99 protein-coding genes, 5 pseudogenes and 1 CRISPR repeat array (1 of these 105 only partly in view) are annotated in these 113,208 nt (G+C 72.6%); of the genes and pseudogenes, 63 read left to right on the top strand and 41 right to left on the bottom strand.

From position 1 onward, the window contains the following. The 3 genes in view from ACFYST_RS13310 to ACFYST_RS13300 are tightly spaced (at most 59 nt apart) and all read left to right on the top strand, a layout consistent with a single transcriptional unit that may run on beyond the window. Positions 1-805: the 3' portion of a PP2C family protein-serine/threonine phosphatase gene (locus tag ACFYST_RS13310; RefSeq protein WP_387861795.1), read on the top strand. It extends 344 nt beyond the left edge of the window; only the last 805 of its 1,149 coding nucleotides appear in the window; the start codon falls outside the window, past its left edge; the stop codon is at positions 803-805. A 59-nt stretch (positions 806-864) separates the two neighbouring features. Further along, positions 865-2,664, top strand: a complete 1,800-nt coding sequence (locus tag ACFYST_RS13305; protein WP_387861794.1) for a BTAD domain-containing putative transcriptional regulator — start codon at positions 865-867, stop codon at positions 2,662-2,664. Between the two features lie 17 nt (positions 2,665-2,681). Next, positions 2,682-2,915, top strand: coding sequence for a CopG family transcriptional regulator (locus ACFYST_RS13300; RefSeq protein ID WP_387861792.1), 234 nt, complete (start codon positions 2,682-2,684; stop codon positions 2,913-2,915). A 120-nt stretch (positions 2,916-3,035) separates the two neighbouring features. On the opposite strand, the gene ACFYST_RS13295 is transcribed toward ACFYST_RS13300, so the two are convergent. Beyond that, entirely contained in the window at positions 3,036-3,392 is a 357-nt protein-coding gene (locus tag ACFYST_RS13295) for a hypothetical protein (protein WP_387861791.1), read from the bottom strand. 158 nt (positions 3,393-3,550) lie between these two features. Here ACFYST_RS13295 and ACFYST_RS13290 point away from each other — a divergent pair, with 158 nt between their 5' ends. The 13 genes from ACFYST_RS13290 (at position 3,551) to ACFYST_RS13230 (ending at position 15,877) form a co-directional block, all read left to right on the top strand. Beyond that, positions 3,551-4,579: a hypothetical protein gene (locus tag ACFYST_RS13290; RefSeq protein ID WP_387861790.1), complete on the top strand. Its 1,029-nt coding sequence runs from the start codon at positions 3,551-3,553 to the stop codon at positions 4,577-4,579. Between the two features lie 76 nt (positions 4,580-4,655). Continuing rightward, positions 4,656-5,741 carry a radical SAM/SPASM domain-containing protein gene (locus tag ACFYST_RS13285; protein ID WP_387861789.1) on the top strand — a complete coding sequence of 362 codons (1,086 nt, stop codon included), beginning with the start codon at positions 4,656-4,658 and terminating at the stop codon, positions 5,739-5,741. Further along, the gene (locus ACFYST_RS13280; RefSeq protein WP_387861787.1) at positions 5,738-6,406 is read left to right on the top strand and encodes an iron-containing redox enzyme family protein; all 669 of its coding nucleotides are present in this window, start codon (positions 5,738-5,740) and stop codon (positions 6,404-6,406) included. Before ACFYST_RS13285 ends, ACFYST_RS13280 begins: the two co-directional genes overlap by 4 nt. Further along, positions 6,403-6,606, top strand: coding sequence for an aroma-sacti cluster domain-containing protein (locus ACFYST_RS13275; protein ID WP_387642785.1), 204 nt, complete (start codon positions 6,403-6,405; stop codon positions 6,604-6,606). The genes ACFYST_RS13280 and ACFYST_RS13275 overlap by 4 nt, the downstream gene beginning before the upstream one ends. After that, entirely contained in the window at positions 6,593-9,658 is a 3,066-nt protein-coding gene (locus ACFYST_RS13270; RefSeq protein ID WP_387861785.1) for an adenylate/guanylate cyclase domain-containing protein, read from the top strand. Before ACFYST_RS13275 ends, ACFYST_RS13270 begins: the two co-directional genes overlap by 14 nt. Then, complete coding sequence (locus tag ACFYST_RS13265; protein WP_387642787.1) at positions 9,658-10,512, top strand: S8 family serine peptidase; 855 nt, start codon at positions 9,658-9,660, stop codon at positions 10,510-10,512. The genes ACFYST_RS13270 and ACFYST_RS13265 overlap by 1 nt, the downstream gene beginning before the upstream one ends. A gap of 40 nt (positions 10,513-10,552) precedes the next feature. Beyond that, entirely contained in the window at positions 10,553-11,128 is a 576-nt protein-coding gene (locus ACFYST_RS13260) for a GAF domain-containing protein (protein WP_387642788.1), read from the top strand. 57 nt (positions 11,129-11,185) lie between these two features. Then, positions 11,186-11,371, top strand: coding sequence for a hypothetical protein (locus tag ACFYST_RS13255; RefSeq protein ID WP_387861783.1), 186 nt, complete (start codon positions 11,186-11,188; stop codon positions 11,369-11,371). A 15-nt stretch (positions 11,372-11,386) separates the two neighbouring features. Next, positions 11,387-11,545: a hypothetical protein gene (locus ACFYST_RS13250; protein ID WP_387642790.1), complete on the top strand. Its 159-nt coding sequence runs from the start codon at positions 11,387-11,389 to the stop codon at positions 11,543-11,545. A gap of 5 nt (positions 11,546-11,550) precedes the next feature. After that, entirely contained in the window at positions 11,551-11,706 is a 156-nt protein-coding gene (locus ACFYST_RS13245; RefSeq protein WP_387642791.1) for a hypothetical protein, read from the top strand. Positions 11,707-11,740: 34 nt separating this feature from the next. Beyond that, complete coding sequence (locus ACFYST_RS13240) at positions 11,741-11,896, top strand: hypothetical protein (RefSeq protein ID WP_387861781.1); 156 nt, start codon at positions 11,741-11,743, stop codon at positions 11,894-11,896. Between the two features lie 227 nt (positions 11,897-12,123). Then, positions 12,124-14,694, top strand: a complete 2,571-nt coding sequence (gene lanKC, locus ACFYST_RS13235; protein WP_387861779.1) for a class III lanthionine synthetase LanKC — start codon at positions 12,124-12,126, stop codon at positions 14,692-14,694. Positions 14,695-14,782: 88 nt separating this feature from the next. Further along, positions 14,783-15,877, top strand: coding sequence for a helix-turn-helix transcriptional regulator (locus ACFYST_RS13230; RefSeq protein WP_387861777.1), 1,095 nt, complete (start codon positions 14,783-14,785; stop codon positions 15,875-15,877). A gap of 4 nt (positions 15,878-15,881) precedes the next feature. Here the strand turns inward: ACFYST_RS13230 and ACFYST_RS13225 are convergent, their stop codons facing one another. Continuing rightward, positions 15,882-16,592: a TetR/AcrR family transcriptional regulator gene (locus ACFYST_RS13225; protein ID WP_387861775.1), complete on the bottom strand. Its 711-nt coding sequence runs from the start codon at positions 16,590-16,592 to the stop codon at positions 15,882-15,884. 93 nt (positions 16,593-16,685) lie between these two features. Between ACFYST_RS13225 and ACFYST_RS13220 the strand changes: the two genes are divergently transcribed. Next, positions 16,686-17,681 carry an aldo/keto reductase gene (locus ACFYST_RS13220; RefSeq protein ID WP_387861773.1) on the top strand — a complete coding sequence of 332 codons (996 nt, stop codon included), beginning with the start codon at positions 16,686-16,688 and terminating at the stop codon, positions 17,679-17,681. Between the two features lie 85 nt (positions 17,682-17,766). Beyond that, positions 17,767-18,318 carry a GNAT family N-acetyltransferase gene (locus tag ACFYST_RS13215; RefSeq protein ID WP_387642797.1) on the top strand — a complete coding sequence of 184 codons (552 nt, stop codon included), beginning with the start codon at positions 17,767-17,769 and terminating at the stop codon, positions 18,316-18,318. Between the two features lie 112 nt (positions 18,319-18,430). Here ACFYST_RS13215 and ACFYST_RS13210 read toward each other — a convergent pair whose 3' ends face one another. The 3 genes from ACFYST_RS13210 to ACFYST_RS13200 all read right to left on the bottom strand — a co-directional run bounded on the left by ACFYST_RS13210 (position 18,431) and on the right by ACFYST_RS13200 (position 22,124). Then, entirely contained in the window at positions 18,431-19,249 is an 819-nt protein-coding gene (locus ACFYST_RS13210; protein WP_387861772.1) for a methyltransferase domain-containing protein, read from the bottom strand. 611 nt (positions 19,250-19,860) lie between these two features. Next, on the bottom strand, positions 19,861-20,547 hold the full coding sequence (locus ACFYST_RS13205) for a response regulator (RefSeq protein ID WP_387861771.1): 687 nt from the start codon (positions 20,545-20,547) through the stop codon (positions 19,861-19,863). After that, positions 20,544-22,124: an ATP-binding protein gene (locus tag ACFYST_RS13200; RefSeq protein ID WP_387861769.1), complete on the bottom strand. Its 1,581-nt coding sequence runs from the start codon at positions 22,122-22,124 to the stop codon at positions 20,544-20,546. Before ACFYST_RS13200 ends, ACFYST_RS13205 begins: the two co-directional genes overlap by 4 nt. A gap of 235 nt (positions 22,125-22,359) precedes the next feature. On the opposite strand from ACFYST_RS13200, the gene ACFYST_RS13195 reads away from it, so the two are divergent. Genes ACFYST_RS13195 through ACFYST_RS13185 form a run of 3 tightly spaced genes read left to right on the top strand, consistent with a single transcriptional unit; the run spans position 22,360 to position 25,136 of the window. After that, the gene (locus ACFYST_RS13195) at positions 22,360-23,184 is read left to right on the top strand and encodes an ABC transporter ATP-binding protein (RefSeq protein ID WP_387861768.1); all 825 of its coding nucleotides are present in this window, start codon (positions 22,360-22,362) and stop codon (positions 23,182-23,184) included. Then, the gene (locus ACFYST_RS13190) at positions 23,174-24,034 is read left to right on the top strand and encodes an ABC transporter permease (protein ID WP_387642802.1); all 861 of its coding nucleotides are present in this window, start codon (positions 23,174-23,176) and stop codon (positions 24,032-24,034) included. Before ACFYST_RS13195 ends, ACFYST_RS13190 begins: the two co-directional genes overlap by 11 nt. Positions 24,035-24,080: 46 nt before the next feature. Beyond that, complete coding sequence (locus tag ACFYST_RS13185) at positions 24,081-25,136, top strand: ABC transporter substrate-binding protein (RefSeq protein ID WP_387861766.1); 1,056 nt, start codon at positions 24,081-24,083, stop codon at positions 25,134-25,136. A 196-nt stretch (positions 25,137-25,332) separates the two neighbouring features. Here the strand turns inward: ACFYST_RS13185 and ACFYST_RS13180 are convergent, their stop codons facing one another. Next, complete coding sequence (locus tag ACFYST_RS13180) at positions 25,333-25,713, bottom strand: DUF6531 domain-containing protein (RefSeq protein WP_387861764.1); 381 nt, start codon at positions 25,711-25,713, stop codon at positions 25,333-25,335. 104 nt (positions 25,714-25,817) lie between these two features. Here ACFYST_RS13180 and ACFYST_RS13175 point away from each other — a divergent pair. The 4 genes and pseudogenes from ACFYST_RS13175 to ACFYST_RS13160 all read left to right on the top strand — a co-directional run. Beyond that, positions 25,818-26,331: pseudogene (locus ACFYST_RS13175) on the top strand (transposase); the annotation flags it as partial. 395 nt (positions 26,332-26,726) lie between these two features. Beyond that, entirely contained in the window at positions 26,727-27,992 is a 1,266-nt protein-coding gene (locus ACFYST_RS13170; RefSeq protein WP_387861763.1) for a ThuA domain-containing protein, read from the top strand. A 314-nt stretch (positions 27,993-28,306) separates the two neighbouring features. Next, positions 28,307-29,731, top strand: a complete 1,425-nt coding sequence (locus tag ACFYST_RS13165; RefSeq protein ID WP_387861761.1) for an RICIN domain-containing protein — start codon at positions 28,307-28,309, stop codon at positions 29,729-29,731. Between the two features lie 107 nt (positions 29,732-29,838). Then, positions 29,839-32,034 carry an RICIN domain-containing protein gene (locus tag ACFYST_RS13160; protein ID WP_387861760.1) on the top strand — a complete coding sequence of 732 codons (2,196 nt, stop codon included), beginning with the start codon at positions 29,839-29,841 and terminating at the stop codon, positions 32,032-32,034. Positions 32,035-32,328: 294 nt separating this feature from the next. On the opposite strand, the gene ACFYST_RS13155 is transcribed toward ACFYST_RS13160, so the two are convergent. The 3 genes from ACFYST_RS13155 to ACFYST_RS13145 all read right to left on the bottom strand — a co-directional run bounded on the left by ACFYST_RS13155 (position 32,329) and on the right by ACFYST_RS13145 (position 33,905). Beyond that, positions 32,329-33,060: a hypothetical protein gene (locus ACFYST_RS13155; protein WP_387643049.1), complete on the bottom strand. Its 732-nt coding sequence runs from the start codon at positions 33,058-33,060 to the stop codon at positions 32,329-32,331. A gap of 248 nt (positions 33,061-33,308) precedes the next feature. Beyond that, on the bottom strand, positions 33,309-33,596 hold the full coding sequence (locus tag ACFYST_RS13150) for a hypothetical protein (protein ID WP_387861759.1): 288 nt from the start codon (positions 33,594-33,596) through the stop codon (positions 33,309-33,311). A 141-nt stretch (positions 33,597-33,737) separates the two neighbouring features. Continuing rightward, positions 33,738-33,905, bottom strand: a complete 168-nt coding sequence (locus ACFYST_RS13145) for a hypothetical protein (protein WP_387642808.1) — start codon at positions 33,903-33,905, stop codon at positions 33,738-33,740. 770 nt (positions 33,906-34,675) lie between these two features. On the opposite strand from ACFYST_RS13145, the gene ACFYST_RS13140 reads away from it, so the two are divergent. Both ACFYST_RS13140 and ACFYST_RS13135 read left to right on the top strand, forming a co-directional pair. Then, entirely contained in the window at positions 34,676-35,476 is an 801-nt protein-coding gene (locus tag ACFYST_RS13140; protein ID WP_387861758.1) for a hypothetical protein, read from the top strand. Positions 35,477-36,394: 918 nt separating this feature from the next. After that, positions 36,395-36,847 (top strand): hypothetical protein, encoded by a 453-nt coding sequence (locus ACFYST_RS13135; RefSeq protein WP_387861757.1) that lies wholly within the window; start codon positions 36,395-36,397, stop codon positions 36,845-36,847. A gap of 163 nt (positions 36,848-37,010) precedes the next feature. Here the strand turns inward: ACFYST_RS13135 and ACFYST_RS13130 are convergent, their stop codons facing one another. Beyond that, complete coding sequence (locus ACFYST_RS13130) at positions 37,011-39,578, bottom strand: collagenase (protein ID WP_387861755.1); 2,568 nt, start codon at positions 39,576-39,578, stop codon at positions 37,011-37,013. Positions 39,579-39,939: 361 nt separating this feature from the next. Here ACFYST_RS13130 and ACFYST_RS13125 point away from each other — a divergent pair, with 361 nt between their 5' ends. Further along, on the top strand, positions 39,940-41,340 hold the full coding sequence (locus ACFYST_RS13125; RefSeq protein WP_387861753.1) for a uracil-xanthine permease family protein: 1,401 nt from the start codon (positions 39,940-39,942) through the stop codon (positions 41,338-41,340). A 68-nt stretch (positions 41,341-41,408) separates the two neighbouring features. Here ACFYST_RS13125 and ACFYST_RS13120 read toward each other — a convergent pair whose 3' ends face one another. Next, positions 41,409-42,053, bottom strand: a complete 645-nt coding sequence (locus tag ACFYST_RS13120) for a response regulator (protein WP_387642813.1) — start codon at positions 42,051-42,053, stop codon at positions 41,409-41,411. An 83-nt stretch (positions 42,054-42,136) separates the two neighbouring features. After that, on the bottom strand, positions 42,137-43,276 hold the full coding sequence (locus tag ACFYST_RS13115) for a sensor histidine kinase (RefSeq protein WP_387861752.1): 1,140 nt from the start codon (positions 43,274-43,276) through the stop codon (positions 42,137-42,139). 123 nt (positions 43,277-43,399) lie between these two features. Between ACFYST_RS13115 and ACFYST_RS13110 the strand changes: the two genes are divergently transcribed. Further along, positions 43,400-44,083, top strand: coding sequence for a class I SAM-dependent methyltransferase (locus ACFYST_RS13110; protein WP_387861750.1), 684 nt, complete (start codon positions 43,400-43,402; stop codon positions 44,081-44,083). 127 nt (positions 44,084-44,210) lie between these two features. Next, positions 44,211-44,921: a lytic polysaccharide monooxygenase gene (locus ACFYST_RS13105; RefSeq protein ID WP_387861748.1), complete on the top strand. Its 711-nt coding sequence runs from the start codon at positions 44,211-44,213 to the stop codon at positions 44,919-44,921. Positions 44,922-44,998: 77 nt separating this feature from the next. Here ACFYST_RS13105 and ACFYST_RS13100 read toward each other — a convergent pair whose 3' ends face one another. From ACFYST_RS13100 to ACFYST_RS13070, 7 genes are all read right to left on the bottom strand, one after another. Next, positions 44,999-47,812 carry an ATP-binding protein gene (locus ACFYST_RS13100; protein WP_387861747.1) on the bottom strand — a complete coding sequence of 938 codons (2,814 nt, stop codon included), beginning with the start codon at positions 47,810-47,812 and terminating at the stop codon, positions 44,999-45,001. Positions 47,813-48,018: 206 nt separating this feature from the next. Continuing rightward, complete coding sequence (locus ACFYST_RS13095; protein WP_387642818.1) at positions 48,019-48,897, bottom strand: helix-turn-helix domain-containing protein; 879 nt, start codon at positions 48,895-48,897, stop codon at positions 48,019-48,021. Between the two features lie 551 nt (positions 48,898-49,448). Then, positions 49,449-50,894 carry a cytochrome P450 gene (locus ACFYST_RS13090; protein WP_387861746.1) on the bottom strand — a complete coding sequence of 482 codons (1,446 nt, stop codon included), beginning with the start codon at positions 50,892-50,894 and terminating at the stop codon, positions 49,449-49,451. 145 nt (positions 50,895-51,039) lie between these two features. Next, positions 51,040-51,657, bottom strand: coding sequence for an ATP/GTP-binding protein (locus ACFYST_RS13085; RefSeq protein WP_387642820.1), 618 nt, complete (start codon positions 51,655-51,657; stop codon positions 51,040-51,042). Next, positions 51,638-51,991, bottom strand: a complete 354-nt coding sequence (locus ACFYST_RS13080; RefSeq protein ID WP_387642821.1) for a DUF742 domain-containing protein — start codon at positions 51,989-51,991, stop codon at positions 51,638-51,640. Before ACFYST_RS13080 ends, ACFYST_RS13085 begins: the two co-directional genes overlap by 20 nt. Positions 51,992-52,004: 13 nt before the next feature. Continuing rightward, positions 52,005-52,412 carry a roadblock/LC7 domain-containing protein gene (locus ACFYST_RS13075; RefSeq protein WP_387642822.1) on the bottom strand — a complete coding sequence of 136 codons (408 nt, stop codon included), beginning with the start codon at positions 52,410-52,412 and terminating at the stop codon, positions 52,005-52,007. Next, the gene (locus ACFYST_RS13070; RefSeq protein ID WP_387861744.1) at positions 52,409-54,142 is read right to left on the bottom strand and encodes an ATP-binding protein; all 1,734 of its coding nucleotides are present in this window, start codon (positions 54,140-54,142) and stop codon (positions 52,409-52,411) included. Before ACFYST_RS13070 ends, ACFYST_RS13075 begins: the two co-directional genes overlap by 4 nt. 433 nt (positions 54,143-54,575) lie before the next feature. Here ACFYST_RS13070 and ACFYST_RS13065 point away from each other — a divergent pair, with 433 nt between their 5' ends. The 4 genes and pseudogenes from ACFYST_RS13065 (at position 54,576) to ACFYST_RS13050 (ending at position 57,727) form a co-directional block, all read left to right on the top strand. After that, positions 54,576-56,135: a CehA/McbA family metallohydrolase gene (locus ACFYST_RS13065; RefSeq protein WP_387861742.1), complete on the top strand. Its 1,560-nt coding sequence runs from the start codon at positions 54,576-54,578 to the stop codon at positions 56,133-56,135. Between the two features lie 188 nt (positions 56,136-56,323). Beyond that, a pseudogene (locus ACFYST_RS13060) lies at positions 56,324-56,677 on the top strand (RHS repeat-associated core domain-containing protein); the annotation flags it as partial. A 30-nt stretch (positions 56,678-56,707) separates the two neighbouring features. After that, a complete protein-coding gene (locus ACFYST_RS13055) occupies positions 56,708-57,082 on the top strand; it encodes a DUF6973 domain-containing protein (RefSeq protein ID WP_387861939.1) in 375 nt (124 codons plus the stop codon). Between the two features lie 135 nt (positions 57,083-57,217). Then, positions 57,218-57,727: a hypothetical protein gene (locus ACFYST_RS13050; protein ID WP_387642825.1), complete on the top strand. Its 510-nt coding sequence runs from the start codon at positions 57,218-57,220 to the stop codon at positions 57,725-57,727. A gap of 46 nt (positions 57,728-57,773) precedes the next feature. On the opposite strand, the gene ACFYST_RS13045 is transcribed toward ACFYST_RS13050, so the two are convergent. The 3 genes from ACFYST_RS13045 to ACFYST_RS13035 all read right to left on the bottom strand — a co-directional run bounded on the left by ACFYST_RS13045 (position 57,774) and on the right by ACFYST_RS13035 (position 62,466). Beyond that, positions 57,774-59,963 carry a WD40 repeat domain-containing protein gene (locus ACFYST_RS13045; RefSeq protein ID WP_387861740.1) on the bottom strand — a complete coding sequence of 730 codons (2,190 nt, stop codon included), beginning with the start codon at positions 59,961-59,963 and terminating at the stop codon, positions 57,774-57,776. A 114-nt stretch (positions 59,964-60,077) separates the two neighbouring features. Beyond that, positions 60,078-61,451, bottom strand: coding sequence for a tyrosine--tRNA ligase (gene tyrS, locus ACFYST_RS13040; RefSeq protein ID WP_387861739.1), 1,374 nt, complete (start codon positions 61,449-61,451; stop codon positions 60,078-60,080). 649 nt (positions 61,452-62,100) lie between these two features. Continuing rightward, positions 62,101-62,466 carry a DUF6191 domain-containing protein gene (locus tag ACFYST_RS13035; RefSeq protein ID WP_387861737.1) on the bottom strand — a complete coding sequence of 122 codons (366 nt, stop codon included), beginning with the start codon at positions 62,464-62,466 and terminating at the stop codon, positions 62,101-62,103. Positions 62,467-62,738: 272 nt separating this feature from the next. Here ACFYST_RS13035 and ACFYST_RS13030 point away from each other — a divergent pair, with 272 nt between their 5' ends. After that, positions 62,739-63,413: a DUF5995 family protein gene (locus ACFYST_RS13030; protein ID WP_387861736.1), complete on the top strand. Its 675-nt coding sequence runs from the start codon at positions 62,739-62,741 to the stop codon at positions 63,411-63,413. Between the two features lie 90 nt (positions 63,414-63,503). On the opposite strand, the gene ACFYST_RS13025 is transcribed toward ACFYST_RS13030, so the two are convergent. The 3 genes from ACFYST_RS13025 to ACFYST_RS13015 form a co-directional block, all read right to left on the bottom strand. Beyond that, positions 63,504-64,943: a GuaB1 family IMP dehydrogenase-related protein gene (locus ACFYST_RS13025; RefSeq protein ID WP_387642830.1), complete on the bottom strand. Its 1,440-nt coding sequence runs from the start codon at positions 64,941-64,943 to the stop codon at positions 63,504-63,506. A 190-nt stretch (positions 64,944-65,133) separates the two neighbouring features. After that, on the bottom strand, positions 65,134-65,763 hold the full coding sequence (locus tag ACFYST_RS13020) for a hypothetical protein (RefSeq protein ID WP_387861735.1): 630 nt from the start codon (positions 65,761-65,763) through the stop codon (positions 65,134-65,136). A gap of 346 nt (positions 65,764-66,109) precedes the next feature. Then, on the bottom strand, positions 66,110-68,047 hold the full coding sequence (locus tag ACFYST_RS13015) for a BTAD domain-containing putative transcriptional regulator (RefSeq protein ID WP_387861733.1): 1,938 nt from the start codon (positions 68,045-68,047) through the stop codon (positions 66,110-66,112). Positions 68,048-68,159: 112 nt separating this feature from the next. Between ACFYST_RS13015 and ACFYST_RS13010 the strand changes: the two genes are divergently transcribed. Then, positions 68,160-69,038, top strand: a complete 879-nt coding sequence (locus ACFYST_RS13010; protein ID WP_387861732.1) for an alpha/beta fold hydrolase — start codon at positions 68,160-68,162, stop codon at positions 69,036-69,038. Between the two features lie 156 nt (positions 69,039-69,194). Here the strand turns inward: ACFYST_RS13010 and ACFYST_RS13005 are convergent. The 6 genes and pseudogenes from ACFYST_RS13005 to ACFYST_RS12980 form a co-directional block, all read right to left on the bottom strand. Next, positions 69,195-69,419, bottom strand: a pseudogene (locus ACFYST_RS13005) (Tn3 family transposase); the annotation flags it as partial. Positions 69,420-69,421: 2 nt separating this feature from the next. Beyond that, positions 69,422-69,613: pseudogene (locus ACFYST_RS13000) on the bottom strand (hypothetical protein); the annotation flags it as partial. A 182-nt stretch (positions 69,614-69,795) separates the two neighbouring features. Continuing rightward, entirely contained in the window at positions 69,796-70,440 is a 645-nt protein-coding gene (locus ACFYST_RS12995; RefSeq protein ID WP_387861730.1) for a response regulator, read from the bottom strand. After that, entirely contained in the window at positions 70,431-71,600 is a 1,170-nt protein-coding gene (locus tag ACFYST_RS12990; protein WP_387861729.1) for a sensor histidine kinase, read from the bottom strand. Before ACFYST_RS12990 ends, ACFYST_RS12995 begins: the two co-directional genes overlap by 10 nt. A gap of 158 nt (positions 71,601-71,758) precedes the next feature. Then, on the bottom strand, positions 71,759-72,433 hold the full coding sequence (locus ACFYST_RS12985; RefSeq protein WP_387861727.1) for a DedA family protein: 675 nt from the start codon (positions 72,431-72,433) through the stop codon (positions 71,759-71,761). A gap of 214 nt (positions 72,434-72,647) precedes the next feature. Further along, on the bottom strand, positions 72,648-73,394 hold the full coding sequence (locus ACFYST_RS12980) for a transglycosylase SLT domain-containing protein (protein ID WP_387861725.1): 747 nt from the start codon (positions 73,392-73,394) through the stop codon (positions 72,648-72,650). 753 nt (positions 73,395-74,147) lie between these two features. On the opposite strand from ACFYST_RS12980, the gene ACFYST_RS12975 reads away from it, so the two are divergent. The 6 genes from ACFYST_RS12975 (at position 74,148) to ACFYST_RS12950 (ending at position 80,775) form a co-directional block, all read left to right on the top strand. Beyond that, positions 74,148-75,089: an AEC family transporter gene (locus ACFYST_RS12975; RefSeq protein WP_387861723.1), complete on the top strand. Its 942-nt coding sequence runs from the start codon at positions 74,148-74,150 to the stop codon at positions 75,087-75,089. Positions 75,090-75,201: 112 nt separating this feature from the next. Beyond that, positions 75,202-76,701, top strand: coding sequence for an SDR family NAD(P)-dependent oxidoreductase (locus tag ACFYST_RS12970; protein ID WP_387861722.1), 1,500 nt, complete (start codon positions 75,202-75,204; stop codon positions 76,699-76,701). Next, a complete protein-coding gene (locus ACFYST_RS12965) occupies positions 76,698-77,204 on the top strand; it encodes an NUDIX hydrolase (RefSeq protein ID WP_387861720.1) in 507 nt (168 codons plus the stop codon). The genes ACFYST_RS12970 and ACFYST_RS12965 overlap by 4 nt, the downstream gene beginning before the upstream one ends. 581 nt (positions 77,205-77,785) lie before the next feature. Beyond that, positions 77,786-79,336 (top strand): hypothetical protein, encoded by a 1,551-nt coding sequence (locus tag ACFYST_RS12960; protein WP_387861719.1) that lies wholly within the window; start codon positions 77,786-77,788, stop codon positions 79,334-79,336. A gap of 304 nt (positions 79,337-79,640) precedes the next feature. Next, on the top strand, positions 79,641-80,180 hold the full coding sequence (locus ACFYST_RS12955) for a hypothetical protein (RefSeq protein WP_387642842.1): 540 nt from the start codon (positions 79,641-79,643) through the stop codon (positions 80,178-80,180). A 4-nt stretch (positions 80,181-80,184) separates the two neighbouring features. Beyond that, complete coding sequence (locus ACFYST_RS12950) at positions 80,185-80,775, top strand: O-methyltransferase (RefSeq protein ID WP_387861717.1); 591 nt, start codon at positions 80,185-80,187, stop codon at positions 80,773-80,775. A 61-nt stretch (positions 80,776-80,836) separates the two neighbouring features. Here the strand turns inward: ACFYST_RS12950 and ACFYST_RS12945 are convergent, their stop codons facing one another. Next, on the bottom strand, positions 80,837-81,901 hold the full coding sequence (locus ACFYST_RS12945) for an LUD domain-containing protein (protein WP_387642844.1): 1,065 nt from the start codon (positions 81,899-81,901) through the stop codon (positions 80,837-80,839). A gap of 195 nt (positions 81,902-82,096) precedes the next feature. Here ACFYST_RS12945 and sigJ point away from each other — a divergent pair, with 195 nt between their 5' ends. After that, positions 82,097-82,975, top strand: coding sequence for an RNA polymerase sigma factor SigJ (gene sigJ, locus ACFYST_RS12940; protein ID WP_387643034.1), 879 nt, complete (start codon positions 82,097-82,099; stop codon positions 82,973-82,975). Positions 82,976-83,005: 30 nt separating this feature from the next. Here sigJ and ACFYST_RS12935 read toward each other — a convergent pair whose 3' ends face one another. Then, positions 83,006-83,521, bottom strand: a complete 516-nt coding sequence (locus ACFYST_RS12935) for a DinB family protein (RefSeq protein WP_387861716.1) — start codon at positions 83,519-83,521, stop codon at positions 83,006-83,008. Positions 83,522-83,564: 43 nt separating this feature from the next. Beyond that, positions 83,565-83,978 carry a DUF6223 family protein gene (locus ACFYST_RS12930; RefSeq protein WP_387861714.1) on the bottom strand — a complete coding sequence of 138 codons (414 nt, stop codon included), beginning with the start codon at positions 83,976-83,978 and terminating at the stop codon, positions 83,565-83,567. 192 nt (positions 83,979-84,170) lie between these two features. On the opposite strand from ACFYST_RS12930, the gene ACFYST_RS12925 reads away from it, so the two are divergent. Beyond that, entirely contained in the window at positions 84,171-85,298 is a 1,128-nt protein-coding gene (locus tag ACFYST_RS12925; protein ID WP_387861713.1) for a sensor histidine kinase, read from the top strand. Further along, positions 85,295-85,957 carry a response regulator gene (locus tag ACFYST_RS12920; protein WP_387861711.1) on the top strand — a complete coding sequence of 221 codons (663 nt, stop codon included), beginning with the start codon at positions 85,295-85,297 and terminating at the stop codon, positions 85,955-85,957. The genes ACFYST_RS12925 and ACFYST_RS12920 overlap by 4 nt, the downstream gene beginning before the upstream one ends. 186 nt (positions 85,958-86,143) lie before the next feature. On the opposite strand, the gene trxB is transcribed toward ACFYST_RS12920, so the two are convergent. After that, positions 86,144-87,124, bottom strand: coding sequence for a thioredoxin-disulfide reductase (trxB, locus tag ACFYST_RS12915; protein ID WP_387861710.1), 981 nt, complete (start codon positions 87,122-87,124; stop codon positions 86,144-86,146). A 5-nt stretch (positions 87,125-87,129) separates the two neighbouring features. Further along, positions 87,130-87,561, bottom strand: a complete 432-nt coding sequence (locus ACFYST_RS12910) for an arsenate reductase ArsC (protein WP_387861709.1) — start codon at positions 87,559-87,561, stop codon at positions 87,130-87,132. A 156-nt stretch (positions 87,562-87,717) separates the two neighbouring features. Between ACFYST_RS12910 and ACFYST_RS12905 the strand changes: the two genes are divergently transcribed. The 4 genes from ACFYST_RS12905 to ACFYST_RS12890 all read left to right on the top strand — a co-directional run bounded on the left by ACFYST_RS12905 (position 87,718) and on the right by ACFYST_RS12890 (position 90,540). Then, entirely contained in the window at positions 87,718-88,050 is a 333-nt protein-coding gene (locus ACFYST_RS12905) for an ArsR/SmtB family transcription factor (protein WP_387861708.1), read from the top strand. Beyond that, the gene (gene arsB, locus ACFYST_RS12900; protein WP_387861707.1) at positions 88,047-89,156 is read left to right on the top strand and encodes an ACR3 family arsenite efflux transporter; all 1,110 of its coding nucleotides are present in this window, start codon (positions 88,047-88,049) and stop codon (positions 89,154-89,156) included. Before ACFYST_RS12905 ends, arsB begins: the two co-directional genes overlap by 4 nt. 72 nt (positions 89,157-89,228) lie before the next feature. Then, positions 89,229-90,290: an ArsO family NAD(P)H-dependent flavin-containing monooxygenase gene (locus ACFYST_RS12895; RefSeq protein ID WP_387861706.1), complete on the top strand. Its 1,062-nt coding sequence runs from the start codon at positions 89,229-89,231 to the stop codon at positions 90,288-90,290. Between the two features lie 31 nt (positions 90,291-90,321). Continuing rightward, positions 90,322-90,540, top strand: coding sequence for a hypothetical protein (locus ACFYST_RS12890; protein ID WP_387861705.1), 219 nt, complete (start codon positions 90,322-90,324; stop codon positions 90,538-90,540). An 8-nt stretch (positions 90,541-90,548) separates the two neighbouring features. Here ACFYST_RS12890 and ACFYST_RS12885 read toward each other — a convergent pair whose 3' ends face one another. Then, positions 90,549-90,911 carry an ArsR/SmtB family transcription factor gene (locus ACFYST_RS12885; protein ID WP_387861703.1) on the bottom strand — a complete coding sequence of 121 codons (363 nt, stop codon included), beginning with the start codon at positions 90,909-90,911 and terminating at the stop codon, positions 90,549-90,551. A 105-nt stretch (positions 90,912-91,016) separates the two neighbouring features. Between ACFYST_RS12885 and ACFYST_RS12880 the strand changes: the two genes are divergently transcribed. Both ACFYST_RS12880 and ACFYST_RS12875 read left to right on the top strand, forming a co-directional pair. Further along, positions 91,017-92,552, top strand: coding sequence for an NAD(P)-binding domain-containing protein (locus ACFYST_RS12880; protein ID WP_387861701.1), 1,536 nt, complete (start codon positions 91,017-91,019; stop codon positions 92,550-92,552). Positions 92,553-92,554: 2 nt separating this feature from the next. Further along, positions 92,555-93,757: an MFS transporter gene (locus tag ACFYST_RS12875; RefSeq protein ID WP_387861699.1), complete on the top strand. Its 1,203-nt coding sequence runs from the start codon at positions 92,555-92,557 to the stop codon at positions 93,755-93,757. A gap of 328 nt (positions 93,758-94,085) precedes the next feature. Here ACFYST_RS12875 and ACFYST_RS12870 read toward each other — a convergent pair whose 3' ends face one another. After that, positions 94,086-94,913: an SAM-dependent methyltransferase gene (locus ACFYST_RS12870; RefSeq protein WP_387861698.1), complete on the bottom strand. Its 828-nt coding sequence runs from the start codon at positions 94,911-94,913 to the stop codon at positions 94,086-94,088. Between the two features lie 402 nt (positions 94,914-95,315). Here ACFYST_RS12870 and ACFYST_RS12865 point away from each other — a divergent pair, with 402 nt between their 5' ends. Next, positions 95,316-95,858: an RNA polymerase sigma factor gene (locus tag ACFYST_RS12865; RefSeq protein WP_387642857.1), complete on the top strand. Its 543-nt coding sequence runs from the start codon at positions 95,316-95,318 to the stop codon at positions 95,856-95,858. Next, a complete protein-coding gene (locus tag ACFYST_RS12860) occupies positions 95,855-96,469 on the top strand; it encodes a hypothetical protein (RefSeq protein WP_387642858.1) in 615 nt (204 codons plus the stop codon). The genes ACFYST_RS12865 and ACFYST_RS12860 overlap by 4 nt, the downstream gene beginning before the upstream one ends. An 8-nt stretch (positions 96,470-96,477) precedes the next feature. On the opposite strand, the gene ACFYST_RS12855 is transcribed toward ACFYST_RS12860, so the two are convergent. Further along, positions 96,478-96,987 (bottom strand): SRPBCC family protein, encoded by a 510-nt coding sequence (locus ACFYST_RS12855; protein ID WP_387861696.1) that lies wholly within the window; start codon positions 96,985-96,987, stop codon positions 96,478-96,480. A gap of 294 nt (positions 96,988-97,281) precedes the next feature. Between ACFYST_RS12855 and ACFYST_RS12850 the strand changes: the two genes are divergently transcribed. From ACFYST_RS12850 to ACFYST_RS12840, 3 genes are all read left to right on the top strand, one after another. Beyond that, a complete protein-coding gene (locus ACFYST_RS12850; protein WP_387642860.1) occupies positions 97,282-97,869 on the top strand; it encodes a carbonic anhydrase in 588 nt (195 codons plus the stop codon). A gap of 17 nt (positions 97,870-97,886) precedes the next feature. Continuing rightward, positions 97,887-98,387, top strand: coding sequence for a nucleoside deaminase (locus tag ACFYST_RS12845; protein WP_387861695.1), 501 nt, complete (start codon positions 97,887-97,889; stop codon positions 98,385-98,387). Positions 98,388-98,615: 228 nt separating this feature from the next. Further along, positions 98,616-99,170, top strand: coding sequence for a hypothetical protein (locus ACFYST_RS12840; RefSeq protein WP_387861947.1), 555 nt, complete (start codon positions 98,616-98,618; stop codon positions 99,168-99,170). A gap of 54 nt (positions 99,171-99,224) precedes the next feature. On the opposite strand, the pseudogene ACFYST_RS12835 reads toward ACFYST_RS12840, so the two are convergent. Together ACFYST_RS12835 and ACFYST_RS12830 are read right to left on the bottom strand one after the other, a co-directional pair. Next, positions 99,225-99,452, bottom strand: a pseudogene (locus tag ACFYST_RS12835) (hypothetical protein); the annotation flags it as partial. A gap of 968 nt (positions 99,453-100,420) precedes the next feature. Further along, on the bottom strand, positions 100,421-100,543 hold the full coding sequence (locus tag ACFYST_RS12830; RefSeq protein ID WP_387861694.1) for a hypothetical protein: 123 nt from the start codon (positions 100,541-100,543) through the stop codon (positions 100,421-100,423). Between the two features lie 265 nt (positions 100,544-100,808). Here ACFYST_RS12830 and casA point away from each other — a divergent pair, with 265 nt between their 5' ends. The 7 genes from casA to cas2e all read left to right on the top strand — a co-directional run bounded on the left by casA (position 100,809) and on the right by cas2e (position 110,021). Then, positions 100,809-105,332, top strand: coding sequence for a type I-E CRISPR-associated protein Cse1/CasA (casA, locus tag ACFYST_RS12825; RefSeq protein ID WP_387861692.1), 4,524 nt, complete (start codon positions 100,809-100,811; stop codon positions 105,330-105,332). After that, positions 105,329-106,003 carry a type I-E CRISPR-associated protein Cse2/CasB gene (gene casB / locus ACFYST_RS12820; protein ID WP_387861690.1) on the top strand — a complete coding sequence of 225 codons (675 nt, stop codon included), beginning with the start codon at positions 105,329-105,331 and terminating at the stop codon, positions 106,001-106,003. The genes casA and casB overlap by 4 nt, the downstream gene beginning before the upstream one ends. 54 nt (positions 106,004-106,057) lie before the next feature. Then, positions 106,058-107,242: a type I-E CRISPR-associated protein Cas7/Cse4/CasC gene (cas7e, locus tag ACFYST_RS12815; RefSeq protein ID WP_387861689.1), complete on the top strand. Its 1,185-nt coding sequence runs from the start codon at positions 106,058-106,060 to the stop codon at positions 107,240-107,242. Beyond that, a complete protein-coding gene (gene cas5e / locus ACFYST_RS12810; protein ID WP_387861687.1) occupies positions 107,239-108,030 on the top strand; it encodes a type I-E CRISPR-associated protein Cas5/CasD in 792 nt (263 codons plus the stop codon). Before cas7e ends, cas5e begins: the two co-directional genes overlap by 4 nt. Next, positions 108,027-108,671 carry a type I-E CRISPR-associated protein Cas6/Cse3/CasE gene (gene cas6e, locus ACFYST_RS12805; RefSeq protein ID WP_387861686.1) on the top strand — a complete coding sequence of 215 codons (645 nt, stop codon included), beginning with the start codon at positions 108,027-108,029 and terminating at the stop codon, positions 108,669-108,671. Before cas5e ends, cas6e begins: the two co-directional genes overlap by 4 nt. A gap of 68 nt (positions 108,672-108,739) precedes the next feature. Then, positions 108,740-109,663, top strand: a complete 924-nt coding sequence (gene cas1e / locus ACFYST_RS12800) for a type I-E CRISPR-associated endonuclease Cas1e (protein WP_387861684.1) — start codon at positions 108,740-108,742, stop codon at positions 109,661-109,663. A 37-nt stretch (positions 109,664-109,700) separates the two neighbouring features. After that, entirely contained in the window at positions 109,701-110,021 is a 321-nt protein-coding gene (gene cas2e, locus ACFYST_RS12795) for a type I-E CRISPR-associated endoribonuclease Cas2e (protein WP_387861682.1), read from the top strand. A 21-nt stretch (positions 110,022-110,042) separates the two neighbouring features. Then, a CRISPR array of direct repeats spans positions 110,043-113,181; the repeat unit is 29 nt; unit sequence GTCCTCCCCGCGCGAGCGGGGGTCTGCCG. Positions 113,182-113,208 lie beyond the last annotated feature (27 nt).

Here is a 113,208-nt window from a genome sequence, read left to right as displayed (position 1 = left end):
CGCGCACCTGGTGGAGGTCAGTTCGGTCGCCGAGGCCGCCCAGCGCGCGATCCTGCGGCCGCCGCCGCCCGTCGTCGGACCGTTCCGCACCGCCGCCGCGTACCGGGCCGCCGCACAGTACGCCCGGGTCGGCGGGGACTTGTACGCGGTGGCGGACACCGCGTTCGGCGTCCGCGCCCTGATCGGCGACGTCCGCGGCAAGGGCCTGGACGCCGTCGCCACCGCCGCCGTCATCCTCGGCTCGTTCCACGAGGCCGCCCAGGATCACGCCCGCCTCGACGACCTCGCGGACCGGATGGACACCAGCCTGCGGCGCCACCTGAACGACTCGGAGGCGTTCGGCACCGCCTTCCTGGTCGAGATCGCCGCCGACGGCACCGCCCACGGGCTGTCCTGCGGGCACCCGCCGCCGCTGATCCTGCACGGCACCGGCGTCGCCGAACTCCCGGTCTCCCCGCGCCCGCCGCTCGGCCTGAGCGGCCTGCTCCCCGACCCGGTGGCCGCGGAGCCCGCACCCGCCGTCCCGCTGGGCCCCGGCGACACCCTGCTGCTGTACACCGACGGCCTCACCGAGGCCCGCGCCGCCGACGGCGCCTTCTACCCGCTGCTCCCCCGCCTGACCGCCCACCTGGAGTCGCAGCCCGACGGCCCCGACCCCGTCGCCCTGCTGGACTGGCTGCACCGCGACTCCCGCGCCTTCGCCACCGGCGGCGCCGACGACGACGCCGCGCTGCTCGCGCTGGCCTGGCCGCGGGTCGTGGAACATCCCAGAAACCTGGGATACCCGGAGCGCCCACCCCTCTGACAGGCTGACCTGTCATGGACGCGCGCAGCAACGATGCTCCGTGCGGGTGAGGAGGCTTCGTGATCGCCGGACTGAATCACCGCCCCGCCACCCCGAACCCCGAGCGCCCACCGCTGCGCTTCCGCCTGCTCGGCCAGCTCGCCGCCGAGACCGGCCACGGCCCGCTCGCCCTCGGCTCGCTCAAACAGCGCGCCGTCCTGGCCGCCCTGCTCGGCCACCCCAACACGCTGCTCTCCACCGACCTGCTGACCGAGGCCGTCTGGGAGGACGAACCGCCCCGGTCCGCCCGCAAGAACCTCCAGGTGTACGTCTCCGGCCTGCGCGGGGCACTCGGCGCGGCCCGCCTGGTGCACCGCCCCGGTGGCTACGAACTGCACGTCGCCGACGAGGAGTTGGACACCCTGCGGTTCGCCGCCCTGGTCCGGTCCGGCCGGGAGGCGGCGGCCCGGCAGGACGACGAACAGGCCGGCCGGCTGCTCGGCGAGGCACTGCGGCTGTGGGCCGGCCCGCCACTGCCGGAACTGCGGCACTCCTCCGCGCTGCGGGCCGTCGCCGAACGACTGACCGCCCGCTACCTCGCGGCCGTCGAGGACTGGGCCGAGGTCGAACTGCGGCTCGGCCACGCCGGCCGGGTCGCGGGTGCCCTCACCGACCTGACCGACCGTCACCCCCTGCGCGAACGCCTCCAGGCCGTCCACCTGCTCGCCCTGCACCGCGCCGGGCGGCGCGCCGAAGCACTCGCCGCGTTCGCGCAACTGCGCCAGCAACTCTCCCGCGAACTGGGCCTGTCCCCCGGCCCCGAGCTGGAGGCCTGCCACCGCGAACTGCTCGCCGACCGCCCGACGCCCCCGCCTCCGCGTGCCGCCGCGCGCTCGGGCCGGACCGTGCTGCCGCCGGACACCACCGCGTTCACCGGACGGGAACAGCAGGTCGCGGAACTGGTCCGCGCCGCACGCCGCGCCGAACGCCCGGTGGTGCTGACCGGACCGATCGGCGTCGGCAAGACCGCACTCGCGATCCGCGCCGCCCACGCACTGCGCGACGACTTCCCCGACGGCCGCCTCTTCATCCACCTGCGGGACGCCACCGGCCGCGCCCGCGAACCCCGGGCCGTCGCCGCCGACCTGGCCCGGCTGCTCGCCACCGACACCGCCGACCCCTTGCAGACCTGGCGCGAATGGCTGGCCGAACACCGAGCACTGGTCGTCCTGGACGGCGCCTCCGACGACCACACCACCCACGCCCTGCTCCCACCGCCCGGCCCCGCCGTCGCCCTGGTCACCGGCCGCACCCCCCTCCCCGGCCTCGGCGCCACCCACCGCACCGACCTCGCCCCCTTCACCCTCCCCGAAGCCCTCGCCCTGCTGTCACTCCTCGTCGGCACCCACCGCGTCGACGCCGCCCCCACCGCCGCCGAACGCATCGTCACCGCGTGCGGCCTCCTGCCCGCCGCCGTCCGCCTGGCCGGCTACAAACTCGCCGCCCTCCGCCACCTCCCCCTCGACGAATTCGCCGACCGCCTCGCCGACCCCCACCGCGCCCTCGACGAACTCGCCGTCGGAGAAACCCGCCTCCGCGACCGCCTCGACACCCAATGGCACGCCCTCACCCCCGACCAACGCACCACCCTCACCCACCTGGCCCGCCACCCCTGGACCCCCACCTTCGACCTCACCCACGCCCGCCACGCCCTCGACCTCTCCCCCGCCCCCGCCCTCGCCGCCCTCGAACACCTCATCCTGGCCGGCGTCCTCCTCTGCCCCACCGAAGAAGCCCCCGCCCACACCGCCCACTACTCCCTCCCACTCCTCACCCACCTCCACGCCCACCTCCAACAGCCCGCGTCCGACCGACCGTGAGCACCAGAATGAGGAGCATGAGCGAGCCCACCCAGAAGCACTCGATCACCACGCCTCGCGACATTGCCGAAGCGGCCCGACCCGCAGCGACCCCTCCGGCTGTCCGCCGGCTCGAACGGGACAACCTCGACGAGCTCATCACCCTCGCCGAGGCCGAACACGGCCCGATCACCCCCGAAGAGATCCACGAGCGTCGCGACCTGCTGCGCCGCACGCGCGACGAGCAGCAAGCATCCGACACGAACAACTGAACGTCGCGCCTGGCGAGCCCGGCCTCACCACTTGCACGCCCACCCCGGCCCGCCCGACGGAACGCATAGCGCCGACCACCGTTATGGTGGCCGGCGCTTTGCGGCTGGTGGTCGGGGCCGCTACTGGACGAAGAGGACGCTCTGGCCGAGCGTGAGGTCCTTGGTCTCGCCCGGCAGCATGGCGCCGAGTACGTGGCCGGTGCAGTCGGGTGCGTCGAAGATCAGGGCGACCCCTTCGGTCTGGTTGGTGACGGCGGAGGGGGATGTGTCGGCCTTGACGCAGCTCTTCGCGTCGGCGTCCTCCGTCGGCGTCCCGGCCGGGTCCTGAGCCGGGTCCTGGGCCGAGGTCTGCGTCCCGGCCGCGGCTGGAGCCGGGGCCTGGTCGGGCTGCTGGGGGATGTCCGCCGACGCTGTCGGGCCGGCGGCCAGGACGGTCGCGCCGAGGGTGGTCGCGATGAGCATGCCGATACGACGCATGAAGAACCGCCTTCGAGTACGAGGGAAATGGGTCGAGACCGTTCCCCACCACGAACGGCCCGGTGCGGGATCCGCCCCGGGGTCACCCGCGCGCCGCGCAATCGCCCATCGAACGGATCCCGGGCCGGTGTCGGCGGCGGGCGCTACGGTGCGTCGCCATGAGCACTGATGATCTTGACCAGTACGACGGAGAGTGGGCGGACGTCATCGCGAGCTGGCAGGTCAAGAAGGACACCGCCGCGACCTGGGAGGAACACCGGCCGGAGTTCCACGTGGACACCTCGCACGACGTACGGACGGTCATGGCCGCGATGGCCGCCGAGGTCAAGGACGGCCCGCAGTACGACGCGGTGCCGTGGGACTGGTTCGACGGCGCCGAGATCCCCCACCTGCTGGAGCAGATCCGCCACGGCGACACGGAGAGCGCCGACCGGGCGCTGTCCCGCCTGTGGAACAGCGTCTGCCACCAGGGCACCCCTTCCACAGCCGGCACCCTCGCCGTCCCCTTCCTGATCCGCACCGCCCTCGCTCGTCCCGACCCCGACGTCCTCCTCCTGGTCGGGAGTCTCGCCCGCCGCCCACACTTCGGAAGCGGCACCCGCACCGGACTGCTACGGGCCGGCGAACCTGCCGACCGCGTTGTCTTCGACTGCGGCGGCCACAACGCCAACTGGTCCGTCCAGGCCGCCCAGCAGGCCATCGCCGACGACGCGGACCTGCTCCTCCCCCTGCTCGACCACCCCACCGCAACGCTCCGCGCCGTCACCGCCTACGCCCTCGCGGCCGCCCCCGCCCGCGCCCGCGCCCGGATCACGGCCGCCCTGCACACCCGCTTCGCCACCGAGACCGAGCCGGTGACCCGCGCGAGCCTGGTCCTCGCCATCGCCCAACTGGCCTGGGAGACACGCGATCCCACCACAATCGCCCACACCCACACCTGGTGGCGGGACCCCACCCGACCGACGGAGGTCCGAGTGAGCGCGGCCCTCGCCTGGCTCTGCCTCGTCGACGACCCCATCCCCACCGAACTCGACCCCCTCCTCGACGAAGAGGCCACCGACCACCTCGCCGCCCTACTCGCCCCCGTCCCCTGGCTCCGCGACGCCGCCCCTGACGGCGGGCTGCGCACCGTCCTCGACCAAATGCGCAACCCCGACGACCTTCCCTGGATCGCCCACCTGGGCTGACACCCTTCCCCGGCCACTTGTACCGCCCCTTATGCGGCCCTGTACCGGCCCGCAACCGGCGCCCCCCACAGTCCTGGTGACACTCGCTCGGAGGGGAGGGACGGACGTGGAGCTGTCGGAGGTCCTCGGTCTGCGTCCGGAGCCGGCCGCCGGGTTGTTGGTTGCTCTGACCCGGCGGTGCCCGTTGAGTTGTGCGCACTGTTCGACGGCCTCCTCGATGGACTCGGCCGAGCATCCGGACGGTACACGGCGCGTTCAACTCCTGCGGTTCGTAAGGTCGTTCACGCCGGAGCAGCGCCCGGAGGTGGTGCTGCTGACCGGCGGTGAGCCGCTGCTGCTGCCGGGGCTGGCGTACGAGCTGACGCGTGCGGCGCAGCACACCGGGGCGCGGGTCTCGTTGCTGAGCGGGTTGTTCTTCGCGCGCGACGCCGGTCGGATCCCGGCGCCGATCCTGCGGACGATCACGGCGCTCGACCACTTCTCGGCCAGCCTGGACGCCCCGCACGAGCGCGAGGTTTCGCGTGCGGACGTGTTCCGGGTGCTGGCGCGGGTGCTGGACGCGGGGGTGGCCGTCAGCCTGCACCTGACGGGTAGCGGCCCGGACGACCCGTACCTGGCGGAGGCGACGGCCGCGGTGATCAAGGAGTTCGGCGATCGGGTGCCGATGCTGGTCAACGAGGTGCGCGCGGTCGGCCGCGCCACCAGCGGCCGGACGGTGGCGGGGCCGGGCGGGCCGTGCGCGATGGCGGCGTGGCCGACCGTCGCGCCCGACGGGACGGTGCTCGCCTGCTGCAACCAGCGGACGGTGGACCTGCGGCCCGTCCCGCCGCACCTGCGGCTCGGGCACATCGCGGAGGACGACTGGCCGACCGTCCGCCGCCGCACCCTGGACTCGCCGCGGCTGCGGCTGATCCGCACCCTCGGGCCGGACCAGTTGCGTGCCCGCAGCGGCGCCGACCCCGCCGAGGGCGGCTACTGCGCCGGCTGCCGCGCCCTCCCGGCGGCGCCGGGCCCGGACGACGCCGCCGCGGCCGGCGCGGCCGGCCGGCTGCTGGACCAGCTCTCCGCCGCCCGCCTGCGCGCCCAGGGCCCGGCGGCCCTGCTGCGCCGCTACGGCTGCGCGCCGTACGCGCATCTGGTGCGGCCCGGGAGCCCGGTGTGAGCGTCCCGGCCTCCCGCGCACTGGACGCCCGGCTGGCGCTGGTCGCGCCCGCGCTGCATCGGGCGAGCTCCCGACTGTGGCGACCGGAAGGCGATCTGACGGGCCGCTACATCGACTACCTGTGGGCGATGCACGCGCTGACCGTCGCCTCCGTCCCGCTGCTGGAGCGCGCCGCGGCGGCCTGTGCGCGGCTGGACGAGGAGTGGGCGCCGCGGTTGGCGGCGTACTTCGCGGTCCACGCGGAGGAGGAACGGGGGCACGACGCCTGGCTGTTGGCGGATCTGGTGGCGGCCGGGGAGCAGCAGGAACCGCCGTTGCCGCCGCCGCTGGTGGTGGAGCTGGCGGGCGCGCAGTACTACCGGATCGAGCACCGCCATCCGGCCGCGCTGCTCGGCTATCTCGCGGTGCTGGAGGGCCATGCCCCGTCGCCCGCCCTGGCGGGGGTGCTGGCCACCCGGACGGGGCTGCCGGAAGCCGCATTCCGGACGGTGCGCGAGCACGCGGCGCTCGACGCGGGGCATCTCGCCGAGGTCCGACGTCAGCTCGACCGGCTCGAGTTGACAGCTGCGCAGCAGACCGAGGTCGCCGTCAGCGCCCTGCACACCGCGGGCATCCTCGCCCGGCTCTTCCACCAGCTCGCCGCGGATCCAGGAGGACAGCAATGACTGACCGCACCGACCCGGCCCTGGCGGCCCTGGCTGCCGCCGGTTTCGACCTGAGCGGCCTCACCGAGGAGCAGCACGCGGTGCTGCGTTCGCTCACCGAGCAGGAGCTCGGCCTGCTGACCGATCTGCGGGGCCGGCTGGAGGAGGCCGGGCCGGAGGTCCAGGGGCATGCGGAGGTGGCGGGCGGTGCTCTCTTCTGACGTGTTCGGCCCGGATCCGGCGGGCGGGCGCTGCCCGGGCTGCCACCGTCCGCTGCCGGTGGAGGCCCGGTTCTGCGCGGCGTGCGGGACTCCGCGCGCCGACGCCCGGGGTCCGGAGACGGCCGGCCGCAAGATCGTCACGGTGCTGTTCTGCGACCTGGTCGGTTCGACGGCGCTGTCGGGGACGCTCGATCCGGAGGCGCTGCGCGGGGTGACGCTGCGCTACTTCGACGCGATGCGGGCGGCGATCGAGGAGCACGGCGGCACGGTGGAGAAGTTCATCGGGGATGCCGTGATGGCGGTGTTCGGCGTGCCGTCGGTGCGCGAGGACGACGCCCGGCGGGGGCTGGCCGCGGCGCTCGGGATGCTGGCGGCGCTGCGGGCGCTCAACGAGGAGCTGCACGCCGAGTTGGGTCTACGGCTGACGGTCCGGATCGGCGTCAACACGGGCCGGGTGGTGACGGGTTCGGACGCGTCGGCGCGGCAGGCGCTGGTGTCCGGCGAGGTGGTGAACGTCGCGGCGCGGCTGGAGCAGAACGCCGGGCCGGGCGAGGTGCTGATCGGTCCGGACACCCTGCGGGCCGCGGGCGAGGGGGTGCGGGCGGTCGAGGTCGGGCCGCTGCGGCTCAAGGGCAAGGAGCAGGAGGTGACGGCGCACCGGCTGCTCGGGCTGGAGCTCAGGGCGCCGGAGCGCCTCGACCTGCCGTTCGTCGGCCGCGAAGCCGAACTGGCGCTGCTGGACACGGAGTTCGAACGCACAGCCACCGAGCGAACGGCCCGCCTGCTGGTGCTGGGCGGCGAGCCTGGTCAGGGCAAGACCCGGCTGCTCCGGCACTGGCTCGAACTCTCGAGCAACTCCGGCCGGTTCGGTGCGGGCCGGTGCCGCCCGCCGGGCGAGCAGGCGGGCCTTCAGCCGCTGGCGGACGCCGTCACCGCGCTGCTGGCCAAGGCCCCCGACCACCGGCAGCTGCCCGGCCTGGAGGTGCTGGCGCAGGGCCTGCTCGCGGACGGCACGCCGACGCCGTCGCCGGAGGACACCGGCGCGGCGCTGGTCGAGCTGCTGGGCGCGCTGGCGGGGCGCGCGCCGCTGGTGCTGGTGATCGACGACGCGCACTGGGCGGCCGCGTTGCTGCTCGACCTGCTGGACCGGGTGGTGGCGGCACTCGCGGACGCCCCGGTGCTGGTGGCGGTGCTGGGCCGGCCCGAGCTGCTGGACGCCGGCCCGGCCGGTCCGCACCGGGTGCTGACGCTCGGTGCGCTGTCCGACCGGGAGGCGCGGCAGTTGGCCGGGGCGCTGGGCGGGGCGGCGCCCGCACACCTGCTGGAGCGGGCGGGCGGCAATCCGCTGCATCTGGAACAGCTGCTCGCGGCCCCGGCGAACAGGAGCGGGAGCGGCGACGGGGTTCCGCTGACCCTGCAGACGCTGATCGGAGCCCGGCTGGACGCGTTGGACCCGGCCGAGCGGCGGGCGGTCGATCTGGCGTGCGTGCTGGGCCGCGAGTTCGCCGCCGATGAGTTGGCGGCGCTGGACACCGCCGGTCCCGATCTGTCGGCGGCGCTGCGGCGGCTGGGGCGGCACCGGCTGGTGGTGGCGGACGGCGCGTCGTTCCGGTTCGCCAGCGGTGTGGTGCAGGAGGTCGCGTACGAGTGCCTGTCCAAGCAGGGCCGGGCCGAGCGGCACGAGCGGGCGGCCGCGCTGCGTTCGGTGCGGGCGGGTGGCCCGGCGGTGGTCGGCGGCCATCTGGAGCGCGCGCACCGGTACCGGGCCGAGCTGGGTCTGCACGGCGAGCGCACGGACGCGCTGCGGCGGGGCGCGGCGGCCGCGCTGGCCGAGGCGGGTGCCCGGGCGGCGGCCCGGACCGACCCGGGCTGGGCGGTGGAGCTGCTGACCAGGGCGACCGCGCTGCTGCACCCGGGCGAGGACGGGCGGCTTCCGGCGGCCCGCCGGCTGGGCGAGGCGCTACTCGCGCTGGGCCGGATCGAGCCGGGCCGGGTGCTGCTCGCCGAGGTCGGTGCGAGTGCGGACGATCCGGTGGAGGCGGCGCACGCGCGGCTCAGCCTGGCGGCCGTCGGCCAGCAGCGGGCGCCCGCGCCGGTGGCCCGGGAGACCCTGCCGGTGTTCCAGCGGGCGGGCGACCAGTTGGGTCAGGCGCGGGCCTGTCTGCGACTGGCGCAGCAGGAGCAGATCGACGGGCGGCACGCGGCGGCGACCCGGTTGCTGGCGCGGGCGCTGCGGCATGCCGAGCGTTCGGACGGCGAGCAGGAGCGGGCGTCGGCGCTGGGTGCGATCGGGGTGTCGCTGTGGCGCGGTCCGGTGCCGGCCGCCACCGCGATAAAGCGCTGCCAGGACCTGCTGGCCGCACAGGGCCGGGGGCGGCGGGCGGTGCGGGTGACGCTGAACTGTCCGCTGGCGGTGCTGCTGGCGCTCGGCGACGACCGGGCGGGGGCGGCGGCCTGCCTGGCGGAGGCCTCGCACCACGCCGAGCGGCTGGGGTACGCGGAGGCGGCGGCGTTCCTGCCGCTGTTCGGCGCGACGGTGGCGGCGCTCGGTGGTCGGCCGAGGGAGGCGCTGGAGTTGCTGGCGGCGACGGCCGCGGCCGCCCGGGAGCTGGGCGGGGGCGCGCTGCTGAGCGGTGCGCTGCTCGACATGGCACGCCTGCACCTGGACCTGGACGAGCGCCGGGCCGCCGGGGCCGCGCTGGCCGCGCTGGAGGAGGAGCGGGCCCGCGCCGGCGGCCGGTTGTCGTTCGCGACGCTGGCGGAGCGCGACGGTCTGCGGGCCCGGCTGGCGGCCGCCGGCGGCGACCGGGTGCCCGCGCTGCGGCTGGCCCGCGGCGCGGTCGAGGTGGCCGGCCGGACGGATTCGCCGATCCTGCAGGGCCTGGCCGCCGCCGACCTGGCCCGTACCGCCGCGCTGCTCGGCCTGGACCAGCAGCGTCTGCTGTCCGCCGCCGCGGCCGGCGGCCGATTCGCGGCCAAGGGGCACGGCCCGGGCGTGCGGCTCGCCGAGGCCCTGGCCGGCCACCATCCCCGCAGAGAGGCAGTTTCGTGATGACGACCGTGCCCCACGCCGTGCCCCCGCGCGGCCTGACCTGGCGCCTCGCCGGCCGGACCCCCGAGGACGTCCGGACGGAGGCGGACGCGCTGCCCGAGCGGCCCGCGGCGGGCACGCTGGTCGGGGGTTCCGGGCGGGGCGTGCGGGTCTGCGTGGTCGACTCCGGCGTGGACGGGTCCCATCCGCTGGTCGGCCCGGTGGCGGGCGCGCACGTGGTGCGCAAGGACGAGGCCGGGACGATCCGGGTCGAGGCGCTCGGCGCGGACGACCCGGGCGACGTCTCCGGCCACGGCACGGCCTGCGCGAGCATCGTCCGGCGGGCCGCGCCGGACTGCGAGATCCACAGCGTCCGGGTGCTCGGCGAGCGCTTCACCGGCAGCGGCGACGTGCTGCTGGCGGGGCTGCGGTGGGCGATCCGGCAGGGCTTCGACGTGATCAACCTGAGCCTGTCGACCACCCGCACCCGGTACCTGGAGGACCTGCACGTGCTGGCCGACGAGGCGTACTTCGGGCGCAGCACGATCGTCGCGTCCGCTCACAACGCCCAGGTGGAGAGCTTCCCGTGGCGGTTCTCGTCGGTGATCTCGGTGGGCAGCCACCGGGAGGACGACCCCGATCTGCACCTGTACAACCCCGAGCCGCCGGTGGAGTTCTTCGGCCCCGGCGTCAACGTCGAGGTGGCCTGGCTCGGCGGCGCCACCTTGCGCAGCAGTGGCAACAGCTTCGCGACGCCGTTCGTCGCGGGCCTGTGCGCCCGGATCCTGTCCGAGCGGCCCAGGCTGACGCCGTTCCAGCTGAAGCACGCCCTGTACCTGTCCGCAGCGAACGTCCATGTCGGCGGCACCCGGTGAGCGCCGGGCCGCACGTCGTGAGAAAGGGACCGTGGTCGAGATGACCCAGTCAACCGCCCCCGCCGCGCCGTCGACCGATCCCGTGGTGGCGGAACTCCTGCAGTCGGTGGTCGATGTGGCCCGCGCCATCTTCGGCGCCCAGGCCGGTTCGATCCTGCTGCTCGACCACCAGTCCTTCGAGCTGGTCTTCCAGGCGGTGTCCGGCCAGGGGCAGGAGTTCCTGATCGGCCGCCGCTTCCCCGCCGGCCAGGGCATCGCCGGCTGGGTGGCCGGTTCGGGCGAGCCGATGATCGTCGACGACCTGCGCCGCAGCACGTCCTTCGACCAGGAGGTCGCCGAGTCCACCGGCTACGTCCCCGACGCCCTGATGGCCGCCCCGCTCATTCACGGCGACCGCGTCCTGGGCGTCCTGGAGGTGCTGGACCCGGCCCCCGGCCCCACCCGGGCCTGCCTCCCGGAACTCGACCTGCTCGCCCTGTTCGCCCGCCAGGCCGCGGTGGCCCTGCGGGTCGCCGTCGACGGCCCGGCTCCGGCACTCGCCGCGGGCGACCGCGACCGGGCGGTACGACTGCTCGCCGAGGTGCAGCGGCTGATCGGCGACCGCGCCGACTGGTGATGTACCGGCCCTGAACCGGCCCTGAAGCGGCGCCAACTACCCTTTCCGCCAAGGCAGTTGAGCCATCCGAGTGACGAGGAGACCGCGATGGGCACCGACGACCGCACCCCCGAGGACAGCGCCACCGAGTCCGAGGCCGTCCTCTCCCTCCAGGAGACCGCCACCGCCGACGACATCGAGGCCCACGGCCTGGTCCAGAGCGTGTTCTGCTCCCCCGAGACCATGACCATCACGGTCGCCTAGCCTCCGGAGGCCAATATGAGCACCGACCGCATTCCCGAGGACGCCGCCGCCGAGGCGGAAGCCGTCCGCTCCCTCCAGCAGGCACCCGCCGCCGAGGCCGAGGACGTCGAGGGCCACGTCTTCAGCGTCCTCAGCGTGGCCTGCAACACCATCATCGTGACCGAGACGCTGTAGGGCCCGTGAGCACCGACGACAGCGCCGCCGAGGCCGAGGCCGTCCGCGTCCTCCAGGAAGCGCCCGGCGTCGCGGACGACGACGTCCGGGCCCACGCCGCGTTCAGCGTCCAGACCGGCGACCTCACCAGCTTCACCGCCACCCACCTCCCCCAGGCCTGACCGATCCACCCCCATCCGAACACGGGAGACCGCGATGAGCACCGACCGCACCCCTGACAACGACGCCGCCGAGACCGAGACCGTCCTCTCCCTCCAGGAGACCGCCACCGCCGACACCGGCGACGACGTCGAGGCCCACGACACCGCCTGCCACAACTGCTGGCCGCCGACCACCGAAATGGTGTTCTAGTGCCGCGTCAGGCAACCTTCGCCCCGTCGCGACGCGCCCCCAGCCCTTGGGGGGCTGGGAGGTACCCCCAGGCACGCACTCTCGCCGCACCGGTCGAAAACCCAAGTACATCCAGTACGAGGGCTTCCGTCCGGCACGCCGATAGCACGCACCGGACGCCGCTCCTTGACGGGCAATGGCTGCCTGACGCGGCACTAGCTCCCGCCATCACCCGACAGGAGACGTTCATGGCCGAGGCGCCGGCGGAGTTCACCGTCGCGGACCGGGAGTACTACGCGCCGCTGGACACCGCCGCGCCGAAGGGCGACCCGTTCACGCCGGGCCGGCCCGCCGAGGGCTGGCTGGGGGTGGCGAGCGGGGTGTGGACGATGTGGCACCGGGAGGGGATGCCCGCGCTGCCCGCGGACGGCTGGAAGGTGCACGTCTCCGCGCGCCGGTCACGCGCGGCCGCCGTGCTGGACACCGTCGCGGAGATCTGTTTCGCGCAGGACGTCGCGTTCAAGCATCTCGCCACCGACCACTGGTACTGGTGGATCCACCGCAAGCACGCGTCCCGGCCGCAGAGCGGCAAGTTCATCGCCGCGTACCCGGCGGACACCGCCGCCTCCCGCCGTCTGATGGAGGCGCTGCGGGAGGCGCTGGACGGCGAGCAGGGGCCGCTGATCCTGACGGACCGCCGTTTCCCGGGCAGCGAGACCGTCCAGTACCGGTACGGGGCGTACCGGACGCGCGAGCGGCTGGACGCGGACGGCACCCGCACCCTGCTGACCCGCGGTGCCGGCGGCGAGGAGGTGCCGGACCGGCGCGGTGCCTCGTTCCAGCTGCCGGACGGCATGACCGACCCGTTCGCGGTGCGCCCGGTCCCGGCCCGCCCCGAGGGGCCGGTGGTGCTGCGCGGCTTCTCGGTCGGGGACGCGATCGTCCACTCGAGCGGCGGCGGCGCCTACCAGGGGGTGGAGGTCGCCACCGGCCGGAAGGTGTTCGTCAAGGAGGCCCGCCCGTTCCACGGTCTGGGCGAGGGCGAGGACGACGCGGTCTCCCGGCTGCACCGGGAGTGGCGGACGCTGACCGCCCTGCACGCTCTCGCGCCCGGCCTGGCGCCGGAGCCGATCGCTCAATTCCGGGCGGGTGGGCACGAGTTCATGGTCACCGAGTTCGTCGGGGGCAAGGCGCTGAACCGGATCCCGCCGACCAGCCACCCCGGGCTGAAGACCGGCAGCACCGCCGAGGAGTTCGCTGCCTACTACGCGCGGTGCGAGCGGATCCTCGCCGCGATCGAGGCCGCGATGGAACGCCTGCACGCCCTCGGCTGGACGTTCGTGGACGTCAGCCCGGCCAACGTGCTGGTGACGCCCGACGACGGCATCAGGCTGATCGACTTCGAGACCGCCTGCGGCCCCGGCGACACCCCCGGCCGGATGGGCACGCCCGGGTACGTCGCGCCGCGGCACGTCGTGGAGCGGGACGGCCGCACCGCCCACGACGACTTCGGCGTCAGCGGCCTGGCGATGCTGCTGCTGGGCTGCCTGCCGAACACCCCCGGCCGCACGCCCGACTCGCTCACCCACTTCCACCACGACCTGACCGGGAGCGCCCCGATCAGCGAGGTGCTGTGGAAGCGCGCCACCCGCTACCACCCGCCGAGCGAGAACCCGGCGCTGCCCTCGCCGGAGGAGGTCGCCGCCGACCCGCTGCGCCACCTCGCCGAGCTGCGCGACGCCACCGCTGCCGGGCTGCTCGCCGCCGCCGACCCGGCGCACCCGGCGCGGACCTTCCCGACCGTCCCGCAGGGGTACACCGCCAACACCCTGTGCGTGCTCTACGGTGCGGCCGGCGTGCTGCACGCGCTGCACCGCTGCGGCATCGCCGCCCCCGAGGGCGCGCTGGAGCGGCTGCGCCGCGACGCCCTCGCCGCCGGCCCGGAGCTCGCGCCCGGGCTCTACGTCGGCCTGGCCGGGATCGCCTGGGTGCTGGCCGAGCACGGCCTGCTGGACGAGGCCCGGAGCCTGCTGGACACCGCCGACGCGCACCCGCTGACCGGGCGGAGCGCCACCCTGTCCGGCGGCGCGGCCGGCCTGGCGATGGGCCACCTCGCGCTGTACCGCCGCACCGGCGACGCACACCACGCCGAGCGCGCGCACGCCCTGCTGACCGCCCAGCCGGCCGGGGCGGACCTGTCGCCCCGGCTCGGCCCTGACGACGCCACCGGCCTGCTGCACGGGCGCGCCGGACTGGCCCTGGCCCACCAGCAGTTCGCCCGGGTCACCGGCGACACCTCACTGCTGCCGAGGGGCCTGGCACTGCTGCACGCCGAACTCGACCGGGCCACCGACCCGGACGCGCCGGGCCTGCTGTTCCCGGTCTCCGCCGAGGACCGGCGCGCCATGCCGTACCTGGACTGCGGCTCGGCGGGCCTGGCCCACGTCGCCGCCCGGTACCTGCGCACCGTCGCCGACGAACGGCTGGCCGCCGCCGTGCCGCGCCTGCTCGCCCCGCTGCACGGCACCCACACCGCGCTGCCCGCCCTGTACAACGGTGCCGCCGGGTTCGCGTTCGTCCTCGCCGAGCACGCCCTGCTGACCGGTGACGAGCGCTCCCGCGCCGGGGCCGTCCGGGCCTCCCGCGGGCTGTACAAGCACGCGGTGCCGCACGACGGGACGGTGCGCTTCCTCGGCATGGGCCTGCTGCGGTACAGCACCGAACTGTGGACCGGCTCGGCCGGCGTCCTGCTCGCCCTCGACCAGGTCCTCGCGCCGCGCGCCGACCTGCTGTTCACCCTCGACGCCCCGGCCGGGTGAGCCGGTGGCCCGCACCGCCACCGTCGCACAGTGATCAGCTGCGCACACACCGTCGCCACAGCCCGAACACAGATGCTAGCGTCCGCCCATGGGATTACGCGGACCGCAGCGCGCCGCCGCGCGCGCGGCGATCGAAGGCCTGCGGGAACTCACCGCGCAGCGCCTGACCACCAGTCAGCTGTTCCGCCACGCCGATGAACTCCTGCGCCCCGTACTGGAGTTCGACGCGGTCTGCTGGCACACGACCGACCCGGCCACCGGGCTGGTCAACTCGGTGCAGAGCGACGACCTCAACCTCGGCCAGTTCGAGGACGCGGTGCACCTGGAGGTGTGGGCGGACGACCTCGCCACCTTCCCGAAGATCCGCAGCAGCGGGGTGCAGGCCGAGACGCTCAGCCGGGCCAGCCGCGGCGCGCCGCAGAACAGCATCCGCTTCCGCGAGCAGATCTCCCGGTACGGCTTCGGCGACGAGCTGCGCGCGGTGTTCGACGCGGCGGGCGGCATGTGGGGCTGCGCCGCCTTCATGCGCGCCGCCGACCGCGGCCCGTACCCGGCGCGGCAGCGCGAACTCGCCGACACCGCAGCCCGGTTGCTCGGCCAGGCGCTGCGCACCAGCCACCTCCCGCCGACCGGTCCGGGGCCCGCCGACCCCACCCCCGCCGTGCTGCTGCTCGACCGGCACAACCGGCCGCGCACACTGTCCGGCCCGGCGGAGGAACTGCTCTCCCGGGTCGCCGACCCCTCCCCCACCTCGCTCGACGTGCCGACCGCGATCGCGATGGCCGCCGAGCACGCCCGCCGCGCCGCGCACGGCCTGCCGACGCCGCAGATCCCGGTCCGGATCCGCACCCACGACGGCCACTGGTACCTGCTGCACGCCTCACCGGCCCGCGACGCCCGCGACGGCGGTTCGGCCGCCGACGAGGTCACCGTGGTCGCCACCCCCGCCTCCCCCGCGCACGTCATCCCGCTGCACCTGGCCGCCTACGGCCTCACGGCGCGCGAGCAGGACGTGGCGCTGCTGCTGATCCGCGGCGCCGACACCCGCGAGGTCGCGCAGCGCCTGGCGATGGCCCCGTACACCGTCCAGGACCACCTCAAGTCGGTCTTCACCAAGACCGGGGTGAGCCGCCGCCAGGAGCTGACCGCCCTGATCATGCTGGCCCTCAACCCCGGGCCCTGAACGGTCAGTCGGCCTCGTCCATCAAGCGGTTCAGCCACTCGCGCAGCAGCGCCGTCTCGGCCGCCGTGAACCGGTCCGGCTGCTCGGGCAGGGTCGCGTCCAGGGCGATGGCGAGGGCGGCGGGAGTGAGCTGCTCGGGAGCGGGGGCCGGGGCGCAGGTGATGGCGGCGAGGACGGTCTCACGGGTGCGGACGGACAGCGCGACGTCGCGGGTGGCGGGCGGTTCGGCGATCAGCGTCAGGGTGACGCCGAGGGCGGCGGCGCGGAGCATCTGCGCGGCCATCGGCACGGGCAGGCGCAGCCGGCCGTCGCGGGCGACGCGTTCCAGCATCGCGGTGAGCATCCGGCCGGCCCGTTCGGCGGCCTCGACGGCCTCGCCGGGGCGGGCGGCATTGTACATCAGCGTGTAGAAGGCGGGCTGGGCGAGGCCGAATCCGACATGCAGGTCCCAACCGCGGCGCAGGTCGTCGACCGGGTCGGGGCCGGGCGTGCGGGAGGCCTTCTCGGCGAGGTAGCGGGCGAAGCCGTAGTTCACCACGGCGTCCAGCAGGCCCTGCTTGTCGCCGAACAGCCGGTAGAGGGTCGGCGCCTGCACGCCGGCGGCGGCGCCGACGGCGCGTGTGGACATGGCCTCGCTGCCGCCCTGGGCGAGGAGTTCGGCGGCGGCGGCGAGGATGCGTTCGCGGGGGTCGGTGGGGGTGTCGGCGCTGCTCATGCGGAGCAACGTTACCGGAATCTTGTTAGCGATGGATTATCAGTGCTACGGTCCTCTCGTTAGCATGGATACCGAGCGAACGGGGAACCTCTCATGGACACGCGCACCCTCGGCACCGACGGCCCGGTCGTCTCCGCCCTCGGACTCGGCCTGATGGGCATGTCGGACGCCTACGGCGCCGCCGACGACACCGAATCCGTCGCCACCGTCCACGCCGCGCTCGACGCCGGCATCACGCTGCTGGACACCGGCGACTTCTACGGCATGGGCCACAACGAGATGCTGCTGCGCGACGCCCTGCGCGGGCGCGACCGCGACAGCGCCGTGATCAGCGTCAAGTTCGGCGCCCTGCGCGACGCGTTCGGCGCCCCGCTCGGCGTGGACGCCCGCCCGGCCGCCGTGAAGACCTCGCTGGCCTACTCGCTGCGCCGCCTCGGCACCGACCACATCGACATCTACCGCCCGGCCCGGCTCGACCCGGCCGTCCCGATCGAGGAGACCGTCGGCGCGATCGCCGAGATGGTGCGGGCCGGACTGGTCCGCCACATCGGCCTGTCCGAGGTCGGCGCCGAGACGCTGCGCCGCGCCCACGCCGTGCACCCGATCGCCGACCTGCAGATCGAGTACTCGCTGCTCTCCCGCGGCATCGAGGCCGAGATCCTGCCGACCGCCCGCGAGCTCGGCATCGGCATCACCGCCTACGGTGTGCTCTCCCGCGGCCTGCTCTCCGGCCACTGGAGCCGGCAGCGCGAGCTCGGCGAGCGCGACTTCCGCGGCTTCAGCCCGCGCTTCCAGGGCGAGAACCTCGACCACAACCTGGCCCTGGTCGAGGCCCTGCGCGCCGTCGCCGACACCAAGGGCGCCACCGTCGCCCAGGTCGCCATCGCCTGGGTCGCCGCCCAGGGCAAGGACGTCGTCCCCCTGGTCGGCGCCCGCCGCCGCGACCGCCTCGCCGAGGCCCTGGCCGCCGACACCCTCGACCTGACCGCCGCCGACCTCACCGCCATCGAACGGGCCGTCCCCGCCGACTCCGCCGCCGGCAGCCGCTACGCCGCCCCGTTCATGGCCCAGCTCGACAGCGAACGCTGACCGCCCCCGAGGCCGTCGCATGGCCGCCATAACAGCAGGCGTAAGTCAGTTGATCACCTGCCGCCCGTGCCGATACCAATTGCCCGTGATTCAAGGCGAATTGATCGGGCTGCGCGCCCGACACGACAGCGACATCCCGGTCCTGCACTCCGAGCTGTACGAGGACGTGGCCACCCGGTCACGCGCCGACTCCCGCCCCTGGCAGCCCATCTCCGCCGCGTCGGGCCACTCCCCGTTCGTGGTGCCCGGGCCGTCCGACGAGGCGGCCTGCTTCTCCGTCGTCGAGCTGGAGTCGCAGGAACTGGCCGGCGAGGCCCTGCTCTGGGGCATCGACACCCACAGCCGGACGGCTCATCTCGGCCTCGCCCTGCGCCCCGCGTTCCGCGGCCGCGGCCTGGCCGTCGACATCGTGCACACCCTGTGCGAGTACGGATTCCTCGTCCGCGGCTTCCAGCGCCTCCAACTCGAGACCCTCACCGACAACACCCCGATGCTCGCCGCCGCGGCCCGCGCCGGATTCGTCCTGGAGGGAACCCTGCGGCGCGCCGCCTGGGCGTACGGCGGGTACGCGGACCAGGCCGTCCTCGGCCTCCTCTCGGACGAGTGGAAGCCCCGCGAAATCAAGCCCACCCGATAACGAAACAGCCTCGGAAACAGCCCCGGGCACTCCCCTGCGGAGTGCCCGGGCACGCTCTGCGATCCGGCCGGTCGGGTGATCCCCCGATCAGGTCGCGACCGTGTCCGCGTGCTCAGCCGGGGCGGTGACCCACGGCGGCGAACATCGTCACCGACAGGTGAAAGGCGCCCCGGTCGGCGGCGGCGGTGAGGTCGGCGTACAGCCGGTCGCGCTGTTCCTCGGAGATCAGACCCCGGTCCAGGGCGGCGGTGGCGAGGCCCTGCACGATCGGCAGGCTGACAGTGCGCGGGTCGTGCAGGAGGACGTCGGCGCCGGTGCGGTCGACGGTCAGGCCCGCGTCGGTGAGCCACTGGGTGAGACGGCGTCCGGCGTCGAAGGTGGCGGCGGTGCCCTGGGCGATGGTGGCCAGCGCGGGCAGGACCGCCGGGTCGACGGGGTGGAGCACGAAAGTGGACCAGTCGGTGTCGAGCAGCGCGACCCTGCCGCCCGGGCGCAGAACCCGGGCGATCTCGGTGACGGCCCGCGCCGGTTCGGACAGGTGCTGGAGGACGCGCTCGCACCGGACGGCGTCCAAACCCGCGTCGGGCAGCGACAGGGCGAGCGCGTCACCGTCCACGAAGCGGGCGCGGCTGCCGGCCTCCGCCGCGCGCCGTTCCGCCTCGGCGCGCAGGCCCGGGTGGGGTTCCACGCCGATCGCGGAGCCGTCCGGGCCGACGTCCTCGGCAAGTACCTGGGTCTCCGAGCCGGTGCCGGAGCCGATGTCCACCGCCCGCTCGCCCGGCATTGCGGCGAGGCCCGCGCGGGCCCAGGCACGCAGCCGACGCACGCCCGGGTTGGCGGCCTGGGCGTCCAGCGCGGCGATCAGCCGGTCCGTGACCGCCGGGTCGGTGTTGGCCGTGTGGAACGCCGATGTGGGGCGCCGATCGGTCATGGCTCCACTGTAGGCATGCCCGCACCGGCCGGCCCCGCGCCTCCAGCGCACAGGCGCGGTGACGCGCCTCCTCCGCCTCGTTCAACCGCTGCGCATCCCGTCCCGGCGCGGCCGTGCGCGACCGGGGCACCCGCTCCCGCAACCACATCGAACGCCTGCCGGTGAGCACCTTCGAGCGCTCCCGCTCCCAGGCCCGGTTGCCACTGCGGCGGCTGTGGACCGCAACCCGCCCGCTACGCCGGGTGCGCCGCAGGAGTGCTGACCGGAGCGTGAGTGCGGGAGCCCGAGGCGGAACTGCTGAACCGCGTGCTGCGGGACGCGCTGGCCGCCGTCGAGGAGGGCGTGCTCGTCCGCAGGTGAGCTGCGGGCTCAACCGGTGAGCCGCAGCTCCTCGGCCCGGCAGCTCGGGTGGAGCAGCTGCCCGTGCCGCTTGACCGCGTTCCCGGCGACCAGCACGGTGTTCACGACGGCGCGGTCCATGGCACAGACCACCGTGCCCACCAGGTCGTGCGCCGGCAGTACGCCCGACCGTCCGGGGCGCCGCCGAGATGCAGGGCGGAGCAGCGGGAGACCTGGCGGGCCATCAGTCACGGGACAGCCTTTGGTCGGCCTCAGCGGCCCGCGAGCAGGTATTCGTGCTCGGGGCGGCCGGTGTCCCCGTAGCGGAGGGACAGGCGCAGTCGGCGGTCGCGGGCCAGGTGCTTGAGGTAGCGCTGGGCGGTGGAGCGCGACAGGCCGGTGGCGTCGGCGACCTGCTGGGCGGACAGTGGCTGCCCGGCGTCGCGCAGGGCCCCGAGGACGAGGTCGGTGGTGGGCGCGCTGTGGCCCTTGGGCAGGGCGGTGGCCGGAGAGGCCGCGGTACGCAGGGCGGCGAACATCCGGTCGACCTCGTCCTGGGAGGTCTCCCGGGCGGCGGGTCCGGCCAGGGCGTGGCGCAGGTCGGCGTAGGCGGTGAGTTTGTCGCGCAGGCCGGCGAAGCTGAATGGCTTGACCAGGTACTGCAGGGCGCCGTGTTGCATCGCCTCGTGGACGGTGGAGACGTCGCGGGCGGCGGTGACCATCATGACGTCGCAGCGGATGCCGGCTTCACGCAGGCGTCGGACCAGGGCCAGGCCGCTTTCGTCGGGCAGGTGGTGGTCGAGCAGCACCAGGTCGACGGGGGCGCGTTCGAGGACGGCCAGTGCCTGGCCGGCGCTGTGCGCGGTCCCGGTGACCCGGAACCCCGGGATCTTCGCGACGTACGCGGCGTGCACGTCCGCGACCCGGAAGTCGTCGTCGACCACGAGGACGTCGATCATGCGTTCTCCACGGTGTGCAGGGCCTCGGGCAGTTCGACGGTGAAGCGGGCCCCGCCGAGCGCTCCGGTGCCGACGGCGAGTCGCCCGCCGGAGCGTTCGACCAGGCGGCGTACCAGGGCCAGGCCGAGGCCGCGGGGGCGGTGCGCGGGGGCGCCCTTGCTGGTCCAGCCCTCCTCGAAGATCCGCTCGCGCAGGTGCGCCGGGACGCCGGGGCCGCTGTCGGCGACCTCGGCCAGCACGGTGGGGCCGACGGCGCGCAGCCGCACCTCGACGGCGCCGCCCGGCACCGCGTCCAAGGCGTTGTCGACCAGGTTGCCGACCACGGTGACCAGGGTCCGGGCGTCGACGGCGGCGTCGGGCAGGTGGCTGTCGGAGGTGACGGTCAGCCGGATGCCGCGTTCGGCGGCGACGGCGGCCTTGCCCGCCAGCAGGGCGGCCAGGTGCGGGTCCTGGACCTGTGCGCCGATCCGGGCGGCGAGCGCGGCGTGCGAGCCGGACTGCTCGGAGATGAACGCGGCGGCCTGGTCGTGTCGGCCGAGTTCGAGCAGCCCGAGCAGGGTGTGCATCCGGTTGGCGTGCTCGTGGTCCTGCGCCCGCAGAGCCTCGGTCAGCCCCCGGGTGTGGTCCAACTCCCTCACCAGGTACTCCAGTTCGGTGCGGTCGCGGAGGGTGATAACGGCGCCGCCGTCGGCGGGGGCGGTCCGGTTGACGACCAGCACCCGTTCGTCGCGGACGGCCGGCAGGTCGGCGCCCTCGATCCGCCCGGTCAGCGCGTCCGCGAGCCGGCCCGGCGGCAGGACCTCGTCGACGGTGCGCCCGGCGCAGTCGGCCGGCAGCGCAAGCAGGCGCAGCGCCTCGTCGTTGGCCAGGCGGATCCGGCCGGACGCGTCGAGCGCCAGCATGCCCTCGCGAATGCCGTGCAGCATCGCCTCGCGCTCGATCAGCAGGGCGGCGATGTCGGCGACCGCGATGTTGTGGGTGCGGCGCTTCAAACGCCGGGCGAGCACCAGCGTGGCCGCGAGGCCGACGACCAGGCCCGCGCCCGCGCACAGCAGGATGCCGCCGACCATCGACAGCAGCTGGCCACGGATCGAGTCGTCGCTGAGGCCGACCGACACCTCGCCGACGATCCGGCCGTCGGCCAGCCGCAGCGGCACCTTGCCGCGGGCGGTGCGCCCCAGGGTGCCGTCCTGGATCGCGGTGACGCTCTCGCCGCGCAGCGCGGGTTCGGGGTCGGTGGAGACCCGCAGGCCGATCCGGGTCGGGTCGGTGTGCGAGAGCCGGATGCCCGCGGTGTCGGTGATGACGACGAACTCGGCTCCGGTGGAGCGCCGCACCCGTTCGGCGACGTCCTGGGCGGTGTCCGAGTCGCGGGCGGCCGCGGCTGCGGCGACGTTCGGGTCGGTGGCGGTGACCTGGGCGATGGCCAGCGCCCGCTGCATGGCCGCGCGGTCGAGTTCGCGGCTGACCGGGGCGAGGAACAGCCCGGCGGTCAGGGCGCTGACGCCGACGGTCACGACCGTCTGGGCGAGCAGGAGCTGGGCGAAGACCCGGCGGGGCCAGTGGGGGCGCCTCATCGCGGTCTCCTTCCGGCGCGGCGGGGCGAGGGTGCAGGTCACCTTATGTTTCCGGGGTGTTTCTGTCAGCCCCCGCCCCCGTTGTTGTAGCGGAAGCAAAACGAGCACAACACCCCTCAACGCCGCAAAGCCGCGATACGCCCGCAAGGCTCCCGCGCCGCTCCCGCTGCTCGTAGCGTCCCGGTCCACAGCAGCGGGCCGGCGAGGGAGCCGGCCGAGGAGGTAGGTGGTTCACGTGGACCCGCACAAGGCCGGGGCCGTCCCGGCGATCGAGTTGACCGGGGCGACCAAACGCTTTCGGACGCCGTCCGGCACCCTGCACACCGCCGTCCGGGAGCTCGACCTGACCGTCGCCCCGGGCGAGTTCGTCGCCGTCGTCGGCCCGACCGGCTGTGGCAAGTCCACCACGCTGACCCTGGTCAGCGGCCTGGAGGAACCCACCGAGGGCGAGGTGCGGGTGTACGGCGAGCCGGTGTCCGGCATCAACGGGCACGTCGGCTTCGTCTTCCAGCAGGACGCCGTCTTCCCGTGGCGCACGGTGCTCTCCAACGTCATGGCCGGTCCCCGCTTCCGCGGCGTCCCGGCCGAGCAGGCCCGGGAGAAGGCCCGCGACTGGCTGGCCCGGGTGGGCCTGTCGGCGTTCGAGGACCGCTACCCGCACCAGCTCTCCGGCGGCATGCGCAAGCGCGTCGCGCTGGCCCAGACCTTCGTCAACGACCCGCGGATCCTGCTGATGGACGAGCCGTTCTCCGCACTCGACGTGCAGACCCGGGCGCTGATGTCCGACCAGTTGCTGGAGCTGTGGGCGGGCACCGGCTCCTCGGTGGTCTTCGTCACCCACGACCTGGACGAGGCGATCGCGCTGGCCGACCGGGTGGTCGTGATGACCGCCGGCCCCGCCACCGTCAAGGAGGTCTTCACCGTCGACCTGCCGCGCCCGCGCACCGTCGAGGCCGTCCGCCTGGAGCCGCGCTTCGTCGAGCTGTACCGCGAGATCTGGGCCTCGCTGGGCGAAGAGGTCCGCATCACCCGTGAGAGAGGAGCGGGTCGTGCCGCTTGAGACCGCCCCCGCCCCTGCCGCGCCCGCGGCCACCCGCACCGAGATCCGTGAACGGGCCGCCCGCAACCGCAAATTGGGCGTGTACGGGGCCCGGGCCACCGTGCTGGCCGCCTTCCTCGGCCTGTGGGAGGTCTGCTCCCGCACGGGGGTGATCGACCCGTTCAACTTCTCCCAGCCGTCGAGGATCTGGGACCAGATCTGGCAGTGGATCACCCACGGCACCGCGCAGGGCTCGCTCGGCGAGCAGATCGGCTACACCCTGTACGAGGCGCTGACCGGCTGGGTACTGGGCGTGGCCGGCGGTGTGCTGCTGGGCATCGCGCTGGGCCGCGTCCGCTTCCTGGCCGACGTGTTCGGCCCGTACGTCAAGGTGCTGAACGCGATCCCGCGGATCGTGCTGGCGCCGATCTTCCTGATCTGGTTCGGCCTCGGCCCCGCCTCCAAGGTCGCCTCCGCCGTGGTCCTGGTGTTCTTCCCGGTGTTCTTCAACGCCTTCCAGGGCGCCCGCGAGGTGGACCGCAACCTGGTCGCCAACGCCCGCATCCTGGGCGCCGACAACCGCAAGGTCACCCTGCAGGTGGTCATCCCCGCCGCCACCACCTGGATCTTCACCAGCCTGCACGTCAGCTTCGGCTTCGCCCTGATCGGCGCGATCGTCGGCGAGTACATCGGCGCCACCAAGGGTCTGGGCCTGATGGTCGCCGCCGCCCAGGGCACCTTCAACGCGGCCGGCGTGTACGCCGCGATGACCATCCTGGCCGTGGTCGCGCTGCTGACCGAGGGCCTGCTGACCTTCGCCGAGAAGCGGCTGTTCCGCTGGAAGCCGGCCGACACCGGCGACGGCCGCTGACCCCACCCCACCCGTTCCCCCTTCACCCCGAGAGGCTCCCCCCACCATGCGCAGAACCGCTGCCGCCGCCCTCGCCGCCGTCCTCCTGCTGCCGCTGGCCGCCTGTGCCAACGACGCCGCCACCTCGCACAACGGCGCCGCCCCCGCGGGGAAGAAGGTCGACGGCCCCACCGTCAAGATCATGGTCGGCGGCCTGGACAAGGTCATCTACCTGCCCGCCATGCTGACCCAGCGACTCGGCTACTTCGCCGACGCCGGCGTCAACGTCGAACTGCTCAGCGAGCCGGCCGGCGTGAACGCCACCACCGCGCTGCTGGCCGGCGACGTACAGGGCGCCGTGGGCTTCTACGACCACACCATCGACCTGCAGGCCAAGGGCAAGAGCGTCGAATCGGTCGTCCAGTTCGCCCAGGCCCCCGGCGAGGTCGAGGTGGTCTCCGCCAAGCAGGCCGACGCGATCAAGACCGGCGCGGACTTCAAGGGCCGCAAGCTCGGCGTCACCAGCATCGGCTCCTCCACCGACTTCCTCACCAAGTACCTGGCCGTCAAGAACGGCGTCAGCGCGAACGAGTTCAGCCCGATCGCGGTCGGCGCCGGCCAGACCTTCATCGCCGCGCTCCAGCAGGGCTCGATCGACGCCGGCATGACCACCGACCCGACGGTGGCGAACATCCTGTCCAAGCAACTCGGCACCGTCCTGTACGACATGCGCACCCCCGAAGGCTCCCGGGCCGCGCTCGGCGGCCTCTACCCCTCCTCCTCGCTCTACATGAACACCGCCTGGGTGAACGGCAACAAGGACACCGTCCAGAAGCTCGCCAACGCTTTCGTGAAAACCCTGAAGTGGATGAACACCCACACCCCGGAGGAGATCGCCGCCCAGATGCCCGCCGACTACGCCCAAGGCGGCGCCGCCGAGTACGCGGCCGCGATCAAGGCCACCCTGCCGATGTTCACCACCGACGGCCTGATGCCCCCCGGCGGCCCGGAGACCGTACTCTCCGTGCTGGCCGCCTTCCACCCGGACGTCCAGGGCAAGGAGTCCACCGTCGACCTGTCCAAGACCTACACCACCGAGTTCGCCACCAAGGCCACCGGCTGACCCTCCCGCCACCGGTGACGGTCCCGAGCCCTCCGCACAATGGGCGCGGGACCGCCGGGCGGACAGTGGCGAAATCGGATCAGCCGAACAATCGGCGCACGGCAGGCGGTTGAGCGCCGAACCGCTGGCGATCCTGCGGCGGTCGATGGGCGAGGAGAACGGGTACGGGCCCCGCCGGCATCGCCGAGCGGGCCTGTCAGCCCGGGAGAGGCATGGCCGAAACCGTCGCATAGAGACGTTCGACCGGGAAGAGGCCGGCGGCGGCCGCGGTGCTGGTGAGGACCTGGGCCCCGTCGGTCCCGGCGACGGCTTCGGTGACGAACCGGGCCTCGGCGCCGGTGGCGGCGGTGAGCTTCAGGTGGTCCAGAGCGGGACGCCGTGCTCGTCGCCACCTCTGGCCCATCCAACGGCCCGTCAGCAGACCCGACTCGAAGTTCCGGGTGAACTCCAGCGGCAGCGAGCCCGGCAGCGAGACGTCGACCCGGTCGATGTGCATCCGGCCGGTGGCAATGTCGGCCGGCTCGCCGCCCCCGCACCGGGTGTCCTGCGGGCGGCCCTCGGTCCGGGGGCTCTTCACCTGGTCACGGCCCCGCCCCTTCGGGTGCGAGCCGCCGCCCTTTCCCCGCCCGCCACTGCCCGAACGCGGGTGATGGAGACCGTCGCCACGCTACGCCCTGCTTCGTGACGCGAGCGCAACTGACGGGTGCGGAGTGGGAGTTCATCGAGCCGCACCTGCCGATCGGCGAGTACGGCCCGCACCCGGAACGGCTGCGGGGGCAGTTCGAGGGCGTGATCTGGCGGTTCCGGACGGGCGCGCAGCGGCGGGAGGTGCCGAGCGAGTTCGGCGCCTGGTCGACCGTGCACAACCGCTTCCGGCAGTGGCGGGACGCGGGCGTGTTCGAGGCCCTGCTGGAGGGCGCGATCGCGGAAGCCGCCAAGCGGAGCCCACGTCGCCGGCGAGCGCAAGTGCCCGCCACCGGCGTTCGTTCTGACCGAGGGTCAGGCCGCCGACAGCCCGCAGTTCATCCCCGTGCTGCGGAAGGTTCGGGCCCGCGGGCCGGTCGGCCGACCCCGCACCCGTCCCGACGCGGCCGCCGGGGACAAGTCCTGCGACCGCGGCGTTCATGCTGCCGCACATGGCCCAGCTCTGCGATCACTTCCACGCCGGAGCCGGTTCCGGACCGGCCTCCCCGAGTGAACCGCGCCCACACCTCGGCGTCAAGACTTAACGGCAACGCTGATGAAATGTCAAAGGCCAAGCCCTGAAAGCACATTGAGCATTCAAGAACCGAATCCACAGGGCTTGACGTGACTGGTTCAGACCTTTTAGGTTCACGCCACAGCCAGCCCGAAGGCCACCGCAGAATCCGGGCACCGCACCAGGAACTCCCTCGCGCCGCCGATCCGCCCACTGCACGACCAGGCCCCGCCGATGTACCCGTCCAACCCGCCGACAGGCCCCGGCGGCCCCTCCCGCCCCATGGCTTCGCACGCCCACACGACAGGCGGCCCCACCGCCGGCGCATCCCCCAGGCACCACGCCATGAACGTCCCCTTCCCGCGGCTCACCCCCACCGAAGGAGCGACACCATGCCCCGCCGACCCACCCCCCGGCGGCTCCCCCGAGCCGTCCTCGCCCTGATCGCCCTCCTGCTCGGCGTCCTCTCCCCCGCCGCTCACGCGAGCGCCGCCGCACCGGACTTCAAGGTGATCGCGTTCTACAGCGGCACCTGGGACGCCGCCCACATCGACTTCGACAAGGAAGCCAACGCCTGGTTCCCCCAGGCCGCGGCTGCCCACAACTTCACCTACACGGCGACCACGAACTGGGACCTGCTGGCCAACGGCGGCGTCGACGCCTACGACGTCGTCCTGTTCCTCGACGACGCCCCGCAGAGCGCCGCCCAGCGGGCCGGCTTCGAGCGGTACATGCGCGGCGGTGGCGCCTGGCTCGGCTTCCACGTCTCAGCGTTCACCACCGACGCCTCGAGCTGGGACTGGTATTACAACCAGTTCCTGGGCAGCGGGAACTTCCGCTCCAACACCTGGGGCCCCACCACCGCCGTCCTGCGCACCGAGAACGGCACCCACCCCGCCGCGGCGTCGCTGCCGGCGACCTGGACCTCGGCCGTCAGCGAGTGGTACGCCTGGTCGAACAACCTGCGGGCCAACCCGAACATCAAGGTCCTGGCCTCGGTCGACCCGTCCAGCTTCCCGCTCGGCAGCGACCCCAACCAGGCCTGGTACAGCGGCGACTACCCGATCATCTGGACCAACACGCAGTACCGCATGCTGTACGCCAACTTCGGCCACAACGCCATGAACTACAGCACCAACACCCGCACCTCCTCCACCTTCGCCTCCGCCACCCAGAACCGGATGCTGATCGACTCGCTGAAGTGGCTGGGCAAGGCTCCGGCCACGACCGACCCCTGGTACACCCTCACCTCGCAGGCCAACGGCCTGTGCGTGGACGCCCGCGCCGCCGCCACCGCCAACGGCACCGCGATCCAGCAGTACACCTGCAACGGCACCACCGCCCAGCACTTCCGCACCACCGCCACCGACAGCGGCTACGTCCGCCTCGCGGCCCGCAACAACCCCGACCAGGTCATCGACGTCACCGGCGTCTCCACCGCCGACAACGCGCCCCTGCAGCTGTGGACCTACGGCGGCGGCGCCAACCAGCAGTGGCGGCCCGTCACCGAGGCCAACGGCGCCCAGCACTTCGTCGCCCGCCACAGCGGCAAGTGCCTCACCGCCGCCACCACCGCGGCCACCAACTCCGTCCAACTCGTCCAGCGCACCTGCGACAACTCCGCCGCCCAGAGCTTCCGCCTCACCGCACAGCCCTGACCCGCCGGGCACACCGCCGGGCGGGTCACCGTATGCCCGGCGGCGCTGCCGCACAGCCCGCACCGGCGCGTAGCACGCCACCACGCAGGCCGGATGCGCCTGGTGTTCACCGCCAACACCGGCCGGCCGGCGGGCCAGGTGTCCCAACTCCAGGTCCACGCCTCCTGATCCGTGGCCCTGCGCCCTGTCGCAGGGGCTCCCGGCCGGAAGAGCCCCCTGTCCGGTCCGTGGACGGCACCAGACCTCCTCAGCCCGGACCTCCTCCGCCCAGACCCCGCCCATGTCACAGACCTGCCTCTCTGTAAGGAGTTGCCTTGATCCGCTCCGTTGTCCGCCGCACTCTGGCGGCAGCCGTCGCGCTGCCCGCCACCATCGCGGCCATGCTGGTGGCCGGCGCCGGCCCGGCCTCCGCCGCGGCCAACCCCGGGCCCGGCTTCCCGGCCCACTTCGCCGCCCCGTACCTGGAGACGTGGAATCCGACGTCGGTGCTGACCGACGTCCGCAACGCCGGACTGAAGTACGTCACCCTCGCCTTCGTGATCAGCGACGGCAGCTGCAACGCCACCTTCAACGGCAACGTCTCGATCACGGACGTGTCCTGGACCAACGCGGTCAACGCGCACCGGGCGGCCGGCGGCGACGTGATCGCCTCCTTCGGCGGCGCCGGCGGCACCGAGCTGGGCCAGGCCTGTACCAGCGTCTCCGCGCTGCAGGCGCAGTACAAGCGGGTGGTGGATGCGCTCAACCTGACCCGGATCGACCTGGACATCGAGGGTGCCGCCCTCAACGACACCGCCGCGAACGACCGCCGCAACCAGGCGCTCGCCCAGCTTCAGCAGGCGCAGGCCGCGGCCGGCAAGCGCCTCGACGTCAACTACACCCTCCCGGTCAACCCCACCGGTCTGGAGTCCAACTCCCTCAGCCTGCTCAACAACGCCAAGAGCCGCGGTCTGACGGTCAACGCCGTCAACATCATGACGATGGACTACGGCCCGGCGATGGACATGGGCCAGGCCGCGATCAACGCCGCCAATGCCCTGCACACCCAGCTCGGGCAGATCTGGAACACCAAGACCTCCGCGCAGCTGTGGGCGATGGAGGGCAACACCCCGATGATCGGGGTCAACGACTCCACCGTCGAGGTGTTCTCCACCGCCAACGCGCAGGCCCTGGAGTCCTTCGCCGCAGCCAACGGCATCCAGATGCTGGCGTTCTGGGCCCTGGGCCGCGACAAGGCCTGCGCCAGCAACGGCACCCTGTCCGACAGTTGCAGCGGCACCTCGCAGTACCCCTGGCAGTTCGCCCAGACCTTCAACCAGATCACCGGCGGCACCACCACCCCGCCGCCGAGCGGCCGGACCGGCCAGATCACCGGCTACGGCGGCAAGTGCGTGGACGTCGCGGCCGCCAACTCGGCCAACGGCACCGCGATCCAGCTCTACGACTGCAACGGCACCGCCGCGCAGTCCTGGACGGTCGGCACCGACGGCACGATCCGCGCGCTCGGCAAGTGCCTGGACCTGACCTCGGGCGGCACCGCCAACGGCACCCAGGCCCAGCTGTACGACTGCAACGGCACCGGCGCCCAGCAGTGGCAGGCGCAGTCGAACAAGACCCTGGTGAACCCGGCCTCCGGCCGCTGCCTGGACGCCACCGGCCCGTCCTCCGCGAACGGCACCCGGCTGCAGATCTGGGACTGCTTCGCCGGCGCCAACCAGCAGTGGAACCTGCCCGCCTGACCGCCCGCCGACCGGGCGCCCGGCACGCACCTGCCGGGCGCGCCCCACCCCCTGTTTCGGCACCGCACGTCCTGACGCTCCATCACCCCTGAACAGGAGCACACCACTTGCACCCCACTCCGCTGCGCCGACGGGTTCTTCCCCTGAGTGCGACCGCCGGCCTGCTGGCCTCCACCGCGGTCCTGCTGGCCCCCGCCCCCGCCGCCCTCGCCGCCGTCCCCACCACCGTGAGCACCCTCGTCGCGCAGAACTCCGGCAAGTGCGTCGATGCCGCCAACGCCGCCACCGCCAATGGCACCGCCGTCCAGCAGTACGCCTGCAACGGCACCGGCGCCCAGCAGTGGCTGGCCCAGGACCTCGGCAACGGCTACGTCCGCATCAACGCCTCCGCCAACACCGCCCAGGCCCTCGACGTCACCGACGTCTCCACCGCCGACGGAGCCAGGATCCAGCTCTGGGCCTACGGAGGCGGCCTCAACCAGCAGTGGCAGGCCGTCCCCGAGGCATCCGGTGCCTACCACTTCGTCAACCGCAACAGCGGCAAGTGCCTGGACGTCCCCTCCGCCTCCACCGCCGACGCCGTCCAGCTGCAGCAGTACACCTGCAACGGCACCGCCGCCCAGTCCTTCACCTTCGGCGCCACCTCCACCACCCCCAACCCGCCCGGCACCCCCGACTTCGGCCCCAACGTCGCCGTCTTCGACCCCAGCACCCCCCAGGCCACCATCCAAGCCAAGCTCAACCAGGTCTTCTCCCAGCAGGAGAGCAACCAGTTCGGCACCCAGCGTCAGGCCCTGCTCTTCAAGCCCGGCAGCTACAACGTCAACGCCAACGTCGGCTTCTACACCCAGGTCGCGGGCCTCGGCCTGTCCCCCGACGACGTCACCATCAACGGCGCGGTGCACGCCGAGGCCGACTGGTTCCAGGGCAACGCCACCCAGAACTTCTGGCGCTCCGCCGAGAACCTCTCGGTCAACCCGACCGGCGGCGCCGACCGCTGGGCGGTCTCGCAGGCCGCCCCGTACCGGCGCATGCACGTGCGCGGCAACCTGCAGCTCGACGACGGCGGCTGGTCCTCCGGCGGTTTCATCTCCGACTCGAAGATCGACGGCCAGATCAACTCCGGCTCCCAGCAGCAGTGGCTCTCCCGCAACTCCCAGTGGGGCAGCTGGGCCGGAGCCAACTGGAACATGGTGTTCGTCGGCGACGTCAACGCCCCCGCCAACACCTTCCCCAACCCGCCCTACACCACCGTCGGCCAGACCCCCGTCGTGCGCGAGAAGCCCTTCCTGTATGTCGACGCCGCCGGCGCCTACAAGGTCTTCGTCCCCGCGCTGCGCAACAACACCACCGGCATCACCTGGGCCGGCGCCCAGCAGGGCACGTCCCTGCCGATCGACCAGTTCTACATCGTCAAGCCCGGCGCCGGCGCCGCCGACATGAACACCGCCCTCGCCCAGGGCAAGAACCTGCTGGTCACCCCCGGGGTCTACCACCTCAACCAGGCCCTGAACATCACCCGGCCCGACACCGTCGTCCTCGGCCTGGGCCTGGCCACCCTCATCCCCGACAACGGCATCACCGCCGTCAACGTCGCCGACGTCGACGGCGTCAAGGTCGCGGGCCTGCTCATCGACGCCGGCACCGTCAACTCGCAGACACTCATGCAGATCGGCGCCGGCACCGCGAGCGCCGTCGACCACAGCGCCAACCCCACCTCCCTGCACGACGTGTTCTTCCGCATCGGCGGCGCGGGCGTCGGCAAGGCCACCCAGTCGCTGGTCGTCAACTCCAACAACGTCATCGGCGACCACATGTGGCTGTGGCGCGCCGACCACGGCAGCGGCGTCGGCTGGACCAGCAACACCGCCGCCAACGGGCTGATCGTCAACGGCAACAACGTCACCCTGTACGGCCTGTTCGTCGAGCACTACCAGCAGACCCAGGTGATCTGGAACGGCAACAACGGCCGCACCTACTTCTTCCAGAACGAGCTGCCCTACGACCCGCCGAACCAGGCCGCCTGGATGAACGGCGCCACCCGCGGCTTCCCCGCCTACAAGGTCGCCGACTCCGTGACCAACCATGAAGCCTGGGGCCTGGGCTCCTACGCCTACTTCAACGTCAACCCCGCCGTGGTCGAGGAGCACTCCTTCGAGGTGCCCTACCGCTCCACGGTCCGCTTCCACGACATGGTGACCGTCTCGCTCGGCGGCACCGGCACCATCGCCCACGTCATCAACTCCACCGGCGGCCCCTCCAACTCGGCCACCAACGTGGCCAACCTGGTCGCCTACCCGTAGACCACAGCGCACCGGTCGCCCCCTCCCCTTGCCGGGAGGCCGACCGGTGCACTGCCGCAGACCCGTCGTCGATGCCGACCCCCACTTTTCCAGGGCTTCGCACGGTAGAGCACAGAGACGAGGCAGGACATGAAGGTCGCGTTCGGGTGGAAGCTGCACGGGGACGGCCGCGCCCCGCAGCCCGGGGCGGTGGTGAAGCCGGACGAACGGCTGTCGTGGGGGCGCACGATCGGGCTCGGCGCGCAGCATGTCGTGGCCGGAGGCCTCCTCAGGTCGGCCGGTTGTGCCTGCCGGTCAGGGTGTCGTGCAGAACACCGAGGCCTCCAGGTTGCGGGGCCCCTCCGAGTGGTTCGTGCCCTGGGCGGTCCAGCCCGTCGCGGTCGGGCCCGACCCGTTCAACAGGGCATCGAGACCGATGTCTGCGCCCCCGCCCGTCGGCACCTGCCCGGCGGGGCACTCCGCATGGGCCGTCCCCACGGCTCCGGCCGCCACGCTGACGACGCTCACCCTGAGGGTGGGCTGCGTGTCGGAGCAGACGGCGAACGCCCGGACGTACGACAGCGGGGCGTCCGGGGAGAAGTCCGTGTACTTCGCGCCCGCCGTCCATGACCTGACGGAGGACCAGTCCGACCACATGACGAACGTCTTGGGTCCGGCCTGCACTCCGCCGCCCACCACGAACTGGGTATTGCTGCAGCCCGCCCCGTTGGCCGAGTTGAAGTCCCCGGGGTCGATGGAACTGTCCGGCCCGACACTGAAGTTGATGCTGCTGTCCGTCGTGCAGATCACCCGGGGGTGCACCGTCTGCACCTCGTCGCTGGCGTTGTAGGCGTGCACCACCCACCTGTTCCGCTCCGGGTCGGGAGCCGACTCCTGGAAGTAGACCGGGGCCAGCGGGTCGGACTCGACCGCCGCACCTCCCCCGCTGGGCTTCGTCCCCTGCGGGCAGTACGCCGCCGCCGTCCCTTCCCTGCCGGGATAGAGGATGATCGGATGGCCCGGTTCCTGTCCCACGGAGCGGGTCACCGATGCCCCGCTCCCGTCCGCACGGGCGGACGGGAGCGAGACGGGGAGCAGTGCGGCAAGAAGCACACTGGTCGTCAGTGCGATGTTTCGAAAACGCCGGATTCCGATCATTTGCGACCTCCTCGCGGTCCGGTTGTAGAACAGACGTTCCCCGCCGCCCATCCGCCGAGAGTGGTGACCGCCCGGATGCCTCCCTCATTCACCCGGTCGAACGCGAGTGCCCGAGCGCCGTCAACTCCGCTGCGTGATCACCCAGCAGGCCCTGCTCCCGATTCCACGCACCGAGCGTCCGGGCGCAGGCCGAACGCCCTGGTACACCGTGGGTGGGCGATGGGCCACTGAGTGGCTTCTTCGACGGTGCGCAGGGTACTGGTGGCCTTGTCGAGGTCGGGGTGGCTGGTCCAGCCACAGTCGTAGCCGTCGAAGACCTCAACGAACCGGACGCCGTGTTCGCGGGCGACGGCAGGGGTGCCGGCGTTGTAGGCGACGGCGGTTCGGGCGAGGGTCGCGGCTTCGGCCCACGCGCGGACGGGCATTCGTGCGCCGCCCCGGTGGACGACCCGGTCGAGTGAATGCGCGGCGGCGAGTTGATCAGCGAGTGCCTTGGCGGCCTGAAGTGCGGTGCAGCCGGTCAGGGCGGTGGGGATCTGCTGGCGTGCGGCGGCACGGGCGGCCCGTTAGAACTGGCCGGAGCGGCGGACGGTCTGCTGGGAGTGGCGGAGCATGTCCGTGTAGGTGTCGGTGGTGAGAGCTTGCAGGGCGTGCTGGTGGCTGCTGGTCCAGGTGAAGGCCGTGCCGAGGGTGGCGGCCGCGGTGGCGGCTCCTTGCTCGTAGATGGCGGGCATCGTCTGGTGGGCGAAGTCGGGGGCGGCCGTTTCGACGGCCCATTGGAAGCTTCAGGCGTTCTCCCAGCCCGGCCGCCCGTCCGCCGACCCAGGGGTCGGCCGGTCGGCGTCTCGGGTGGGCGCGAGGAAGCGAGGCGCCCGATTCTACGAGCCGAGCCCCGAGCCCGAGGGGGGTACGGCGCCGCCCGGCCGCCATCCAGCACCTTCAACTCCCATTTCATGGAAGGTCTGGTCGACTGTGCATGGAAGTGGGGTCTCCCGCACAGCTCGTGGGTATCGAATCCAACCGAGCGACAGGAAGCCCCTGGTACCGCCGCCTTCCATGTCCGTCTCCGCGCCGTTGTCGTCCCACTCCGCCGCTGAGACGTACTCGCGGCGATCGTGTTCGTCGCCAGGTCGGGAAGCATCTGGTGCCGGCACCCGCCTCGGGTCGTGGTGGCAGACGGTCTGCCAGTGCTTCGCCCGCTGGAGCCGCGCCCGGGCGACCCCGGGGCGCGCCGACCGGTCCAATCACGGCTGCGGCTCGGCTCCTTGAGGCTGGATCGCCGAATGTCGTCCTTGGTTCGGGCGGGCTCCGCATAGGCCGGCTCGGATGCCGCCGATGCATGACTGCACCGACCCAACTGTTCCCTCCCACGGCCCATTTGAGGCCGGACACTTCTCGCCCCACGGCCTCCTCCCGACGTACCAGCACAGGTTGCGGGCGGCACCGGCCGGGTGTGTTTTGAAGGCACAACCCCCCCTTCCACTCGCCGAAAGGTGATTCGACGATGTTCAGAAGCCGTCCGCACCCCGCCCCGAAGAGACTCCTCGTCGCCCTGACCGCCGTCGCACTCCTGCTGGTCGGGTTCGGGGTGTACGTGATGGACCGGGCACCGTCCGCCTCGGCCAGCCCGAGGTCCGCCATCGTCACCGGCGGGCTGTCGGTCAGCGTCATGCCGAGCAGTGTCACCGTCGGCGTCGGCACCGTGTCCGCCACCATCCTCTACACCTGCACCGACACCGCCGCCCCGGGCGGAAACGCCGCGCTGCGCGTCGAGTTCGACCAGCACGGCAACGACGCGTCCGCGGAGGTCGCCGTCCCGTGCGGCATCGCGAACGTGAACAAGACGCAGACCGTGACCGCCACCCAGGTCGGCATGAGCGGCACCCAGGAAATCACCGTGGTCGCCGGCCTGACCGACGGCCCCGTGACGGCCGTCGACACCGCCGACACCGTCACCGGCGGCATCTACGTGCACCTCGACCCGTCCGCGACCTTCCCGGGCAACGGCACCGTCACGCGCACCGGCTACTACAACTGCGCCACCGGCACACCCACCCCGACCTCAGCGATCATCAACCTCGACCAGGTCCAACCCGGCAACCTCGCCGCCGCCGGAGAAGGCGTGGTCACCGTCCTCACCTGCAACGGCGCCAACCAGACCTTCAACATCAACATCACCAGCTGCACCGGCAACGGCTTCACGGTCGGCACCCCCCTCGCCGGCCAGGCTGTGATTCCCACGATCGGCGGGGGCGGCAGCTTCACCGGCCGCAGCACCATCGACTACTCGCTCCTCATCGGCTGACCGAGGACGTCCGGGCACGCCGACCGGATACCGGCGCGCCGACGCCCGGGCCGCCACACGACCCGCGCCCCGGTGCCGCCCGGTCACGGCTACAGCGGGCGAAGTCGGCGCCGTCCCGCTGATCCGCTTGCGGCGCGGCCCCGGACGCCGCAGGCCCGGCAGGCTGCACGGCGACAAGACGACCACCGGTTCATCCCGCTCCTACCTGCGCCGACGCCGGATCCGGCCCGCGTCACCCGCCAAGGCATCGAATCCGTCCAGCGTCTCGGCCGGCACCGATGGGTGATCGAGCGCCTCGTCAACACCGGGGAACTGCTGTGGTCCGGCAAACCGGCCGTCCCGCTCGACGGCCCGGCCAACGGCTGGTCCCTGACCGGACAGGAGTTGACGGAGTTCCGGGAGCCCGTGACCGCCACAATCAACGCGATATGGGCCAACGGCTCTCTTCCCGAAGCGAATTGGCTGCGGTGGAGGGTCGTGATGCCCGGGCAGGTCGATCGGCTCCTCAAGTGGGCCGAAGACCCCAGCAGCGAGGGCCAGTTCCGCGCGTGGATGGGCTGGCGGTCACTCCAGCTGGGCTGGCGGTCACTCCAGCTGCTGGCCTTCGGAGGCTTCCGCCCGAAGCGGCCCTGTCAGGCTGCGGTCTGGGCCACCCTCACGTTCGTCAGGAGTTCTTCGACGCCGTGGTTCACCCGGCGTTCGACGCGGGTTCGCCCGAGGTGGTGGCCGCATTGGCCCAGCCGGGCGGATTTGCGTCACCCAGGATGCACTTTCGGACGGGCTGGCACTTCGAAGGCAGGAATGGCCCGGAGCCTTGGAATCGCATGGCAGAGTTTGGGTCATGGCACACGTGAAATGTCACATGGCTAACGGTGCCTGTCTCCGAACGGTTTCTCGCATCGTCTGAAGGAGAAGACCATGAACCGCATCACCCGCATCGCGGTGGGCGCCGCCGGTGCCGCCGCCCTGCTCACGGCGCCCGTGCCGGCCTTCGCCGCCGCGAGCGGCGCCGACACCGCCACCGCCACGGTCACGACTTGCAAGTACGCTCTCCAGGCCGGGTTGGCGACGTACGCCTGCGCAGACGTCACCGGCAGCAGCGTCGTGATCTACGGGAAGATCGGCCTTGCCGGCCCGCCCGACGGGCCGGTGTCGTGGCAGACCCTGTACACCAACCTGTCGGCCGAGGTGGTCGGCGGCAACTCGCTCGGCTCCGTGAGCGGGAGCACGCCGTTCCACTCCACCACGGTGCAGGTGAACGGCTTCACCGCCACCGCCCCGTGCGGTTCGACAGTGCGCGCGACCTTCTCGGTGCAGGGAAGCGGCCCATACGGCACTCGGCCGGTGGTGGAAGTTCCGGTGACTTGCTGACGCTTCATCAATGTGCGAGCTGAGCCCGGGAGTTGTCGGCATCCCGGGCTCGGCCGCCGTGGCGGCCCGCATGGACCTCGTCCGCCGCAGAGGCCCACATGGATGCCCCGGCTCACACATCCCCGGGGATGCGTGAGCCAGGGCATCCGGGCTCACGCGCCGGTCAGTACCGGGTGGTGACGGTGACGCCGCTGAATGCGGTCTTGCCGTAGAGGGTGATATAGCGGTAGCCGGCCGCGGTGTTGGTGACGGTCACGGTCTGGGTGGTGCCGCTGTTCGTGGAAGAGACGGCGTAGTCCGTGTTCGAGGCCCAGCGGTCCGGGCTGTAGTAGAGGTAGGCGGTCCCGGTGCCGCCGGTGGTGGAGACGGTCAGCGTGGTGGTGCCGGCCGGCATGTAGATGTACATCAGGTCCGAGCTTCCGGCGTCGGCGGAGCGGCCGCTGCGGAAGCAGTTGTAGTCCATCTTCCGGGCGTCGGGGTCGGTGCAGGCCACCGGTGCGGCCGGCGCGGTGACGGTGACGGTCCGGGTCGTGGTGGCCGTCCTGCCGTTGCTGTCGGTGACGGTGAGGGTGACGGTGTAGGTACCGGCGGCGCGGTAGGACTTCGAGGGGGAGGCCGCGGTACCGGTGGTGCCGTCGCCGAAGTTCCAGGCCCAGCCGGTGATGCTGCCCTTGCCGGCGGTCTCGGTGGAACGGTCGGTCAGCTGGACGTTCAGGTCCCGCACCGCGACGTCGAAGGCCGGCTTCGGGGTGCCCGCGGTGAGGCAGGTGTCGGTGGCGCAGGTGTCGACCCACCTGGTGAAGTCGGCGTCGTAGGCGGTGCCGATGCCGTTGTAGTACGCGTAGGCGCGGGCGTAGTCGCCGGTACGGAAGTAGCCGAGCATGGTCTGGACGACGCCCGGGAAGCGCTCGATCATGTAGCGGGCGGCCAGGTAGCCCCAGTGGTAGGTGCGGACGACGTCGCTGTTCAGGTACGTGCTCTGGAGCAGGGTGCTGAGCGCGTAGGTGTGCTTGGGGGCCAGGGAGACCGCGTTGACGTCGGTGACGCCGCGGTAGGTGTAGGAGACGTACTCGGCGACGCCCTCGATCCACCACAGGTCGGGCACGCTGGTCTGCTGGTAGAAGTCGCCCTTCATGTCGTAGCGGGCGTCCAGGACGTGGGCGTACTCGTGGTTGAGGTTCCAGATCCGGGCGGTGAAGCCGTTCTCGTTCGGATGCCGGTACATGAGGGAGACCGGCTGGTTGGCCGGGTCGGTCGGGATCCCGGTGAGGGTGACCCCGCCGTTGTTGGTGTTCGCCTCGTACATCGCGCCGGCGTAGGTCTGGTAATCGGCCTGGCTCGCGAAGACCACGAGCTGCACGGACGACTCGTACTGGCCGGGGATGGGGCCGTTGTCGCGGACGAGGTTGTGGAAGTACGCGTCCTCGCCCTTGAGATCGGCGCAGACGGCGGCGAGTTCGGCCGCGGCGAGGTCCTGGGCCAGGACGGTGAGGGTGGCGTTGCAGGTCTGCCTGATCGGCAGCACGGCCTTGGTCAGCTGCTGCTTCAGGTCGCAGACGTTGTAGTAGGAGCACTGGTCCTTGTCGAAGAAGGCGGCCATGTTGGCCGTGCCGACCCACAGCGGGGCGGTGGGGCCGGTCATCGACGAGCTGTCGAGCAGGGCCTTGGCCAGCGGGCGGATCCTGGCCTGGAACGCCGGGTACTTGACGAACCGGGTCAGCTCGATGCCGGCGTTGGAGACCAGGAAGCCGGGGTAGGTGCCGAGCAGGTCGTGGTGGTTGCGGGTGAATGCGTCGAGGGTGTCGATGATGCCCGGGTCCGCGGTCACCGCGTCGACGAAGGACTTGTTCTCGTGCCCCCGGTCCAGCGCGGCGAGGGCGCTGTTGACGTACGTGAGCAGGTTCTTCGAGCTGTCGTACGCGCTGGTGTACCCGTTCAGCACCTGCCGGTAGGTGTTCAGGTAGCGGCCCTGCTGCCCGGCGCTGTCGGTGAGGATGATGACGTCGTTGGCGACCTGGCCGTTCGCGTCGGTGACGTCCGCGGCGTGCGGGCCGGCCAGGAAGGCGTCGATGCCGCGCGTCACGGCGGCGGTCAGCGTCGCGTCGTAGGGGCCGACGTGCGCGAGGTCCCTGTCCTGCACGTAGTAGCCCGCGCGCAGGTACAGGACGACCTGCCAGGTGGCGGCGGAGTTGTCGCCGGGGTAGGAGGCGGCGGCGCTCTGGAAGGCGTCGGCCATCGTCGCCATCTGGCTCTGGCGGAACAGCGCCGAGGCGTACGGGCTTCCCGCGGTGTAGAACAGCGAGCCGATGCACTGGGGGGTCGAGGCCTTGACGTAGGACACCAGAGCGGCCCCGGTCCTACTGGCGAAGTCGGCCGGGGTGCACGACTGGGCGGTGGCCGACCCCTCCGCGAGCGCGCGCGGTGCGGCCTTGGCCAGGCCCTTGTCCGGGCCGGTCTCCACCGGCGCCGTGACGGACAGCGGGTTGACCAGCGGCAGCTGCGCGGCCGTGAGCCGGCGGGACTGCGGCGCGCCCGGGCTCTCGGGATCGGCGAACGGACTGCCGGGAACCTCCGACGAGCTGCCGGAAGGCTGCTGCGAGCCGGCAGCGACCGGTGCGGGGGTGACCGGCATGGGGGCGGCCTGGCTCGGTCCGACGGATATGCCGAGCAGGGCGGTGCCTGCCGCGGCAGCCGCGGCCAGCAGCCTGGACATGCGTGAGAGCTGACGCATCGTCTATTCCTTTGTGGGGGAAGCGCGAACGGAGCGCCCCGGACGTCGGGACGTGGGAGGCATCCGAAGCGCGTGACGCACCGTCTCACAAGACCGGCGGAGCTATCAATAGGGTGTGACATGTCACCTGTCTCGGTTCACCTCCGCCGAGAACGGCGGCCCTGGCACACCAGGGCCCGGTGTCACCGCTCACTGCCGCCTTCAGCGACGGTGGGTAACCGGGGACGGTGGGTTCTGCGATACCGCCGGTCGGGTGATCCCCCGAGGTCAGGGCGGTGGGAGCGATAGGAGATCATGTCGCGACCGGTTGCATGGTCGCCCACCAGGGTTTCGCACGGTACAGCAGAGACGAGGCAAGGACATGAAGGTCGCGTTCGGGTGGAAGCTGCACGGGGACGGCCGCGCCCCGCAGCCCGGGGCGGTGGTGAAGCCGGACGAGCGGCTGTCGTGGGGGCGGACGGTCGGGCTCGGGGCGCAGCATGTCGTGGCTATGTTCGGTGCCACCTTCGTCGCCCCAATTCTTATGGGCCTGGACCCGAACCTGGCGGTGATGGTCTCCGGTGTCGCGACGATCTTCTTCCTGCTGGTGACGAGCGGCCGGATCCCTTCGTACCTGGGTTCCAGTCTGTCGTTCGTGGGTGTGGCGGCCGTGATCAAGGCGCAGGGCGGGGACGCGGCGACGCTGACCGGTTCGCTGCTGGTGGTCGGTGCGGTGCTGGCGGCGTGCGGTGCGGTGGTGCAGGGCTTCGGCGCGAAGGTGATCCACGCGGTGCTGCCGCCGATCGTGACCGGTGCGGTGGTCATGCTGATCGGTTTCAACCTGGCGCCGGTCGCGGCGGGCGTGTACTGGCCGCAGGACCAGTGGGTGGCGCTGCTGACGATGTTCTTCACGGGGCTGGCCCTGGTGGTGCTGCGCGGGTTCTGGTCGCGGATCGCGATCTTCCTGGGTCTGGTGTTCGGCTACGTGGTGTCCTGGCTGTTCGACCGGATCTTCGGCCAGATCCACTCCTCGGTGGGCGGCGGCCCGGCCGCCGATCACTGGCGGCTGGACTTCTCGGGCGTCGGCAAGGCCGACTGGATCGGCCTGCCCTCGCTGCACGCCCCGAGCTTCTCGCTGTCCGCGATCCTGGTGGCGCTGCCCGTGGTGGTCGCGCTGATCGCCGAGAACGCCGGCCACGTGAAGGCGGTCGCCGAGATGACGGGTGACCGGCTGGACGACAAGATGGGCACCGCGATCATGGCGGACGGCGCGGCCACCATGATGTCCACGGCGGTCGGCGGCCCGGCGACCACCACGTACGCGGAGAACATCGGCGTGATGGCGGCGACCCGGGTGTACTCGACGGCGGCGTACTGGTGCGCGGCCGGTTTCGCGATCCTGTTCGGCCTGTGCCCGAAGTTCGGCGCGGTGATCGCGGCCATCCCGGGCGGCGTGCTCGGCGGTATCACGGTGGTGCTGTACGGCATGATCGGCCTGCTCGGCGCGCAGATCTGGATCCACAACAAGGTGGACCTGACCAACCCGCTGAACCTGGTCCCGATCGCGGCGGGCGTGATCGTCGGCATCGGCAACGTCAACCTGAAGATCACCGACAACTTCGAGCTCGGCGGCATCGCCCTGGGCACCCTGATCGTCCTGACCGGCTACCACACCCTGCGGGCCATGGCCCCGGCGCACCTCAAGCACCCGAGCCCGGCCAACGGCCCACTGCTCGACGAGGGCACCAGCACCTACGACGACAACAACCGTTCGGACAGCTGAACGTCCGACTGCCTGTGCCGCCAACCCCGTCGAACGCACCCCTGCGGTCGGCGGGGTTCGCCGTTCCGTCAGCCGGCCGCGTCCCGGGCCAGCAGTGCCGCCTGGACGCGGTTGGTGACGGCGAGCGCGGTGAGGATCCGGCTGACGTGCGCCTTGACGGTGCTCTCCCGCATCGCGAGGCGCTCGGCGATGTCTGCGTTGGCGAGGCCCTCGGCGAGCAGCGCCAGCACGTCGCGTTCGCGCGGGGTGAGCCGCTCCAGGCGGGCCCGGGCGGCGGTCGCGGCGGTGCGGCCGCTCGCGTGGTAGCGGTCGATGACACGGCGCGCGGCGGCGGGGTGCAGCATCGCGGAGCCGGCCGCGACCAGGTGGACGGCACGCAGGATCTCGGCGGGGTCGGTGTCCTTCAGCAGGAACCCGTCGGCGCCGGCGGCCAGCGCGTCGTAGACGTACCGGTCGAGGTCGAAGGTGGTCAGCACGATCACCTTCGGCGGCGACGGCAGGGCGCGCAGCCGGGCGGTGGCGGTGATGCCGTCCATCCGGGGCATCCGGATGTCGACCAGGGCGACGTCGATGCGGAAAGCGCTTGCCCGTTCGATCGCCTGGAGGCCGTCGGCGGCCTGCGCGGCCACCTCGATGCCGGGGTCGCCGTCGAGCAGGTCGGTGAGGCCGAGGCGGACCAGTGCGTCGTCGTCGACGACCAGGGTGCGAATCATCGAAGCCGCCCTTCGAGCGGTGGAACGGAAAGCATGTGCCGACGCGAGCACCCCCACACCCGGGCGGGCCGCCGGAGCGCGGCTCATGCGGAGCCGTCCTTCGCCGCGGGGTGCGGGAGGCGGGCGGACAGCCGCCAGGAACCGGTGCCGGCCGGGCCGGCGTCGAGCCGGCCGCCGAGCGCGGTGACGCGTTCGCGCAGGCCGACCAGGCCGTAGCCGGAGTCGACGGCGGTGGACACGGCGGTGCCCGCGCCGTTGGTGACCTCGACCAGGGTGGCGGGCGGCCGGTAGTCGACCCGGACCTCGACCTGCGCCCCGTCGGCGTGCTTGCGGGCGTTGGTGAGCGCCTCCTGGACGATCCGGTAGGCGGCCAGCCGGTGCGTGGTCGGCGCGTCCGGGCCCCGGCCGGTGACGGTCAGCGCGACCTGCTGCCCGGCGGCGCGGGCGTCCTCGACCAGCGCGGCGACCTCGCGGACGGCGGGCGCGTCGGCCGCTACCGCTTGCGGGTCGTGGAGCGCGCCGAGCACCTCGCGCAGGTCGGTGAGCGCCTCGACGGAGGTGGTGCGGAGGATGGCCAGCCGGTCGGCGACCGGGCCGGGCAACTGGGCCCCGCGGGTGGCGAGGACGCCGGTGTGCAGAGCGATGAGGCTGAGCCGGTGGGCGAGGACGTCGTGCATCTCGGCGGCGATCCGGGACCGTTCGGCGGCACGTGCCGCGTCCTCCCGCAGCCGGGTCTCCACCCGCAACTGTTCGACCTGCCCGCCCAGGGTCTGCACCAGGCGGCGCCGGTTGCCCTGCCACAGGCCGAGCACCAGCCCGAACAGCAGCACCGTCAGCGTGGACATCCACCGCTGCCCGACCCACACCGAGGCGGCCCGCGGGCCCGCCAGGTTGCCGGCCAGCGCGAGCGCGGCGCAGAGCAGCGCGAGCCTGGTCCGCCGGGCCACCGCCAGGTCGAACATCACCGCGGCGAGCAGCAGATCGACCAGCCAGCCCCACCATGCGGTGAACACCACGGTCACCACCGGCGCTACTTTCAAACGTAGTTGAGGAACCGTCAGACACGCGGCACAGCACGCCGCGGCCAGGGTGAGCTTCAACCGCTCGCTCTCGTAGCCGAGTTTGGCGCTGTTCTGGTTGATCGCCACCACCAGGAAGGTCAGCACCGCCGCCCGTCCGGCGATCGCCCACAGTGGGCTCTTCCACCACGTCACGGCGTCCATGCTAGGCAGTCTTCCCGGCCGGTGGGATCGCCGAACGGCCGTACCCACCACCGACTTTCGTCGGTACCGACGGCCGCCCGACGGCGGATCGCCGGGGCGCTTCGCGTTCCTAGCGTCGAAGGCATGACCGATCAGAGCACTCCGCCGCCGCGGCCCCGGGCCGACGGTCTGGCGTTCCTCCGCGAAGCCGTCCGCGACCTGCGCACCACCGGCGCGGTCGCCCCCAGCAGCCGGGCCCTCGCCCGGGCGCTGACCGCCCCGGTGCGGGTCCGCGCCCCGCACCCGATCGACGTCCTGGAGGCCGGCGCGGGCACCGGCGCCGTCACCCGCGTCCTGCTGCCCCAACTCCCGCGCGGCAGCCGCCTGGACGTGGTCGAGGCCAATCCGCGCTTCGCCGCCCGGCTGCGCGACCTGGTGCCCGCGCAGGCCGCCACCCGGGTGACGGTGCACCAGGCGTACGTGGAGGAACTGGCCACCGACCGGCGCTACGACGTGATCGTCTCCGGTCTGCCGCTGACCAACTTCACGCCCGCGCAGGTCGATCGCATCATGGCCCGCTACCTCGAACTTCTGCACCCTGGTGGGACGTTGACCTGGTTCGCCTACCTCGGCACCCGTCGCGCCCGGGCGCTGTTCGCCACCCGCGCCGAGCTCCACCGGCACGCCGTGGTGGAGCGCACCGTGGCCGCCCACCTGCGGGCCGGCGCGACCGGCAGCCGCACCGTGCTGGCGAACCTGCCCCCGGCCCGGGTCTGGCAGCTGCACCTGCCCGGGTTGCCCGAACACCCGTCCGGCGCGACCTCTTGACCGCGCCCGCCACGCCGCTATCGTCTCCCTCGGCGCATCCGGTCTAGACCTATGACCGCTCCCCCGGCCCCGCCCCGATCGGTTGCCGGGAGGCGCGCCCTGACCCCACATCAGGAGGCAAAGAGAGATGAAGGCAGACAGAAAGGTGACCGCCGCGATCGGCGCGCTGGTCGCCCCGCTGCTCGGGCTGACCATGTCGGCCGGCACCGCCAGCGCCCACGGCTGGGTCACCGACCCGGCCAGCCGCCAGGCGCAGTGCGCCAACGAGGTCGTGGTCTGCGGGCAGATCAAGTACGAACCGCAGAGCGTCGAGGGCCCGAAGGGCCTGTTCAGCTGCTCCGGCGGCCACTCCGAGTACGCGGAGCTGGACGACGACTCCAAGGGCTGGCAGGTCGCCAACGCGTCCTCCACCCAGACCTTCAGCTGGCACCTGACGGCCCGTCACGCCACCGCGAACTGGCAGTACTTCATCGGAAACCGGTTGATCGCCCAGTTCTCCGGCAACAACGCCCAGCCCCCGGCGGACGTCAGCCACCAGGTGAACTTCGGCAGCTACACCGGCCGGCAGAAGGTCCTCGCGGTGTGGAACGTCTCCGACACCGCGAACGCGTTCTACTCCTGCATCGACGTCAACATCGGCGGCACCGGCGGCGGCAACCCCGGTGGCGGCAACGGCAGTTGCACGGCCGCGGCGTGGGACCCGGCCCGGGTCTACAACGGCGGCGACAGCGCCTCCTACGGCAACCACAACTGGCGCGCCAAGTGGTGGACCCAGGGCGAACAGCCCGGCAGCACCGGCCAGTGGGGCGTCTGGGAGGACCTCGGGGCCTGCAAGTAGCAGCCGCCCCTGAATCGGAACGGCCGCCCGGCGACCCCCTGTGGGGGAGGGTCTCCGGGCGGCCGAACGAATGACGGTCAGTCGATCCCGCCCAGCGCGTCCCGCAGTTGGGCCCGCGCCCGGATGCCGAGCTTGGCGAACACCTTCCGCAGGTGGTAGCCGACGGTGCGCGGCGACAGGTACAGCCGGGCGGCGATGTCCCGGTTGGTCAGCCCCCGGGCGGCGAGTTCGGCGATCCGCTGTTCCTGCGGGGTGAGCGGATCCTGCGACGCGCCGGCGTCGGCGGTCGACACGTCCGCACCGGCCGCCCGCAGTTCGGCGGCTGCGCGGTCGCGCCACGGCCCGGCGTCCAGGCGCCGGAAGGTCTCGAGCGCCGCTCCGAGCAGCGGCCGGGCCTCCGCGGACCGGCGTCGGCGCCGCAGCCACTCCGCGTGGTCCAGTTGGGCCAGCGCCCGCTCGAACGGCCAGTTGTCCCCGGCCGGATCCGCCAGCGCCGCCCGGAAGTGCCGTTCCGCGTCCTCGCCCTCGGCCAGCAGCGCCGCCGCCCGCTCGGCGATCGCGTGCAGTCGCGGCGAGCGGTCCTCGCCGAGGTCGGGCTGGACGGACTCCAGCACCGCACGGGCGTCCGCGGCCTCGTCGGCGTGCACGGCGGCCGCCGCCAGATCGCCCAGGTAGTACAGCGAGGCGTGGTAGTGCACCGGCCGGGGCCGGATGTCGCGGGTGAACACGGCCCGGATCTGCCGGTACGCCTCGGCGTGGTCACCGGCGGCGGTGGCGGCGATCGACAGTGCCACCCGATGGCGCACCTGGAGGGCCAGCGAGCGGCGCAGGTCGAGGCCGCGCACCGCCGCCTCGGCCCGCTCCCGGGCCGCCGGGTCGCCCTGCCGGGCGTCCAGGGTGGCCTGCAGGATCCGGGTGCCGGTGGCGGACAGGTCGGCGCCCGCCTCGGCGGCCATCCACAGGGTGTCCTCGGTGCTGTTGCGCGCGGCCGTCCAGGCCCCCGACTCGTACTGGGCGAGCGCGAGTGCCTGCGAGACGGTGGCGTTGGTGCCGGCCGTACCCGCCCGGCGGAGCTGGTCCAGGGCGCGGCCGAGCAGCTCCATGGCGGGCTCCGTCTCGTCCAGGCACCAGGCGGTGCCGCCGAGGACGACGAGGTGGCCCAGGTCGTCCTCCCGCATCGTTGCGCGGGCCGCCACGAACAGCTCCAGCGCGCGGGCCCGGTCGGCGGTCGCGGCGGCGAGCCAGGCGCGGCCGACCGCGTCCGGCACGTCCGTCAACGGCTCGGCCAGCCGCCGCAGTTCGGACCGGTAGAAGGGGTCTCCGGAGGCGTACGCGGAGGTTGCGGCCACGCTGAGCGCGTTGAACGCGAGCCCGGGCAAAGTCGCCGAGTGCTGCTCGGCGACCGCCAACAGGGCCTCCAGGGCCGCATCATGACGGAGCGTCACGCCGAGCGCCCAGCCGGAGTGCACGCCCGCCTGGGCGCGGAGCTCCGGCCGGTCGGTGGTCGCGGGCACCCGGGCGGTCAACTCGCCCACCCACTGCGGATGCCCGCCGAACATCGCGGACTGGGCGGCCGCCAGCAGCCGCCGGCAGCGCAGCTCCGGGTCCGGTGTGAGGTCGGCGGCGCGTTCCAGGGCGGCCGCGGCGGCCGCGTGCCCGCCCCGGCTGCGGGCGCGTTCGGCGCTGCCGGCGAGCGCGTCGGCAACCTCGGCGTCCGGGCCGGTCGCGGCGGCGGCCAGGTGCCAGGCCCGCCGGTCGGGTTCGTGGCCGAGCGCGCCCGCCAGCGCCAGGTGGGCGGATCGGCGTTCGGTGAAGGACGCCGCCCCGTAGATCGCGGACCGGACCAGCGGGTGCCGCAGCCGCAGCAGACCGTCCTGGACGCGGACCAGCCCGGCGCGTTCGGCGGGCTCCAGCGCCGCCAGGCAGTCCAGGCCGCCGGCGGCGCCGACCACGTCGGACAGCTCGCCGGTGTCGGTGGCCGCGGTGAGCAGCAGGGCCCGGCGGGTGTCCGGCGGCAGGTCCGGGAGGTCCGCGGCGAACAGGTTCTCCAGCCGCTTGGTCAGCGGCAGCGTCCGGCTGCCGCCGGACTCGGCGCGGCCGTGGGCGAGGGCACGGCTGAGCTCCACCAGGGCCAGCGGGTTCCCGGCCGCCTCCTGGAGGATCCGGGACCGGGCCCGGCCGGACGGCGGAACGGGCTGGGCGTCCAGCAGCAGCCCGGCCGAGGCCCGGTCCAGCGGCCCGGCGGCCAGCTGCGGGAAGTCCCGGTCGAACCGCAGCGGAACGGTGTCCTCGCGGGCGGCGGCCAGCAGCGCGGCGGCCTCGCCGTCCAGTCGGCGCGCGACGAAGGCCAGCAGGTCCAGCGAACCGAGGTCCAGCCACTGGAGGTCGTCGACCACCAGCAGCAGCGGCTGCCGGACGGCGGCGTCACCGACCAGGGTCGCGACACCGACCCGCAGGTGCAGCGGATCGACCGGCTCCCCGGCCCGGGCCCCGATGCCGAACGCGCCGCGCACGGCCCGGCGCTGGATCTCCGGAAGCCGCCCGGCACCGGCCAGCAGCGGCCGCAGCAGCTGGTGCAGCGCGGCCAGGCCGATCCCGTGCTCGCTCTCGCTACCGCGGGCCCGCAGCACCAGCGCACCCCGCGCGGCCGCCTGCTCGGCGGCCTGGTCGAGCAGCGACGTCTTCCCGGCGCCGGGTTCACCGGTCAGCACCAGCACGGACGGCCCCCGGCCCGCGCCGACCGCCGTCTCGACCAACTCGCCGATCCTGGCCCGCTCACCTTCGCGGCCGAGCAGTGGCTGCTCCGCCGGCAGCTGGGGTCGGACGGCCGCCGAGACCCCGGACGGCCTGCGCGGGCCCCTCAGGTCGGCGCCGGCAGGGGCGGTCGTCACGTCGCTGGCCTCGTCGTTCTTCGGATCCGTCTGGTCCCGGCCATCCTGCCACGCGGCGCCCCGGCCACCCGCCGGCAGCTGTGCGTGGACGGCACCGGACGCCCCGCAGTGCGCTGTGAGGCCAGTTCCGTACACGGAGAGTGCGCGGAGAGGTCGGTTCCGCGCGCGAAGAGTGCGCGGGAGGTCGGTTCCGCGCGCGGAGAGGATCAGGCGGGGCGGGTGTCGGCGCGGCCCTGCCACTGGCTGGGGGTCAGGCCGTAGACCTCGCGGAACACCCTGCTGAAGTGCGATGCGCTGATGAATCCCCAGCGACCCGCGACGACCGCCACCGGCACCCGGCGGTTCGCCGGCCGGTCCAGGTCGCGGCGGCAGGCTTCCAGGCGGCGGTGGCGGATCCACTGGCCGACCGTCGTGCCGTCCTGCTGGAACAGCCGGTGGAGGTAGCGGACCGAGATGCAGAGGGCGCCCGCGACGGACTCCGGCGACAGCTCGGGGTCGCCCAGGTTCTGCTCGATGTGGGCCCGGATCCGGGCGAGCAGTTCGGCGGAGCCGCCCGCCCGGCCCGGGTCGTCCTGGTCCAGCAGGTCCGTGATCAGGAGTGCGAGCAGGTCGGCAGTGCTGCGGGCCAGCCGGATCCGGGCCAGCGGGGCGAGGCGGTCGGAGTGTTCGCCCAGCGCGGCGAGGAACTGCGAGGCCAGCGCCCCGGTCCCGGTGGAGCCCGGGGCGAGCAGGGTGCCGGCGGCCCGCACCTCGGCCGCGGAGATCCCCAGCACCTTGCACGGCACCCGGTACATCCGGCTCGCGCAGTCGGCCCCCCGCAGCAGGTTCGCCGGGTACCGACCGCCACTGATCACCAGATCGCCCGGTACGACGGGCAGTTCGGCGTGCGGGCGGCGCAGGACCGCCCGCCCGGCCAGGTGCAGCGTGACGTAGACGCACTGCTCGGCGGCGGCGCCCGCCGATGCGGGCAGCAGGTCGAGGATGCCGCCGCCGGAGCCCGCCTCCGGGGCAGGCCGCGGCGCCGGGACGAATGCCGAGAGAGCGCTGGGGGCGGACAGGAGTGCGTTGGTGCCCGAGTGGTGCATGGAAGGGTCCCATCGTGTCGTTCCAGAGGTCGGTACAGGCCCCGACCGGCTCTCGCGCCACGTGAAGGTTCGAATACGTCCGACCGGTGCGGGATCGGTGCTCCGAAGGTTCACACCCGGCAACGGTCCGAGCCTGGAAGGGGCGGCCGAGGAGCGCACCGGTCGGATTCCGTCCGGGCTGCGTCGCGCCCCCTCGTCCTGACAGCATTCCTATCCGCCCGGAACGGCGGCGGCCAACCGCCCGCCCACGCGGACCGGCGACTCACCGGCCACCCGCCAAGCCGCCGAAACCCGCCCTGACCTGCGACGATGCCCTCCCACCCGGGGCCGGCCGGCGGGCGGAGCAGGTCACGGCGACTGGTCATTCGACCGATGCCCACCGAATTCCGCACGACTAGGTTCTGTCCGGCCGATCTTGTCGGATCAGCGCGTCTCCCCAGTCGTTGCGGACTGGGGGTGGGGTTCCGGCGGCACGCACCCGGCAGGATCGGCCGGACAAGCCCCGGGCCCCGCGCCGACGTCAACGCCCCGGCACCGGGGTGGGCCGCGTGTCAGCCCACCAGCTTCGCCCACAGGCCGGCCCACCAGCCGCGACGCTGCTCCGGCACCGCGCGCACGGGCTCGACCGGCGGAGCGTACCCGGCGGGCGGGGTGGGCGGCGCGGGCACGGGGGTGGAGATCACCGGGGCGCTGGCCGTGGTGGTCGGGTCCTGCGGCTGCAGCGCGTGGCGCGGGGTGAAGCTGACCGGCAGCCCGGTCAGGTGCCGCGACATCCAGTTCCCGCGCCAGACCAACTCGTCCTCCTCGACCGCCAGTTGGAGGTCCGGCAGCCGGGTGAGCAGAATGTCGATACCGGTCTCGGCGATCGCCCGGCCGATCTCCTGGCCGGGGCACTCGTGCGGGCCGCTGCCGAACGCCAGGTGCGAACGGTTGCCGAACAGCGGCTTGTTCAGGTCCGGCCGCACCGCCGGATCGGCGTTTCCGGCGGCGAGGCCGATCAGCAGCATGTCGCCGGCCTTGATGCTACGGCCCGCGAGCTCGGTGTCGCCGGTCGCCCAGCGACCCGGGACCAGCATGAACGGCGGTGCGTCCCACAGGACTTGGTCGAGCGCGTCCGGCAGGGTCATCTGCCCGCCGGACAGGTGGGCACGGAAACGGCCGTCGGTGAGCACCATCTTCAGCGTCTCGGAGATCAGGTTGATGGTGGTCTCGTTGGCCGCCAGCAGCACCGACCGCAGGTGCTGGAGCACCTCGTCCTCGCTCAGGCCGGACTCGTGCTCCATCAGCCGGGTGACCAGGTCCGATCCGGGGGCGGAGCGCTTGCGGTCCATGGTGCGGCGCAGCGACTCCACCACGTACTCGTTGGAGGCGACGGCGGTCTCGGTGCCCCGGACCAGGTCGCGGGCGGCCTCGACCAGCCGCGGGCCGTACTCCTCGGGCATGCCGACCAGTTGGGTCATCACCAGCATTGGCAGGTGCTCGGAGAACTGGGAGACCAGGTCGGCCCGGCCGGTGCCGCCGAACTCGGCGATCAGCTGGTCGGCGAAGCGGGTGACGTAACGCCGCATGCCGCGCCGGTCGAAGCCGTTCAGGCCGTCGGTGACGGCGGTGCGCAGCCGCCGGTGCTCCTCGCCGTCGACGAACGAGCAGGTCGGCTGCCAGGCGATCACCGGCAGCACCGGCGAGTCGGGGGCGACCCGGCCCTCCTGGAACTCGGTCCAGCGGCGGGAGTCGCGGGAGAACCGGGAGGGGGTGCGCATCGCGGTGAGGTTGGCGGAGTAGCCGAGCACCAGCCAGGCCGGCAGGTCGCCGTGCAGCAGGACGGGCGCGACGTCGCCGTGCTCGGCGCGCAGCTTCTCGTACAGGCCGACCGGGTCGGCCTCGGCCTCCGGCCCGAACAGCCGCCGCAGGTCGCTCCGTTGGAGCGGGGTGGCGCCGTGGGCCGGGCAGCCGGGCGGGGGGACGGCGCCGTTGTACGTGCGCTCTTCGGGGATCACGGGAGGTCTCCGATCGGTACGGTGCAGGACGTCAACGGACGTGTGGGGCTTCAACCGGCGGGCCGGGCTTCAACCGGCGGGCCGGGCTTCAGCCGACGGGCTGGGCTTCAGCCGACGGGCTGGGCATCAGCCCACGGGCCGGGCTTCAGCCGACGGGCTGGGCCGCGAGGTCGTACAGGTAGCGCATCAGCGCCATCAGCACGTCGCGGCCCGACTCCCGGGCGCGGGCGTCGCACTCGACGATCGGCACGTGCGACGGCAGGTCGAGCGCGGCGCGCAGTTCGTCGAGCGGGTAGGCCGGGGACTCGGGGAAGGAGTTGACGGCGACGACGAACGGCACGCCGCGGTCCTCCAGCCGGCCCAGCACGTCGAACCCGGCCTCCAGGCGGCGGGTGTCGACCAGCACGACCGCACCGAGCGCGCCTTCGAACAGGCCGTTCCAGAGGAACCAGAAGCGTTCCTGGCCGGGGGTCCCGAAGACGTACAGCACCAGCTCCTCGCTGATGGTGATCCGGCCGAAGTCCATCGCCACGGTGGTGGCGCGCTTGCGTTCCACCCCGGCCAGGTCGTCGATGCCGACGCCGGCCTCGGTCATGGTCTCCTCGGTGGTCAGCGGGCGGATCTCGCTGACCGAGCCGACCAGGGTGGTCTTGCCGACCCCGAAGCCGCCGACCACGACGACCTTGACGGCGGCGGCCACCGTGGCCGGGAGCAGGTCGGCCTCGCGCGGCCCGCGCACCGGCTCAGAGCCGCTGAAGTCCATGGATCACTGCCTCCAACAGGGAAAGGTCGGGAAGGTCGGCCGGCGGGATCGGGGCGCGCGCCTCGATCCGGCGTGCGCCGAACAGTTCGGTCAGCAGGTCGATGACCAGGCTGTTCGGCAGTCGCAGGTACGCGGAGATCTCGGCCACCGACAGCGGCGAGCCGCAGATCCGCAGGATCGCCGCGTGCTCGGGCGGCATGGCGGGCTCGGGCCGGGAACGGGCGAGGATCAGCGTGACCAGGTCGAAGTCCGTCGCGGCGGGCTGCCCGTCGCGCCCCCGGCCGATCACGAAGTACCGCTCGGGGCCGACCTGTTCCCAGTCCTGGTTGCTCATCGGGGACGCCGACTCACGCGAGCTGTTCGCCGGTGCGGGCCGGTGTGGTGAGGTGCTCGCCGATCCGCGCGACCAGGTCGCGCATCCGCTGGCCGACCAGTCCCGCGTCCACGCCCTCGTCGGCGAGCACCGCGAGGAACGCCCGGGAGCCGGCCGCCATCAGGTAGAAAAAACCGCCGCCGACCTCGATCACCACCAGCCGCATCCGGCCGTCGCCGTGCGGGAATTCGCTGCCCACCGCGTGCGCCAGGCTCTGCAGTCCGGCGCAGGCTGCGGCCAGCCGGTCGGCGGTGTCCGGGTCGGTGCCGTGCTGGGCCAGCCGCAGGCCGTCGGCCGACAGGACGATGGCGTGCCGGGCGTGCGGGACGCTCTCCGCGAGGTCCCTGAGCATCCAGTCCATGTTGGTCCGTTGCTGAATCACTTCTCGCCTTTCCCTGCTGACTCTTCACTGGCGTGGTGGCCGTCCGCCGGGGCGCCGGGCGCGGTGCCGTTGACGCCCTCGGTGAACGCGGCCAGCCACAGGCCGGGCTGAACCGGCTCGGCGACGGGCGCGGGTACGGGTGCTGATGCCTGCGCGGGAGCGGGTGCGGTGGCCCGCCGCGGCCGGGGGGCGCCGAGCCCGACCGTGCCGCGCAGCGGCGGGGCGTGGCGGCGGCGCTGCGGCAGGCCGTTGGCGGTCCGCTCGGTCACCACCGGGTAGTCGTCCTCGCCCGGGAACGGGGACGGGAACGGGGACCGGGACGGCGCGGGCACCCGCGGCCGGGCTGCGGCGGAGCCTCCGGCGGCCGGGAAGGCCGAGGCGGCGGCGAATCCGCCGGACGGCGTGTGGGTCGGGACGGCCGGGGCGGGGACGGGGGCCGGGGCCGGCTCAGTGGCCGGCTCGGTGGCGGGCTCGCCGGCGGGCGGCGTCCACACCGGGTTCCCCGGGTGCATGTCCGTCCTGCGGTTCGCCGCCGGGTGGCCGCTGGCCATCCGGCCGATGCCGTGGGCCCGGGCGGGCGCGGGCGCGGTGGTGATGTACCGCTGCGGAACGATCAGCACGGCCCGCACGCCGCCGTACGCGGACGGGCGCAGCGACACCTGGAAGCCGTACATGCGGGACAGCCGGCCGACCACGGCGAGGCCGAGCCGCGGGGTCTCGCCGAGGTCGTTGAGGTCGATGCCGGACTGCGCCTCCTCCAGCATCCGTTCGGCCCTGGCCCGGCCCTCCTCGCCGAGGCTGAGGCCGCCGTCCTCGATCTCGATCGCGATGCCGGTCTGCACCTCGACGGCGGTGAGGTGGACGTCGGTCTGCGGCGGCGAGTAGCGGGTGGCGTTGTCGAGCAGTTCGGCCAGCGCGTGGATCAGCGGTTCGACGGCGGGGCCGACGATCGCGACCTCGGAGACCGGGTGCAGTGAGATCCGGCGGAAGTCGAGGATCCGGGACATGGCGCCGCGCAGCACGCTGTACAGCGGGACGGGCCGGCTCCACTGGCGGCCGGGTCGGGCACCCCCGAGCACGGCGATCGAGTCGGCGAGGCGGCCGATCAGCGCGTTGCCGTGGTCGAGCAACAGCAGGTCGTTGAAGACGGCGGGCATGTCGCCGTGCCGCATCTCCATCTCGCGCAGGTCGACGGCCTGCCGGTGGACGATCGCCTGCACGCGGCGGGCGATGTTCACGAACGCGCGCTGGGTGGACTCGCGCATCGCCTCCTCGTTGTCGACGGCGTCGAGGACGGAGCGCACCACGGTGTGCCGGGCCTCGTGGAAGTCCTCGCCGACGTCGGCCAGGTGGCGCTGCTCGTAGGAGCGGAGCACGTCGGTGATGAACTCGCCGCGCTGGAGCCGGTTGATCGCCTCGGGCAGTTCCCGCTTGGCCAGGTCGATCATGCCGGCCTGCTGGCGGGCGAGCCGCCGGAGCACGTCCTCCTCCTGCCGCGCGCCGGCCGCGCGCGCCTCCTCCAACGCCCGGCCCCGGCGCACCGCTTCGAGCCCTGCCGCCGCCACGGCCGCGGCGCCCACCAGACCGCACAGCAGAATCCCCGAGATCGCCTGCCCCGGCCCGGCGGTCGCCGCGAGGGCCACCGTCACGCCGGTCACGACCGCGGGCAGCAGGCCGACGAGTACGGCTGCGGGCAGCCGGTTTCCTGGCGACGATCCGGGTCGAAGCATCGGTGTCCTCATACGGTCAAAGGGATGGAGACGCGGGTCCGGGCGGTGCGGCGGGGCCCGGGCGCGAAGCAGCATAGCCGGTGGCTCGAATGGTTCTGACGACCCGTCAGAACGCCTTTCCACCAGCAGAGTTACCCCTTCCAGCAGGGGATTCCCGAACGCGCGGACGAACGGTTCGTGCGCCCCCCGCCGGGACTCTCAGACTTGTCGCACCACGCACCCCGCGACGGCCCCCCGCCCCGGATTCACCCGGACGAGCGGCGCGCGCGGCAATCCTTCAGCGCCGCGTCCCGGATGGTGCTACAGCCGCGTTCGGCCATGACCGGTTCGCCGTCACCACGCCGAGTACTCACCTGCCGGTGGGCCACGCCTCACCGGCGGTTCACCCCGGCGGGTAGACAGCCGGGCGACGCCGACCGCTCTGGAGAACGCCATGCCCGCCGATCCCCATCTCCCTTCCACCGACCGCCAGTTGACCGATCGCCGCACCGTGCTGCGCACCGGCCTGGCCACCGGCGCCGCCGCCGCCCTGACGGGCACCACCGGCCAGGCGCGCGCTGCCACCTCGGACCAGGTGCTCACCCTGACCGGCCAACTACCCACCGGCGCACCGGACTTCGTCTACCTCCCGTTCGAAGTACCGCGCGGTGTACGGGAGATCGCGGTCTCCTACAGCTACGACCGGCCGGCCGTCCCGCCCGGCACACCGGGCAACTCGTGCGACATCGGCATCTTCGACGAACGCGGCACCGCCCTCGGTGGCGAAGGCTTCCGCGGGTGGTCGGGCGGCTTCCGCACCGAGTTCAGCCTGTCCCGCGAGGCCGCCACCCCCGGCTACCTCCCCGGACCGATCAACCCCGGCACCTGGCACGTCGTCCTCGGCCCCTACCAGGTCGCCCCCGCCGGACTCGCCTACACCGTTCAGGTCACCCTCCGGTTCGGCCCGCCCGGCCCGGCCTTCGTCCCCGCCTACCCGCCGGAGCGGGCCCGCGGCCGCGGCCGCGCCTGGTACCGGGGCGACTGCCACCTGCACACGGTGCACTCCGACGGCCGCCGGCTGCCCGCCGAGGTCGCCGCCGGGGCACGCGCCGCCGGCCTCGACTTCATCGTCTCCACCGACCACAACACCTCGTCCTCACACGGAAGTTGGGGCCCACTGGCCGGCCCCGACCTACTGATCGTCCCCGGCGAGGAGATCACCACCCGCAACGGCCACTGGCTGGCCCTCGGCCTGGCCCCCGGCCAGTTCGTCGACTGGCGCTACCGGGCCCGCGACGACCAGTTCCCCCGCTTCGCCCGCCAGGTCCACCGCTCCGGCGGCCTCGTCGTCGCCGCCCACCCTTACTGCCCTTACGTCGCCTGCCAGTGGAAGTTCGGCTACCAGGACACCGACGCCGTCGAGGTGTGGAACGGCCCCTGGACGTACGACGACGAATCCGCCGTCGACACCTGGGACGCCAACCTCGCCACCGCCCTCCGCGAGGGCCGCAACTGGCTCCCCGCCCTCGGCAACAGCGACGCCCACAGCGCCCCCCAGCCCATCGGCACCCCCCACAACGTGGTCCTCGCCGACGACCTCAACCGCACCGCCATCCTCACCGCCCTCCGCGCCGGCCACACCTGGCTGGCCGAATCCGCCGCCGTCCAGCTCGAGTTCACCGCCACCGGCCACGGCCGCCGAGCCACCATCGGCGAACGGCTCACCGTCCCCGCCGACGCCCCCGTCGACGTCCGCCTCACCGTCACCGGCGTCCCGAACGGCACCGTCCGCCTCATCACCGACGAGGGCCAACTCCACCAGGAGCCCCTCCCCACCACCGGCACCGCCACCGTGACGTGGCGCACCACCGCCTCCCTCGCCACCTACGTCCGCGCCGAAGTCCGCCACCCCAAGCCGGACGGCACCCCGGGCAAGGGCAACTCCATGGGCCCCGACCTGCCGTGGGGTCCGATGGCGGCACTCACCAACCCGATTGTGCTGCACACTTCCTGACGATCCGTCAGCCAGGCTCACCGGTCGACGCGCTCGACCGGTGGCCGGTGGCGCTCAGGCCTCAACCCTGCGCAACATCAGCTCATGACCCGCCGCCTGCACCAGCCGCTGCGCTGCGCGGATCCTTTGCAGGCTTCGCGCACGAGCTGAGCGCAGGAACCGTCACCCGCAACCTCCAGGGGCCGGACGGAAACCTCGTCGCCACGACGGGCAGGACCGGCGGTACCGTCCTGCAGTTCACCAACCTGCATGTCGACGTGGCGCTTCAACTCCCCGCCGACACCGCCCAGGCTCCAACCGTGCTCGACGCAGACGAGTACGGCAATCCGCGCGCCGGACAGCAACCGGCCCGCTACGGATGGTTGGGCGGAAAGCAGCGATCGGACGAGACCGCCACCGGCCTCGTTCTGATGGGGCTGCGCCTGTACGATCCGGCGACCGGACGATTCCTGACCAAGGACCCGGCCCCCGGAGGGAGCGCCAACGCCTATGACTACGGCAACGGCGATCCGGTCAATCACTACGACCTCGATGGCAGGACCAGCAAGACGAGCCAGGAATGGAGCGCGTGCATGAGCCTCGGCTATGCCCGCTGCGTCATGGTCTCCTGCTTCTCCCAGATCCTCGTCTGGAGGATCGGCACCAGCGAGTCCCGGAACAATGCAGCGCGCCACTTCATCTGGATGGCCACTCTGACGTACTTCGTCGGCGCCACAGCAGCTCAGAGGCTCGGTGACGCCCATGAATACGGAGAAAAGGCGAAATGCCGCCCCGGTAGGCGGTGCGACACGGACATCGACCAGTACAACAACCGAAAGGCGCGCATCTTCGTCAGCAGTTCCTGGAACCGTTCGCAGATGACCTATTGGAACAATCGCGGCCTTCTGATCCAGTACCTGCACAAAATCGGGAACTGGCTCTATGATCAAAACCACCTGGCAAGGTAGGCTGACAAGTAGGACCTGATCTTCGAACTGAGCCATTCCGATCGGCGCCCGCCACTTAGTGGCGGGCGCCGTGCATTTGTGCATCGCTTTCTATCGACTGCAGGGGGAAATGTGCCACACGGCAAATTCAGTAAGATGGTTGTGCTCATTTCTATGGCGCTCGCGATCACCCCACTCAGTGGGTGCTCGACTACGCAGTCGTTGAGCTGTGGGGGAAGTGGCGCGCAGCTCCAAAAGCTCGAGGAAATTCCTATCCTCGGCGCCATGCCTCCCGGCTCATCCGTGCCGAATGAGCCGACCGAGCCAGATCCTCTCGGGTATTCGAACAATGAATCCGAATGTGTAGACGGCGACTCCGGGAAGCCCTGGATCTACGCATCGCACACCTATGCACACCCTGGGCCACGGGCGGAAATTCTGTCCTATTACAAAAAGGCGGCCAGCGAAGCGGGCTGGACGCTTGGCGAGAATGTGACCGGAACGCCGGAGGATGTGGCGGGAATATGCCTCACTAAAAAAATCGATGGCCGTAGCGCCCAGCTGACCATTGACTTCAAGGTGAGATCTGGATACCAGCCCGAGGCTGGGGCGTACCGAGTTCAGGTGGGATCGAATCTCGATGGTTCACCGCTCCACTGTTACTGATGCGACGATGAAATCCGCCTCCACGAAGCAGGCGCGGCCTGAGCCGCTAGAACCGCCGGAGCGGGGGCCGGACGAGGGCGACGTCGCGGCCGAACCCGATGGCCAGGGCGCCGTCGGGGGTGGTCGCGAGGGTGGTGGCGGGGATCGGCAGGCGCAGGGGGCGGGCCAGCGGGTGGCCGGTGCTGAGGTCGGTGAGGCTGACGGTGCCGTCCGTGCGGGCGATGTACGCCTCGGGCCAGGTGCGGGCGGCGAATGCGGTGACGGGCGCGGCGTCCTCGATGGCGGGTCCGGCGGGGCGGCCGTCCCGGTGCCAGGTGCGGATCACGGTGGCATCGGGGGCGGGCGCGCTGTGCGGGTAACGCCGCCAGTTGCGCACGCGGGCGCCGAGCACGTGGCCCTGGTCCGACCGGACGGCCACGAAACGGCCGTCGAGGACGGCCAGCAGAGGGTGACCGTCCGTGCCCGGGACGCTGTCCGGCGGGGCGGTGGGGTCGTCGGGGTTGTACAGCCGGATCGGTTCCTCGGCGTGGGAGGAGACCACCGCGGTCGGGCGTCCGTCGAGCGTCGCGACAGCAAGACCGGTGATACCCGACTCGACGTCGGTGGCGACGATCCGGGCGAGCAGGGTGCCGTCGGCGGGGTGCCAGAACCGGATCTCGTTCTCCCAGACCTCGTCCTCTTCGGTGTCCTCCTCCGGGCGGGAGTCGAAGTCCGCGGGCGGGTACAGGCCGGCGGTGGCCACCGCGTCGCCACCGCGCAGCCGCAGGTGGGCGATCCAGTGGACGACGGCGGTGCCCGTGTCGACCGGTTCGCCCAGCGGGCTGCCGGCGGCGAGATCCCAGCGGTACAGGCGCTGGTTGGGGAAGATGTGGATGCCGTACCCGGTGGCGGCGTACGGACGGCCGTCCGCCGACCAGGCAGTCAGGCTCCTCGTCACCTGGACACCCGTGCGCAGGGGCGGGGCCAGCGGGGTGCCGTCGGCGGCGCGGCGGGCCAGCAGGGTTCCGCCCTCGTCGGCGCTCACCACGGTGCCGTCCGGTGCGGTGACGGCGAGTGCCGCCAGCCGCTGGGTGTGGCCGGGTTCGCGGTGCACCGGGACGGCCGGGTCCCAGAGCGCGACCACACCGTCCCGCTTCGAAGAGGTGAGCAGCAGGTCGCGGCCGTCCCGGCGGACGGCGGTGGTCTCGGCCATCGCGACGGGGCCGGTGATCGGCGGGCCGAGCGGCCGCAGCGTCTCGACGTCCCAGAGGTGGACGTTCCACATCGTCGGCACGGCGACGACGGATCCCACGACGGTCGGGTTGTGGTGCGGCCCGATACGGCCGTGCGTGTTCGTCAGGCTCTCCCCCTGGTAGCCCACGTGCGCGTCGAGGAGGCCGGCCGTGGGCTGCCCGGTCGCCACATCGACGGTGCCCAGGACGCGGGACTCGTCGGCGACGGTCAGCAGTTCCCGTCCGCCCGCCAGTGACAGGGTCGCGCCCCGGATATCGCGCATCCCGGCGGGCACCGGAAGTCGGGACGTCCGGCCGTCCTGCGGGTCCCAGCACAGGACACCGTCATCGGTGACCAGGGCGACCTGGCGCCCGTCGGCGCGGGTGGCGGTGCTGAGGTTGGAACCGACCGGCAGGCCAGCGCGGTCGAGCGGCACACCGGTCGCCAACTCCCATTGCTGGAGGCCGTCCCTGCTCCAGTAGGTCCTCATCAGCAGTCGGGCATCGACACCACGGCCGAGGACGGTCATGTCCCATGGGCTGTCACCCGTGTCGGCCGACCACCGCAGGGAGAGGTCGTCGAGGCCCCAGACCCGCACCGTCTCGTCCGAGTGGGCGGAGATCAGCAGCGGTTCCACCGCGTCGGCCGCCACCGCCAGCAACGTGACCGGCACCTCGCAACCGACGGTCCGGACCCGGCCCGTCGGGACGTCCCGCACCTCCAGCCGGTGCCGGCGCAGCTTCGCGTCGACCGGCGGGTACTCGTCCAGCGCGATGGCCAGCGCCAGCACGGGCCCGTCCCCGGTCTCGCCCCAGGCCGCGGTCTCGACCGGTCCGACGTGCGCCTGCCACACCAGCCGGGGGTCCAGGTCAGTACCGCTGGCCCAGTCGGCCCGCCACAGTGCACCGTCCGGGTCGGCGGCGGCGTCGGCGTCGCCCCGACGCACGGCGTCGAGGTAGGCCGCCTGCCGCCGGTCGATCTCGTCCGGGCCCGGGTACGGACTCGCGGCGGTTGCCTGCTCCAACTGACGCTCCCCTGTCGTCCCGCCCCCGCGCGGAGGCGGGCTGCCGGGAGCCGATCGTACGGATCTCCCGGCCAGCCCGCCTCGGCGGGCGGCAGTTGACCTGGTGACGCCGTCTCAGCTCAGCTCCAGCACCTTCCGCCCGCAGCGCAGGAACACCCGGCGCTGTGCGCTGGCCCGAGTCAGGTCGTGGGCGCCGAGCACCACCAGCAGACGCTCGTCGGCGTCCGCGCGGGACAGCGGGACGGTGCGCCCGCCGCCGTCGGAAGTCTCCACCACCAGACGGAGGCCGCCCGCCTCGGCGACCCGGCGGACCTGGTTGAGGCTCGGGAGTTCGCCGCTGACCTTCACCAGGAGCTCGCCGAGGGTCGCCGCGCCGTGCTGGGCCGCGTCCGCGGCGGGCAGCAGTCCGGCGTCGGAGAAGCGGCGCTGCGAGAAGCGGGCGCGGAAGGCGTCGCGGGCGGCGAGTGCGGCCGGGGCGCCGTGCACGGTGGCGGTGACGGCGGCGGCCAGCAGGGTCTTCACCGCCATCGGGTGGCGGCGGCCGTCGGCGGCCTGGGCGAGCAGCAACTCGACTTCCTCGTCGACGAGTTCGGTGAGCAGCCGGAGGTAGTCCGGCAGCAGCCGGTCCGCGCAGGCCATCAGGCGGCCGAACATCTCCTCGGCGGGGAAAGCCAGCCCGACGTAGTTGTTCTTCGACTTGCTCATCTTGGCGCCGGTGCCGTCGGTGCCCTCGATCAGCCCGGTCGCCAGCACCACCTCCGGCTGCTGGCCGGCGGACGTCTGCACCCGGCGGCACATCTGGAGGTTCAACAGCTGGTCCAGGCCGCCGAGTTCGATGTCGGCGACGAGCTCCACCGAGTCCAGCGCCATCACCACGGAGTACACCAGCTCGGCCAGCGTCAGCCCGCTGCCCTCGGCGAGCCTGGTCCGGAAGTCCTCCCGCTGCAACGCCGCCGAGGCGGGCAGCCGAGACAGTACCGTGAGGAAGTCCGGCAGCGTCAGCGGCGCCAACCACTCACTGTTGAACCGGAATTCGGCCCGCTCGAAGTCGAAGAACGGACCGACCTGCGCCTGGTACGTCGCGACATTGCGGCTCACGTCCTCGGCCGTCAGCGGCGGCCGCTCCGCACTCCGGCCCGACGGGTCGCCGATCCGCGCCGTGATGTCCCCCACCAGGAACACCACCCGGTGCCCCATCCGCTGCAACCTGCTGGCCAGGATCATCGGCACCGCATGCCCGAGATGCACCTCCGCCCCGGTCGGGTCGATGCCGTACTTCACCGTCAACACCCGCCCCTGACCGAGCAGTTCGGCCAACTGCCGCTCCCCCGGCAGCACCGCCGCCGCCCGTGCCCCCAGCAGCGCGGCCTGCCGCTGCGGATCCAGCCCCGAGAGATCGGCCCGCTGCCGCCCCGCCAGCACCTCCAGCAACCGGCCGAGCGCCGGGCCCTCCCTCAACTCCTCTTCCTTCTCGATCAGTTCACTCATCAACGCAATGCTGCGGTCGAACGCGGTGGCGGCCATGGCCATCCTCTCGGGGTACAGGAACAACAGACGTCGGACGCACCCGCCCCGCGATACACGGCACCACCAAAAACGACGACCACACCCGCGCCGACACCTGCGGTTGAGCACACGCAGACAGCCGGACAGGCATTCGCAACAGGTCGTTCAAGAAATCCGGAGGCCCGGCCGCCGTCACTTCAGGCAGGCCGGAGGGCGGTGGGGACCGCCACTAATATCGCTTCACCACGTGAAACCTCCGGGAACAGGAAGCAGCAGCAGCCCCTCGGCTCCACCGCAGCCCCCATCATGCACCATCCCCACACCGCCCCGCACCCGGCTATTTCGCCGCCCGGGCCACGTGCGATCAGATCTCCCATACCTCACGGGGCAGTTGGTGCCAGACGTCGCCCATGAGATCGGCGGCCAGGAAGACAGGCCTGGTGAGTAGCTGGTCACCGGCCCGCTGCACGCACAGCACCACTCCGAGCGTCAGCGATCCAGCCGCCGCGCCCGACCGGAGGTCGCAGGCCCCCTGCACTCGGCCCGATCGATCAGCCACTGTTCCAACCGGGAGAGAACCCGACCGACCAGCGCCACCCCACCGCGGACCGGCCATGACCCTGACCCCTGGTCAACTTTCCCCGACCGCACCGTGATCGGAACCCAAGGCCCGCTTCGGCAGCACGATGACGGCGCGGCCCGACCCCAGATCGACGGTCGAACGGGGCGGCGCGGCGTCCCCCTCCTCGTCCCGACGCATCGCCTCGGCGGAGCGTTCCTCCAACTCGGCCGCCTTGCCGGCGTTCACCGAGCCGGTGAATACGTCCAGGGCCGCAGTGGACATCGAAGGCGCCTTACCGACCCGGCCCGGCCGCCTGCGGAACCGCGCCGGGACAAAGCCCGAACCGGCCAGCCGCCCCACCGTCTTCGAGGCTGCCATGAACAGCACCACCGCCACCGCCACTCCGGGCAACGTGAGCGAGAAAACCAGACCCATTCGTCCACACCCCTCCTGCGCGGCCCTCCCCGGGTCGTGCACCCTACCGCCCAACGGCCGTGTCCCACACGGGAGTTCCCTGGCCGCGAAAGCCGCCCGGGCCGGCCACTGCGGCAGCGGGACGCCCACCACCGGGCCGAGGCCGGTTCGCCGCACCCGCCGAAGTGCTCGTGGTCTCCGCCCGGCCCGCGCGTCGTGTCTTGGCAGCCTCCCGGCCCCCTGCCATCGTGGGCGCATCATCTGCTTGTCGGTTCGTCACCGAAGGAGGATGGATGCCCATGACCACACCGGTGCTGACGGTCGATCAGGTGGTCGACCGGATGACGGAGCTCTCGACCGAACTGCCCGCCGCGGACGGTGTCGCCGTCTTCAACGCGATGTACCTGACCGTGACCCGACTGGTCCGCGACCATCTCGCCGTCGCGTACTTCGACGACCCCGCCACCATGGCGGAGCTCGACGCCGTGTTCGCCGCCCGCTACCTGGCCGCCGTCGACGACGACCGGGCGGGGCGGCGGCCGGCGGCCTGCTGGCGGCCGTTGTTCGAGCTGCGCGGCGCGGCGAACGTCCACCCGCTGCAGTTCGCGCTGGCCGGCATGAACGCCCACATCGAGAACGACCTGCCGCTCGCCGTCCTCGACACCTGCCGGCTGACCGGCCACCGGCCGGACCAGCTGCACGCCGACTACCTGCGGATCAACAGCCTGCTGGCCGAGGTGGAGGCGCAGGTCCGCGCCACGTTGCTGCCGCTCCCGGCCGGTGACCCGCTGTTGCACATCGTCGGCGTCTGGAGCATCGACCGGGCCCGCGAGGCCGCCTGGGCGTCCGTCCTGGCGCTGTGGGAGCTGCACCGCCTGCCGCCCGCGTACCGCCTGGTGGCGGACGCGCTGTCGGGGTCGGTCGGCATGGTCGGCCGGGCGCTGCTCACCCCGCTGTCGCTCAACTGAAGCCCCCTCGTACAAAACCCGGGCGGGCCCCCCGCGAGGGGAGCCCGCCCGAAAAGCCCGAAAGCCCGAAAGCCCGAAAGCGCGAGACCGTCAGGCCCAGCTGGAGTGCAGCGGCTTGCCCTCGGCATAGCCGGCCGCGCTCTGCACGCCGACGATCGCGTTCTGCCGGAACTCCTCGAGGTCGGCCGCGCCGGCGTAGGTGCAGGAGGAGCGGATGCCGGCCACTATCGAGTCGATGAGGTCCTCGACGCCGGGGCTGGCGGGGTCGATGAACATCCGGGAGTGCGAGATGCCCTCCTCGAACAGCCCCTTGCGGGCCCGGTCGTAGGCGGACTCCTCGGAGGTGCGGTTGCTCACGGCGCGGGCCGAGGCCATGCCGAAGCTCTCCTTGTACTGGCGGCCGTCGGCGGTGGTCTGGACGTCGCCGGGGGATTCCAGGGTGCCGGCGAACCAGGAGCCGATCATCACGTTGGACGCGCCGGCGGCCAGCGCCATCGCCACGTCGCGCGGGTGCCGGACGCCGCCGTCGGCCCAGACGTGCTTGCCGAGCCGGCGGGCCTCCTCGGCGCACTCCAGGACGGCGGAGAACTGCGGGCGGCCGACGCCGGTCATCATCCGGGTGGTGCACATGGCGCCGGGGCCGACGCCGACCTTGAGGATGTCCGCGCCGGCCTCGACCAGGTCGCGCACGCCGGCCGCGGAGACCACGTTGCCGGCCACGATCGGGACTCGCGGGTCGAGGGCGCGCACGGCGCGCAGCGCGGCGATCATTCCCTCCTGGTGGCCGTGCGCGGTGTCCACCACCAGCACGTCGGCGCCGGCCTCCAGCAGGGCCTTGGCGCGGCCGGCGACGTCGCCGTTGATGCCGACGGTGGCGGCGACCCGCAGGCGGCCGGACGCGTCGACGGCGGGGGTGTAGAGGGTGGCGCGCAGCGCGTTCTTGCGGGTGAGGATGCCGACCAGGGTGCCGTCGGGGGCGACCACGGGGGCGAGCTTGCGGTGCGCCTCGTTGAGGCGGTCGAACGCGGCGCGCGGGTCGATGTCCTGGTCGAGCAGCAGCAGGTCGCGGGACATCACCTCGGACAGGCTGGTGAACCGGTCCACGCCCTGGCAGTCGCCCTCGGTGACGACGCCGACGGGCCGGCCGCCCTCGACCACGACCACCGCGCCGTGGGCGCGCTTGGGCATCAGCACCAGGGCGTCGGCGACGGTGTCGCCGGGGGCGAGGGCGAGCGCGGTGTCGTGCACGAGGTGACGCTGCTTGACCCAGCCGATCACCTCGGCGACGACCTCGATCGGGACGTCCTGCGGGATGGCGACCAGTCCGCCGCGGCGGGCGACGGTCTCGGCCATCCGGCGTCCGGCGATCGCGGTCATGTTGGCGACCACCAGCGGGATGGTGGTGCCGGTGCCGTCGTGGGAGGAGAGGTCGACGGCCTGCCGGGAGCCCACGGCGGAACGGCTGGGGACCATGAAGACGTCGTCGTACGTCAGGTCGTACGCGGGCTTGAGGTCATTCAGGAAGCGCATGAAGAGGCTCTCTGGCTGGGGAGGAACGTTTCACCTGGGGCGCAGGTACGGCTGTGCCATGAGACACACCGGGCGCGCCGCACCCAGCGTTCAATCCTCACCGATTCCCTGGTTGGAGGCCAGCCCGCACGGGAATCCTGAAGATCGACACAAGCGGACGGCCACCGTTCCACAAGCGGTTTGGAGGAAGCTACAGGGGCTCGGAGGCGAGCCGTCGGCCCTCCGCCAGGAAAGCCGTGGTCGCCGACAGATCGCCCAGCTCGGCGAGGGTGCGGGCGGCACCGAACGGGGCGTTCCAGAACGCGCCGGTGCGCGGCGCCGGCGGGCCGACGTACGCGTACGGCTCGGCCAGGAAGGTGTCGCCGGGCGAGACGCCGTAGTTCACCTCGTCCATCGTCACCGCCAGATCGAAGTGCTCCGGCCACAGCACCGGATCGGCCTGCGCGAACAGCGCCCGCAACGCGGCGTCGCCGTGCACGAAGCAGGCGGCGACGGCGTCCGCACCCGCCGCGTCCAGCTCCAACGGCTGGTCGAGGGCCACGCCCGAACCGTCCCCGTACAACCCCTCGGGGCGGCCCGGCACGATCCCGACGAGCGCCCCGAGTTCCGCGCAGCTCGCCCCCGCGAGCTCCAACGACCGTCCGGCGCTGAGCAGTTGAGCACCACTGACCCGCAGCCGAGGCTCGAACCGAGTGGCGAACCCACCCGGATACGCACGCAACCGCACCGTCCCCGCCGCCCGGTACTGCGGACCGGCCAGCAGGTGCTCGGCCACCGCGTGCAGCGCGGTGCGGGCCTTGGCGAACCGCTGCGCGTCCATACCGCCATCCTCGCGCGCGAGCCCGCCCGGGGCCAGGGGCGACGGCGACGGGATCCGGCCCGGCTCCGCTCAGGCTCCGCCGGGGCGCAGCTCCGAGTGTGAGTAGTTGAGGTACAGGAAATCCCGGTGAGATTGATCTTGCTGTGCTCCCCTACCTGTCGCCGTTCCGGGCCTGCGCGAGCAGCTGGGCCACCAGGTCGTCGGAGCCGCCTTCGGCCTGGCGGGCCAGTTCGTCCAGCACGGTGTCGCCGTTGAGGACCTGCACGGTGAGCCGGTCATGCGACCTGATTCCGCCGGGGCCGTGGGGTGAGCGCGGACGGGCCCGGCGTTCGCGGATTGCGGTCGCTTACCCCGCTCCGGCGCATGCCTCCGCCTCGGCCAGGTACCGCGCCACCGGGCCCAGGGTCAGCATTCCGCTAGCGGCGCCGGCGTGATCTGCACGGGCATCACGCAAGGCAGCCGCAGCGCGCGCGGCGATTCCGCGCTCGCCGAGGCGTACGGCGGCGCGGGCGGTCAGGCACCACAGCGCTTCCTGCATGTGGTCACGCGGCGGTTCGGGCACCGCAGCGAGGGCGGTACGCGCCTGCTCGCCCCGGTCCTGGGCGAGCAGCACGAGGGGGCGAGTCCAGGGCCTGTACGGGCCCCAGTCGAGGTGCGGGTCGGTGGGCGCGGGCCGGCCGTGCAGCAGGCGCAGTCCCAGTAGGGCGAGCGGGAACAGGCCGCGATGCAGCCCCGGCATTCCGGCCGTCCGGAGGGCGTCCTCGGCAGCGCGGTAGTGCGCTGCTGCCGTGGCGGCAGTCGGTCCGCCCGGTTCGGCGCTGCGGGCGGCCGTGGCCCGGGCCCTGAACCACCCGGTGAGGACGGAGACGAGGGGCGCCTCGGTGGTGGCGGCGAGCTGGTCGGCTGCGTTGGCGTGCGAGGTCGCGGCGTCGAGGTCGCCGAGGGCCGAGGCGGATTGCAGGCGGACGAGTCGGCCGAGCACGGCGAAGTTCGGCAGCTCGTGCCGGGTGGCCAGGTCGAGGATCTCGGCGCCGGTCCTGTCCCGTGCGGCCGCGAGCCCGGGGCTGCTGAATGACTGCAGGAACACCCCATTGAGGGCGAAGGCCAGCAGGGCGGGATCGGCCAAGTCCCGTGCCAGTTCCTCGGCCTGACGCGCCGCCTGCTGCGCGTGCTTCAGCTCGGTCCCGGACAGATCGGCGCTGCGGCTCTCAACGGCGACCGTGGCCAGGAGGCGGGCGCGCAGGTCGGCGGGGCCGTCTGGGCCCAGCCCTGTGAGCGTGCGCTCGGCAGCCGCGACGACGGCGCGGGACTGCTCGGGGTCGTCGGCCCGGCTCCAGATGGCGGGCACGTCGTAGGCGCCGATGATCCGGGCGGTCAGGGAGAGGTCTCCCGTGCGTTCCGCCGCCTGGATGGCGGCGAGGCGGTCGCGCCGCGAACGCACGAGGGCGTCGCCACCCGCCAGTGCGAGGGTACGGGCCAGATCCACGGTGGTGCGCGGGCCGAGCCGGACACCAGGGCCGGTCCACGCCGTACGTGCTCCTTCGGGGGGCGCGGACCCGTTGAGGATGTCCGTCTCCAGGCGCTGAAGGTCGCCACCGGGGTCGAGTCCGAGTTGGTCGACGAGCATCGCGCGGGCACGGCGGAGGGTGGCCAGCGCGTCGGCTTGGCGGCCCGCGCGGTACAGCGCGCGGGCAAGCAGCTCCCAGGCCGGCTCGCGCCACGGGTGTTCGGCGACATGGGCACCCAGTTCGGCAACGAGATCGGCCCCTTCCCCGGAGTCGAGAAGGATCCGGGCGCGCAGTTCCACCCCCTCCAACCTCAATTCCTCCAGCCGGTTCCGCTCGCGCTGCGCCCATGCGGAGCCGGTCACATCGGCGTAGGCGGGTCCTCGCCAGGCCGCGAGTGCCGCGCCGAGGTCGGTCACCGCGGCGGGGTTGCGGCGGGCTCGGGCCAGGGTGTCCTGGAACCGCTGGACGTCCATGTCCTCGCGCGGCAGGCGCAGCGCGTAGCCGGGACCTTCGGTGACGATGACGCGCGGCGGATTGCGGGGCGGTCGGTCGGGTTCGAGGGCACGGCGCAGCGCGGCGACGAAGGTACGCAAAGCGCCAACGGCGCGGGCAGGCGGATCGGTCCACAGGTCATTGACAAGGGTGTCGGTGGTGACCATCCGTCCCTCGGCGGCGACGAGCCGGGCGAGTACCTCACGATGGCGGGGTCCGCCCAGGTCAACCGGGCTGCCGTCGTCGCGGAGGGCCCGCACCACACCGAGCACGTCGATTCGCATGCCCTCATCCTCCGTGCCAGGGGTCGGCTGCGCCCAACCGTACTGATCGGTTGCTGATCACCGTCGCCCAGGCTGATCCGGTCAAGTCCCCGACCCGAAAGGGTGGTCCTTCATGACGCTCACCATTCCCGGCTTCGATCACATCCGCCTGCCCGGTGCGGACGGTGTGGAGCTGGCTGCAGCTGTCGGCGGCAGCGGCAGCCCGGTCGTGCTGTTGCACGGTTTTCCCCAGACCCACCTGATGTGGCGACACGTCGCCGAGCGGCTCGCCGACGAGCACACGGTGATCTGTCCTGACCTGCGGGGCTACGGCGCCAGCGACAAGCCGGCCGCCACCGACCCCGATGTGTACGCCAAGCGCACCATGGCCGCCGACGTCGTGTCCCTGGCGGCGGCGCTCGGCCACGAGCGCTTTGCCCTCGTCGGCCACGACCGGGGCGCCCTGGTCGCCTTCCGGGCGGGGTTGGACCACCCCGAGACCATCACGCACCTGGGCATCCTCGACGTCGTGCCGACGCTCGACACGTGGAACGTCCTGCACGGCGTCTCGGCGGCCGTCGGCTACCACCTCTTCCTGATGGCGCAGCCGCCGGGCCTGCCGGAGGCGATGATCGCAGGCAGCGCGGACGCGTTCTTCGGCTCGTTCCTCGACGCCTGGGCCAACGACCCGACCACCATGCCCGAGGACGTACGTGCCGAATACCTGCGCGCGAGCGCCGCGGCAGTGACGTCGATCGTCGCGGACTACCGGGCCTCGGCGGACATCGACGTCACGCACGACCAAGCGGACCTGGACGCCGGGTCGCAGCTGGCCATGCCCGTGACGGTCGTCCAGCAGGACTGGGGCGCCCACCTCGGCTACGACGCTGCCGGGGTGTGGAAGGCGTGGGCGCCGGACCTGGACCACCGGCTGACCCACTCCGGGCACTTCATGGCCGAAGAGGCACCCGACGAGATCGCAGCCGTGATCCGGGGCCTGCTGGCCCGCTGAGCCTCCTGCTCTCGACTCGTCGGCTGGGCCACGGTCGGTCGGCGAGCGCCAGGTTCTCGGCGATCAGCATTCTTTTCCTGCGCTGGGTCCCCAGGCGGTGCCGCCCGGCCTACCCGGGGTACAACGAACGGCCCAACGTCTTGGGTGCGCCGGCGGTCAGTTCTCTTCCTCGTCGTCCTCGGCCGCGGGGTCGCGGAAGGGGCGCAGGCCCTGGCCGGGGCCGCTGGCCGTGATGTTGAACAGGTAGCGGCCCAGGAAGTTGATGTGCCGGTCCTTGCGCGGGGAGAGGCGAGCTGCGTCCTCGTCCTTGATGTCGTGGCCCACGGCGCGGAGCCGGGCCACGGCGGCATCCAGGTAGCGGGTGTTCCACAGCACCACCGCACCGCGCCGAGCGCGTCCGACTCACCCAGCAGAGACAGGAACGGCCGGACGGTGTTGTAGCGCAGGGCCAGCTTCTCCCGCATGGCCGCCTCGGTCGACCCGTCGTCCTCCGGCACCAGGGCCTCCACGGTCGCGACCGCCCCCGCGACCGCCGTACGCGGCACGGTCTCCTCGACCGCCGCCCACAACGCGCCGCTGGACCTGTTCGCGGTGCTGATGGCGAACCGGCTGATCAGCCCGGCCCGTCGGGCGTCGGACCGGGATCGTCTCGCGATGCTGCCGCAGTTGGAGAAGGCGGCCCGCATCCTGGCGAAGGCGTCGAAGATCCTGACCGAGGAGCTGGACCTGGTCAGCTCGGGCTCCGCTCAGGCGCAGCTCAGGCGCCGAGGTAGCGCAGGACGGCCAGGACGCGGCGGCTGTAGCCGGCGGTGCGGGGGAGGTCGAGTTTGTCGAACAGGGCGTTGAGGTGTTTTTCGACGGCGCTCAGGGAGAGGTGCAGGCGGGCGGCGATCGCGGTGTTGGTGTGGCCCTCGGCGAGGGCCTCCAGGACGGTGCGTTCGCGGGGGGTGAGGCGGGCCAGCGGGTCGGCGTGCTCGGTGCGGACGACCAGGCGGCGCACCACCTCGGGGTCGATCACCGTACCGCCGGAGCCGACCCGGGTGAGGGCGTCCAGGAACTCGTCCACCTCGGCGACCCGGTCCTTGAGCAGGTAGCCGACCCGTTCCGCGCCGGACGCCAACAGCTGGGCGGCGTAACCGCGTTCGATGTGCTGGGAGAGCACCAGCACACCGACCTCGGGCCGGCTCTCGCGGATCCGCACCGCGGCCCGCACCCCTTCGTCGGTGTGCGTGGGCGGCATCCGGATGTCGACCACCACGACGTCCGGCGGGTCGGCGTCGACCGCCGCGAGCAGGGCCTCGGCGTCGCCGACGGCGGCCAGCACCTGGTGGCCCTCCTCGGCGAGCAGCCGGACCAGGCCCTCCCGCAGCAGGGTCGAATCCTCGGCGACGATCACCCGCATGGCAGCTCCGCAGTGACGACGGTGGGGCCCCCGGCGGGGCTGTGGACGTGCAGTGTCCCGTCGAGCGCGGCGACCCGGCCGCGCAGCCCGGACAGGCCGCCGCCCGCCGGGTCCGCGCCGCCCCGCCCGTCGTCCTCGACCCGGACGGTGAGCCGCGCGCCGTCCCGCCCCACGACGACCTCGACGGTGTTGGCGGCGGAGTGCTTGGCGGCATTGGTGACGCACTCGCTGACCACGAAGTACGCGGCGGTGAGCACCGGTTGGGGCAGCATCCCGGCCTCCCGGCAGTGCACCCGCAGCGGGATCGGGCAGCGTTCGGCGAGGCCGGCCAGCGCCTCGTCCAGCCCGAGGGTGTCCAGCGCGGACGGGAAGACCCGCCAGGCGACCTCGCGCAGCTCGGTCAGCACCTCGGCCGCCTCCCGATGCGCCTGGCGCAGCAGCTCGTCGGTGCGCTGCGGGTCACCGCCGCGCCGGGCCCGGCCGAGCAGCAGCCGCAATGCGACCAGCCGCTGTTGGACGCCGTCGTGCAGGTCACGTTCGATCCGGCGGCGTTCGGCGTCCACGGCGTGCAGCACCGCGGCCCGGCTGTCGGCGAGTTCGGCGATCCGGTGGCGCAGCAGCTCGGCCTCGGACGGGCCGAAACAGTCGCGGGCCAGCCGGGCGTCCAGGTCGGCGAGCGAGGCCAGGCCCTGAACGGCGAGAAACAGCAGCACACCGCCGAGCAGCACCTGCCCGAACAGATCGGCCACACTCAGCGTGCCGCGCAGCGCCCCCGCCGCGAGCAACACCACCAGAACGGCACCGAACCCGATCAGACCGAGCACCAGCCCCGCCACCAGCCCGACACCGGTGCGACGGGCCAGGTAGCGCAGCAACTCGCGGTCCTCGGCGCGGTAGTGGACGGGGAAGCGGTCACCGAACCAGACGGCCCGGCGCGCCCGTTCCACGGCGGCCAGCCGGACGGCCCCGCCCTGCAACGCGGCCCGGGCCCGCGGCCCGATCCCCGGCCACGGCAGCAACGGACCCAGCAGCGCACCCGCCAACACCAGGTACAGCGCGGCCGGCGGTGCGGTCAGCACCCCCAGCAGCCCGCCGAGAGCGCGCCGCGGCCACGGCGCCGGTGCGACGCCGTCCCCCACCACGATCGATCCCTCCCCCATGGACGGGAGCCTACTGTCCACCACGATCACCCACCCCCACGGGCCACTTGAGCCACCACCGCCACCACCGGCCATCGGCGACACCCCGGTTGCCCGCAGCGATCGCCCCACCACCCACCGCCAGCCCCCACCCCCACCCCTACCGCCCGCCGCAGGCGTCAGCGGGCGCGGCGGTGGCGGGCGTCGCGGCCGCGCAGGCGCAGGCCGAGGTAGACGGCGATCGCGATCAGGGCGAGCACCAGGACGGTCTTGGAGAAGATTCCGACGTAGCCCTCGACCACGTCCCAGCGGTCGCCGAGTACGTAGCCGGCCATGACCAGCACGCTGTTCCAGGCGAGGCTGCCGATGGCGGTGAGTGCGGTGAAGCGGGCCAGGGCCATGCGTTCGACGCCGGCGGGGACCGAGATCAGGCTGCGGAAGATCGGCACCATCCGGCCGAGCAGGACGGCTTTGGTGCCGTGGCGGGCGAACCAGGCCTCGGTGCGTTCCAGGTCGGAGGCCTTGACCAGGGGCAGCCGGGCCCAGATCGCGTGCATCCGGTCGCGGCCGAAGACGGCGCCGAGCAGGTAGAGGGCGAGGGCGCCGGCCACCGAGCCGGCCGTGGTCCAGCCGAGTGCGGACAGCAGGCTGAGGGTGCCGCGCCCGGCGGCGAAGCCGGTGAGCGGGAGGATCACCTCGCTGGGCAGCGGCGGGAACAGGTTCTCCAGCGCGATGGCGAGTCCGGCGCCGGGCCCGCCGAGGGTGTCGACCAGGCCGGCCGCCCAGCCGGCGACGCCGTCGGTGGGTGCCTGCTCGGTCGCCAGGGAAGCGGTCGCCAGGGAAATGAGCTGCATCGCCGGGGTTCTCCTCACGAGTGGGTGGCCCGCGGGCCGTTCGCCCGGGGTCGTCACTCATCCTGGAATCCGCAGCTCACCGGCGGTACGCGGTTTCCCACCCACTCCGATTACGGGTTTCCGCACCCCCGTCCGGAAGGTTCCGGACATGCCGCGGCCCCCTGCGGAACGAGTCCGCAGGGGGCCGAAGGGCAGAGCTGGCCCGGAAGCCGGCTTAGTAGCCCTTCCAGTAGGCGCCGTAGCCGCGGGCGGCGGCCATGTTGTCCATGGAGCCGTAGCGGGCGTCGCAGTAGCGCGAGCTGGCGATCAGGTTGTCGACGGGGTTCCGGATGTCCTTGTGGCCGGGCAGCGAGTAGGCGCGGAAGGTCGGCTCGATCATCTGGGTCAGGCCGATCGACGGGGTGCCCTTCTTGGCGTTGATGTCCCAGTTGTTGACGGCGTTCGGGTTGCCGGAGGACTCGGCGATCGCCGCGGCGTGCATCGCCTTCGCGGACGGGACCGGCTTGCCGGCGGCGGCCAGCGCGTCGCGGGCCTCGGCGATCCAGCCGTCCAGGTTGTTGGCGTAGGTCGGCTTGGCCGGCGCGGGGGCGGGCGCCGGGGCCGGGGCCGGGGCCGGGGCGGGAGCGGGAGCGGGGGCCGGAGCGGGGGCCGGCTCGGGAGCGGGAGCGGGGGCCGGCTCGGGCTGCGGCTGCGGCTGCTCGGCAGGCTGCTGCTGCGGCTGCTCGGCAGGCTGCTGCGCAGCCGGCTGCTGCGCGGCGTTCTGGCCGTCGGTGGCGACCGCAGCGGTCGCGGCGGGGGCGGGCGACGGGCTGGCGAACGCCTGGGTGGCGGGCAGCAGGGCGCCGACGGCGATGGCACCGGCCAGGCCCACGCCGAGGAAGGCGTCGGGCATGCGGTGGTGGCCCATGCGGATCTGGCGGATCTGCGGCAGTCGGCCCAGGTTGTTCTTGATGCGTCGCATTTCGGGTACCTCCGAGAGTCGTGTTCCAGGTCACGCCGCACCCGGTTTTGCCAAGGGGGGACCTCCGCAGGACTGCGGGGGTTCCTCGGCCCGGGACGGCCGGCCCGGCGGCTCGTGCTCACCGGGGACGCTGCGCCGCATGCGTGCTGCGGTCTGCTGCGCCGTGAAGCCCCGTGAGCAGCTGAACGGCTCGGGGCACAACCACGACATTGCCTGAGCGCCCAACCCGGCTGCAAACACCGCGAAATGGGACGACCCGGGCCGGTCGACCGGCCCGCATCCCTTGCGTCCCAAGGGAATTGGCGCGTCGTCGCGGCCGGTTTTCCCAGCTGCTTATGAGCAGCCTCACAGCCGGCTCCCAGGAAGCGCCAACCCCGCCCGGCGCCACGGAATTTGGGCCGGAGCCCAGTCCTGCCAAGGGTTCCGCGCCATCGCCGACCGGCCTCCCGCCCGCCCCGAGCGACGGGGCCCTGTGACCCCGGCCACCGCCCGTCCGCTGTGACCCGGCCCTCACCGCGACCACCCACCGCAGCCGCCCGGCCACCCGTCGCGGCGGGGCTGTGACGGGGGCCACCGGCCACCCCTGCCCGACTGTGACGGGGGCCACCGACCGCCCTGCCGCACACCCGCGCCCGGCTGTGGCCCGGGCCACCCGAACCGGCCGACGGCCGCCGCCCGGCTGTGACGGGGGCCACCGCCGACCCCGCCGAACGACCGTTCGGGCACGCCTGGTTGACTGCGGCGGGAGGTCAGGTGGAAGCGTTGGTCGCGGCGTTCGCGCCGATCTGGGTGCTGACTGCGGTCGGGTGGCTGGCGGCACGGACGGGGCTGCTGGGTGCGGACGCCGAGTCGGTGCTCGGCCGGTTCGTGTTCCACGTGGCGATGCCGGCCGCGCTGTTCACGGTGGTCGCCCGCACCGATCTGGCGGGGTTCGCCAACACCTCGATGCTGGCGTTCGCCGCCGGAACGCTGGCCGCCTCGGCGCTGGCCCTGCTGGCGGGCCGCCGACTGTTCAAGCGCGGACCCGCCGAGCGGACCATGGCCGTGATGGCGGCGGGCTACGTGAACTCGGGCAACCTCGGCATCCCGGTGGCCGCGCAGGTGCTCGGCGACGCGTCCTTCGTCGCACCGGTGCTGCTGTTCCAGGTGCTGCTGGTGACGCCCGTCATGCTGGCCCTGCTGGACTCCGCCACCGGTTCCGCCGCCCGACCGGCCGAGCGGCTGCGGCGCCTGGCGCTGCTGCCGCTGCGCAACCCGGTGATCCTCGGTGCGGGGCTGGGCGCGGTGTTCTCGGCGGCCCACTGGCACCTGCCCGGGCCGCTGGCGCACTCCGTGGAGCTGCTGGGCGGCGCGGCCGTCCCGGCGGCGCTGGTCACCCTCGGCCTGTCCCTGCACACCCCGCCCGGCGCGGCGGCGCAGCGTCCGGACCGTGCCGAGCTGGCCGTCACGGTATTGGTGAAGACCGTCGCCCAGCCGCTGGCCGCGCTGGCGGTGGGCGCGCTGCTGCTGCACCTGCCGGGGCCGCAGCTGCTGGCGGTGGTGCTCCTGTCGGCGCTGCCGACCGCGCAGAACGTGTACGTGTACGCCCGGTTGTACGGGGCGGCGCCGGCGCTGGCACGCTCCTCCGTCCTGGTCTCCACGGTGCTGTCGATGCTCACGCTGTCGGGCATCGCCTGGGCACTGGGCGGACGTTGAGCCCTCCCAGGCGTGCTGCACCGAAGTGCGGCAGGTCACAGGCTTCGCCCCGGCCCGGCCCGCTCACGTAGAGTTCGCCGGTATCCATGGGGAGATAGAGGAAGCATCCGCAGTGACGAACGCGCAGAGCCAGCCGGGCACCGACCCGGTCGAGGACGACATCGACTACGGCAAGGGCATCGACCCCGATCGCCTTGAGCTGTGCCTGAGCGTGATCGCCGAGCTGGACGAGATCCACGTGGACCACCCGGACGCGATCCGGGTCCGGATGGCCGTCGGCGGGATCTTCCGCACGCTGAAGCAGCGCCGCCGCCAGGAGACCCGGGCCCGCAAGACCGCCAACGACCGCGCGGTGACGTCCCGGACCGCGACGGGTGCGCCGGGCCGGATCGACGACGAGACGGCGGGTGTGTTCGGTCTGAGCACCGAGACCACCAGCGAGCTGGCGGGCATCCTGGAGCGGGCCCGCTCCTGCTACATGTGCAAGCAGCGGTACACCGAGGTGGACGCGTTCTACCACCAGCTGTGCCGCAACTGCGCCGCGCTCAGCCGGCAGCGGCGGACCGCCCGCGCCGACCTGACCGGCAAGCGCGCGCTGCTGACCGGCGGCCGCGCCAAGATCGGCATGTACATCGCGCTGTGCCTGCTGCGCGACGGCGCGCACACCACCATCACCACCCGGTTCCCGAACGACGCGATCCGCCGTTTCTCGGCGATGCCGGACAGCGCCGACTGGATCCACCGCCTGAAGGTGGTCGGCATCGACCTGCGCGACCCGGCGCAGGTGATGGCGCTGGCCGACGAGGTCGCCGCGGACGGCCCGCTGGACATCCTGATCAACAACGCCGCGCAGACCGTGCGCCGCTCCCCCGCCGCGTACCGCGAGCTGATCGCCGCCGAGTCGGCGCCGCTGCCCGCCGGCGTGCTGCCCGCCTCCACGGTCATCGGCCGGTACGGCTCGGGCGCGGTGGACGTGCCCGCGCTGCCCGGGCAGACCCGCACCGAGCAGCCCGCGGTGAGCGCCGAGGAGGTCACCTCGCTGGCGCTGGTGACGGGTTCGGCCTCGCCGGAGCGGATCGCGGCGGGCACCGCGATCGACGCCGGCGGCCTGGTGCCGGACCTGGCGGACACCAACAGCTGGGTGCAGACCGTCTCCGAGGTCGGCCCGATCGAGCTGCTGGAGGTGCAACTGTGCAACTCCACCGCCCCGTTCATCCTGATCAGCCAGCTGCGCCCGGCGATGGCCGCGTCCCCGGCCCGCCGCAAGTACGTGGTGAACGTGTCCGCGATGGAGGGCGTGTTCGACCGCGGCTACAAGGGCGCCGGCCACCCGCACACCAACATGGCGAAGGCCGCGCTGAACATGCTGACCCGCACCAGCGCGCAGGAGATGTTCGAGACCGACGGCATCCTGATGACCGCCGTGGACACCGGCTGGATCACCGACGAGCGCCCGCACCCCGACAAGATGCGCCTGCACGAGGAGGGCTTCCACGCCCCGCTCGACCTGGTGGACGGCGCGGCCCGGGTGTACGACCCGATCGTCCGCGGCGAGCTGGGCGAGGACCTGTACGGTTGCTTCCTGAAGGACTACCAGAAGGGCAAGTGGTGACGGAAGCTCAACTCCTGGTCGGTCCGCACCCGTTGCCGCTGGTCGGCGCGGGTGGCCCGCACCCGGTTCCGCCGCTGGTCGGCGCGGGTGTGATCGTGCCGACCGGGGACGGCCGGGTGCTGATCGGACGGCGCACCACGGCCGGCGAGCCGCCGACCTGGAGCCTGCCGGGCGGCAAGGTCGACCACCCCGGCGAGTCCTTCGAGCAGGCCGCGGCACGGGAGTTGGCCGAGGAGACCGGCATCGTGCTGCCCGCCGAGGAGATGCGGGTGCTGGCGGTGCTGCTCGACCACGAGCTGGGCCGCACCCGGGTGACGGCGGCGGTGCTGGCCCCGCCGAGCCTGGCCGAGGCGCTGGTCACCGAGCCGCACGCGTGCGCCGGCTGGGAACGCTTCCCGGTGGACGCGCTCCCGGAGCCGATGTTCTACCCGTCCGCCCAGGTCCTGGCCGCCTGGCTGCCGAACCATCCGGCGCCCGGCGGCACTTGGCGCTACTCGATCTGACGGCCCGTTAGCTCCCGCTCACCGCGCGTAGCGTCGCGCCGCGACACTCGCCCTCCGGCCGCACAGCACCGGGTCCGAATGGTGCGGATGCGGATCGTCCGATTCTGCGAGCCGGGCCGCGGCGCCTCCCGGGCCGCGAGCCTCCGGCCCGCGGCCCCCTCGACCCGTCACCGCTCGCCGCGCAACGCCGAAAGTTCGTCTGCCGCCGCACCCAACACGACCTGCGCAGACGACCGTTCAGCACTTTTCCCGACAGCGCCCGGGCCGGCTCCGGACCGGCCGCGCCCCCATGATCTCCACGCCACGCGCACACCGCCGCCAGGTACCGGTTCGCTGACGATGCGGCAAACACTGGGGCTTACCAGGTGGTCGGCGGCGTGCGGTATGTGTATCGTCGCAATGCGCTATCAGGGACTTACCGCGGGCAGCAGCTGGGGGCGGCCATGGCAATCCAACTACCACCGGGGCTCAATGCCATCGTGGGCCTACTGGGCGTACGGTTCCCCGGTGCCAATGAAGATGAACTGAACCGGCTGGCCGACCAGTTGGAGAAGTTCGCGGGCTCTCTGGACTCCGCCCAGATGACGGCCGACAGAGCACTGACGATGCTCCATGAGGTGTATCAGGGCTCCTCGGCCGACCGGCTGGCGGAGTTGTGGAGCACCATCACCAAATACTCCAAGGTGATCGTCGAGGCCTGCCACACGATATCCAAGGTGCTGCGGGCCGCAGCCCTGGTGGTCGAGGGGGCGAAGACCGCGTCGATCGTCCAACTGGCCAGCATCCAGGCGAGCTTCGCGGCCGCGTCCTCCACCGGTCCGTGGAGCTCCGCGGCGGTCCTGCGGCTCGGCCGCGAGATCATGAAGCAGCTGCTGAACCAGGCGGTCAGCCGGCTCGCCCACACGCTGCTCCAGCCGATCGAGGACATGATCGTCAAGGCGGCGCAGCAGATCGCGCCGACCCCGTCCAACAACTCCAACGGACAGGGCTTCAGCGTCGACCTCGACCAGGTCGCCTCCTGCGCGGCCGATCTGCGCCGCGGCGCGGACGACATCGAGTCGCACGGCCTGGACTTCAAGCGCATCGTCTCGGGCCTGAAGCTGGGCGAGTCCGGCGATCCGTTCGGCCGGTTGGCCATCCAGATCGCGGAGAAGATCCTGCAGACCATCGCCGAGGACGTGCTCAAGCGCATCCTGGGCTCGTTCCGCGACACCGCGGCCAAGATGGACAAGATGGCCGGCAACCTCAGCGACAACGAGGACAGCAACCGGACCTCGCTGAACAGCATCGCCTCCCTGGTGGCGAACCCGCTCAGCCCCAACCTCGCGACCGGCACCGGGGTCAACTCGGTCGGCAGCAGCTCGCATATCGGCGGAGGCCGCGGCTCGGCCGACGCCGGACTCGCCGCGTTCGCCGCGCTGTCGCCCAAGCTCGGCCCGATCGGCGGCGGAGGCTCGCGCGGCGGCAGCAGCGGCAGCGGGCTCGACATGCTGGGCCTGAAGAGGCCGAACCTCGGCGCCGTCGGCTCCGGCAGCCACGGCGGTGGCGGCGGCGGTGGCGGCGGGGCGGGCGGCGGCTCCGGATCCGGCTCCTCGGGTTCGGGCGAGGGCATGGCGGGCGGCTTCGTCACCCGGCTCTCCACTCCCGGCGGCGCCGGCTCCAAGGGCGGCGCCCTGCGCCTGGGCACCAACCTGGACAACGGCCACGACGGCGCTTCCGGCGTCGGCGGCAGCGGCTCCGGCGGCAGCGGCGGCACCGGCACCAGCACCGCTGGCCTGTCCGGCCGTCCCCCGATGGCCGGCGGCATGATGGGCATGCCCATGGCCGGCGGCGGCTACGGCCCGGTCGGCGGCGGCAGCGGCATCCGCGGCGCCCAACGGCGCGGCGGCCAGGTCGCCGGCGACAGTGCCGGCGGCAGCGGTGCGAACGGCGAGAACCCCGCCGACGGCGTCATCGCCGACGCGAGCTCGCTCGGCGCGGGCATGCACTCCTCCCTGCAACTCGGCCGGGTCGCCCCGGCCCGCAAGGAGCCCGGCGAGGAGCGCGCCGAACGCGACGACCGCTACGACGACGACTTCGACGCGGACCTCTCCGACCTCCCGGACTTCACCGAGTTCTCCGACCCCGCCTGACCACCGCACCACCCCAAGGGCCCCGCGCCCGGGCCACCGCCCGGGCGCGGGGCCTTCGGCATGCCCCGGCAACGGGCCTGACGGCCGGTCACTTCATCGCGCGCCCCATTCCCCACTACCGTCCCTCGCGCCTCATCACACCCCCTGCGTTCCTCTCTTCCCTCCCCCATGTTTCCTCTGTACCACTTCCCTTGAATTGACCGTGAACGGTAAACTTTCCCCCTTGGTGGTGTGGACCACGAACGAAGGCGGTGGCTAGGGTCGATTCCGGCCCGCACCCTCGAACCTGCGACGGGACATGTCCGTGACCGACACTCTGGCGGCAACCGATGCCGACGGCGCCCGCTACGAAGCCGACCGGCTCGACGCGACCGCCGCCTGGGTGGCCCGGCACCGTCCGCCCGGCAGTGGGGCGCTCGCCGAACTCGGCGCCCGGGACGGCGCGTTGACCGGCCGCTTACTCAGGGCTGGCTACACCGTGCACGCCGCCGAGCCCGACCCGGCACTGCGCCAGCGCCTGCTGTCGGCTTTCGGTCGCCGCACCCGCCTGCGCCTGAGCGCGGCCGATCTCGCCGCCCCGCCGCCGGTGCGCCGCCGTTTCGGTGCCGTGCTGCTGATCGAGGCCCTGCAGGCCGGCCAGGACCTGGAGTTGCTGCACGCCCTGCCCACCGACCTGCTGTTCGTCGCGCTCGCCCCGACCGCGCTGGACGTGTGTCTGCGGCCCTGGCTCTCCGCCCAGCAGGGCTGGCTGCTGGTCGAGGAGATCGATCTCGCAGCCCCGCGCGCCGCCACCCGCCGCCCGGCCCCGGGCAGTCGCGGCATCCTGCTGCGTCGGGCATGCTGACGGCATGTCGATTCCCGGAACCTACGCCGACCGCACCGCCCTCCCCCAACTTGTCGTCCGGGCGGTCGAGTTGGCCGAGCGGCTGGGCTTCACGAAGTCCTGCCGCCCGGAGCAGGGGCGGCTGCTCCAGGCGCTGGCGGCAGGCGCAGCCGCCCGGATCGGCGAGACGGGCACGGGCTGCGGTGTCGGCCTCGGCTGGCTGCTGGCGGGGCGGCGGCCGGGGGTGCGGGTGGTGAGCGTGGAGCGCGAGGCCGAACGAGTGGCGGCCGCAAGGGAGTTGTTCGCCGACGTGCCCGACCTGGAGATCGTGCACGGCGACTGGACCTCCATCGCGCCGCACGGCCCGTTCGACCTGCTGGTCCTGGACGGCGGTGGCAACGGCAAGCAGTCGCCGCCCGCCGACCCGGATCTCCTGCTGACCCCGGCGGGCACCCTGGTGGTCGACGACCTGACTCCCCTCACCGCCTGGCCGCCGACCCACCAGGGCCGTCCGGACGCCGGCCGCACCGCCTGGTACGACCACCCGTCCCTGCTCACCACCGAGGTCCGGCTCGCCCCGGACCTCGCCACCCTGCTGGCCACCCGCCGCCCGTGAAACCCGTGAGGACCGTGAAGCCCGTGAGGGCCGTGATGACCGTGAGGCGTGAGGCCCGCCGTCAGTACCCGACCGCCTCCCGGAGCAGCAGCACAATGCCCTCGCTGAACCGGGTCGGGCTGTTGAACACCACCAGCTGGTTGACGGCGCTGGGCACCCCGTAGGCGGCCTCGGTGCGGGCGGTCTCCAGCGGGAGGGAGTGCTCCTCCAGGCGGCGCAGCGCGGTGGGCAGGTCGGGGACGATCTTCTGCGCGCCGATGATCCAGATCACCCGGGCGGCGCCGCCGGTGTAGGCGGGCAGTTGGCTTCCGCTGCCGGAGGCCACCACCAGGGAGCCGGTCTCGGTGAGCGCGGCGACGCTGCCGATGACCACGTCGGGGGTGGCGAGCAGGTGCCGGATCCCGTCGGCCTCGGTCTCCCGGTCCATGGTCAGCACGCGGGGCTTGACGGAGCGGGGGTACTGGTCGCTGTTGAGGTCGTCGTCAATGCCGGACAGCCGGAGCGTCTCGCTGGCCGTGGTGAACACGCTCGCCTTCTCCGGGACGAGTTCCCGGACGCGGGCGCGGGCGGCTTCGAGGTCCGGCAGGATCTCGACTCCGAAGCCGCGGGCGGCGAGTGCGTCGGCCGCCCGCTCCAGGCGTTCGGCGGTGGCCGGTTCGGTCCAGCGGGCCGCGGGCGCCTCGGCGGTCTCGCCGGGGGCGGATCCGGCGAGCGGGGTGGTGTCCAGGTAGCGGAGTTCGTAGACCCGCTCGGTGAATCGCCAGCCCTCCGAGGTGCGCCGGTAACTGTCGTGGTAGATGGCGTAGTTGAGGCCTTCGATGCCGTTGCGGGTGCGGGCGATCTCGTGCATGTGGGCGCGGCCGGTGGCGGTGTCGCCGTCGATGGTGATGGCGCCGGGGTGGGTGTTCTGGACGAAGAACACCCACTGTTCCTGGAGCTTCTCGCCGCCGAGCCGGATCTCCTCGGGGCCGGTGAGCTCGATCGGGATGTTGGGCATCCGCAGCACGCCGTCCGCGGTGAACAGCGCGGCGAGGCGGGCGCGGTCGCGCATCGTCACCGCGTCGGTGAACTCGGCCTGCAGCGCCTGGATCTCGACGCGGTCGGCGATCGCCTGAAACGTGGTCATCGGATTCTCCGTTCGTCTTCCTGACCAGTACGACAGAGCAGCCGCGCGAAATGTGACGCGGCGGCGCGACGTCACATTCCGACGCCCTGCGCGGTCCTACCGATGAGGGACGAGAGCCACCGAGAAGGAGACGGACGCGTGCGGAACCCCCTGGACCACCAGCCCCACAACGACCGCGACGACCTGGACGCGATCATGGGCGAGCGTCGCCGGCTGACCAATCTGGCGTACCGGCTGCTCGGTTCGCTGGCCGACGCCGAGGACGTCGTGCAGGAGACGTACGCCCGCTGGTTCGCGCAGTCCGAGCGGCAGCGGGCCGAGATCGAGTCACCGGGCGGGTGGTTGACGACGGTGGCGGGCCGGATCTGCCTCAACCTGCTGGGCTCGGCCCGGGTGCGCCGGGAGCGTTATGTGGGCGAGTGGATCCCGGAGCCGTTGCCCGCCCACCGCGAGGGGGCGGGCGGCGCGGCGGCCGACCCGGCGGACCGGATCACCCTCGACGAGTCGGTCCACATGGCGTTCCTGGTGGTGCTGGAGTCGATGACGCCGGCCGAGCGGGTCGCGTTCGTGCTGCACGACGTCTTCCAGTACCCGTTCGCCGAGGTGGCGCAGGTGCTGGGCCGATCCGCCGCGGCCTGCCGCCAGTTGGCCACCTCGGCCCGCCGCCGGATCCGCTCCTCGCCGTCGCCGACCACGCCGGCCGGCGCGCAGGCGGGCATCGTGCGGAGCTTCAAACGGGCCTGGGAGAGCCAGGACGTCCGGTCGCTGATGGACCTGCTCGACCCCGACGCCACGGTGATCGCCGACGGCGGCGGCCTGGTCGGCGCCCTGCTGGAGCCGCTCACCGGCCGCGACAACATCGTCCGCGCCTACCTCAGCATCGCTCACTTCATCCCCGCCATGACGTTCCTGGAACGCACCGTGAACGGCCAGCCGGGCCTGATCGCCCAACTCGACGGCGTCACCGTCACGGTGTTCGCGTTCCGGATCGTCGACGACCGGATCACCCACATCTGGGGCATCCGCAACCCGGAGAAGCTCCGCCCGTGGACGGACGCGGACGCTCCGGCCTAGACACCGACTTGGCCTGGGTGCCGAATCGGCCTATTTGCCGGTCCGGCCGTCCAGCAGCTCCCGCACGATGTCGAGGTGCCCGTTGTGCCGGGCGGTCTCCTCGATCAGGTGTAGCAGGACCCACCGCAGGTCCATGTGCAGGCCGCCGCGCATCGGGCGGACGGCCTTCGCGTCGAGGTCGTGCTCGACAACCAACTTCCGGAAGCGGACGGCCTGTTCCTCGTACTCCGCGAGCAGCTGCTCCAGCGGTACGTCGACGGCCGTCCGCATCTCCGGGTCGGGGTCCTCCTCGGTGGCGTCGACCAGCGGGCCGGCGTCCTCCCCGCCGAAGAAGACCACGTGGAGCCACCAGTGCTCCACCCACCGCAGGTGGCTGATCAGCCCGCACACCGTCATCAGCGGGGAGTCGGGCAGCGGCGAACGCCGGGCGTCCTCCGCGGAGATTCCCTCGCACTTGGACCGTGCGGTGGCCCGGGCGTAGTCGAGGAAGGTGGTCAGCTGCGTGCGCTCGTCCCAGGCGGGAGGCGTATCGGTTCGCTCAGTCATCGCGCGCAGTCTGCCCCACCGCTGACGATCGGTCGACGAGATTTCAGCCGACGCGGCGGGAGCGCCTCAACTCCAGCGCGCACAGCACCGTGCCGGCCAGGCCCACCAGCACGGCCACGAAGGCGCCGCCGAGACCGTTGCCGGTGCCGAGCCCGCCGGACGCGGTGGCCGCGACCACGGCGCCGAGGGCCGTGCCGGCGATCGCCGCGCCCAGGGCAGCGGCGGCTCCGCGCCGCCCGGGCCCGACGGCGGTCCTGCCCTTGCTGCGGGCCAGCGCGAGTCCGCCGGTGACGGCACCGGCCAGCGCCAGCAGCGCCGCCACGATGGCCCAGATCCGTCCGGCGCCGAAGGTGGTCACACTTGCTGCGACGGGTGCGTCGGCGGTGGCCGGCGCGGCGAGCGCGACGGCGGCGACGAGGACTGCGCAGGCCACAACGGTGAAGCGTCGTACGGACATCGGGGTGCCCCTCTCCTTCTGGCGGTGACCCCGATCCTGTCCGCCGCGCGCGCCCCGGTCGTCCGGCAGGCGCAGACAATCGGCGCTGCTGCGGGTGCCGCAGGGGCTACGGATGTACCGCGAACGCAGCAGCCGGATGATCATCCGCTCGGATGACCCGCCCGCGCGGGCCTCCCGGCTAGGGTGCCGCGCATGGGTAGCGGACGGTCCGGCCTGCGGGCCGTAGCCATGGACTGGGTGATCGCCGTCGGCGTGGCGGTGGCCCTGCTGGTCACCGGACTGTCCGAGCCACACGGCGCGACGGGCCCCGACCTGCTCGGCTTCGCGCTGCTGGCGGCCGGCGGGCTCGCGCTGGCGGCGCGCCGCCGGGCGCCGCGCACCGTCCTGGCCGTCACCGGGCTGTGCGCGGCGGGGTACCAGGCGGCCGGGTTCGACGTGCCGGCCGTCGCGTACCTGTTCGCGGTGTACGCGGCCGTGCGGGCGGGCCACCGCTGGTTCACGGTGGTGGCGAGTGTCGCCATGCTGGCCTCCCTCCCCGCCGCCGCGCTGCTCTCCGGCCTGCACGACACCGGCCAGGCGTTCGCGCAGGCCCGGGGCGCCCTGCAGATCGCCTGGCTGATCGCCGCCGGGGCCGCCGGGGAGGCGCTGCGGCAGGCCGAGTTCCGGGCGGACGCGGCCGAACGCACCCGCGAGGAGACGGCGTTGCGCCGCGCCGACGAGGAACGCCTGCGCATCGCACGGGAGTTGCACGACTCACTGACCCACCAGATCTCGGTCATCAAGGTGCAGGCCGAGGTCGCCGTCCACGTCGCCCGCCGACGCGGCGAGCAGGTGCCGGACGCCCTGCTGGCGATCCAGGAGGCCGGACGTGAGGCAGCACGCGAACTGCGCGCCACGCTCGAGGCGTTGCGCGACGACGACACCGCCCCGCCGCGCGGCCTCGAAGACGTTCCCGACCTGGTCGAGCGGGCCCGCACCTTCGGCCTGCACGCCACACTCACCGTCGAGGGCCAACTCCCGGACGTACCAGCAGCGGTGGGCCGGACCGTCTACCGGATCGTCCAGGAGTCGCTCACCAACGTCGCCCGCCACGCCGACGCCGCAACAGCCTCTGTACTGATCGACTGCCGCCCCGACACCCTGGCGGTCCGCATCGACGACGACGGCACGGCCGCCCCAACTACCGCCCCGACAACGGGCGTTGGCCTGCTCGGCATGCGCGAACGGGTGACCGCCCTCGGCGGCCGCCTGCGCGCCGAACCCCGGGACGGCGGCGGCTTCACCGTGCAGGCCGAACTGCCCGTGGACCGGGCCTCGTGATCCGCGTCCTGCTGGCCGACGACCAGCCACTGATCCGCAGCGCCTTCCGCGCCCTCCTCGAACTCGAGGACGACATCGAGGTGGTGGCCGAAGCCGCGAACGGCCAACAGGCCGTGGAACTGGCCCGAACACACCTGCCCGACGTCGCACTTGTCGACATCCAAATGCCCGGCACCGACGGCATCGAGGCAACCGCCCACATCGCCGCCGACCCCACCCTCACCGGGGTCCACGTCGTCATCCTGACCAACTACGGCCTGGACGAGTACGTCTTCCACGCACTGCGCGCGGGCGCCGCCGGATTCCTCGTCAAGGACATCCTCCCCGACGACTTCCTGCACGCCGTCCGCGTCGCCTCCCGCGGCGACGCCCTGCTCGCCCCGTCGATCACTCGCCGCCTGATCGACCGCTTCGTCACCCAACCGCCAACCGCCTTCACCAACACCGGACTTGAAGAACTCACCGCCCGCGAACGCGAAGCCGTCACCCTGGTCGCGCAAGGCCTCTCCAACGACGAGATCGCAGCCCGCATGGTGATCAGTCCGGTCACGGCGAAGACCCACATCAACCGAGCCATGACCAAACTCCACGCCCGCGACCGCGCCCAACTCGTCGTCCTCGCCTACGAATCCGGCCTGGTCACTGCCCGCCGCCCCTGACCGCCCCGGCCCCCAGCCTCCCCCCACGATCAGCACGGTCGGGCACCGACGCCCACCACCAGCACTGACGGCTGATTGGCGCCCCGGGCGTGTACGAGATCGCCAACCGCAGCAGCGGTCGGACGGACGGCAACCACCGGAACCGCCAGTGGCAGCTGCTCCCCGCGTGATGCCCGACAGCAGGTGTCAGACCGCGACGGCGGCGCTCTCGGCCACGGTCTCGGCGTCGGTCAGCGCGGCAAGGTAGCGCTCGGCGTCCAGCGCGGCGGAGGCGCCGGTGCCGGCGGCGGTGATCGCCTGGCGGTAGACACGGTCCACGACGTCGCCGGCGGCGAAGACGCCGGGGATGTTGGTGCGGGTGGAGGGGGCCTCGACCTTGAGGTAGCCCTCGGCGTCGAGGTCGAGCTGGCCCTTGAACAGGTCGGTGCGCGGGTCGTGGCCGATCGCGATGAACAGGCCGGTGACGGGCAGCTCGCGCAGGTCACCGGTGTTGGTGTCCCGGAGGGTCAGGCCGGTCAGCTTCGGGTCGCCGTGGATCTCCTCGACCGCGCTGTCCCAGGCGAAGGTGATCTTCGGGTCGGCGAAGGCGCGCTCCTGCATCGCCTTGGAGGCGCGCAGGCTGTTGCGGCGGTGGACCACCGTGACGCTGCGGGCGAAGCGGGACAGGAAGGTGGCTTCCTCGAGGGCGGTGTCGCCGCCGCCGACGACCGCGATGTCCTGGTCGCGGAAGAAGAAGCCGTCGCAGGTCGCGCACCAGGAGACGCCGCGGCCGGAGAGCTTGTCCTCGTTCGGCAGGCCGAGCTTGCGGTGCTGCGAGCCGGTGGTGACGATCACGGCGCGGGCGCGGTGCACGGTGCCCTCGGAGTCGGTGACGGTCTTGATGTCGCCCGTGAGGTCGACGGCGATGACGTCGTCCGGGACCAGCTCGGCGCCGAAGCGCTCGGCCTGGGCGCGCATGTTGTCCATCAGCTCGGGGCCCATGATGCCGTCGCGGAAGCCCGGGAAGTTCTCCACCTCGGTGGTGTTCATCAGCGCGCCGCCGGCCGTGACCGCGCCCTCGAACACCAGCGGCCGGAGGGAGGCACGCGCGGTGTACAGCGCAGCGGTGTATCCGGACGGGCCGGAACCGACGATGATCACGTCACGGACGTCAGTGGCAACGGACACGGGAATCAACTCTCCTTGTTCTGGGTGGCGTTGGCGTCGATATCAGCGATCAGCCCCTCAATCAGGGTGCGGATCGCGTCGCGGATCGGGCGGACGGCCTCGACGCCCTGCCCGGCCGGGTCGTCGAGCTTCCAGTCGAGGTACTGCTTGCCGGGGAAGTAGGGGCAGGCGTCGCCGCAGCCCATGGTGATCACGTAGTCGGACGCCTGGACGGCCTCGGTGGTGAGGATCTTCGGCCGCTGGTCGGAGATGTCGATGCCGACCTCGGCCATCGCCGCGACGGCAGCGGGGTTGACCTCGCGACCGGGGGCGGAGCCGGCGGAGCGGACCTCGACGCGGTCCCCGGCAAGGTGGGTGAGGAACCCGGCGGCCATCTGGGAGCGGCCGGCGTTGTGCACGCAGACGAACAGCACGGAGGCGAGCGGCGCGGCGGTCATGGGTGGGCGGATCCTTCGTTCGATCGGAAGTCGCGGGCCGGAACGGGCCCTTCGGACGGCGGTGTCCGGGCTGAATACGTGGCGACGAGCGGAAGGACCGCACAGCAGCTCAGCTGCCACTGACATCAGCCACGACTGATGCGATAGTATCAGCACATGGTGATGTCAGTCGAGAGTGATGTGAACGGCACGGTCGACGTGCTGAAGGCCCTGGCCGACCCCCTGCGCATGCGGATCCTGACGCTGCTCGCGCACGAGGCGCTCTGCACGAGCCACCTCGTCGAGGAGACCGGCGCCAAGCAGACCAACCTGTCCAACCACCTGAAGATCCTTCGGGAGGCCGGTCTGGTCGACACCGAGCCCTGCGGCCGCTTCACCTACTACAAGCTCCGCCCCGACGCCCTGGAGTCCCTCGCGGGCTTTCTCGGCGATCTCGCCGCCACCGCCCGCGCCACCGCGTGCGCCGACACCAAGAGGTCCTGCCCGTGACCCCGTCCAAGACCGCTACCCCCTCGCAAGCAGGCGAGGCCGGGCTGGTCGGCAAGCTCTCCTTCCTGGACCGCTACCTCGCGGTGTGGATCCTGCTCGCCATGGGCCTCGGACTGGGTCTGGGCCGGGCGATCCCCGGCCTGAACGACGCGCTGAGCAAGGTCGAGGTCGGCGGCGTCTCGCTGCCCATCGGCCTCGGCCTGCTGGTCATGATGTACCCGGTCCTCGCGAAGGTCCGCTACGACCGCCTGCACACCGTGACCGGCGACCGGAAGCTGATGGTCTCCTCGCTGGTGATCAACTGGCTGGTCGGCCCGGCCGTGATGTTCGCCCTGGCCTGGATCTTCCTGCCGGACCTGCCCGAGTACCGCACCGGCCTGATCATCGTCGGCCTGGCCCGCTGCATCGCCATGGTGATCATCTGGAACGACCTGTCCTGCGGCGACCGCGAGGCCGCCGCAGTCCTGGTCGCGCTGAACAGCGTCTTCCAGGTCGTGATGTTCGGCGTGCTGGGCTGGTTCTACCTCGACGTGCTGCCGGGCTGGCTCGGCCTGTCCCAGGACAACCTGCACTTCTCCGTCGCGAAGATCGTCGTCAACGTCCTGGTGTTCCTCGGCATCCCGCTGGTCGCCGGCTTCCTCACCCGCCGCATCGGCGAGCAGAAGCTGGGCCGCGAGCGCTACGAGCAGAACTTCCTGCCGAAGATCGGCCCCTGGGCGCTGTACGGGCTGCTGTTCACGATCGTGATCCTGTTCGCCCTCCAGGGGAAGACCATCACCTCCCAGCCGCTCGACGTCGCCCGGATCGCCCTGCCGCTGCTGGCCTACTTCGCGATCATGTGGTTCGGCTCGTTCGCGCTCGGCAAGGGCCTCGGCCTCGCCTACGACCGCACCGCCACGCTCGCCTTCACCGCCGCCGGCAACAACTTCGAACTCGCCATCGCCGTCGCCATCGCCACCTTCGGCGTCACCTCCGGCCAGGCCCTCTCCGGCGTCGTCGGCCCGCTCATCGAGGTCCCCGTCCTGATCGCCCTGGTGTATGTCTCCCTCGCCTGGCGCAAGAAGTTCGCCGTCAGGACCACCAGTTCTGTGGAATCGTCGCGCTGAAGCCCCGCAGGTCGCCCGCACCCTCTTTCCGGCGCGGGCGACCCGCCCCGCCGCACCCCTGGAGCAACAGCGATGACCTTCCCCGACCGCCACACCCGGGTCCTGGTGGTCGGTGGCGGCCAGGCCGGTCTCGCGGCCGGGTACTACCTGCGCCGCGCCGGACTCGACTTCGCGATCCTCGACGCCGCCCGGAGCCCCGGCGGCGCCTGGCAGCACTACTGGGAGAGCCTGCGCCTGTTCTCCCCCGCCGCCTTCTCTTCCCTGCCCGGCCGCCCGATGCCCCACCAGCCGGGACACGAGTACCCGGACGCCGCCCACGTGGTGCGCTACCTCGCCGAGTACGAGGAGCGCTACGAACTGCCCGTGCACCGCCCGGTCGACGTGACCAGCGTCGAGAGCGCCCCCGACGGGCTCATCGCCCTTACCAGCCACGGGACTTGGCGAGCGGACGCGGTGATCTTCGCCACCGGATCCTGGCAACGGCCGTTCACCCCGTACGTTCCCGGCCAACGCGACTTCGCCGGCCGCCAGCTCCACACCCACCACTACCGCACGGCCAGCAGGTTCGCCGGGCAGCGGGTGCTGGTCGTCGGCGGCGGCAACTCCGGCGCCCAGATCGCCGCCGACCTCGCCGACGTGGCCACCGTCCGCTGGGTCACCCGCCGCCCGCCGCACTTCCTGCCCGACGCGATCGACGGCCGGGCCCTGTTCGAACTCGCCACCCGCCGCGTCAACGCCGCCGAACACGGCGAACAGCACGGCGGCGTCGCCTCGCTGGGCGACATCGTCGCCACCGGCCCCGTCCGCCGGGCCCGGGACAGTGGCCTGCTCGCCGCCCACCCGATGTTCGAACGACTCACCCCGACCGGCCCCGTCTGGGCCGACGGCAGCACCTTCGACTGCGACACGATCATCTGGTGCACGGGCTTCCGCCCCGACCTCGCCGCCACCCGCCCCCTCGACCTCGGCCGCACCGAAGGCCACATCCCCACCGACGGCACCCGCACCCTCGCCGACCCCCGCATCCACCTGCTCGGCTACGGCGACTGGACCGGCCCGGCCTCCGCCACCCTGATCGGCGTCGGCCGCACCGCGCGCAGTGCCGTCCAGGAGATCAAGACGCTGCTGGGCTGACGGCCCGCACAATCCGGCATCGGCTCAGGACGTGAGCGGAGCGCTCGACCCACCCGCGTACGCGCACCGGCCCGAGACCGCGCCCGCCGCCACCCGGCCCAGCACCGCGCCCGACGCGACGACCGCGACGACCCGATGGGACGCGAGCCCGGCCCGGCCGAACTCCTCCCAGCCCGAGGCGTACGTCTCGGCGTCGGCCGCACCGCCCGCACCGCCCGCACCGCCGTCCAGCAGATCGACGCGCTGTTGAAGGAGCGGTCAGCAGGTGGTGGCGAGCAGCCCGGCCATGGCGGCCAGCACGCCGGGCGCGACGCGGTAGTACACCCACGTGCCGCGCCGCTCGGAGGTCAGCAGGCCGGCCTCGCGGAGCTTCTTCAAGTGGTGGGAGACGGTCGGCTGGGACACGCCCACGTCCTGGATGTCGCACACGCACGCCTCGCCGCCCTCGTGCGAGGCGACCCGGGAGAACAGCCGCAGCCGCACCGGGTCGGACAGCGCCTTGAACATCGCGGCCATCCGCTCCGCGTCCGCCTCCGACAGCGCGGCCGACGTGACCGGCGGGCAGCAGGGCACGGCCGACGCGTCAACGATCGGCAGCTCCACGGAAATCAAGTTCGACATATGTCTATGTTGACACCCGTCGAATCAGTGGGCAAGCTCGACTGTATCGACGAGCGTGGAATCAGCGCTCATCCCTCACGCGACCGCACCACCCGGAGAACCGAGATGAGCGAGCACCCTCCCGTCCCCCAGCTCCCCGTAGCCGTCATCGGCGCCGGACCGGTCGGCCTGGCCGCCGCCGCCCACCTGATCGAGCGCGGCATCGAACCCGTCATCCTGGAGGCCGGACCCAACGCCGCCACCGCGGTGCGCGAGTGGTCGCACGTGCGACTGTTCTCGCAGTGGGCCGAGGTCGTCGACCCCGCCGCCGAGAAGCTCCTCTCCCCGACCGGCTGGGTCCACCCCGACGCCGACGCCTACCCCTTGGGCGGCGACTGGATCGCGCAGTACCTCCAGCCGCTGGCCGACGTACTCGGCGACCACATCCGCTACAACGCCCGCGTCACCGGCGTCGCCCGCGCCGGACGGGACCGCATCGTCGACGCCGACCGCGAGGCGCAGCCGTTCACCGTGCACCTTGAGCACGCCGACGGCTCCGAGGAGCGCATCCTGGCCCGCGCGGTGATCGACGCCTCCGGCACCTGGTCCACCCCCGGCCCGGCCGGCGGCAACGGCCTGCCCGCCCTCGGCGAGCGCGCCGCGAGCGCGCAGATCTCCTACTACGTCCCGGACCTCACCGACCCCGCCACCCGCAAGCGCTACGCCGGCAAGCGCACCGCCGTCGTCGGCGCGGGCGCGTCCGCGTTCACCGCACTCGCCATGCTCGCCGACCTCGCCAAGGACGCCCCCGGCACCCACGCCGAGTGGATCCTGCGCCGGGGCATCTCCGGCTCCACCTACGGCGGCGGCACCGCCGACCAGTTGCCCGAGCGCGGCGCGCTCGGCCTGCGCGCCAAGAAGGCCGTCGAGGACGGGTACGCGAGCGCGCTGACCGGCTTCCGCACGGCGGGCATCGAGAGCGAGGGCGAGCAGCTCGTCCTGGTCGACGAGGACGGCCGCCGCAGCCGGCCCGTCGACGAAATCATCGTGCTGACCGGTTTCCGCCCCGACCTCTCCTTCCTCGACGAACTGCGCCTCAACCTCGACGAACGCCTCCAGGCCCCTGTCTTCCTCGCCGAGCTGATCGACCCCAACCAGCACTCCTGCGGCACCGTCTACCCGCACGGCGCACGCGAGTTGGCGCACCCCGAGCAGGACCTCTACCTGGTCGGCATGAAGTCCTACGGCCGCGCGCCGACGTTCCTCTCCCGCACCGGCTACGAGCAGGTCCGCTCCATCTCCGCCCTCCTCGCCGGTGACACGGAGGCCGCCGCCCGCGTCGAACTCACTCTCCCCGAGACCGGAGTCTGCGGCGGCGCCGGCCTCTTCGACGACCCCGACGCCACCCAGGGCGCAGGCGGATGCTGTTCCACCCCCGCCGCCGAGCCCGAGACCGTCACCGCCCAGCCCGAAAGCGGCTGTTGCCCCACCCCCGCCGACTCCGAGCCCGCCACCACCCAGACCGACGCCGGCGGCTGCTGCTCGACGACGGCCGAGCCCGAGCTCCTCACCCTCGGCAGCAAGCCGAAGCCGATCCCCCTCGGAGCCCAGGAGTCCGCCAACTCCACCAACTCCTGCTCCCCTAGCGGTAGTTGCTGCTGACCGTGGCGAACACCACCCACACCACCACGCACGGGGCAGCGACCGGAACGCCCCTCCGGTCGCGGCCCCGCGCCGCGCTGCCCGCCCTGTGCATCACCCAGATCACCGGCTGGGGCATCCTCTACTACGCCTTTCCCGTCCTGCTCTCGCACATCACCCGCTCCACCGGCTGGTCCACCCAGGCCACCACCGCCGCGTTCTCGGCCGCCCTGCTCACCTCCGCCCTCGCGGGCATCCCCGTCGGCCGGCTCCTCGACCGCCGCGGCCCACGCACCGTGATGACCGCGGGCTCCGTACTCGGCGCTGCCGCCCTGGCCGGGGTCGCCCTGGCGCCGAACCTGCCGGTCTTCTTCCTCGCCTGGTTCGCCGCCGGCACCGCGATGGCCGCCACCTTCTACCAGCCCGCGTTCGCCGCCCTGACCCGCTGGTACGGCCCGGACCGGGTACGCGCGTTGACCACCGTGACGCTCGCGGGAGGTCTCGCCTCCACCGCCTTCGCGCCCCTCACCGCCGCCCTGGCCGGCCACCTGTCCTGGCGTTCCACCTACCTGACGCTCGCCCTGCTGCTGGCCGCCGTCACCGTCCCGCTGCACGCACTCGGGCTGCGCCACCCCTGGCCACCACCTCCCGAGACGTCCGCAACTCCCGTCCAGGGCAGGGCGGTCGAGCGCGACCCCGCCTTCTGGCGGCTCTCCGCGGCCTTCGCCTTCTCCGCCCTCGCCATGTTCACCGTGATCTTCGGCCTCGTCCCGCTGCTGACCGCACGCGGCGCCGGCCCCACCCTCGCCGCCTGGGCGCTCGGCCTCGGCGGCCTCGGCCAGACCCTGGGCCGCACCCTGTACGCCCCGCTCGCCAGCCGCATACCCGTCCGGGCCCGCACCGCCGTCCTGATCGCCGCCGGCGGCGCCACCACCCTCGCTCTCGCCGCAACTCCCGGACCAGCAGCCCTACTTGTCGCGCTGGCCGTCCTCGGCGGCACCGTCCGCGGCAACCTGACCCTCCTCCAGGCCACCGCCGTCGCCGACCGCTGGGGGACCGCCGCCTACGGCCGCCTCAGCGCCCTGCTCGTCGCCCCCGCCACCGTCGCCGGTGCCCTCGCCCCGTGGGTCGGCTCCGCCCTCGCCGGACCGGTCGGCGGCTACCCCCACCTGTTCCTGCTGCTGACCGCGGTCTCCGCCCTCGCCACCCTCCTGGCGCTCGCCTGACCGTCAACGCGCGCCACCCGGTAGCGATCTTGCCGGCCCGACCCCCTGTAACTTCCTGAAATCAGGCGAAGGGACCACGATGAGCACCGCCCAGGAGAACTCCGAACCTCCACCGGCGACGGCGTTCACCTGACCGCCCAGGGCGAGGACGGGACGTACGCGGCAGGCGAGTCGGCCGTCAAGGCGACCACCGCCGGCGGACCGGTCGACCTGGTCGGCTTCGGCGGCCCCGGGGTGTACGTGACGCGCAACCTGTTCCGCCACTTCCGCACCCGTCAGGGCCTGTCCGGTGGGCAGCGCCGCCGCCCACCGGTAGCCACCGCCGGCGTCACACGAGTTGCGCGACCCCGCCGTAGCAGCCCGCCTGCGCGTCCGTGACGGCCGCGTCCCCGGCGCCGTCGGGGCGCCACCGGGGGCTGGCGACGACGCCCGGCGTGAGCAGCCGCCAGTCCTGGAACAGCCCGACGATCTCCGCCTGGGTGCGGGCCTGCAGGTCGGTGCCGGAGCTGCGGTAGACGTTCTCCATCCGGGCGGTGGCCTCGGGGTCGAAGTCTGCGGTGAAGTGGCTGATGACCAGGTAACTCCCCCGTGCGAGACGCGAGATGAACGACTCGACCACATCGGTGGCACTCTCGCCCGGCCGGTCCGCGACGAAGTGCAGCAGCGCGACCATGCTGAGCGCGACGGGGCGCTCCAGGTCCAGCGTGTCGGCGGCGGCCTCGAGTATCGCCCCGGCGTCCCGGACGTCGCCCTGAACGTACGCGGTGCGCCCCTCGGGGGTGCCCTCCAGCAGCGCCTCGGCATGCGTCAGGACGATCGGGTCGTTGTCCGCGTAGACCACCCGGGCGGCGGCGTTGACGCCCTGGGCGACCTCGTGCAGGTTGGGCGAGGTCGGGATGCCGGTGCCGATGTCCAGGAACTGGTCGATGCCGAGTTCGGCGATGGTCCTGGTGGCGCGGCGCATGAACGCCCGGTTGGCGCCCGCGGCGAGCCGGGCGTTGGGGAAGGCGTCGAGCGCCCGGCCGGCGGCCTCCCGGTCGGCGGGGAAGTTCGTCACACCGCCGAGGTAGTAGTCGTACATTCGGGCCGAATGGGCCTGGTGGATGTTCAGATTGATGCCGATCTGCGGCGTCTGGTGAGCGGTTTCGTCAGCCATCGCGCGTCCCCCCTGGTCGCTGAGTCTTCGTCAGCGCTCGGGTGACGCGGCAGGACGCGCCACCCAGCGCGGAACTCATAAGATCATGCCCATGGAACAGCCGGGCAACCGGCCAGGTCGCGCCCTGCCGACTGCATGCCCACCCCGGCCCCGGCCAACCCCCACCGAGGCCGAACGACCGGGTACGACCCATGTCGAGCCCCCAAGTGGCCGCCCGGCTTTCACTTCTGTGCCCCTGATGTTCGTGGAGTTCCGTTTTCACCACAGGGATCCCGATACGCTGAAATGGTGGTGTGAGGGGAGCGACAATCCCCTCGTCGAGGCATCGGCGTCTGGCGCGAAGGGGGCGCGGGCCACGATCCGATCGGCGCGGGAGAGACTCTCCCGCTGGGAGGGGTGACGGTGGACCCGGAGTTCGGATTGGCGGTACCGCAACGGCGCGATCAGCTGACCTTCGACGCGTTCTGCGAGACCCACGAACAGGCGTGGCTCGGTGCCGCGCGGGCCTGCCGACTGTCCGACGAGCAGGCCCATGCGGTGGTCGACGCGGTACGCGACTGGCTGTGGGGCGACTGGCAGATGCTGCTGCGCGAGGCGGCCCCCGCGGCCTCCGCATGGAAGGTACTGAAGGACGAGATCGCCAAGGCGGGCCTGGCGGCGACGGCCACCGGCGACGAGCACTGGCCCCACGACCAGTGGCGGGTGGCCATACGCACGGCCATGCACCGCATGCGGATGGAGTTCACCCCGGACGTGCACGGCACCTACGAGGCGATCCTGTCACTGCCCGAGCGCCAGCAGGACGTGATCATCCTCCGCTACGCTCTCGATCTCCGGGACGAAACGGTCGCGGAGTACCTGGGCTCGACGGTGGGGACGGTGCGCTCCAACGCCCGCCACGCCGAGGACCGCCTCAAGGAGAAGCTCGCCCGGAGGAACGCGTGAGTGGTAGATCCGCGGCAACCGAAGTGATGCTGGAACGCAGCCGGGGAGCCGCCCCGGCGCCGCTGCGCCTGGCACACCGTCAGGCCCGGCACGAGCTCGGCATGCTGTGCTCGCTGATCCTCGCCAACCCGGCGGCGGCGAGTTCGCTGGCCAAGCTCGTCGACAGCGAGGTCGAACGCCCGGACGGCGCACTGGTCCTGGGCGTCCTGCTGAACCTCGCCGACTACGAGGAGGGTGCCCGCTTCTGGTGGGAGTTCGCGGCCGGCGGCGGCAGCCACCTCGCCGCCTCCTGCCTGTGGTTCCTGCACCAGTCGCGCGGCGAGCCCACGGACGCCAACTTCTGGCGCCTCCAGGCCGAGGCCCTGGCCGAACTCCCGCAACCCGACTGGCGGTTGACCTCCTCCGACCGCCCCCTGGTGTCCCGCAGCGTCCGCGCCGAGATACTCGCTCTCTGCAAGCAGGGCATGTCCCCGCGCCTCCCCCCGCGCCTGGCCGCCGTCCTCAAGTCCCTCCCGGTGGAGGACGACAACGGCGACTGGCCCGAAATCCCGCACTGGAGCCCCGACGTCGTCCACCACCTGCGCGCCGCCGCCGACGACGCCCCCCGCTGACCAGTCGGTCAGGAACGGGTGACGTCCTCGGCGATGCCCGCCAGGACCGCCTCGATGCCGGTGCGGAGGGCTGTGAGACGGGCGCCGACGATCGCCTCCTCCTGGTCCGGGTTGGCCTCGATGAAGGCGTGCAGCGGAGTGCGCAGGTTGCCCATCCGCATGCCGTGCCGCACCCGGGTGCCGTCGCCCTCGGGGGTCAGCTCGTAGTACCAGCGGGCGAACGCGTCACCCTGGGCGGTGCCGATCTCCGGCAGGACCGACCAGCCGAAGCGCTCGTTCGGAGTGAATTCGGTGATCCGGTTGACCACCTGCCACTCGTACCCGTCCGGCCGGGCATTGTGCCCGGCGAAGTGGGCACCCACGGCGGGCCCGTCCGCGTCCTGGAGCCACTCGGTGCGCTGGAGTTCCGGGCTGAAGCGGGGGGAGGTGGAGATGTCCGCCACCAGCTCCCAGACCCGCTCCGGCGGGGCGGGAATCGTCGCCTCGACCACCACGGCGAATTCGTCGGAGAGTCGCACGGTTGCCTCATTCCTGTTCACGTCGACCGGCCCGGCTCCCGCCGGGGCCCTGCTCCCGCAAGGGTGTCATGTACCGTCCGAGCCGCGGGCGTTGGGGCGCGATCGGGCTCGACCTAAGGTCTGCTAAGCCCGGGGAGCGGTTCAGCTCGGGTGACGTCCCGCACGTCGCGGCGCTCGGCATAGACACGATCAATGGCTTCCATGGACGGCAACTCTTGGACGCTATGCGCGCTGGTCATGCATGGTGGATCTCACCAGCCCACAAGGGTCGATCGCCACCGAGAGGAGTGACCCATGCAGAACCTCACCGAGGGCGTCGCCCGCTTCCAGAGGGACGTCTTCCCGGCCAAGGCGGAGCTCTTCGCCCACCTCGCCACCCACCACACCCCCGACACGCTGTTCATCAGCTGCTCCGACGCCCGCGTCGTCCCCGAACTGATCACCGGCACCGAGCCCGGCGACCTCTTCGTCATCCGCACCGCCGGCAACCTCGTCCCCGCCTACACCCCAGAAGCCGACGGCATCTCCGCCAGCATCGAATACGCGGTGGCCGCCCTGAACGTGAAGGACATCATCGTCTGCGGTCACTCCGCCTGCGGCGCCATGACCGCCCTCGCCGAAGGCCACGACCTCACCGCCGCCCCCGCCGTCGCCTCCTGGCTCCGCCACGCCGACGCCTCGATCGCCCGCACCACCAAGGCCGGCGACGTCGACGCCCTGGTCCGCGAGAACGTCCGCGCCCAACTCGCCAACCTCGCCACCCACCCCTCCGTCGCCAAGACCCTCGCCGCCGGCACCGTCACCCTCCACGGCTGGGTCTACGACATCCCCACCGGCAACGTCGACGACCTGACCGCCCCCACCACCGCCGCCGCGGCCTGAGAACCGAGGAACCCACCGTGGACTTCGCCCAGCGCACCATCGACATCGCCCGCCAGAACGTCATCGGGGGCGGCCGCCCCTTCGCCACCGTCATCGTCAAGGACGGCGAAATCCTCGCCGAAAGCCCCAACCTGGTCGCCCAGACCGGCGACCCGACCGCCCACGCCGAGATCCTCGCCATCCGCGACGCCTGCACCAAGCTCGGCACCGAACACCTCACCGGCACCACCATCTACGTCCTCGCCCACCCCTGCCCCATGTGTCTCGGCTCCCTCTACTACTGCTCCCCGGACGAGGTCGTCTTCCTCACCACCCGCGACGCCTACGAGCCCCACTACGTCGACGACCGCAAGTACTTCGAACTCGACACCTTCTACAGCGAGTTCGCCAAGCCCTGGCAGGAGCGCCGCCTCCCCATGCGCCACGACGACCGCGCAGACGCCGTCGACGTCTACCGCCTCTGGCAGCAGCGCAACGGCGGCGAACGCCACGTCGCCGGCGTCCCCACCGCCGAATAACCGACGCGATCGGGACCCCCACCCGCCCCCACCCATCGGACGAACACACAGCCCGGCGCAGGCCACCGGGAGCGCCCGGCCGGACCGAGCCGGGCGGCACCCCCACAGCCCTCGCGGCAGCAGGTCAGCGGCAGCGGGCCGGGTCCACCACACTCGTCAACTCCGTCCCCTTCAGCAACATTTGACCTCCCCCTCCCCGCCGATCGCGCCTTCGATACGGTGACGACCATGACCGACACCTTCGCCCCGCCCGCCGACGCCGCCGACGCGATCGCAGAACGGGCCGTCCACCTGCGCCTCGAGGCACACCGCGCCTCGCACGCCGCCGCCGAGTGGGGCGGCAACTACAACTTCCAGGCGGACATGGCCCATCACCTCAAGGCCGCGCAGGACGACGTCTTCCTGGAATGCCTCAGCCAGGTCCTGGGCACCGACGAGCCCGCCGCCGAGGCCTACATCGCGGGCTGGGCCACGAGGAACGGAATCGACCCGGACCCGGCAACCGTCCGCATCCAGGACATGCCGACCGCCAGCCAACTCTTCATCCAGCGCGCCGAAGCAGAAATCCTGGCCACCCTCCGCGAAGCAGGCACCGCCGGGCTCCCCAAGAAAACCCTGCTGCCCATGCTCGCCAAGCTCGGGTGGCGCGAGGAGGAGACGTGGATCAAGCGAACCCTCAACGCGGGCACCATGGTTGAACGCCAACGCGGGCGCAGCACCGTCTACGTCCACAGCGCCGCCACGGCTCCCCATCCCGAAGGACCGGCCGAACCGACGCCGTGACCAATCGGCGCCCAATCGCTGCACCCGAGTCCACAACAGGCGTCCCCGCAGGTTGAACTCGACCACCACCGGCACGCCGTTCTCGTCCAGCCCCAGCGAGTCCACCCGCCCCCGGTGCCACGGCCCGGTCCGGTACTCCGACGCCAGGAACCGGATCCCCAGCATCCGCTCCATCCCGGCCTCCACCCGCCGCTGCAGTTCCACCTCCAACGCCACCGTCGAGCCCCGCAGCTCCACGTCCCGTCCGTCCGCCCCAAGCCGGAACACCTTCAAGTCGCTCACCCAGCGGCCCCCGTCGCACGAGCATGCGAAGAGATCAATCAAAGAACCGCAGTCCCGAATTCCGCTTCGGACTGTGGTTCGAGAGAGAACGACCAACTCACCTGGAAGGATGGTGATGACGGAAGCCAATGACTTCTTCGGCAACGGCAAGCTTCGCAGGGCTCCTCATCCAAGCCGGCAGCGTGTCCGGCTCGCCCGGTGCAGCGAAACTGCCGCTCAGGACGTGGCGCCGGAGCGAATGGCTGCAAGCATCGAGAGGACTCTCGCCGCCGATTGAGAGCCGGCGACCCTCGCCCAGGGCGAGTGCCAGGCCGTCGGTCTCCTCCTCGCCCACTTTGCCGACACCCACGGGCGCCAACGGACCGTACAGCCGCTGGCCGACCAACTGAACGGACGTTGACTGCCGTGGGGCGGGGCGGCGACCCTCAAGTCGCCACGTCACTGACGAGAGCTCAGCTTCGATCGCATCGGCAATACCAGCGATACTGGTCCGTGCGGCAAACCCGACGCGATTGAGGGCACCTCGCTGCACACCATCAAACAGGCTGGCGACCAACCCCCGCTTGCGCGGGGAATTCACCCGAGGGCCGTGTCCCGCTCGGCAAAGAGGGGGATCACCCCCGCACTTGCGGGGCGAGCCAATACTAGAGCAAGCCTCTCTGCCGAGCAGTGACACGGAAGACGCCCCAAAGAGAACCTGCGGAAGGCACTGACGCCGCCCGCGAACATTCACGCAGGTACGCCGCTGTGCAGGCATAGATCATGCCCTCGAATTGCTGATGAATCACTTCCGGGAGTCAGGGCGGCATACGCTGGGGGCGCTGCTCATCAGCCCGACGAGTTTCGGTCAGGAGTGATCAAGGATGATCCCCGGAAGGTTCACTCTTCCGTGAGCACCCTGAGACGAAGGGCCGCCCTCGCCGGAAACTTGTGCGACCCTCCGCCCACAGGGGTACTACCTGCCAGGATCAGCCAAGATAGCGCTCCAGCTTCTCGACTGCGCCCAGCATGTAGTAGGCAACGGCCAGTACCGTCTTCACTCGCGGCAGCACGGCCATCGCCATCCTGATGAATCGCCGCTGGTTGCCCATCGACGGCCCCTTTCTCGGCAGCTCCGCCCGCCTGATTGGCGGGCGGAGACATCTCTTCCTGCCGGTATCCACCGAGGGAGCAGGGCGAGTTTATAAACATCGACCCGATGGCCTTTCGTTCGATTATCTGAGCGCCGACCAGGCTTGATCGAGGCGAAACCATACGGGATCTCCTTCTGATTTCCTGCGATCGTTCTTGATCACTTCTCGATCGCTTTCATTGACCACTCGCCGCCTGTCAGTCGGGCCTGATACCTCCTAGGCCATGAGTAATTTTTCGGGGCCTCTGCCGTCCGGCGGGATCGACGGTGTGCTGTGGGGAAAGCACGCGGGTCTGGGCGAGGCCTATCCGGTGATCTGTCACCTGCTGGACACCGCTGCGACAGCGGGCGCGTTGTGGGACAGCGTTCTGGGCGAGAGTCTGCGGGGACGCCTGGCCGAGGTGCTCGGGGTTGAGGGCGACCAGGCGCGGCGGCTGGTGATGGTCTGGGCTGGGCTCCACGACCTTGGAAAGATCACTCCGTCCTTTCAGGCCCTGGTGGAGACCGAGTTCGCGAAGTTGGACGAGGGCCGGTACGCGGAGCCGTCGCAGCCTGTGTCGCTGCGTCACGAGGCCGCGACGCACTGGGCCCTGGTGGAGGCGTTCGAGGAGTGGGGGTATCCGGCAGGCGGGCGTCGGGTGCGGTCGTGGCCGGCGCATCAGGTTGCGCAACTGCTGGGTGGTCATCACGGATGCTTCGGACGGGCGTTGCGGCAGAAGGAAGTGGCGAACCCGGAGGCGTACCTGCCCGGATTGGGGACTGCGGCGGGGTGGCGGGAGCAACGACTCGCGCATGCGGAGGCGGTGCGGCGGGTCGTGGGTGGGGACGCGGTGCCGGCGGGAGGGTTGCCGGGGTGGGCCGCGGTGGTGGTGATCGGCTTGGTGGTCGTCGCGGATTGGCTTGCGAGCCAGGTGGAGGTGATCGAGGGGCGTATTCCGGGGCCGAAGTGGATTGCTGACAATCAGTCGCTTCAAGGGCACTTTGAAGCGGCGTGCGGCTCGGCGCCGGTGTGGGTGCGGGGTGCGGGTCTGGGACGGGCGGGCTTCCCGATCCAGGCGTTTGAGGGGATGTTCGACTTCGGCGCGAATGGCCTGCAGGCGAGTCTGGGGCGCGAGTTGCCTCCTCTGGTGACGGGGCCGGGCCTGGTGCTGGTGACGGCGCCGACCGGGGAAGGGAAAACCGAGGCGGCGCTGTTCGCCGCGTCAGTGCTGGCGCGGGAGTCGGGGGCGGGTGGGCTGTTCTTCGCTTTGCCGACCATGGCGACAGCGGACGCGATGTTTGAACGGGTACGGAAGTTCGCCGAGTCGAATGTGTCCGGTTCCAAGGCGCTGGCTCTGCTGCATGCGATGGCGTGGCTCAGCCCGGCGTACGAACCGGCGGAGTCCGTGTCGAACAGCGGGTCGGCCGAGCGGCCCGGTCCGAGCGGGCCCGACAAGGGATTCTCGGCAACCCGGGGAACGGAGACGGAAGCGGCGCGGTGGTTGAGGACTGCGCGGCGCGGTCTGTTGGCTCCGCTGGCGGCGGGGACGATCGATCAGGCGCTGTCCGGGGTGCTGCCGGTGCGGTACGCGTTCCTGCGGTTGTTCGGCTTGGCGAACAAGGTGCTGGTGGTGGACGAGGCTCACGCGTACGGGCCGTGGATGCACAGTCTGCTGGTGCGGCTGCTGGAGTGGATGGGCGCGCTGCGGGCTCCGGTGGTGCTGTTGTCGGCGACGTTGACGGGGCGTTCGGCGTCGTCGCTGGTGGCGGCCTATCGGCGCGGAGCGGGCTTCACGGACCGGGCGGTGATCGAGCCGTGTTATCCGGGCTGGTTGTTCGTGGATGCGGCCACCGGCAAGGTGAGCGAGCCGAGGCTCGTGAAGAGCGACCGCGAGCGGGAGCTGGCGGTGGAGCGCCGGCCGGTGCGGTGGGACGTGCGGGAGACCGGGGTGCCGGCGCCGGGAACGCGGCGGGCCGCGCTGGCGGAGTTGGTGGCGCCGGTGGTGGACGGCGGTGGGTGCGTGCTGGTGTGCTGCACCACCGTCGAGGAGGCACAGCGGACGTTCCTGTTCCTCCGGGAGGAGTTTCCGGTGCTGGCGGACCGCGTGGGCGGTCTGCGGCTGCTGCACTCGCGGTTCCCGGTGTTCGAGCGGGAGCGGATCTCGCGGGAGTGCGAGGAGGCGTTCGGAAAGGCTTCGGCGGCGGGTGTGCGGCGCGCGTCGGTTCTGGTGGCGACGCAGGTGGTGGAGCAGTCGCTGGATCTGGACTTCGACCTGGTGGTGTCGGACCTGGCACCGCTGGCGCAGTTGTTGCAGCGGGCCGGGCGTGGGTGGCGGCACGAGCGGGACGGCCGTCCGGGGTGGGCGGGCGCGGGGCCGCGGTTGGTGGTGCTGGAGCCGTCGGGCGAGCGGGGCGGGGTGCGGGTGCCCGGGTCGTGGGGTGCGGTGTACGACCCGGCGTTGCTGATGCGGACGAGCACGTTGCTGGCCGGGCTCGGTGGCCGTGCGGTGTCGGTGCCCGGCGACGTGCAGGGGTTGGTCGACGCGGTGTACGAGGAGGACTTCGGGCGTCACCTGGAGGAGGCGGCGCGTCGGGACTTCGAACAGTGGGATGTGCGGCGTGCGGCCGGGGAGTTGGCGGAGGCCCAGCTTGCGGACCTGGTGCGGATTCCTGCCCCGGGGGATGTGGACGGCGACTGGTCGGTGCTGACGGATGCTCCCGAGGGCGTGTCGGAGGAGTTGCTGGCGACGCGTCTGGGCGCGGACACGGCGCGGGTGGTGTGCGTGTACGCGCGGCCGGAGGGTGGGGTGAGCCTGGATGCGGCGGGGATGGTGCGGGTTCCTGGCTGGTCGCGTGGGGAGCGTGTCGGCCCGGCGGGAGTTGCGGAGGTGATGCGGTATTCGGTTCCGCTGCCCGCCGGTTGGGTGCGGGGGGAATCGGAGGGCGATCGCCTTGCGGAGCGGTGGAGGGATGTGCCGGCGCTCAAGGACGTCCGGGTCCTGCTGCTGCGCGCCGACGCCGAGGGCCGGTGGGTGGGCCGGATCGGCGGTCGGCGGCTGCAGTTGTCCGAGGTCGGCGTGACGTGCGACTGGACGATCAATATCGCCAGGACGGACCGGACGGCCGCCACGGACGTCCAAGGCGCTCACCGGCCGGCCCCAGCAGCACCGCAGAAACCGTTGGCGAAGCAGCAGTTGGGGCGGCAGACAGTGGCATTCGATGCGCCCGCGACGTTCAACCTGTTCGACGAGCCGTGGATTCCGGTGCGGTGGCTCCCGGACCTTCCCGACCGTGAAGGGCAGCCGGCGATGTTCGGCCTGCGCCAACTGCTGGCCGAAGCCCACAGGATCGAGCGCATCACGGTCGGCCTGCCGCCGGCCCTGTCGGCCCTCTACCGGGTGCTGTACGCGATCACGGCGCGGGTGACCGGCCTGGACGAACGCGGTCCCGGTGTGTGGGGCGCGCGGCGCGAGCAGGTGCAGGACCGGGGCCGGTTCGATCCGGCGGCAATCGCGGCGTACGCGGACCGGTACTGGCATCGGTTCAATGTGTTCGACCCTGTGCGGCCGTTCCTCCAGGACCCGCGCCTGGCCCAGCAGTGCGACCCGGCCAACACCGCCGGGGTGGACAAGCTGGTCTCGACACGGCCGTCGGGCAACAACCACGCCTGGTTCGAGCACGTCGCTGCCGGTTCGCCGGTGCTGCCGGACACGGCGGAGGCGGTGCTGCACCTGCTGGTCTGGCACTACTACGGGCCGTCGGGCCGGTGTTCGACCCGCACTGTCGGAGCGGTGAAGGCGGCGGACGCGAAGGCCGGGCCGTTGCGCAGCACGCTGTCCTACCACCCGGAGGGGCAGAACCTGTTCGAGACGCTGCTGGCGGGTCTGCCCGAGCCCGGCGGTCAGGTGCGCCGGGACGAGGACCAATGCCCCTGGGAGCAGGTGGAGTTGAACGACCCGCTGGGCGTGCCGACGCAGCTCCGAGGCCCATGTGCGGCCTTGACGGGCCGTTCGCAGCACGCGTTGCTGCTGGTACCGGACGGCGACGGGCAACGAGTGCGGGACGCGTTCATCACGTGGGCATGGCGGGAGAAGGTGCCTCGGGACGGCGACCCCTACCTGATCTGGCAGCTGTCGAAAGAGAACAACGCCTATCCGCGGCAGGCCGATTCGGGGCGGGCGCTGTGGCGGGACGTAGACGCGCTGCTGCTGAGCGAGCTGCCCGGCGACAGCCGGCCCCGCCGTCCGGAGGTGTTCCGGACGGCGCCGGAGGTGTCGGAGTGGCTGACGGTGCGGGCGCTGGGGTTCGAACAGGACGGCCAGGCGAAGGACGTGCAGTTCGTCGATGCCTCGACGCCGCCTGTGCTGGGCCTGTCGGAGCGCGTCGACCCGGCGTCGGCTGCCCTGGTGAGCAGGCTCCGGGCCACCGGCGAGCTGTACGGGCGGCGGTTGGAGCGGGCGGTGAAGCAGGCGTGGCAGCAGTTCACCGACGCGCCGAAGCTGCGGGACTGCACATGGGCGGCTGATGCGGGGGCGCGGTACTGGCCGGCGGCGGAGGCGGAGTTCTGGGCGCGGTTCAGGCGACGGGACTTCGACGGCGCGGGGACGGTGTTCCGTCGCCTCGCGGAGAACGCGTTCGACGCGGTGACCGCGCGCGCCGCGGTGTCGGTACGGGGTGCGCGGGCCTGCGAGGCGGCGCGGTTCGAGTTGTACGGCGGCAAGCGCAAGGGCGCGGCCCGCCGGGACGCGAAGAAGGTGATGGCGAAGTGACGACTGAAGCGGCGGCGGCCGAGCAGGCACCGCAGGCGCGGACCGACCGCATCCCCCAGCAGGCGGGCAGCGCACGCCCGACCGGCCCGGAGGCGTTCACCCGCTGGGTGGAGCAACGCTGCGCGGCGGACCCGGGAGTGCGGGCGGCGCTGCGACGAGGCGCGGGCAAGCCGCTGGACCAGGTGCCGTCGATGCACCGGTTCGTGGCGCGCTGGCTGCCGACCGGCGCGAGCGAGGACGTGCAGCGGGCGTACTGCGCGGTGGCGGCGGTGATCGCCGCGCAGCGCCGCAGCCAGTACGTCGTGGCCGGCGCGGAGGATGCCGAGAGTCCCAGGACGAACCGGCCGGCGCGGTGGAGCTTGGGCCGATCGTTCGCGGAAGCGGTGGAGTCCGGGGGGATTCGCGAGGCCTCGGCGGAGGCGCGGTTGAACCTGCTGTCCCGGCAGAGCGTGGACGGTCTGCACCGCCATCTGCCGGGGGTGGTGCGGCAGTTGCGCGAGGCGGGAGTGCGGGTGGACTGGTCGCCGCTGCTGGTGGACCTGTGCCGGTGGCGCCGGCGCGGGGGTGAGGTGAAGCGGCTCTGGCTGCAGGACTTCTACCGCGCCCGGCATCGCGCGGGATTGCAGGCCGCCATGGAGGCCGACGACACGGGCGGCGACGTCCAGCAGTAAGACTGCGGGCACCGCGGTGCCCGCAACGGTTCGGGCTGACGAACCTTCAGATCGATGACGAGCAGCGAGGAAGAGAGCATGATGTCGAAGGCTGATGCGGGTGCACGCTTCGTGGACGTGCACGTGGTGCAGAGCGTGCCGTTCGCGAACCTGAACCGCGACGACAACAACTCCGTGAAGACCGTCGCCTACGGTGGCACGGAGCGGACCCGGGTGAGCAGCCAGTCGTGGAAGCGGGCGGCACGCACGTACTTCCAGCAGGCGCTGGGCGAGGCGGCGTTGCGGACGCGCCGGATCGGTGAGCGGGTGGCGCGGGTGCTGGAGGAGGACCGGGGCTGGCCGGCCGCGCTGGCGGCACGGGCCGGGCAGCACGTGGCGGCGGGTAGCAGCATCAAGTTCGAGGTGGACGGCGAGAGTTCGGCGGTGACGACGAACGCGATGGTGTACGTGCCGGGCAGCGCGGTCGCGGAACTCGCCGACCTGGCCGAGGAGTTCCGTGTGGAACTAGAAGCGGCGAAGGCCATCCGGAAGTCTGGCGACAAGAGCGTCCTGCCCAAGGACCGGGTGGATGCGGTACTGCGCTCGCGCAACGGCGTGATCAACCTGTTCGGGCGGATGCTGGCGGAGGTCGACGACGCGGGCGTGGACGGGGCAGTTCAGGTCGCACACGCCCTGACCACTCACGGCACGGACATCGAGCTGGACTACTTTTCGGCCGTCGATGACGTGAGCGACGTGTGGGGCGACAGCACCGGCAGCGCGCACATGGGGCACGCCGAGTTCTCCGCCGGCGTGTTCTACCGGTTCGCGACGATCGACCTGCAGGAACTGGCCCGCAACCTGGGCGGGGACGTGGCGGCGGCACGCGAGTTGGCGGCCGGCTTCGCAGAAGCCTTCGTGCTCTCACTCCCGCAGGCGAAGAAGACGGCCACCGCGCCGCACACCATCCCCGACCTGGTACACGTGGCGGTGCGCTCGGACCGGCCGCTGTCGTTCGCCGCCGCGTTCGAGAAGCCGGTACGCGCCTCGCAGGAAGGTGGCTACTCCGGCCCCTCGCGCCTCGCGCTGGCCGACTACGCGGCGGCCGCGAACACGCTGCTGGGCGGGCGCGGGATCGTGTGGTCCGCCTGGGCGGGCGTGGACGCGAAGAGCCCCGAGGGCCTGGGCCGCCGGGCCGGGTCCTTCCCGGAGCTGATCGACGGCGCCATCGCCGTCGCATACCCCGAGGCGCAGGCGTGAGCGGTGAGGCGGGGCTGCTGCTGAGGCTGGCCGGGCCACTGCAGTCGTGGGGCGAGCGCAGCAAGTTCAACGAGCGCGACACCGCACCGTTCCCCACCCGCTCCGGGGTGATCGGCCTGCTGGCGTGCGCGCTCGGCCGCCCGCGCGACGCCGGTATCACCGACCTGGCCCGGCTGTCGCTGACCGTCCGGGCCGACCGTCCCGGCACGGTACTGCGCGACCTGCACACCGTCGGCGGCGGCCTGCCCGCCCGGCACACCGTCACCACCGCCGACGGCAAGAAGCGCCCGGCCGCCGCGGCGACACTGCTCTCCCACCGCTACTACCTGGCGGACGCGGTGTTCACCGCCGCCCTGACCGGACCCGCGAGCGTCCTCGCCGAGTGCGCCGACGCGCTGCGCCGCCCGGTGTGGCCGCCGTACCTCGGCCGACGCTCCTGCCCGCCCGAAGGACCGCTGCTGCTCGGCGAGTTCGACGACGTCCTGCACCACCTGGTGAACCTGCCACTCGCCCGCGTCCACCGCGGCCCGGCCGGGACCGTGCCCGTGGTCTTCCACGGCGACCGGCCCTTGACCGCCCTCGGGCCCGGAGACGACGGGACCGCTCCGGTGGGGCAGGTCAACGACGACCCGCTGTCCTTCCACCCGCAGCGCCGTGCCCACCAGAGCCGCGCCCGCTATCAGCGCACCCTCCACCTTCCCGCCGAACAGTGCCACGGCCACTCGACCGGCTACCTCAAGGCCCTCGCCGCCTACCTCACTCCCCGTCCCGAAGGCTCCCCGGCATGACCCTGTGGCTGACCCGCATCATCCCCGACCAACGCCACCGCGACATCGGCGACGTTGTTGCCCTGCACCAGCGGATCATGGCGCTGTTCCCCGATGACGTCCCCAGCACCGAACCCCGCCGCCACCTCGGCATCCTCTTCCGCACCGAAACCGGCCCGGACGGCGAACGGATCCTCCTCCAGAGCAACCGCCAACCCGACCTCGCCCGACTCCCCACCGGCTACGGGCCCGCCGCCACCAAACCCCTCACCCCGCTCCTGGACGCCCTGCGCAAAGGACTGCCCGTCCGCTACCGCATCGCCGCCAACGCCGTCCGCAAGCCCGGCGCCACCACCCGCGCCCTCTACGACCTCCCACCTGTCGTGCCGCTCACCGGCACCCACGCCGACGAATGGTGGACCCGCCAGGCCGAAGCCTCCGGCCTCGCCCTCACCACCCTGCGCTCCACTCCCCTCGACGCCGCCACCGGCAACCGCCGCCGGGACCAGCGACGCATCCACCACGCCCGCACCCTCTTCGAAGGCACCGCCCACATCACCGACCCCGACCTCCTGCGCACCCGCATCCACGACGGCATCGGCCGTGGCAAGGCCCACGGCTGCGGGCTGCTCAGCATCGCTCCGCACCGGGGGACCGCATGACCCCACCACGCCCACGCGCCGGCACGACTTCCGGGGCCCGCCGCAGACTTGCTGCACCCACCGTCGCGATGCTCCCGCGCATCGCCGACTCCCTGTCCTTCCTCTACCTGGACATCGTGCGCATCGTCCAGGACGACACCGGCGTCTGCGCCGAGATCACCACCGAACAGCGCGGCACCGAAACCGTCCACCTGCCCACCGCCGCCCTCAGCTGCGTCCTGCTTGGACCCGGCACCTCCATCACCGCCCGCGCCCTGGCCACCTTCGCCCGCCACGGCACCACCGTCGTCATCGCCGGATCCGGCGGCGTCCGCTGCTACGCGGCGAGCCTGCCCGAATCCCTCAGCACCACCTGGCTCGAACGCCAGGCCCGCGCCTGGGCCGACGACCGCCGACGCCTCGACATCGCCGTCGCCATGTACCGCCAACGCTTCGGCGGAACCGACCTGCCCACCGACATCAACCTCGACAAACTCCGCGGCATGGAAGGCCAACGCGTCAAGGCCCACTACCGCCTCCTCGCCCAGCAACACCGCATCGGACGCTTCCGCCGCAACTACAACCCCGACTCCTGGGACACCCAGGACCCCGTCAACCTCGCCCTCTCCGCAGCCAACACCTGCCTCTACGGCATCGTCCACGCCGCCGTCCTCGCCCTCGGCTGCTCACCCGCCCTCGGGTTCGTCCACAGCGGCAACCAGCAGGCCTTCGTCTACGACATCGCCGACCTCTACAAAGCCGAACTCACCATCCCGCTCGCGTTCTCCCTCCACTCCTCCCCCGAACCGGAATCCGAAGCCCGCCGCAGCTTCCGCGACGGCCTGCGCCTGTTCAAACTCCTGCCCCGCATCGTCACCGACGTCCAACGCCTGCTCGCCCCCAACGCCGACATCACCGCCCCCGACCTCGACGAACAACTCGTCGACCTGTGGGACCCGGTCGTCGGGACAGTCGCCGGCGGCGTCAACTACGCGTCGGGGGACGCCTTGTGAGCACCCTGCCCCGCATCGCACCAGGCAAGGACCGGTCATGGCATCCCTGACCGTACTCTCCGTGACCGCCGTCCCCGATCATGTCCGAGGCGCCCTGACCAGATGGCTGCTCGAGGTCACCCCCCACCTCTACGTCGGCACCGTCTCCGCCAAGGTCCGCGAAGAACTCTGGACAGCCGTCACCGGCTGCGTCGCCGACGGCGTCGCCGTCCTCGTCCACCCGGCCCAGAACGAACAAGGCTTCAACCTCCGCACCGCCGGCCCACAACGCCGCCGCCCGATCGACATCGACGGCCTACTCCTGGTGGCCCGAACGAGGCCACCCGCACTCAATGGTCAAGAAACAGCAAAGCCCTAGAGAAAGGCCAGGTCCCGAAGGGTCCTCCCCGCGCGAGCGGGGGTCTACCGATCACGTGGGATGAGGCGGAGTTCACGATCGAGTCCTCCCCGCGCGAGCGGGGGTCTACCGGCGCACATGGAGTGGATGGACGCCAGCGACCGGTCCTCCCCGCGCGAGCGGGGGTCTACCGAGAGCACTCCGCGCGTGAACGGCATGCTCGAAGTCCTCCCCGCGCGAGCGGGGGTCTACCGACGCGGTAGCGCATCACCACCTCGTCGCCGAGGTCCTCCCCGCGCGAGCGGGGGTCTACCGTCCGGTCCAGGCCGGACCGAAGACCGCAGACCGTCCTCCCCGCGCGAGCGGGGGTCTACCGCAATCGAGATCCTGCGGACCACCAACCGGGCCGTCCTCCCCGCGCGAGCGGGGGTCTACCGCCGGGGCACTCCGGCTTGGGCTTGGGCTTGGGGTCCTCCCCGCGCGAGCGGGGGTCTACCGACTGAAGCCCCGCTTGGGGCGGTCGCCGTCACGTCCTCCCCGCGCGAGCGGGGGTCTACCAGTCATGGCCATGCCGCTGCGTCAGACCGTCCGGTCCTCCCCGCGCGAGCGGGGGTCTACCGTTGACGCTGGTCATGGAAGACGACGCCCAGCTGTCCTCCCCGCGCGAGCGGGGGTCTACCGGAACTGTCCCCGGTCGCGCAGCAGTACGTCGCGTCCTCCCCGCGCGAGCGGGGGTCTACCGGTCCGCAAGGCGGGCAACGCGGCAGCCGGCCTGTCCTCCCCGCGCGAGCGGGGGTCTACCGTCCCGGGACGAGTTCGAGGGCTGGACCGTGACGTCCTCCCCGCGCGAGCGGGGGTCTACCGGACGCTGGCGGCATCACCTTCCTCTGCTACCTGTCCTCCCCGCGCGAGCGGGGGTCTACCGGGATCCAGCGCGCGATGGGTGGTGTGGTCGGCGTCCTCCCCGCGCGAGCGGGGGTCTACCGCCCCCCGCGACCGGCAGGGCAACGTAATCGGTGTCCTCCCCGCGCGAGCGGGGGTCTGCCGGTGCTGCCCGACCCCGAGAACGCGGTGAAGGTGTCCTCCCCGCGCGAGCGGGGGTCTGCCGCGAGATGGCGGTGCGTCAGGCCGTAATGGTGGTCCTCCCCGCGCGAGCGGGGGTCTGCCGCCGGCTTCGGTCGACAGGCGCTCGGGGATGCGGTCCTCCCCGCGCGAGCGGGGGTCTGCCGAAGCCCGAGGGCCCGGAGGGCGAGGGCTGGCAGTCCTCCCCGCGCGAGCGGGGGTCTGCCGTAGGTGCGCAGCGGTTCGGCTGCGGTAGCGAGGTCCTCCCCGCGCGAGCGGGGGTCTGCCGCCCTCGGCGAGGAGTTGCCGGCCGGTCGGCACGTCCTCCCCGCGCGAGCGGGGGTCTGCCGCAGCGCGGTCTGGTGCTGCACGTCCAGGAGGGGTCCTCCCCGCGCGAGCGGGGGTCTGCCGATGGCCCAGTACTCGAAGATGGTGGGAAGTGAGTCCTCCCCGCGCGAGCGGGGGTCTGCCGCTCGCGCAGACGATCGAGGATGTGCAGGAGGAGTCCTCCCCGCGCGAGCGGGGGTCTGCCGACACAGCAGCACGACTCCGGCGGGCAGTTCGGGTCCTCCCCGCGCGAGCGGGGGTCTGCCGCTGCCGGTGTGACCTAAGAAACCGTCAGGGCCGTCCTCCCCGCGCGAGCGGGGGTCTGCCGATGGCGTTCATCGTGTCGTTGAACTTGTCCATGTCCTCCCCGCGCGAGCGGGGGTCTGCCGGAACTGGTACGCGCGCAGTCCGGTGCCGTCCAGTCCTCCCCGCGCGAGCGGGGGTCTGCCGCGGTCCCCGGCGATGGGCGCCGGCGGCAGTCCGTCCTCCCCGCGCGAGCGGGGGTCTGCCCGAACTTGGCGTCGGCGAGGATCGGGACGACGCGTCCTCCCCGCGCGAGCGGGGGTCTGCCGGAGGTCCAGCAGGAGCAGGAGGCGAACGCCCCGTCCTCCCCGCGCGAGCGGGGGTCTGCCGGACGGTTACCCGACGGGCATCAAGGGGCGCGGGTCCTCCCCGCGCGAGCGGGGGTCTGCCGGCGTCGGGGTACTCGGGTGCCGCCGGGTCCTCGTCCTCCCCGCGCGAGCGGGGGTCTGCCGTCCTGCGGGCAGCAGGTGATCCGGGCCCTCGTGTCCTCCCCGCGCGAGCGGGGGTCTGCCGCGGGCGTTCGGCTGGTTGAGGGTGCCGCCGTTGTCCTCCCCGCGCGAGCGGGGGTCTGCCGGGGCTCCAGCCGATCATCGCCGCGCTCGGTCCGTCCTCCCCGCGCGAGCGGGGGTCTGCCGGTCAACCCGGGCAGCACCGGCAACATCGGCGTGTCCTCCCCGCGCGAGCGGGGGTCTGCCGCTGATCAGCAGCCTGATCGACGGCATCAGAGCGTCCTCCCCGCGCGAGCGGGGGTCTGCCGACGGTCATCACGCGTCCGTCTCCGCTTCAGTAGTCCTCCCCGCGCGAGCGGGGGTCTGCCGCACCCATGGGCCCGTGCAGCACCGAGGGCTGCGTCCTCCCCGCGCGAGCGGGGGTCTGCCGGCTCGCTCCAGGGCGGGGAAAATGCCGGTCAGGTCCTCCCCGCGCGAGCGGGGGTCTGCCCGAAATGCCGTACGCCGGAAACCTGATTCGCAAGTCCTCCCCGCGCGAGCGGGGGTCTGCCGGGTGACGGCATCCACCGGCCCGGTTGCTCCCCGTCCTCCCCGCGCGAGCGGGGGTCTGCCGGACCCCGCCCGGACCGCATGGCCCGAAGCCGCGTCCTCCCCGCGCGAGCGGGGGTCTGCCGATGGCTGGTCGCATCATCGACGCCATGGGCCGGTCCTCCCCGCGCGAGCGGGGGTCTGCCGCCCGGGTGGGCAGCAACCGTGGTTGCTACCCAGTCCTCCCCGCGCGAGCGGGGGTCTGCCGTCGTAGAGGTAGATTTGCAGGTCGCCGCCACCGTCCTCCCCGCGCGAGCGGGGGTCTGCCGCCGTTCAGCACGTCCGGCTCGCTGCCGCCCCGGTCCTCCCCGCGCGAGCGGGGGTCTGCCGCGGCAGGGTCGGTCGCGAGGCGGGCGGCCTCCGTCCTCCCCGCGCGAGCGGGGGTCTGCCGGCATCCAGAGTGTGTGCGGAGGGTGTTCGTCCGTCCTCCCCGCGCGAGCGGGGGTCTGCCGCCGGCGGAACGCGAGCCGCGACGCGGG

It is taken from the genome of Kitasatospora sp. NPDC004614, assembly GCF_042873675.1.
In the GTDB taxonomy this organism is placed as follows: domain Bacteria; phylum Actinomycetota; class Actinomycetes; order Streptomycetales; family Streptomycetaceae; genus Kitasatospora.
Note: the sequence above shows the minus strand (reverse complement) of the source record. Positions and strands in the feature narration are given on the sequence as shown.

What these genes read in the sequence shown, in the direction of transcription:
- ACFYST_RS13300 (WP_387861792.1), top strand. Translation starts at nt 2,682, where the DNA reads ATGAGCGAGCCCACCCAGAAGCACTCGATCACCACGCCTCGCGACATT.
- ACFYST_RS13295 (WP_387861791.1), bottom strand. Translation starts at nt 3,392, where the DNA reads ATGCGTCGTATCGGCATGCTCATCGCGACCACCCTCGGCGCGACCGTC.
- ACFYST_RS13290 (WP_387861790.1), top strand. Translation starts at nt 3,551, where the DNA reads ATGAGCACTGATGATCTTGACCAGTACGACGGAGAGTGGGCGGACGTC.
- ACFYST_RS13275 (WP_387642785.1), top strand. Translation starts at nt 6,403, where the DNA reads ATGACTGACCGCACCGACCCGGCCCTGGCGGCCCTGGCTGCCGCCGGT.
- ACFYST_RS13265 (WP_387642787.1), top strand. Translation starts at nt 9,658, where the DNA reads ATGACGACCGTGCCCCACGCCGTGCCCCCGCGCGGCCTGACCTGGCGC.
- ACFYST_RS13260 (WP_387642788.1), top strand. Translation starts at nt 10,553, where the DNA reads ATGACCCAGTCAACCGCCCCCGCCGCGCCGTCGACCGATCCCGTGGTG.
- ACFYST_RS13250 (WP_387642790.1), top strand. Translation starts at nt 11,387, where the DNA reads ATGAGCACCGACCGCATTCCCGAGGACGCCGCCGCCGAGGCGGAAGCC.
- ACFYST_RS13240 (WP_387861781.1), top strand. Translation starts at nt 11,741, where the DNA reads ATGAGCACCGACCGCACCCCTGACAACGACGCCGCCGAGACCGAGACC.
- lanKC (WP_387861779.1), top strand. Translation starts at nt 12,124, where the DNA reads ATGGCCGAGGCGCCGGCGGAGTTCACCGTCGCGGACCGGGAGTACTAC.
- ACFYST_RS13230 (WP_387861777.1), top strand. Translation starts at nt 14,783, where the DNA reads ATGGGATTACGCGGACCGCAGCGCGCCGCCGCGCGCGCGGCGATCGAA.
- ACFYST_RS13225 (WP_387861775.1), bottom strand. Translation starts at nt 16,592, where the DNA reads ATGAGCAGCGCCGACACCCCCACCGACCCCCGCGAACGCATCCTCGCC.
- ACFYST_RS13220 (WP_387861773.1), top strand. Translation starts at nt 16,686, where the DNA reads ATGGACACGCGCACCCTCGGCACCGACGGCCCGGTCGTCTCCGCCCTC.
- ACFYST_RS13210 (WP_387861772.1), bottom strand. Translation starts at nt 19,249, where the DNA reads ATGACCGATCGGCGCCCCACATCGGCGTTCCACACGGCCAACACCGAC.
- ACFYST_RS13205 (WP_387861771.1), bottom strand. Translation starts at nt 20,547, where the DNA reads ATGATCGACGTCCTCGTGGTCGACGACGACTTCCGGGTCGCGGACGTG.
- ACFYST_RS13200 (WP_387861769.1), bottom strand. Translation starts at nt 22,124, where the DNA reads ATGAGGCGCCCCCACTGGCCCCGCCGGGTCTTCGCCCAGCTCCTGCTC.
- ACFYST_RS13185 (WP_387861766.1), top strand. Translation starts at nt 24,081, where the DNA reads ATGCGCAGAACCGCTGCCGCCGCCCTCGCCGCCGTCCTCCTGCTGCCG.
- ACFYST_RS13170 (WP_387861763.1), top strand. Translation starts at nt 26,727, where the DNA reads ATGCCCCGCCGACCCACCCCCCGGCGGCTCCCCCGAGCCGTCCTCGCC.
- ACFYST_RS13150 (WP_387861759.1), bottom strand. Translation starts at nt 33,596, where the DNA reads ATGCCCGTCCGCGCGTGGGCCGAAGCCGCGACCCTCGCCCGAACCGCC.
- ACFYST_RS13145 (WP_387642808.1), bottom strand. Translation starts at nt 33,905, where the DNA reads ATGCCCGCCATCTACGAGCAAGGAGCCGCCACCGCGGCCGCCACCCTC.
- ACFYST_RS13140 (WP_387861758.1), top strand. Translation starts at nt 34,676, where the DNA reads ATGTTCAGAAGCCGTCCGCACCCCGCCCCGAAGAGACTCCTCGTCGCC.
- ACFYST_RS13135 (WP_387861757.1), top strand. Translation starts at nt 36,395, where the DNA reads ATGAACCGCATCACCCGCATCGCGGTGGGCGCCGCCGGTGCCGCCGCC.
- ACFYST_RS13130 (WP_387861755.1), bottom strand. Translation starts at nt 39,578, where the DNA reads ATGCGTCAGCTCTCACGCATGTCCAGGCTGCTGGCCGCGGCTGCCGCG.
- ACFYST_RS13125 (WP_387861753.1), top strand. Translation starts at nt 39,940, where the DNA reads ATGAAGGTCGCGTTCGGGTGGAAGCTGCACGGGGACGGCCGCGCCCCG.
- ACFYST_RS13120 (WP_387642813.1), bottom strand. Translation starts at nt 42,053, where the DNA reads ATGATTCGCACCCTGGTCGTCGACGACGACGCACTGGTCCGCCTCGGC.
- ACFYST_RS13115 (WP_387861752.1), bottom strand. Translation starts at nt 43,276, where the DNA reads ATGGACGCCGTGACGTGGTGGAAGAGCCCACTGTGGGCGATCGCCGGA.
- ACFYST_RS13110 (WP_387861750.1), top strand. Translation starts at nt 43,400, where the DNA reads ATGACCGATCAGAGCACTCCGCCGCCGCGGCCCCGGGCCGACGGTCTG.
- ACFYST_RS13105 (WP_387861748.1), top strand. Translation starts at nt 44,211, where the DNA reads ATGAAGGCAGACAGAAAGGTGACCGCCGCGATCGGCGCGCTGGTCGCC.
- ACFYST_RS13095 (WP_387642818.1), bottom strand. Translation starts at nt 48,897, where the DNA reads ATGCACCACTCGGGCACCAACGCACTCCTGTCCGCCCCCAGCGCTCTC.
- ACFYST_RS13085 (WP_387642820.1), bottom strand. Translation starts at nt 51,657, where the DNA reads ATGGACTTCAGCGGCTCTGAGCCGGTGCGCGGGCCGCGCGAGGCCGAC.
- ACFYST_RS13080 (WP_387642821.1), bottom strand. Translation starts at nt 51,991, where the DNA reads ATGAGCAACCAGGACTGGGAACAGGTCGGCCCCGAGCGGTACTTCGTG.
- ACFYST_RS13070 (WP_387861744.1), bottom strand. Translation starts at nt 54,142, where the DNA reads ATGCTTCGACCCGGATCGTCGCCAGGAAACCGGCTGCCCGCAGCCGTA.
- ACFYST_RS13065 (WP_387861742.1), top strand. Translation starts at nt 54,576, where the DNA reads ATGCCCGCCGATCCCCATCTCCCTTCCACCGACCGCCAGTTGACCGAT.
- ACFYST_RS13055 (WP_387861939.1), top strand. Translation starts at nt 56,708, where the DNA reads ATGAGCCTCGGCTATGCCCGCTGCGTCATGGTCTCCTGCTTCTCCCAG.
- ACFYST_RS13050 (WP_387642825.1), top strand. Translation starts at nt 57,218, where the DNA reads ATGGTTGTGCTCATTTCTATGGCGCTCGCGATCACCCCACTCAGTGGG.
- tyrS (WP_387861739.1), bottom strand. Translation starts at nt 61,451, where the DNA reads ATGAGTGAACTGATCGAGAAGGAAGAGGAGTTGAGGGAGGGCCCGGCG.
- ACFYST_RS13035 (WP_387861737.1), bottom strand. Translation starts at nt 62,466, where the DNA reads ATGGGTCTGGTTTTCTCGCTCACGTTGCCCGGAGTGGCGGTGGCGGTG.
- ACFYST_RS13030 (WP_387861736.1), top strand. Translation starts at nt 62,739, where the DNA reads ATGCCCATGACCACACCGGTGCTGACGGTCGATCAGGTGGTCGACCGG.
- ACFYST_RS13025 (WP_387642830.1), bottom strand. Translation starts at nt 64,943, where the DNA reads ATGCGCTTCCTGAATGACCTCAAGCCCGCGTACGACCTGACGTACGAC.
- ACFYST_RS13020 (WP_387861735.1), bottom strand. Translation starts at nt 65,763, where the DNA reads ATGGACGCGCAGCGGTTCGCCAAGGCCCGCACCGCGCTGCACGCGGTG.
- ACFYST_RS13015 (WP_387861733.1), bottom strand. Translation starts at nt 68,047, where the DNA reads ATGCGAATCGACGTGCTCGGTGTGGTGCGGGCCCTCCGCGACGACGGC.
- ACFYST_RS13010 (WP_387861732.1), top strand. Translation starts at nt 68,160, where the DNA reads ATGACGCTCACCATTCCCGGCTTCGATCACATCCGCCTGCCCGGTGCG.
- ACFYST_RS12995 (WP_387861730.1), bottom strand. Translation starts at nt 70,440, where the DNA reads ATGCGGGTGATCGTCGCCGAGGATTCGACCCTGCTGCGGGAGGGCCTG.
- ACFYST_RS12990 (WP_387861729.1), bottom strand. Translation starts at nt 71,600, where the DNA reads ATGGGGGAGGGATCGATCGTGGTGGGGGACGGCGTCGCACCGGCGCCG.
- ACFYST_RS12985 (WP_387861727.1), bottom strand. Translation starts at nt 72,433, where the DNA reads ATGCAGCTCATTTCCCTGGCGACCGCTTCCCTGGCGACCGAGCAGGCA.
- ACFYST_RS12980 (WP_387861725.1), bottom strand. Translation starts at nt 73,394, where the DNA reads ATGCGACGCATCAAGAACAACCTGGGCCGACTGCCGCAGATCCGCCAG.
- ACFYST_RS12960 (WP_387861719.1), top strand. Translation starts at nt 77,786, where the DNA reads ATGACGGCCGACAGAGCACTGACGATGCTCCATGAGGTGTATCAGGGC.
- ACFYST_RS12950 (WP_387861717.1), top strand. Translation starts at nt 80,185, where the DNA reads ATGTCGATTCCCGGAACCTACGCCGACCGCACCGCCCTCCCCCAACTT.
- ACFYST_RS12945 (WP_387642844.1), bottom strand. Translation starts at nt 81,901, where the DNA reads ATGACCACGTTTCAGGCGATCGCCGACCGCGTCGAGATCCAGGCGCTG.
- sigJ (WP_387643034.1), top strand. Translation starts at nt 82,097, where the DNA reads ATGGGCGAGCGTCGCCGGCTGACCAATCTGGCGTACCGGCTGCTCGGT.
- ACFYST_RS12935 (WP_387861716.1), bottom strand. Translation starts at nt 83,521, where the DNA reads ATGACTGAGCGAACCGATACGCCTCCCGCCTGGGACGAGCGCACGCAG.
- ACFYST_RS12930 (WP_387861714.1), bottom strand. Translation starts at nt 83,978, where the DNA reads ATGTCCGTACGACGCTTCACCGTTGTGGCCTGCGCAGTCCTCGTCGCC.
- ACFYST_RS12925 (WP_387861713.1), top strand. Translation starts at nt 84,171, where the DNA reads ATGGGTAGCGGACGGTCCGGCCTGCGGGCCGTAGCCATGGACTGGGTG.
- ACFYST_RS12910 (WP_387861709.1), bottom strand. Translation starts at nt 87,561, where the DNA reads ATGACCGCCGCGCCGCTCGCCTCCGTGCTGTTCGTCTGCGTGCACAAC.
- ACFYST_RS12905 (WP_387861708.1), top strand. Translation starts at nt 87,718, where the DNA reads ATGGTGATGTCAGTCGAGAGTGATGTGAACGGCACGGTCGACGTGCTG.
- ACFYST_RS12895 (WP_387861706.1), top strand. Translation starts at nt 89,229, where the DNA reads ATGACCTTCCCCGACCGCCACACCCGGGTCCTGGTGGTCGGTGGCGGC.
- ACFYST_RS12885 (WP_387861703.1), bottom strand. Translation starts at nt 90,911, where the DNA reads ATGTCGAACTTGATTTCCGTGGAGCTGCCGATCGTTGACGCGTCGGCC.
- ACFYST_RS12880 (WP_387861701.1), top strand. Translation starts at nt 91,017, where the DNA reads ATGAGCGAGCACCCTCCCGTCCCCCAGCTCCCCGTAGCCGTCATCGGC.
- ACFYST_RS12870 (WP_387861698.1), bottom strand. Translation starts at nt 94,913, where the DNA reads ATGGCTGACGAAACCGCTCACCAGACGCCGCAGATCGGCATCAATCTG.
- ACFYST_RS12850 (WP_387642860.1), top strand. Translation starts at nt 97,282, where the DNA reads ATGCAGAACCTCACCGAGGGCGTCGCCCGCTTCCAGAGGGACGTCTTC.
- ACFYST_RS12840 (WP_387861947.1), top strand. Translation starts at nt 98,616, where the DNA reads ATGACCGACACCTTCGCCCCGCCCGCCGACGCCGCCGACGCGATCGCA.
- ACFYST_RS12830 (WP_387861694.1), bottom strand. Translation starts at nt 100,543, where the DNA reads ATGGGCAACCAGCGGCGATTCATCAGGATGGCGATGGCCGTGCTGCCG.
- casA (WP_387861692.1), top strand. Translation starts at nt 100,809, where the DNA reads ATGAGTAATTTTTCGGGGCCTCTGCCGTCCGGCGGGATCGACGGTGTG.
- cas7e (WP_387861689.1), top strand. Translation starts at nt 106,058, where the DNA reads ATGACGAGCAGCGAGGAAGAGAGCATGATGTCGAAGGCTGATGCGGGT.
- cas6e (WP_387861686.1), top strand. Translation starts at nt 108,027, where the DNA reads ATGACCCTGTGGCTGACCCGCATCATCCCCGACCAACGCCACCGCGAC.
- cas1e (WP_387861684.1), top strand. Translation starts at nt 108,740, where the DNA reads ATGCTCCCGCGCATCGCCGACTCCCTGTCCTTCCTCTACCTGGACATC.
- cas2e (WP_387861682.1), top strand. Translation starts at nt 109,701, where the DNA reads ATGGCATCCCTGACCGTACTCTCCGTGACCGCCGTCCCCGATCATGTC.